Here is a 115,343-nt window from a genome sequence, read left to right as displayed (position 1 = left end):
ATAATCTGATAATCAGTCTCCGGAGTTGCTCCTATGATCATCTGCGTACTCTGCCCTGCCGGGACAAAACGCGGCGCATTCCGATACAACTGAATCTCCTGCTTATTCTCATCCATGCGATTCTGTACCTGACGCATCGGTGTCAGAATATTTTTTCTTGTCTTATGCGGTGCCAGAATCTTCAGGCTCTCTGCCGTAGGAAGTTCCAGATTCACACTCATTCTGTCTGCCAGAAATCCAACTCTCTGGATCAGTTCTGGATTCGCTCCGGGAATTGCTTTCACGTGGATATATCCCTGAAAATGACATTCCCTTCGCAGTTTATACAATGTAACATAAAGCAATTCCATTGTATAATCCGGACTCTTCAATATCCCAGAACTTAAGAACAGTCCTTCAATATAATTTCTTCGGTAGAATTCCATCGTAAGAGTACAGACTTCTTCCGGTGTAAAAGCCGTCCGCACCACATCATTGCTTCTTCGATTCACACAATACTTGCAATCATAGATACACTCGTTGGTAAATAAAATCTTTAAAAGAGAAATACATCTTCCATCTGCCGAAAAGCTGTGACAGATTCCCGACTGTTCACAGCTTCCTATTCCTCTTCCATCATTGTTGCGCGAAGTTCCGCTGGAAGTACAGGCAACATCATATTTCGCCGCATCCGTTAAGATATTCAATTTATCATAGACCGTCATAGATTCCTGAATCCTCACAAAACCACCCTTCCCTTTTCACAGAACGCAAAAAGAACATACGTTTGTATTTTTAATTATACAAACGTATGTTCTTTTTGTCAATAAGTTCCAAGAAGGAAGATCATTCTAGTATTGGTTACTGTACATTGGCTGCAGCATCTCCGTTATATCACTGATAACCGAAATCAGGGTATGGATATCCCCCTCCCGATTCCGCTGATATGCATGATAACCACCCTGAATGCAGCAACTTAAGATAATATTTTTCACTGCATCATCCCTGTATTCCGGGTATTTTTCAAATATCATTTCCTTAATACTCGTCTCAATCCTATCTGCAAAATGGTTCCTCTGTTTTCCGGAAAACAGAATCATAGTCAGAGAATTCTGTGACAGATATGCCGTAAACAGCTCCTTGGTAAATTCTGCCGGATTCTCCATAATATACTCAGGATGGGAGATGCTGTTCGTAATCGACATGACTACTTCCGCTTCCATACAGTCTGACAGATCATAAATATCTTTATAATGAGAATAAAACGTCGATTTATTAATGCAAGCCAGTTCACACAACTCTCTGACTGTAATCTTTTCCAATGGTTTTCTGGAACGCAGTTCTATAAATGCGTTCTTGATTCCTCTTTCTGTCTTTTCAATCCGCAGATCCATATATTGCTTCCTCCAAACATTCTATTCTTGATATTTCCCGACAAATTTTGCAATCCGTTGCTTATCCATCCATCTGTCTACATTGTTGGTGGATAGCCCGATATCAGATTTGTATAATCATTATAGACGAAAAAAGCAACTACTGTCTATTATTTTATAAAATTGGAGGAAACATTATGGATTTTTTTGGCTTTTATACTGGGAAAATATTTGACGCATATCGCTATCTCGGCGCACACGTAGAAGAACAGGGGGTTACGTTTCGTACATTTGCCCCCGGCGCTTTGCGCATTACTCTGATTGGAGAATTCAATGGCTGGCAGGAATGGGAAATGAACCGGGTCCACGACGGAAACTTCTGGGAATGTTATGTACAGAATGCACATCCTGGAATGATGTATAAATACCGGATTTATAGGCAGGATCAATCCTATGTAGACCACTGTGATCCTTACGGCTATGGCATGGAACTTCGCCCGAATTCTGCTTCATATATCCGTGATCTGTCTTCTTATGCTTTTCAGGATGATGCATGGATGCGAAACCGGACAGATTGCAAAGAGCGACCTCTAAATATCTATGAAATTCATTTCGGATCTTTTAAAAAGCCATCCGATAAAGCTGATGACTGGTATACCTATACGGAAATGGCTGATATTCTCATCCCTTACCTGAAAGAATATGGCTACAATTATGTAGAAATCATGCCATTGAGCGAACATCCCTGTGATGAGTCCTGGGGATACCAGAACACAGGATTTTTCAGTCCCACTTCTCGTTATGGTACTGCAGAAGATCTGATGAAATTTGTCGATACTTGTCACCAGAATGACATCGGTGTCATCTTAGATTTCGTTCCGGTTCATTTTGCTGTAGATGGATATGCTCTGACCAATTATGACGGAACTGCTTTATACGAATACCCTCATCAGGACGTAGGAGTCAGTGAATGGGGAAGCTGCAACTTCATGCATTCACGCGGAGAAGTACGCTGCTTCTTGCAATCCGCCGCCAATTACTGGCTTACAGAGTATCATATGGACGGAATCCGTATGGATGCCATCAGCAGAATCATCTATTGGCAGGGCGAACCTGCAAGGGGTGTGAATCATAATGCCGTAGAATTCATCCGTGAAATGAACCGCGGATTAAAAACGATGCACCCCACTGCCATTCTGTCTGCTGAAGATTCCACCTCATTTCCTAATGTCACAAAACCAGTCAGCGAAGGTGGCCTTGGATTTGATTACAAATGGGATATGGGATGGATGAACGATACCCTGGATTACTTCCGAACCGCACCAGAATATCGAAGCCGTGATTACCACAAACTGACCTTTTCCATGATGTATTATTATAACGACACCTTCCTTCTTCCGCTCTCCCACGATGAGGTTGTGCACGGCAAAGCAACGATTCTGCAGAAAATGAGTGGAGATTACGATATGAAATTCCCACAGGCAAGAGCATTTTACATGTATATGTATGCACATCCAGGAAAAAAACTGAATTTTATGGGAAATGAACTGGGACAGCTGCGAGAATGGGATGAAAAACGAGAGCAAGACTGGGATATCCTGGAATATCCGCTGCACGATGCATTCCATCACTTTATGAAAGATCTGAACCTAATCTATCAGACACATCCAGCTCTTTCACAAAAAGATTATACTGCGGATGGATTCCAATGGATCGACTGCCATCAAGAAGAACGTTGTATCTATGCCCTCGAACGAAGAGCCAGCCAGGAACGTATTCTGGCCGTCTTCAACTTCTCAGACCAGTTGCAGGAAAAATACGAATTCGAAGTAAAAGATACCAAAAAGCTGACCATTCTGATTGCCAGTGACATGGAACAATATGCCGGAACGAAAAAATATACGACCATGAATATTCCATTGCAAAATGGAAAAGTGATCTTGGATCTGGAGCCTTATTCAGCGATTTATCTGCAGATGGGAATCTAGTGATTGGATCGAATTTGAGGGAGGAGGCAGTTTGTTCCGACGCTACGCTTACCTTCACAAATCGCCTTCTTCCTCGAATTCTCCGCCACAGCCAACCTATATCTTATTTACTGCTGCCGCAAGATATTCATTGCTGATCTCGTAGAATTTCTCACTCTCCACAGCTTCCGCAAGTGCTGCATCGATCGGCATCTTCCCTAATACTGGGATTCCCAGTTCTTCTGCAATTGCATCAATGTGACTCTCACCGAATACATTGATCTTCTTGCCACAGTCCGGACATACCAGATAACTGTAGTTTTCAACGATTCCCAGTACCGGAATGTTCATCTGTTTTGCCATGTTGTAAGCTTTCTTTACGATCATCTGTACTAGATCCTGCGGTGATGTGACGATCACAACTCCATCCACCGGAAGAGACTGGAATACAGTCAACGGTACATCACCGGTTCCCGGTGGCATATCAACGAAAAGATAATCCAATTCTCCCCACATCACATCCGTCCAGAACTGTGTTACCACTCCTGCAATAACCGGTCCTCTCCAGATGACCGGATCAGATTCATTTTCCAGAAGCAGGTTGACGGACATAATCTTCGTACCATCTTTTGCCTCACATGGGAACATACCGGCATCACTGCCCTTAGCATTCTCATGTACTCCATACATCTTTGGAATGGATGGTCCTGTGATATCTGCGTCTAATATTCCAACGGAGAATCCCTGCTCACGCATCATTCTTGCCAAAGATGCGGTTACCATAGATTTCCCTACTCCGCCCTTGCCACTGACAACCGCAATCACTTTTTTCACCTGTGAAAATGGATTCGCCGGTTCTCTAAAATCCTGTGGTTTGCTGCTGCAGGAACCTGCATGCGCACATCCGGCGCAGTCAGATGGTGAGCAGCCATTCTGTTGTTCTTCTGCCATAATTCATTACCTCCTGGTTACTAAGTTCATCTGAAAAACACTGTGCATAAAATGTATTATTCAACAACTGCAATCAGCTCTACTTCACATTTTACATTCTTTGGCAATGTCTTAACTGCCACACAGCTTCTTGCTGGTTTGGATGTAAAATACTTTGCATATACTTCATTAAATGCTGCAAAATCTGCCATATCTGCAAGGAAGCAAGTTGTCTTAAGAACTTTGTCATAAGAAGTTCCTGCAGCTTCCAGAACAGCGCCCAGGTTCTTACATACCTGTTCTGTCTGTTCTTCGATTGTTAAAGCCTCAATGGTATCTGTCGCTGGATTGATTGGAATCTGTCCTGCTGAATAAAAAATTCCTCCATGTACATATCCCTGTGAATATGGTCCCAATGCTTTTGGTGCTTTTTCTGTTGCTACTGCTTTCATAATTACCTCTCCTTTGCCTGTTCTAATAGTTTTTGTGCAATGCACACATCAAAAAGTCCCATACCTACTGACTTAAAGTAAGTTGTCTTTTTGGTGATCTCCTCTTCATCTGCTCCTGATGCCAGGAACTGATCCATGAGAACTGTCTGCTCTTCTTTCAGAATTCCGTCTGTCAGAGGCTGACTCAAGTCTCCGCTTTCCTCACACGCATACGGGAGCTCAATGTATACATGATCTACAAGCTCCCAGATTGCGTTCGGGATCTCACGCATCTGAGGCGTATAAGAACCAATGGCAACGATGCATTTCCCCTCTAACATCTTGCTGTCGTCCGGGAGTACCGGCTTCTTGGAAGGCGTTGCTGTACAGATAATCTCACTGTTTGTCACCAGTTCTTCTATCGTCTTACATTGTACTACCTCAACCTCCAGCTTATCAATAGCTTTTTTCATTCTGGCAAGGTATTCACTCAGATCCCGGTTACTGTGATTGTATACATATACGGTATGAATATCTCTTGCAGCGCATGCATATAGTGCCAGATGAAATCCCTGCACTCCGGCCCCCACGATTCCCACCGTATGGCAATCTTTTCTGGAAAGATGGCGGATTGCCACCCCGCCTACTGCTCCTGTCCGATATGCAGTCACACACTGCCCATCCATCAATGCAACCGGAGCACCTGTCTTCTGGTCATTTAACAGCACGACACCATCAATAGACGGAAGACCAAGCTTTGCATTTTCTGGGAAAATGCTTAAGATCTTCGTTCCGATAATCTCACTGGTATAACATGGCATGTACATCAAAGTCTTATTATCATGTTCAACGGTCGGACGCGGAGGCATATAATATTCTCCTGTACCAAATATGCGGTATGCCTCTTCAATCTGATCCATCATCTGATTCAGGTCAACCATTTTCTCAATCTCTTCTTTTCCTAAAACAATCATCATTAATCTCCTCCCAACTCTTCTTTTTCTCTTGTTACATTGTTTAACCACTTATAAGTTCGGTATCTGTATACACAGATTGGAATCTTAATCAACTCATCACTCATCAGTATCACATATACAACCTGCACACTTGCATGCAATACAAAGGCGGCCACCGCACCAATCAGGATGGAACATCCCCACATAGTTGATACATCCATAATAAGCCCGAAACGAGTATCTCCGCCGGAACGGAAGACTCCAACGACCATCGTCGTATTGACTGACTGCGCAATTGTAAAATAGGACATGACAAAAAACATAAAGTTCATATACTGCTTTGCCTGCTCTGTCAGTTCAAGATTCGCTCCCGCAACAGGTGCTGCCAGAAGAATAATTCCTCCGCCGATCGTCCCTAACAGAAGGCTTAATCCAACGAACCGTTTTGCATATGCCCTTGCATGTAAGATCTGTCTCTCTCCGATCGTCTTGCCAAGGTAGATTGCCGTGGCATTCGAGATTCCAAACACAACAACCGTAGCCAGCTGCCTTGCTACCTGTGCCACGGAATTAGCCGCCACCGCAGCACTGCCCATATGTCCAATGACGGCTGTATTGGCAGAGCTTCCCAGACCCCACATCAGTTCATTTAACACAACCGGCATAGCATACACCATGTAATCTCTCAGCAATACTCTATCAATGTGAAACATATCATACAGACGGATACGGACATCACGGTTCCTTGTTCTGGCATAGACAAGAACAATCACGGTCTCTGTGATTCTTGCGCACAAAGTACCAATGGCTGCACCTACAATCCCAAGCTTTGGGAAACCACACAGACCAAAAATCAGCAATGCATTTACAACCACATTTACAACCAGCGACATAAAATACACAAAAGTAGCAATCAACACTCTCTCAATGCTTCGCATAATATTCAAGTACACCTGAGTCACAGCAATACATAGATAAGAAAGTCCAACAATACGAAGATATCTTGCACCTTCTGTAATCACTTCAACATCTGAACTATATATCCGCATAAGTGTCTCTGGAATCAGAAGCGCCGCAATGGTAAATACAGCAGCTACCACAAGAGAAACAGACAGCCCCATTCCCAATATCTTCTCAATGGTTCTGGTATCTTTCTTTCCCCAATACTGCGCAGTCAGCACGGTAGCTCCCGAAGTAATCCCGAAAAACAGAAGCATCATAATAAACTGAATCTGTCCTGCCAGCGAAGAACCTGAAAGAGCCGTCTCTCCGACCTTTCCAAGCATAACAACATCAATCGCCGTAACACCAACATTAATCAGATTCTGAAGTGCCATCGGTACTACCAGTGCAAATACATTTCGATAAAAAACTCGCCAGTTAATATTCAGATTTGCCGAATCCTGTTGTGTCATAACCTCTCTATCCTCTTCTCATTTGATACATCCAGTAAAGATTGTAACATAAGACACAAAAGAAATATAGGAATTTTAAAAATATTCTATCGATATGATGAAGCCTTTACAGAAGTTAAATTCCGCGTACACTGGCTGATGGAAAGTTACAGACGTTTTGGACAGGATGGCCTTAGCGTTAACTACCGGCTTCCATCGAACGGGCAGTCAAAGATTGTTTCGCTAAATGTTGGGATAACCCACGTGGTTCACCATCGCTCCCGGATGTGATATTCCGGTCAAAGCTCCTCTTGAAAATATCGATGCTTATATGCGTGCAGCAAGACAATGCGAAAAATATCCGGTTCAGCCATCGAACTGGGAGTAAAATTTATCAAAAAAGACATCCAGAACTACTTTTGTAATTCTAGATGTCTTTCATTATAGCTTTTCTGCCCATTCTATATTTTTAATCAATGCCTCCAACTGTATTTTTGATGATTTTCCATTGGTCAATTCGTCTATTTTTGCATTAACAGCCGGATGATAATAATGACCTTCTTTTTCTCTTTCTATTCCATAAGCGCATGCCTTTTCTAAAATCTGATGATTTTTTATACGCTTCTCATCTGGAATTTCTCTCAGGTAAAGTGTCTTCGGATATAATGGTTCCTTCTTCCAGATTCTGGAAAGCGGAATCGCATTATTTCGGAACATATATCCACTACAGACATCTGTATCATATCCAAGAATCTGAATTCCTTCTGATTTGATACCATCTAATGTAACTTTCAGGTCAAACATATCTTTCGGAGACACTGCCACAAGAGATACTGTACTTTCTGCTAACGCCAGAATATCATGACAGTCTTCTTTATGCTGTCCTTGCATTAATCCGCCCATCCCACAGGTTACCGCTAGCGGAATCCCCAGAATCTCACACGCCTTCATGGTTCCAGATGCCGTCAATATCCCCGATTTCTTTTCCCTTTGGAAATGTTGAAAATTCTGGTAATTAATTCTTGCATAATACTGCGATTTTTCCCGAAATGCGCAGTATTCCTGTATTGACCCCTTCTGAATCTTTCCTGATTCCATCCATACAATTCTTTTTTCTCTCTTTTCCCAGACACTAAGAAGCATCTCATTTGTAATACTCTTTAATCCATGAGTCAGAAGTGCTGACTCTATCAGATATTCACTCATAATGCATCCTCATATATCTTTATTTCCAAAGCTTTTCAATCTCCTGTGCCTGACGCCTTAGATTCATCTGATTTTTTTCTTCAATAATATCCAGATAACCTTCTGTAATACTGTCTGCACCATTATATGCGCCTGCAACCGCACCTACAATGCAGGCAATCGCACAGGTTTCATCTCCGATATTTACAGCATCGTAAATACTTGGCATCGTATCCCCTTGATTAGCAATAAATATTCCAAGTGCAGTCGGAACTGTTTCAGCAATTGCCGGGCCACTGCCAATTCTTTCTCCCAGTTCCTGAATCGCATTTGGACTACTTCCGCAGTGCATGACAATCTGAACTGCCATCTCGATTCTCTTAGTGACTGACGGCCCTGGATAAGTCCAAATATCATCTCTTTTCCTTGCAAGTTCTTCTCCCCTTATACTTCCATAATGAGCCGCCTTAATAATCTCATATACTGATGTATTTTCTTTCGTTGCCTCGCTGACCGCCGCTGCTATAGCACATGCTCCGGATATACTATAAGGGTCATCATGTGAAGACATCGTAATCTCTACTGTATCACAAATTGCTTTTTCTATGTCTCCATTGCTAAAAAGCCCTTCCGGATATGCTTTACTTGCTGCACCATTAGAAGAAAGTGCATAATAATGACCTTTATACAACTTATTGCCAAGATGTCCGATATAAGACCACATATCCATTTTATCATTTTGATTCAGACGATTCACTACATTTCTTGTTGTCATTCCAGCAAATGGCTCAAAATATTCTGTTTTACCCCATTCTATCAGGGCCTCTTCTCCTAATTTTTTTGAAGCTTGTCCTTTTTCATCAATTAGATGTTCCGTCAGAATATAAGGGATACTGAAAGCATCTGTCACCTGCCCTGCCTTTCTTCCCCTGGCCAGGACATCTTCTGGAGGAGTTTTAAATTCTTCCACACGACCTCCGAAAAACTTCTGAATCTGTCTGGCTGACTTTGTCTCTGTGGCTGCTCCCATAGCATCTCCTACTGCTGCCCCGAGAATACTTCCCAGTATTTTCTGATTCATCTAGTTCTCCTCCTTCCCAATCTGTAGTCTTTTTTCTACAATCCTTGTAATGTCTTCTGCAAGTTTTGTAATTTCCAAATGATTGACCTCTTCCAGAACAGATAGAAAATGTTTCGGATATTTATCTGCCCCCTGAAGTGCTCCTGCCATTGCTCCTGCCATTGTTGCAATCGTATCCGTATCATATCCGACATTTACTGCACCAATAATACTTCCCAGGGCATCTCCCTGATTTGCTGCAAAGAATCCAAATGCACACGGAATTGCTTCCGCCACATGAAGTCCGGCTCCTATCCGATGCCCAAGTTCAATCATCTTTTCTTTTGGAGTTCCTCTGCCCAATCCTATATCAATCGCCATCTCCATTCTTTTGACTACAGAAGGACCTGCAACATCCCTTGCAATCTCCCGTCCTATATATTCCCCTTCCTTTGCGCCATATAGCCCTTCCTGAAGGATATTATATACATCTGCATCTGGCATCACTGCACGGCTGACTGCTGCTGCCACTGCACATCCGCCGGATATTGCGAGGTAATTATCATGAGTCACCATTGTAACTGTTACAGCATCACGAATAGCTCCCTCCACATTTCCAGCATTTATCAGACCTATTGGCGATATCTTCATAGCCGCTCCATTAGTTGCTTGTCTTGTCACAAGCTGAACGCCCTTTGGTTTTTCAATCTTTTCTCCTTTATACTTCCGAATTGCAAGTCTTGTGGTAGGACCTGCAAAACGGTCAAAAAACTCTTTATGTTCAGACCATTCAATCATTGCCTCTTGTACAATCTTTTCTGTTACAATACCATCATGATCTGCAATATGTCTTGCCACAAAATAGGCCGAACTGAAATCATCCGTCAATTGTCCCGGGACATTCCCAGCTCCAAATGTATCCATCGGCGGTGTCTCAAAATCTGTAACTTCATGTCCAAAATACTCAAGTATCTGTTCAGTCGTTCTCGCCTCAGTAGCCGCTCCCATCGCATCCCCGGCACCTGCACCAATCAGTCCTCCCAATATTCGATTATACATTTTACAACCTCCATTCTTGCAAAAAAGGGAGATGTCAGATACATCTCCCTCTTTTACCAATAATTACTATAACACAGGTTCTTAATTAATGCCAGTCTGACATCTGGTCTACATTTGTAGAATCAACAAGTACCATTGGTGTACTGTCTCCTACTTCAGATACATCCTGTCCCTCTAATGCTTTCAGCATAATAATAACGCCTTCTCTTCCCATCAGATATGGAGACATTGCAACTGTTGCATCATATGTACCTTCCTCGATTGCTGCCTTAGCTTCTTCTGTAAAGTCAACACCAACAACTGTAACTTTATCTTTCATATCTTTTTCTTCCAATGCACGAACTACACCAAGTGCCATATCATCATTTGCACAAGCGATACCTACAATATCAGGATTTGCTTCAATGATTGCTGTCGTTGCATCGTAAGCTTTCTGAGCATCAAAATCGCACTGCTCCACTGCAACAACATCCATTCCTGCATCTTCAAAAGTATCTTTTGCACCGTCTCGGCGTGCATCTGCCTGGGTTCCACCTTCGTTACCAGCGATGACTGCAACTTTACCTTCTCCACCAGTCTTATCAATAATATACTGTGCTCCCATAACACCCTGATTATAAAAATCTACCGTAATTTTAGCGTCAAGTTTTCCTCCAGCTTCTTCGAGAGCATCTTCATTTACCTGATTTCCTGTTGTAATAATCTTCACATCCTCCTGATTTGCTGCAACAATACCAGAAATCAAACAATCTTCAGTTAATGGAGAAACTGCAATTGCTTCATAATCTTTTACAAGCATATTATTCAGGATATCTAACTGTCCGGCTGTATCTGTATCAGAATCTGTAGCTTGCACATCAATCGTTACACCAAATTCTTCTGCTGTTTCTTCATAACCTTCCTGCATAACTGTCCAGAAAGAGTTAGATAATGTACTTTCAATTGCTGCCAGTTTCTTACCTGTGTCTTTCTCCGGCAGCGGTGCAAGATCTTCATCAACCTGTGCCAAAGCCTTTGTAAACTCTGTTTCTGCCTCTGAAGCATCGTCAGCTTTGTCCTCTTCTTCTGTAGTTTCTTCTGTCGCAGTATCTTCTGTACTTTCCTCCTCAGAAGATGAACCGCATCCTACTGCCATAGTTGCAACCATTGCTGTACAAAGCAGTATGCTGAGAATCTTTTTTTTCATAAATATCTCCTCCTTATGAAATAATATAGATACTATATTTAAAGATTCTTACATTGAGAATCTTTAAATTCTAAAATAGTTTTTACATCCGCTCGGCTTCTGGGCCCTGCCTGCAGACATTTCACTGCTGCGGATGCATTGGAAAATTCAAGTGCTGATTTCTTGTCCATTTTCTCTGAAAAATAAGCATAGAGAAGACCTCCCAAAAAGCAATCCCCGGCTCCTGTTGTATCCACCGGATCTATCTTATATGCAGACGCTTCATACTCATTTCCATCATACCATACAGCACCTTCTCCACCAGCCGTACAGATGACTCCCTCCTGTACATGGTACTTTTCCTGCACAATCTTCATCGCTTTACGATAATCCTTTTCTCCCGTCAGTTCAAAATAACCATCTCTTCCACTGACAAAAACATTACAAATCCCCATCATCTCATCAATATCTCTCTGTGACGTACCGCACATTTCCATAAATGAAGGCACACACTGCATATTATAGAGTACTGGTTTTCCCTGCTCTTTTGCCTTTTTCGCAAGCCAGATTGCCGCCTTCGGAGAAAACATATCATTATAAAACACATCCATATCATCCATAATATTCTCCGGCAATTCTTCTGGCACAAGTGTCCATACACTGTCACCTTTATTTGCAAAAATACAATGCTTTCCTCCCGGCGCCGTCAGAATGTAAGTATGAAGCGTAGTTCCATTTTCCTTTGTAACAATATACCGCTTATCCACACCATCAGCTACAAGAGTACGAATAAATTTCTCTCCGACATTATCATCCCCTATTTTTCCTGTCTGATAAACTTCCATTCCAAGATGTGCAGCAGATACAGACACATTAGAAGCACTTCCTCCCGGGAGCATTTCTTCATGCTGAATCAATGCAAATCCGTCATCTTTCGGAAGTTCATGGCTATTGATGACAATATCCATTGCAATCGCACCCAATGATAATAATTTCATACTTTTTATACCTCACTTTTCTTTCTTTGACGACTTTCTGATATCAAAACTGAAATCAACAATATCAATCCTGTCAGGATCTCCTGATAATGTGAGGAAATTGACAGAAGTGTAAGACCATTCTTCATAATATTCAGAATAAAGCATGCTATAATTGTTCCGGTCACGCTGCCCTTACCACCTTGCATACTTGTTCCGCCTAGAATTGTTGCTGCAATAGCATCCATTTCATATCCTTGTCCTGCCAGAGGCTCGGCAGAATTCAATCTTGAAGTCACGATCAACCCTGCAATTCCAGCACAAAGACCACACAAAGAAAAAATCATTACTTTATACCTTTTTACATTAACACCTGAACGATTTAGTGCGATCTCGTTTGAACCAATGAACAGACAATAATTTCCAAAACGTGTTTTATGAAGGAGCATTGCCCCAAAAGCAGCAATAATCAAAGAAATTACAATCGGCATATTAACTGGACCAATCTTCCCGCTGCCGATAAAAGTAAATACTTTTCCAAAACCAAAAATCGAATTAGAGTTTGTCAGAATCAATATGATTCCTCGCATAATCGTCATCGTACTAAGTGTTACAATAAAAGAATTAATCTTTCCATATGCAATCAACATTCCATTGAGCATCCCGATCAAAAAAGAAATCAAAAGTCCGAAAAAAATAGCCAGCGGTGCTGACATTCCAGCTTTAATCAACATCCCCATACTCATCCCGGCAAACCCTATGATTGCACCTACAGACAGATCGATCTGTCCAGCAGAAATAACTAAGGTCATGCCAACAGAAAGTACAAGATATATCGCTGACTGATTCAAAATATTTCTACAGTTCTTCCAGGTGAAAAAATACGGGGAAGCTAATGCAAGTACTCCTACCACTAATAACAAAACTCCCAGCAAAATGAGAGTATATGAACAATCCTGTAATCTTTTTTTCTTCACGTCTATCCCTCACTAATCTGTTGTAATTGCCCCTGTAATCATAGAAACAACCTCATCCATTGTCGTATCCTGCGTCTTCAATTCTTTAATTACCTTTCCTTGACGCATCACGCAGATTCTGTCCGATATATAGAATACCTGAGGCAGATTATGACTGATAATAATTACGGTAAATCCTTCTCCTGCAAGCTTTTTGATTAACTTTAGAACAGCATTGGATTCATTTAATCCCATCGCAGCCGTAGGTTCATCAAATATCAACAATTTACCCCCGTTATGTACCAGCCTTGCAACCGCTACTCCTTGTCTCTGTCCGCCACTTAGGTTCCCAACCGGAACTGTTACATCTGGAATCTGTATATCCAGACTATTTAATAACTTCTTGGCTTCTTCATTCATTTTCTTCTTTTTGAGAAACCCATATTTTGTCAATTCACTTCCCAAGAACAGATTAGATGCCACATCCATAGTATTTCCAAGTGCCAGGTCTTGATAGACCGTCGATACTCCCGCCTCGATTGCTTTTCTGGGTGTAAGAGCTTGATACTCTTTACCGTCTATTCGAACCAATCCACTGTCCGGATGCAAAACACCAGATAATATTTTGATCAACGTGGACTTTCCAGCGCCATTATCACCGACAATAGCCAGAACCTCCCCTTCATAAGCATTCATAGAAACACCTCGAAGGGCCTGAACATGTCCGAAACTCTTATATATCTCTTTTGTCTCTAGAAATGGTCTTTTTTTGTTGTCCATATTCTTTCCCCATTCATCTGTTTTAATTAAAATTCCAGTAGCAAAAAACGGTGCCATCAGCAAAATCATGTGGCCGATGTACACCGTCGCAAGACAGCTCCTATATGTGATATATTTTAGCACTATCAATTATGCAAGTAAAATTGATTATATGTATATATTAATAGGCATTATCTATAAATATCTGATTATCCACATTCCGTACGTTGTATTATTTCATCCTGTGTTTCTTTACGAAGCGTAACAAAATATGCACTAAATCCCGATACCCTTACAACTAAATTTTTATATTTGTCTGGATCCATTTGTGCATCCAGAAGAGTTTTCCTGGAAACCACACTGATCTGTACTTCCATTCCTCCATGATGAAAATAGGTACTGATCAGCTTTCTGACAGCATCTCTTCCCGTCTGCTGTTCCAGAAATGAAGGAATAAATTTGATATCCAGCACCATTCCATTGGATGAATCTCTCATATCAGTATAAGTTACAGACTTCATCAGTGCAGTAGGGCCCTCCTTGTCCATTCCCTGGACAGCTCCCATAGAATTAGAAAGTGATACGCCGCTCTTACGTCCATCTGCTGTCGCTCCGGTATTCATTCCCATAATGGCATGATCTTCTACAGAGTATAAGCCGAGACAATACCTCCCACCATGATAAGTTGTATACTCTGCAATATGATTCTTTATACCTACAATTATATCCGCAGCTGCCATATCTGGTTCTTTCAGATCATTTCCATATTTCGGGCAATGATTTAATGCTCTCTGTCTGATTTCTTCTGCTCCTTCATAATCATTTTCCAGAATCTTGGCAAATTCTTTTAATGTAAGTCTCTTTTCTTCATACACCAGTCTTTTTATGGCCATAAGTGAATCCACAGCTGTAGCGATTCCACAAAAATTCACACCGACGCTGTTATATCTGGCACCACCTTCTGATACATCTTTTCTTCTGTGGATACAATCCTCTGTCAAAACAGACAAATAAGGGAGGGGATACTTTTTTTCATATAATTCTTCACACCGTCGGATACTACGAATTCCCATATCTACAAAATGCTTAATTTCTTCCTGATACCACCTCCAAAAATCTTCATAACTTTCTATCTCATCCAGTTTTTTTCGGTTTTTTAGCGTAAAAACCTTCCCTGTCATTACATCTTTTCCTTCATGAAGCATCAGATTCATCACTTTCGGAAGATTCAGGCGCATCATCTCTGTTAATGCGTATTCTTCTCCCTGCATTGCAGGTTCCACACAGCCAAGGATACTGTAATTATAAGATTCTTCCGATAAAACCCCTCGATCTTCCATAGCTTTTCTGTAACACCCGTCATACATCAACGCAGGAAACCCCATGCCTTCCCGAATCAGTGAAAGTACAGCTTCCCAGGCTTCTTCCGGCATATCATCCGTCCATCGGTATGTCAATGAAGGCTGATCAAACTTTAGTTCTTTGGACGCCTTCAGGCAAAGATATGTCAAGGGATTTACTGAACATTTCCCTTCCGAATCACATCCACCGATGGTCAGATTCTGATATGCTTTTCTCTGAGAACTGCACTTTATAAAAAAAGCTTCTATATATTCTTCTGCCTGTTCATTGCTCAATCTTCCACTTTCTATGTCCCTTCGATAATATGGATATAAATAATAATCCAGCCGTCCAAAAGAGATTGCGGAAGGTACATTTTCACAATACATCATCTCATGCGCAAGCCACACAAGCTGTATTGCCTGTGCAAATGTTTCAGGAGGTTTTTGCTTGATTCTTGCCAGATTACTCTTCATCTCTGACAGCCTCACAGCCTCTTCTTTTGTAACCGCAGTTTCTGCCATTTCTCCGGCAAGCTCTTCATAACGTCCAATATAATCTATGCATGCCTCCAGCACAATCCGAAAAGCCATTAGCGTATCCGTTTCTTCCTTTGGCACATCTTTTTTTTCTTCTGATTCGACTTCATTCAACAGACCTGCAAAACCTTTCTTCAGAAGTATCGGATATCCTGCAAGTATGTGTCCGGAATGCCAGTGTTTGAACAGCCAAGCTTCAGAACCATCTGCAAATTCCATAAATTCTTTTTCTTCCGGCGAACCTGAATCTACATCAAATAATTCCTTATATTCTTTAACTTCTCTTCGAGTATCCATATGAAAAGAAGCCCGACCCGCTGGGTCAAACTTCTCACTGACTTTCATTGGAAAATTCACATTATATGTATACTGGTACAAAAAACCAGCCAGTACATCCTCTTTCTGAATTAAAATAGACTTATCTTTCAACGTCTGTGCAAATCCATACGCATACTGTACCTTGACAGACTCCCCCGGGTGATCCGTCATTGCCTGTCGATATGCTCTATCTCTGACTGGGATTTCTTCTTTACTAACATTTTTCTCACGATCATCTCTTAATAATTGAATTCGGTCTGTCACGTTTCCATCTCCTATCATAACTGAAAAATCTGTTCTATTATTACCTCACATTTTACCCGCTCTACACTTCTGATGCAAACAGGGTCATCACAGATCTTTCTCTCATCACTATCTCTGATTGTCCAATCACAACCGGCTCTTCATAAAATCCCTTCTTCTCATTCCCGGTATCTACTGCCATCTTCCACTCCATTCCTGCCGGCAGTGTTGGAAGCGTAACCTCCACCGGTTCCCAAAATGCGTTGATGATAACATATACGATATCATCCTGCCCTTTTTCCGAATCATATCCAGCATACATTGCAGCAATCACTTTCGTCTGGTCATTATAGTGATCTTCCCATGGATGTTCTCCGTGAAGACTGACTTCCGACAAGCCGCATCTGGCAGGTTTACATATTCCCAGTATACTTGGGTGGTTCTTACGAAAATGAATCATGTATTGAAAGAACTTCCAGATATCCTGATTCTTTTCTTTCAATTCCCAATCCAGCCAAGAAACTTCATTGTCCTGACAATAAGCATTGTTATTGCCAAACTGTGTGTTTCCAAATTCATCCCCAGCAAGAAACATGGGAACGCCTCTGCTGACCATCAATGTAGCACACGCATTCCAGATCATGCGCTTTCGAAGTTGCAAGACTTCTGAATCATCAGTCGGACCTTCCACACCACAGTTCCAGCTGCGATTATCGTTACTTCCATCCGTATTATTCCAGCCATTGGCTTCATTATGCTTCACATTATAAGAATAGAGATCATACAAAGTGAATCCATCATGACAGGTCATAAAGTTAACAGAAGCGTTCTTTCCGCGAACAGCCGGATCATAAAGATCCGGGGAACCAATCAATCGTTCCGCTGCTCCTTGGGCACTCCACAGACCGCCTTTTAAGAATTCCCGCATATCGTCCCGATATCTTCCATTCCATTCTGACCAGCGGTTAAATGCAGGAAAATTCCCTACCTGATACAATCCACCTGCATCCCAGGCTTCTGCGATCAGTTTCGTATCTCCTAACAATGGATCCTGTGCAAGAGCTCTTAAAAGCGGCGGTACTTCCATCGGAGAACCATCCTCATTTCTTCCAAGAATAGAAGCCAGGTCAAACCGGAACCCGTCAATCCGATAATCTGTCACCCAATAACGAAGGCAGTCAATGATCAGATTCTGCACAATGGGATGATTACAGTTCATGGTATTTCCACAACCGCTGAAATTATAATATTCCCCCTCTGGAGTCAGAAGATAATAGATATTATTGTCAAAGCCTTTAAACGAAATAAACTGCCCATCCTTATCTCCTTCTGCCGTATGATTGAACACTACATCCAGAATGACCTCTATCCCATTCTCATGCAAGGTCTTTACTAATTGTTTTAACTCTGTACCTTCCCGGTTGTATTCCACAGCAGAAGCATAACTGGTATTGGGCGCAAAAAAACTGACCGTATTATATCCCCAGTAATTTAACAGTTCTTTGCCGTCCACTGTGCGACATTCACTCAATTCATCAAATTCAAAAATCGGCATCAGTTCAATGGCATTAACGCCCAGATCCTTCAGATAAGGAATCTTCTCCTGAATTCCGGCAAAGGTTCCCGGGGCATTCACATCCTTTGCCATCTTCGTAAAACCACGCACATGCAGCTCATAGATAACCAGTTCTTCCATTGGTATCTTGGGGCATACCTCAGCTCCCCAGTAGAAATTATTACGCACTACTCTGGCGCGGTATCCGGCCGGACTGACCCGCTTTCCCCAGGTACTCTGCCCGGTAACAGCTTTGGCATAAGGGTCCAGAAGAACATGTTCCTTGTCAAAGAGCAATCCTTTCTTCGGATCGTAAGGACCATCCAGACGATACGCATACTCGAATTCTTCCACATTTAATCCAAAGACGATCATGGAATATACATTGCCGATCCGATAATTCTCTGGAAATGGTATGACAGCATAGGGTTCCTCTGCTTTCCGGTGATATAACAATAACTCACAGGCCGTCGCTCCCTGGGAATGTATCGTAAAATTCACACCCTCAGGAATCGGTGTTGCGCCGTCAAACATATAAAATCCCGGACATATCTGATATCCATTGACCTGCTCCAGTGGTTCCATATTCAAGATCTGTCCATTGACAGGAAGTATCGCTGTTAATTCACCGGAGAGATATTTTTCTTTTTCCATATCTTGTTCCTTTCTTTTATCTTTGCGTATTCAGATAATAGACCGCAAGCTGTGTCCGGTCTCTTAATCCCATTTTATCCAGAATGCTACTGATATAATTTCGCACAGTTCCTTCACTTAAGAACAGTTCCCCTGCGATTTCCCGATTGCTCAGTCCTTCTGCCACCAATGCAATGACCTGAAGTTCTTTTTCACTGATATCATGCGCTTTCCAGTCATAGGTCTTTTTCTCTTGCAGAAGCTCTGGAATTCTGGAGACAATCTCTGTTCCAAATACAGTCTGCCCGGCATACACCGCTTTGATAGCCGGCAGAATATTCTGATAATCCTGCTTCAAAAGATACCCCTTCACTCCATAAGTCAAGGCTTTCACAATATATTCATCATCAGAAAATGTAGTGAGCAGAAGAATCCTTGCCTGAGGATCTTCTTCTAATATCTGTCTGGATGCCTCCAGTCCGCTTACATTCTGCATACGGATATCCATCAAAAGTACATCTGGCCGGAATGTCCGATATAACACTATTGCATCCTTTCCATCCTGTCCAGTGCTGCACACCTGTATCTCGCTATCCATCTCTAAGATAGTTTTCAATGCTCCTGCCACCAACACATCATCATCTACAATTATGATCTTCACGCCGTCTCCTCCTTCTTGGGAATGGTAATATATATGCGAAATCCCTGCTTCACCGATATCTGCATCGTTCCCTGTAATGCTTTCGTTCGTTCTTCCATATTACGAAGTCCGATTCCCCTGTGAATCTCCGATCTTTCCACAACTTCCTTTTTCAAACAATCAGTTCCGTTATCTTCCACAATCAACTGATATAACCCAGGGTGTTCCCGTACTACGATCTGAACTTTTGTAGCATCGCTGTGTTTCATTACATTGTTCAATGCTTCCTTCACAATCGCAATAAAGCTGTATTTTACTTCTCTTGGTACATAATATCCCATATCATAGATCAATTGCACTGGACAAAATGTATATTCTTTAATCAGATTATCTAATACTTCTTTTAGATTCACTGCGTCATCATGAAGATCATGGACACTTTCACGTACATTTGTCATAGCAACATTTAACGTGTCTTCCAGATGGTCTAACGGTTCTTTCATATTCTCTTCTTTTGAAATTGCTTTCATTGCCCCTACCATCAAAATTGCCCGAGACAACATATGACCAACATGATCGTGAATCTCTCTTGCAATCCGATTGCGTTCCCGCAATGTAGCCGTATAGATCTCATAATCCTGTCGCTTCAGGAGATTCTGATTCTTCTCTTTCAGGAGAATATTCAGCTCTGCACTGTTATCCTGCGTCATCTTTAGCTTTTCTTCCAATGCTTCATAATTTTTTGCATATTCCTGCAAAATCCCCGCCATTCCATAGCCAATCCCCAGCACACACAGAATCTTGATCTGACCAGGGAAATATGTATACAATGCCAAGATGACCAATATTATGCCAAGAAAAAAATTAGATACCCTCAACACACCATACAAGATGACTGGAGTAAAAAACAGAAACTCTGGCCAGAAAAAGGAAGCAGCTATATACAATATCGTCAAAACTCCGTTCCATTTCTTTGAAAATAGATACTCATTGGCACAGGCGAAGATAACTGATATAAGAAACGCGCTGATATATGCCGTATTGACCGGAACCAGAAGAAGTATCACAAAGCAATATATGATTAACAAGGTCTGATCAACAATTCGTCTCATCCTTTTCTCCATTCATAATATGACATTTGTCACATGTCATTTCTGACACTTGACACTATCATTATAAACAAGTTTTTCTTATACTACAAGTATCCGAAAAACATTGAGAAATGGAGGCATTGCCATGATTCATATTGAAAATCTTGTAAAACGTTACGGGAATCTGGTAGCATTAGATCACTTAAATCTGGACATTGAAGAGGGCGAGATCTTCGGACTGTTAGGACCGAATGGCTCCGGTAAGACAACCGCAATCAACTGCATGCTTGCCCTACTGAAATACGACAAGGGAACTATCACGATTTTCGGAAAAGAGATGCAGCCGAACAGCTATGACATCAAGAAAAATATCGGTGTCGTCATGCAAAATGTAGCAGTCTTTGACCAGATGACTGTCCGTGAAAATATCGATTATTTTTGCGGGCTTTATGTCAAAGATAAATCCAAAAGGAAAGAACTGGTAGAAGAAGCCATCGAATTCGCAGGACTGGAAGATTTCCAGAAAATGCGCCCCAAAAAACTATCCGGCGGTCTTTTAAGAAGGCTGAATATCGCCTGCGGAATCGTCCACAAACCTCGGCTTATCATCATGGATGAGCCAACTGTCGCCGTAGATCCACAGAGCCGTAACAAGATTCTGGAAGGAATCCTCTCTCTGAATCGTCAGGGCTCCACCATCATTTATACTTCTCATTACATGGAAGAAGTGGAACAAATCTGCTCACGGATAGCAATTATCGACCACGGACGGGTTCTGGCAACCGGAACAACCGAAGAATTAAAGAAAATGATTAAGACAGGAGAGACGATTACCATAGAAGCGATTGCATTGGACGAAGAACTTCTGACGGATATCCGTACACTTCCACATGTATTTGATGTGATTTATGATAACCAGGTACTGAAAATCCGTTTAAGCGGCGCCAAGCACAATCTTGTACGTATATTAAATTACCTGCAAGAACGAGACATTTCTTTTGGGCGTGTTTTTTCCGAACTACCGACGCTGAATGACGTCTTCCTGGAAATCACCGGCAAAGAACTCAGAGATTAGGAGGTACTTTATGCTGCATTTGATCAAATATCGATTCAAACAGAATCTAAGAGATATAAGTTCTATGTTCTGGGCACTGGCTTTCCCGATTATTCTTGGAACCTTTTTCTATTTTGCTTTTGCATCTTCCGGTCTTGCATCTACAGGAGAAGCCGAGTGGGAACCTGTGAAAGTCGCAGTGATTGAAGAAGATTCCTCATCCGAGAATGCTTCTGTGTTCCTTTCTTTTTTAGAGCAACTGGATCCGGAAACACTGAATATCCAGGACATTTCATCAGAATCAGCTGCTCTCCATGCATTGAATGAAGGGGATATCACAGGGATCTTCTACGTACGCGAAACACCTGCACTGACGGTCAGCAAGAGCGGACTCAATGAAAGTATCCTGACTGCACTTCTGGATAATTATAACCAGAGCGCTGCCATGCTTCAGAAAATCACCTCCTCACATCCAGAACATCTAGAACACGCACTAGAAGTAATGAGTGACTACAAAGAGATGACAAAGGAGACCTCATTAGGCGGTAAATCTATGAACCCATCTGTCCAGTATTTCTTTGCTTTAATCGCCTATGCATGCCTGTCAGGCGCATTTCTGGGAATCCGGTCAAGCTTTGACTCCCAGGCAAACTTAAGTCCGCTCGGTATGCGCCGGAGTATCACACCCACCCATCGCCTGACATTAATATGCATTGATATGTTTGTACTGGTTGCCATCCACTTTATCAATATGCTGATTCTGAATCTCTATATCATAAAGGTTCTGGGAATCAGCCTGGGGGATAATCTGCCAGCACTTCTTTTGGTGAACCTGATGGGAAGTATCATTGGTGTATGTATTGGAATTACACTGGGATGTGTCAGCCGGCTATCCATAGACCTGAAATACGGGCTCACAGTCGCCATTACTTTATTCCCGGGATTCCTGGCAGGTCTGATGTTTGGAAATATGAAGAATATCATCGAACTTCACTGTCCAATCATAAACCGCATCAATCCGGCCGCTGTATTGAGTGATGCCTTCTATTGCATGGGAATCTACAACGATATGCAGCGTTTTACTCGCTGTATTCTCATACTTGCCGTTATGAGTATTCTGCTTTTGGCGGTTGCATTTTTCAGTGTCAGGAGGGAACGTTATGACAGTATTTAAAGGATTTCTAACCGTTGCAAAACAAAATATCGGCACACTCATCATGTATCTTGCCATCTTTCTGACCATCTGCCTGACCATTCAGAAAATAACCGGTGGAGACACTCAGACTACTTTTGAAGCAGAAAGACTGGACATAGCTGTCATTGACCATGACGGCAAAGCACTTGCCCAAGGACTTACCGAGTACCTGTCTCATTATCATAATATTAAGGAATTACCAGATGATAAAAGTATCCTGCAGGAAAGACTTTTTTACCGCGAAATCTATTATGTGGTTACCATACCGGATGATTTTGAAGAACTCTGTCTAAACGGTGACGAAAAACTTTCTGTCACAAAGGTTCCCGGAAGTAACAGCGGATATTATGTAGACCAACAGATCAATACATTTTTAAATGATGTGCGCATTCTGACATCCAGTGGATTTTCATTAACAGAGGCAATCAGCGAAGTCCAGGACAATGCTTCTATCGAATCAGACGTCTCTATGATAGATAAGAACGGACTTGGTGGACAGATGCCTGGTCATGCATTTATGTTCCAGTATATGCCATATATATTGATGAGCATCCTCTGCTATGCATTAAGCTTTATCATGATTGCTTTCAATAAACCCGATATCCGAAGACGAATGCTCTGTTCTGCTGTCTCCAGCAACAGTCAGAATCTTCAGCTGGTTCTTGGGTTTATGGTGATCGGCCTCGCTGTGTGGGCTATCTGTGCATTTCTTCCGGTTCTGGTATATCGTGATGCATTTCTTCAGGACGCACACCTGCCCTACTACCTGATCAACAGCCTGATCATGACTCTTGTCTCATTGACAATGGCGTTTCTTGTAGGAACACTGGTACACCGGGAAGAGACCGTAAACGCCGTTGTCAATGTATTGACATTGGGTATGTCCTTTCTCTGCGGTGTCTTCGTAAGTATGGACATCTTAAGCAAAGGGATTAAAACAGTGGCACATTTCCTTCCAGCATACTGGTATGAAATCAACAATAGTCTCCTCGCTTCCAATGGGCATCTGAGTCAAAGTCAGTTCCATTCACTTCTGACCGGTTATGGTATCCAGCTTCTCTTTGCGGCAGCCTTCCTCGTTGCCGCACTGGTAATTGGACGCCACAGACGGCAAATATAGAAAAAGGAAGCCCTTGATGACTTATTCATCAAAGGCTTCCTTAACTTTATCCATAAATCCTTTTTTCTTTTTGGTTCCTTTATGTTCCGAATGATCCTCTGCTACATGAAGTGAATTTCCTGACAGCTCATCGAACTTGCGGAGTGCTTCTTTGGCTTCAGCACTTAAGTGTTCTGGTGTCTGGATGACCAGCGTTACATAATGATCTCCACGAACCTGTGAATTCCGTACGGATGGAACACCCTTTCCTCTCAGGCGTACTTTGGTATCCGTTTTAGTTCCTGGCTTCACGTTATAGATGACTTCTCCATCCACTGTCTTAATTCGGATATCTGCTCCAAGCGCTGCCTGTGCAAATGAAATTGGAACAGTTGAAAAGATATGCATATCCTGGCGTTGGAAGATTGGATGTCTGGATACAACCACTTCTACCAACAGATCTCCTCTTGGTCCGCCATTTGTTCCAGGCTCACCCTTATCACGAATGCGAACACTCTGACCATTATCAATACCTGCCGGAATAGTAACAGATATCTTTTTCTTGCTGGAAATATATCCTGTTCCACCACAATCCGGACATTTTTCACGAATGATTTTTCCTGTTCCACCACAATCCGGACAAGTCTGCACATTCTGAACAGTTCCAAAGAAGGATTGCTGCGTATATACAACCTGACCCTTTCCGCCACATTTTGGACAAGTCTCTGGCGAAGTGCCCGCTTTTGCACCGGTACCGCCACATTTTGGACATGGATCTTTCAATACAACTTCTAATTCTTTCTCACATCCGAACACTGCCTCTTCAAACGTAATCCTTACGCTCTTACGGATATTCATACCCTTCATTGGGCCCTGGCTGGCACGGCCTCTGCGTCCGCCGCCCCCGAATAAATCGCCAAATATATCACCGAAAATATCGCTGAAATCTGCTCCATTAAAATCAAATCCACCAAAACCACCAGCTCCGCCGGCACCGCCTTCAAAAGCCGCATGGCCGAACTGGTCATACTGACGACGCTTTTCCGGATCACTCAGAATTGCATAAGCTTCCGAAGCTTCTTTAAACTTCTTTTCAGCCTCTGCATCACCGGGATTCATATCAGGATGATATTTCTTGGCAACCTGTCTGTATGCTTTTTTTAAAGTCGCTTCGTCCGCATCTCTGCTGACGCCAAGCACTTCATAGTAATCTCTCTTTGATTCTGCCATCGTCTATCCCTTTCTTCTCTAATCTTAAGATTTATTTCAAGACATAAGGAAGTTCCGCGAAGCTCAGCTCTGTCTGGTATTACTGAGTTCCGCGGAACAGCCTTCACACCAAGCTTACAAGAACCTCGCCAAGTGTATTAGACTTCTTTATAATCTCCATCTACAACATCGTCTCCCTGGAAACCGTCCGGTGCCGGACCTGCTCCTGGGTTCGGGCCTGGATTTGGACCTGCACCTGCGCCCGGATTCGGGCCTGCACCTGCCGCAGCTCCAGCCTGCTCATACATCTTTGTAAATACTTTCTGTGCACTTTCCATCAGTTTATCTTTTGCAGCTTTCATCTCTGCGACCTGTGCATCTGAAATATCATCCATATTTACTTTATCAAGGATTTCTTTTAATGCCTTGCAGTCAGCTTCTACTGCTGCTTTGTCTGCTGCATCAATCTTATCCCCAACTTCACCAAGTGCCTTCTCAGTCTGGAAAAGTAATGCATCTGCATCGTTCTTAGCATCGATTCCTTCTTTACGTTTCTTATCCTGAGCTTCGAATGCTGCTGCTTCTTTTACAGCTTTTTCAATATCTTCATCGGACATATTAGAGCCAGCAGTAATGGTAATATGCTGTTCTTTTCCTGTTCCAAGATCTTTCGCAGATACATTTACGATACCATTTGCATCAATATCGAATGTAACTTCAATCTGCGGTACTCCACGTGGAGCTGGTGCGATTCCATCCAGTCTGAACTGTCCGAGAGACTTGTTATCTCTTGCAAACTGTCTTTCACCCTGTACAACATTGATATCAACGGCTGTCTGATTGTCTGCTGCAGTAGAAAAGATCTGGCTCTTCTTGGTAGGAATTGTTGTATTTCTCTCGATCAGTCTTGTAGCAACACCACCCATAGTCTCAATAGACAGTGACAATGGAGTTACATCAAGAAGAAGGATATCTCCAGCTCCTGCATCTCCGGCAAGTTTACCACCCTGAACAGAAGCACCAAGTGCTACACATTCATCTGGGTTCAGAGATTTGCTTGGCTCTTTGCCAGTCAGACGTTTTACTTCTTCCTGTACAGCCGGGATACGTGTAGAACCACCAACCAATAATACCTGACCCAACTCAGATGCTGTGATTCCTGCATCTGAAAGTGCTCTCTGTACAGGCTCAGATGTCTTCAGTACGAGATCATGTGTCAATTCATCAAATTTTGCTCTTGTCAGATTCATATCAAAGTGCTTTGGACCTTCTGCTGTTGCTGTGATGAATGGAAGGTTAATATTCGTTGTTGTTGCAGAAGACAATTCTTTTTTAGCCTTCTCAGCAGCTTCTTTTAATCTCTGAAGTGCCATCTTATCTGTAGATAAATCAACACCTTCCTGTTTCTTGAATTCAGCAATCATATAATCTGTGATCTTCTGGTCGAAATCATCACCACCAAGTCTGTTATTACCAGCTGTAGACAATACTTCGATGACACCATCACCAATTTCGATGATTGATACATCAAATGTACCACCACCTAAGTCATATACCATGATCTTCTGTTCTTTTTCATTATCAAGACCATATGCCAGAGCTGCAGCTGTAGGCTCGTTGATGATACGTTTTACATCAAGACCTGCAATCTTACCAGCATCTTTTGTTGCCTGGCGCTGAGCATCGTTAAAATAAGCAGGAACTGTGATAACAGCTTCTGTTACCTTTTCTCCAAGATATCCTTCTGCGTCTGCTTTCAATTTCTGAAGAATCATAGCAGAAATCTCTTGTGGAGAATATTTCTTGTCATCAATTGTAACTCTGTAATCGCTGCCCATTTCTCTCTTAATAGAAGAGATTGTTCTCTCAGCATTTGTTACTGCCTGACGTTTTGCAGGTTCACCTACCAGACGCTCTCCTGTTTTTGAAAATGCTACAACAGATGGTGTTGTTCTTGCACCTTCTGTATTTGCGATGACCGTTGGCTGGCCACCTTCCATAACAGCTACACAACTGTTTGTTGTTCCTAAGTCAATACCTATAATTTTGCCCATTATAAAGACCTCCTAATTATTTTAAAATGAAGTTCAATTTAGTTTGCTACTTTTACCATACTGTGTCTCACTACAGAGTCACGGTACATATAACCTTTTTGGAATTCTTCGGCTACAATATTCTCACCAAAGTTTTCATCTTCCACATGCATCACTGCATTATGAAAATCAGGATTGAATTCCTGTCCTACCGCTTCGATAGGTTTGACCCCAACTCCTTCCAGTGTAGTCATCAACTGTTTATACACCATCTCCATTCCTTGGATAAAGGGATCGTTTTTTTCTTCTTCCTTGACACCATTAAGCCCTCGCTCAAAATTATCAACTACCGGAAGAATCTTATCTATGATATCTTTCGCTCCAATTTCATACATCTGGGATTTTTCCTTTTCTGTACGCTTGCGGAAGTTATCAAACTCAGCCATCTGACGAGTAAGTCTGTCTGTCAGTTCTTCGATCTTCTCGTCCTTTTTATCTTTTTTATTCTTCTTGCCAAATATCTTTTTTTCAGATTTGGATTCATCACTGTTCTTGGCTTCTGCTTCGTCAGCAATTTCATCTGATTCAGCATCTTCTTTTGTAGCAGCGTCCGCTTCTGATTCTACTTCATTATCTCTTTCGTCGCCAGTTTCTTCTGCAGCTTTTTCGTCGGCTTCTGTCTGCTCTGCAGCAGCTTTCTTTGCCTCCTCAACTGCTTCTTTTACCATCTCTTCCTGGCTCTTCTCCTGATTATTTTCCAAGGGTTATTCCACCTTTCTTATTCTTTTTTATGAAACATCCGATCCAGCTCATTCTGAAGCCGTTTCATAGATTTCAATACATGTTCATAATCCATTCTTTTTGGTCCGATAATACCTATGGTTCCCTTCATGCCATCTCCCAATTCATAAGTTGCGGTGACAACACTACAATCCTTCATAGTCTGTACCGGTGTCTCATCACCAATATATACCTGAATCCCTGTATTATCTTCTTTTGCCAGCGTCTGTGTCACTAGTTCAGTCAATTGCTGCTTTTCTTCAAAAGCACTGATAATTTCCTGAGCACTCTGATTATCACTCAATTCCGGGTACTTAAATATGTTCGTAGCACCACTTGTATAGATCTGCATATCTTCATCGATCTGAATGGCATCCGCTACTGCATCCAGAACATTTCCAATCACTGCACTGTGTATTCCAGCCTGCTCTTTCAGCCTTGCAATCAATCCAAGATTAATCTCTTCAATAGACATACCATTTAACGTTGTGTTAAGAAGCATATTCAACTTCAATAAATTTTCATTACTGAGTGGTTCATCTATATTAATAATCTTGTTCTTAATCACATTACCGCCAAGTACGATCACCGCAATGATCTGTTCCTCGTCTACCATAGACAACTGAATGAACTTAATTTTATTCGCGCTGTTCATTGGTGTAGAGACCATTGTTGCGTAATTCGTATTACTGGCAAGAACTTTCGCTGCCTGCTTCAGAAGCTGTTCCATCTTGTCTGCCTTATCCAGCATCTGCTCCTGCATCTCATTCAGTTCCTGTTCCTTCTCTTCCATCAACATATCAACATAAAGTCTATAGCCCTTATCCGAAGGAATTCGTCCAGCAGACGTATGTGGCTGTATAATGTAACCAAGCTCTTCCAGATCAGCCATCTCATTACGAATCGTTGCAGAACTCAGATTCAAATCCGTATATTTTGAAATCGTTCTGGAACCAACAGGCTCGCCGGTCTCAAGATAATTCTGAATGATTGCATGCAGAATTTTTAATTTACGATCACTAAGTCCATGATCCGCTATCATCTGCACTCCTCCTTTCGGATTTCCCTGTTAGCACTCGAATTTAAGGAGTGCTAACATCTTCGACTATTAATGTATCACTATGGTTTTCATTTGTCAACATAGTTTACATATTTTTTATAAAATGAATTTAGATGAGAATGGTTATGATTGGAATGTGGACGGCGAGAAGATGGATGGAATGGCTGGCATTACGGAGTCCTTCGCTAAGAATCCATAACAGGAAAAGAAGCAGATATTTGGCGACCAGGCTGATTCGCCCCGAAATCTTGATGATTTCGAGGCTCAGCAGCCTTCTCAGATTTGGCTGGAAACCAAATCTTCGCACAAAATATCTGCTTCTTTTCCTATAACGGCTTCTAGTGCTTGTCCAACGAATGCCAGCCATTCCATCCATCTTCTCGCCTGACATTCCAAACCACTAATCTTCCTCATCAGGGAGATTCTGCGCATGATGAAAAGTAGAAAAGTATTATCAAAAATCCTAACTAAGCTCGATTTTTTCTGCTTCTTCCGGCTTAAACTCATTTTCAAGGTCATAGATATTATGTCCGGTAGATTCACCCAATACTCTTCCTTCTAATGAGTAGCAACGGATAAATCTCTTTGGATCGATACTGGACCAGTGTTCTACATCCCAGCTCATATAACCATCTGCGTCAGATTTCTTTTCTTTCAGATATAAATCTACCTGACGTCCATCCTTCATGATCTGGATCAATCCTTTTGTTCCATCCACTTCTAATTCTTCCTTTTTTACTGAATCGTAAACTTTCATGATATTCCCTCCTAAAAAAGTAAATTAGGAATCTTCCAGTGAAGCATTCCCCAATTCGTTCTATAACTGATTATACATTTTAAATAATAAAAACTCAATGTTTTTTCTACTTTAGCCAAAACTCACTTCTGCACATATCAAGAATACCTTCTTTTTTTAGTTTCCCCAGTTCCGTTGACATCGCACTCCGCTCCACACAAAGATAATCTGCCAGTTCCTGTCGATTAAATGGAATGGTAAAATGCCTGCTTCCTGCTCTTTTTGATTGTTCGGACAGATAAGATAATAATTTATCTCTAGTAGTTCGTTTTGAAATATGGCGGATCTTTTCTCCCAGCATCACGTTTTTTCTCGCAAATATTTGTACCATATTTATAAAGAACTTCTGCTGTAATAGAGAGCTCTCAGCAGACAATTCAAATAGTCTCTTCACAGGAACCTGTAAAACGGTACAATCCGTCACTGTCACAACGCTGACTGGACTTTTTTTGATTCCTGCACAAGAAAATGCTGCCCCAAATAGTTCTCCTTGACTAAGTTGTTCCAATATTGAACGATTGCCAAATACATCTTCACATATTATCTGTACACATCCCTCTAGAATTACCCCAAGATTCTCTACCGGCTCCTCCTCTCCCAGTATCATTTCATTTTTCTGATATACTTTCATCTTACTTTCTAAAACAGGCATTATCTTCTCTATCTCTTCCTTCTCAATTCCCATAAATAACGGAGATTTTTTTAAAATATCAATATCTATTTTCATAAGCTCCTCCAATCGTTGGAAAAACAACATATTTTATTTTATAATTGTAGTAAATTAGGTACAACAAATCAAGGAGGTACTTATATGATAAGAACAATGGTTCATATAGACGAAGAAAAATGTAATGGATGTGGAGCCTGTGCTGCCGCCTGCCATGAGGGCGCCATTGCTATGATAGACGGGAAAGCAAAGCTGATCCGTGATGACTATTGCGATGGTCTCGGCAATTGTCTTCCGGTATGCCCGACCAATGCAATCACTTTGGAAGAACGAGAGGCCGCAGCATACGATGAAGAAGCAGTACAAAAGCATCTGAATATCAAGAAAATGATTGCAGAAATGAAGGAACAAAAAGGGCAAAAGCCAACAGAATTCGCAGGATGCCCCGGTCAAAAGGTACAAAATATCCGTAACCGCCAGAGCGAACCATCCGCATCCGATTCCAGTGCATCCACCTCTGATAATACAGCCTGCACTCCTTCGCCAAGCCAGCTTGGTCAGTGGCCTGTCCAGATCAAACTGGTTCCGGTCAATGCACCTTATTTTGAAAATGCAGACCTATTAATTGCAGCAGACTGTACCGCATATGCCTATGGGGATTTTCATAATCGCTTCATCAAAAACCGCATCACCTTAATAGGCTGTCCCAAATTAGACGAAGGCGATTATACAGAGAAATTAACAGCGATCATAAAAAACAATTCCATCAAAAGCCTTACTATCGTCCGTATGGAAGTCCCCTGCTGCGGCGGAATTGAACGGGCAGCAACCGAAGCACTGAAATCAAGCGGAAAATTCATCCCCTGGCAAGTCGTGACCATTGGGATTGATGGGAATCTGGTTGAGTAGGTTTTGTGATTGGGAATGTCAGGCGCAGGGATAGATTGATTCTATCCCTGCGCCTGACATTCCCAATCGCCAAACTTTTCCAACCAAGAAGGATTCCTCCGCACCGTCATCAACCGTTTTCGCCAACTACAAAACGACTCTACTTCATAAATTTATCGATTGCCTGATTCAGGCGTTCAATGGCTTCCATATCATTTTCTTCTACCGCTTCTACAATACAGTGGTTCAAGTGGTTTTTCAGTACTACTTTTCCGGTATTATTGATGGCAGAACGTACTGCTGCCAATTGGATCAGAACATCACTGCAGTCTGCATCCTTTTCAACCATGCGCTTGACTGCTTCCAGATGTCCAATGGCTTTTGACAGACGGTTTATTACTGCTTTTTTCTCTTCCGGGCTATGAACATGACCATGTTCGTGCATATGGTCATGCATATGCTCATGGCTATGACTATGTTCATGGCAATGTTCTATTCCATGCTCATGAAGATATGCATGGTCTATCTCTTCCCTGCTGGAAATCAAACTCTGGGAATCTGTATATTCATCTTGTATCATTATTTCTCATTCCTTTCGAAGGTACTTCATCCAGTCTTTAATCTCTTTTTCATGTCCATTATCGCTTGGCTCATAGAATTTTGCATCCTGAATCTCATCTGGAAGATATTGCTGCTTTACATAATGATCCGGATAATCATGTGCATATTTATATCCGATTCCATGTCCAAGGTTTTGAGAGCCTTTATAGTGAGCATCCTGCAAATGCGGCGGAACCGTTGTCTTGTGGGATTTTACATTCTCCATTGCACTGAAGATGGCATTGCAGGCAGAATTACTTTTCGGTGCCGTTGCCACATACAACACTGCCTGAGACAGAATAATCTGGGCCTCCGGCATTCCAACCCGTTCCACAGCCTGGGCTGCAGATACTGCCACAGTGAGCGCCATAGGATCTGCATTTCCCACATCTTCCGAAGCGCAGATCATAATCCTTCTTGCAATAAATTTAATATCTTCTCCTGCATACAGCATTTTGGCCAGATAATACACCGCGGCATCCGGATCAGATCCCCGCATACTTTTAATAAATGCGGAAATCGTATCGTAATGATTATCTCCCGTCTTATCATAACGTACCACACGCTTCTGGATACATTCCGAAGCCACATCCAGTGTAAGATGGATCTTTCCGTCGCCATTTCTCTCCGTCGTCAAGATTCCCAACTCCACTGCATTCAGTGCGTTTCTTGCGTCTCCCCCGGAGACATCTGCCAGGAATTCCAAAGCATCCTCCTCAATTACCGCCTCGTAGCTTCCCATTCCTTTTTCTACATCATAGACTGCCCGGCGCAGTAATGTCTTAATATCTTCTTTCTCCAGCGGATATAACTCAAAGATACTTGACCTGGAAATCAACGCTCCATTTACCTCAAAATATGGATTCTCTGTCGTTGCTCCAATGAGAATAATCGTTCCGTCTTCCACAAACGGAAGTAGATAATCCTGCTGCCCTTTGTTAAAACGATGAATCTCATCTACAAACAGAATCGTCTTTCTCTGATACATGCCCAGCATCTCTTTTGCTTTAAGTACAACTTCTTCCATATCTTTTTTTCCGGCTACTGTGGCATTGATCTGGGTAAATTCTGCACTGGTCGTATGTGCAATCACCTTTGCAAGTGTTGTCTTGCCGGTTCCCGGAGGACCATAAAATATAATGGAACTTAACTTATCTGCCTTAATCGCACGATATAAAAGCTTCCCTTTTCCGATAATATGCTGTTGTCCCACTACTTCTTCCAAAGTTGTGGGACGCATTCTGGAAGCAAGCGGTGCTTCCTTATCCATATTTTTTTCTCTGACATAATCAAATAAATCCATCTATTCCACCTCTTCCATCAGCTCTCGGATCACTTCACCGGCAAGCAGAAGTCCTGCGATTGGAGGAACAAATGACACACTTCCCGGCAATGACCTTCTGCTTCCTTTCTCTTCGTCCGTCGTTCTTTGTGACACATCTATCGGCTTCTCCCTGGAATACACGACTTTCAGATGATAAATCCCTCTGGCACGCAATTCTTTACGCATTACTTTGCATAATGGACAGACACTGGTCTTGCTGATATCCGTAATCTCAAACAGCTCCCCATGGAGTTTATTTCCTGTTCCCATACTGCTGATAATCGGAATATCCAATTCCAGAGCTTTTTCAACCAGAGCGATCTTAGCTGTGACCGTATCAATCGCATCAATAATATAATCTGGTCTCTGTTCAAAGATCTGCTCCATATTCTCAGGCAATACGAACATTTCATAAGTAATCACTTCCGTCTGTGGACAGATATCTGCAATCCTCTCTTTCATCACACGGGTTTTATATCGTCCGACTGTGCTGTGATATGCAATGGACTGTCGGTTAATATTGGTCAGAGACACCGTATCATTGTCCACCAGGATCAGCTTTCCCACACCGCTTCTTGCAAGCGCCTCGATACAATGGGATCCGACCCCGCCGACGCCGAGTATCATCACCGTTGCATGTCTTAATCTCTGTAATCCTTCTTCTCCTATTAATAATTCCGTTCTGGAAAATTCATGAACCGCCATATTCTTCTTCCTGTTCCGTCTGTTTTTTATATTCTTATTCTTTGGTCTGACAGATCTTTTAATTCATAATTAATTGATCCACTGTTACAAATTCAAATCCTTTTTTCTGCAGGATATCAATGATTCGAAGTGCAGCATCCACACTGGAATCATAACAATCATGTAACAAAATAATATCATTTTCTTCTGCTTCCGTCACTACTTTATTTACTATTTCATCTACGTTTTCCGTCGTCCAGTCCAGAGGATCTATGGTCCACATGACCGGAAGAACCTCGATCTCCATCTCCAGATTACGTTGCCACAGGCCAAACGGCGGCCGCATATATTCCACTGATTTTCCAGTAATTGATGTGATTACTTTATTTGTATCCAGAATTTCCTTTTTTGCTTCTTCATCAGAAACCTTTGTAATCTCTACATGATGATACGTATGATTCCCAATCAGATGCCCCTCTTCATCCAGTCGTTTCACCAGTTCAGGATTCTCTTTGGCATTCTCTCCGATCAGGAAAAATGTAGCCTTTACATTTCTCTCCTTTAATCCGTCTAGCAATCTTCCCGTACATTGACTGCTTGGGCCATCGTCAAATGTAATCGCTATCTTCGGCGGCTCTTCTACCATAGAGGAACTAACAAAGGCAATTGCATCATCCACTTTATTCGTTTCTTCTTCCTCTTCATCTTTCTGATTCTGATATACAGATATTCCCAATACCTGAAGCAGGCACAAGGTATAGAACAATCCACACAACATCTTTATCTTATTACATCCGGTTTTCTTCACCAAACCTTCCCCCGTTTATCTATTCTTTCTTTATTTATATGTTTCAGCAGAAACTGGTATGTAATTCATTGCATTCTATATATGTTAATGCTATGCTATAAGCACTACGTTTCAGGTCTACAAGGAGGTTCTATAATGTCAGACACTAAGACAAAAGATACTCCCGTACAGGAGAACAAGATGGGAACCATGGCGGTTCCAAAATTATTAATCAACATGTCGCTGCCCATGATGATCTCTATGCTGGTGCAGGCACTTTATAATGTAATTGACAGTATGTTCGTAGCGCAGTTAAATGAAGAGGCTCTGACTGCTGTATCTCTCGCTTTCCCAATCCAGTCTCTGATGATTGCTGTTGCATCTGGAACTGGTGTGGGAATCAATGCCCTTCTTTCCAGAAATCTCGGCGAAAAGAATTATACTGGGGCTAATAATGCCGCCAAAAACGGACTTTTCCTTGGTATCGTAAGTTGTATCATCTTTGCCATGCTTGGCGGAATTGGCTCACACTTTTTCTTCACAATTCAGACAGATAACCCAAAGATCATTACCTATGGTACACAATACCTGACCATTATTACGTTATGTTCCGCCGGCATTTTCCTTCAGATTACTTCAGAGCGGCTATTGCAGTCTACCGGGAAGACCATTTACAATATGATGACCCAGGGCACTGGAGCTATTATCAATATCATTTTGGATCCAATTCTGATCTTCGGCTGGTTTGGATTCCCAAGATTAGAAGTTGCAGGTGCTGCCATTGCTACAATTATCGGACAGATTACAGCTGTATTCATGTCTTTTTACTTTAATATCAGAAAAAATAAGGAAATTAATATAAGCCTGAAAGGATTTCGTCCGCATCTACAGACCATTAAGACCATCTACGAAGTCGGAATCCCTTCTATTATCATGCAGGCAATCGGTTCTGTCATGACTTTTGGCATGAATAAAATCCTTTTGATCTTCTCTTCAACAGCAGCTGCTGTATTCGGTGTATATTTTAAATTACAAAGTTTTATTTTCATGCCTGTCTTTGGTCTGAATAACGGCATGATTCCGATCATTGCCTATAATTATGGTGCCAGAAATAAGAAAAGAATCATTCGGACAATTCAACTCAGTGTTCTGATTGCCATATCCATTATGCTGATTGGACTCATAATCTTCCAGACACTTCCTGATTTTCTGCTTAGGAATCTGTTTGATGCCTCAGAAAATATGCTGGCAATCGGTGTACCGGCGCTTCGGATTATCAGCCTCAGCTTCCTGTTTGCCGGATATTGTATCATTGCAGGTTCCGTATTCCAGGCACTGGGAAATGGAATCTATAGTTTGATCGTATCTGCGGCCAGACAACTTTTTGTGATTCTTCCGGTCGCTTATACATTTGCAAGATTATTCGGGCTTTCTGCAATATGGTGGGCGATTCCGATTGCAGAGATTGTCTCCGTCATTCTGTCTACAATCCTGCTTCGCCATATCTATCTTCAGAAAATCAAACCTTTAGATGAATAGACACCAAACGGGACGATATGTATCTCTATCGTCCCGTTCCTGTATTTTATTTCTTTTTCTTCATTTCTTTTTTCCTGACACTCCATCCAAATGTTCCCAAAGATGCTCCCAGACTCAAGTATTCTCCATGTGAATATGTCAGAAGTCCTGTAGAATTCAATTCAAACTTTCCATTTTTCTTCATATATTTTTCATCCACCTGGACAGCCTTCACTTCTGCCAGAAACATATGATGTGATCCCAGTTCCTTTACTTCCGTTACTTTACACTCAATATTGACCGGGCTTTCCTGAATGATCGGAGCATACTCCAGCTTTTCTGCCTTCCCTTTTGTGAGCTTCATTTCTTTCCATTTGTCCACATCTCTTCCTGATCTCACCCCACACCAGTCTGTAGCATAGGCCAGTTTCTCCGTAGTCAGATTCACTACAAACTCTCCGGTTTCTTTGATCATGTGGTATGAATAGCGTTCCGGCCTTACGGATATATATAACATCGCAGGATCTGAGCAGATGGTTCCTGTCCATGCAACCGTCAGGATATTAGAATTTCCTTCACGGTCTGCCGCACTTACCATGACTGCCGGAAGGGGATATAACATATTGCCAGGTCTCCATATCTGTCTTCCCATATCTCATCCCTCACTGTTTTTAGTTTTGAGTTCTGTTTTATTGCTGCAAAGCACCTACCAACGTTGGAATCAACTGCTTCTTTCTGGATACCACTCCTTTTAATATAATCTTGTCTGTACCCTCTTTTAAATCAAATGCATCAATAATATACTCTTTGGCATTGTTGCCACAGCAGATTAATTCCGTAGATTCATCCAGAATATCCGTCAGCATAAAATAAATCATCTGCAGATTCTGTTCTTCTAACACCTTCGGCAGATGTGGCTCTATAATTTCCCGGATTTCTGCCAATTCTTCTTTATTCATAGAATTGATCTGACCCACTCCAAACACTGTATCATTTACCGTAAACTGTTTGAAATCCTGGAAACAGATCTCATCCGCAGTTTTACCCTGAAGATTACTTCCTGCTTTGAACATTTCTCCAGCCATCTGTTCCATATCAATGCCTGCAATCTTGGAAAGCTTCTTCGCCGCCTTTTCATCGATTTTCGTACAAGTTGGTGAACGGAACAGCAATGTATCGGAAATAATTGCTGCACACAATAATCCAGCGATTGTTGGCGTAATCTTCACACCAGATTCTTCATACATCTGACATACAATTGTTGCCGTACATCCTACTGGCTGATTACGGAAAAATACAGGCCCCATCGTCTCGATACTTCCCAGTCTGTGATGGTCTATGATCTCAACGATCTCAGCTTCTTCAATTCCATCGACTGCCTGAGATTTTTCGTTATGATCTACCAGAATAACCTTCTTTTTGCTGACATCCATAAAACGACGTCTGGATATCAGACCTTTAAAACGTCCATGACGATCAAGGATTGGGAAATCACGGAATTTCTTTTTTGTCATGACTTCCTTAATATCTTCTACATAATCATTCATCTGGAACGTAACCAGTGGCGTCTTTGTCATAAAATGCTTAACTGGAATACTTTGATTGATCAGACGTGCTGCCGTAAATGTATCATGCGGAGTGCTAATAATCACAATACTCTGTTCTTCTGCACGTTGAATCAATTCTTCTGATACTTCTGCTCCCTGGCAGACTACCAGACAGCTTGCGTCAATGTCCATCGCACAACTCTGAGATTCATAACGGTTTCCCAGAATAACCAGATCATCTTTTTCAATAAATTCTTCCATCAGATCTGGATTGGATGCTGCAATCGTTACTTTCCCTTTGGTAAAATATCCATGTTCATTTCCGGTAATTAACGTTCCATCTAAAGTCTTTACAATATTACGATACTGTGTTTTTGCTGAAGACAAAATTCGATTATCATAGACTTCCATATAAGAAGTTGCAATATCTCCGGTAGAAATCACACCCACCAATTCCTCGTCCTTCAGAATCGGAAGTGTCTTGACATTCTGTTCCTTCATCTTTGCCCAGGTATCTTTAATGGATACATTTGGTTCCACACCTTCCATCTTATGAATATCCATATCCTTTACCTGCAATTTCACGTTGGACAACAAATCTGGTGGATCCACTTTGAATTTCTTTAGAACATAATGCGTCTCTTCATTTATCTGTCCGGCTCTTCTGGCTACATATTCATTTCCAGTCAGCTGTTTTTTCAGGTGTGCATATGCAATTGCAGAACAGATAGAATCAGTATCTGGATTCTTATGTCCTACTACATATACCTTTCCTGCTTTCTTTCCCATATATTCACATCCTTAGTTTTTATTCATTTTATTTTGCTTCCCATAGTAAGAGTGCCATTTTTTCTTACTTTCGTCAACCATAAATTCTTGGTTCTTCTGTTTTTTTCTTTGAACATCTCCCTTGTTTTATGCTATACTGAACATATCATGTGAGAACGTAGAGTCTCGATATATAGAAAGGGAATTTTACAATGAGCGAAGAATTATTACGAGAAACAACAACAGAACCTGTTGCTGATGCTGCAGCAGAGACCATGGCAGATCTGGAAGATCACTTTGATGATGCAAACCCTTGGAATCTTGTAGAATCTTACATGGAAAAAGGCACGGTGCTTCCTGTGAAAATCGAAGGAATCGTCAATGGCGGTGCTATTGCGATGGTAGAAGGACTTCGTGGATTCATCCCTGCTTCAAGATTATCCTTATCTTATATTGAAGATCTGGAAAGCTACCTGTTAAAAGATATCGAAGTGAAAGTCATTGATGTTGACCAGGCTAACAACCGTCTGGTACTGTCTGCACGTGAGATATTGAAAGAAAAAGAGAAAAAGGCTATGGAAGAAAAGATTGCTAATGTAAAAGTTGGCAGTGTTGTTACCGGCAAAGTAGAAAGTCTTCAAAACTATGGAGCATTTGTTCGTCTGGAAGACGGACTGTCCGGACTGGTTCACGTTTCACAGATTAGCCAGAAACGTGTAAAATCACCAAAAGATGTATTGAATGAAGGCGATGAAGTGACCGTTAAAATCATCGGTGTGAAAGACGGTAAGATCAGTTTGAGCATGAAAGCTTTAGAAGAAGTTCAGGAGGAACCAGAAGAAAAAGTTGTCATTCCAAAGTCTGAAAACATTGGAACCAGCCTGGGAGATCTCTTCAAGAACATCAAATTATAATTCCAAAAAGAGGACAGGAGAATTCTCTCTGTCCTCTTTTTCTCTATCCCCGTAAGGTTGCGATCAAACGTTTGGGATATTCGAACAATTCCAAGGCATCTAAAATAGAAGTAACACAGATATCTGCTTCCAGAATCAGCTTTCCGTACATTCCTTCCCGGTCTGTCACCGCAATGGACAGGCCACTAACAGCACACATCTGACAGTCATTTCGCCCATTCCCAATTGCAATGCAATGTTCCGCGCCCAATTCTGTGACAATACGAAGCTTTTCTTTCATCGCATCATCCCCGGGAAATGTCATAATTGTAACTGGAATATCCTCACACATCTGACTGGCAGTTCCATGGGTGTCTGCTGTCAGAATGTATATCTTAAAGAATTCTGCCAGACATCTGATCTTCTCTTTTACATCTTCTGGAATTTTTCCATCCGTTGCAATCGTTCCATTATAATCCAGAACCAGATAATCCAGTGTTAATACTTTATATCCTGGAATTTCAATTCTCATACTACTTCTGCTTCTCCCTAAAATATTCATCCACCAATGCCGCCGCATCTTCAACACATTGTGTACAGCATACCAATGGCTGAGGGCCCTCCATATTTTTCAAATCTCTGCAGTAAATCGAACGATTCTTTTCACGGAACTTTTCTGCTGCTTCGCGGAACTTCGCGTAAGTATCCATCTTGGTCGCCAATGGTTTTTCCATATCCCCGGCACTGTTCGCAAGGCTGATAATCAAGAACATTCCTGTCACTGCACCGCAAGTATCTTTCAGACCTCCCATACCCAGACCAAATCCTTCCGTCATTCTGAACATATCTTCTTTCTTAACGCCCAGTTCTTCGCAATATGCGCAGGCAACTGCCTGACAGCAATTATAGCCTTTTTTGAAATTCTGTACTGCAATTTCTTTCTTCGCTTCCATTTTTTCTTCTCCCTTTACCTCAGAATCCAAATCATAGTTTCCCTATTTTTCAGGCTTCATCTGTTCCAGATCACGTAGCCAGCTTGCCACACAGGCATCACTTGGCATCCTCCAGTCTCCTCGTGGAGATAACGCTACCGTTCCAACTTTTGGTCCATCCGGCAGACATGAGCGCTTAAACTGTTGCGTAAAGAATCTGCGGCAGAAAGTTTCCAACCACTTGTATATCGTTACATCATCATACTCTCCTCCAAAAGCATATCTGGCAATTCGATAAATCTTACTTGGCTCATACCCAAACCGAAGCAGATAATATAAGAAGAAATCATGCAATTCATATGGTCCCACCAGATCTTCCGTCTTCTGCGCAATCTTACCATCTTTTGGAGGAAGAAGTTCTGGACTTACTGGTGTATCCAACACATCATAGAGAACAGCCTTAAGGTCTTCATCTTCACAAGTATCTGCATAATAATGTACCAGATGTCTTACCAATGTCTTCGGGACCGATGCATTAACACCATACATGGACATATGATCCCCATTGTAAGTCGCCCATCCAAGAGCAAGTTCAGACATATCACCAGTTCCGATAACAATTCCTCCGGTTTGGTTAGCCACATCCATCAATACCTGCGTACGTTCTCTGGCCTGAGAATTTTCATAAGTGACACTATGATCTTCTGGATCATGTCCGATATCTTTAAAATGTTGTTTTACTGCTTCCCCAATTGGAATCTCCCTTAAAGTTGCACCTAACTTCTGTGACATCTTACATGCGTTCTGATATGTTCTGTCTGTAGTTCCAAAACATGGCATAGTCACAGCTACGATTCCTTTCCGATCCATCCCCAACGCATCAAATGCCTTGGCTGTAACCAGCAATGCCAGCGTAGAATCCAGGCCACCAGAGATTCCAACTACTGCACTCTTCGCCCATGCATGAGACAACCTTTTTTTCAATCCCATTACCTGAATTGTCAATATCTCTTCACAGCGTCTTGCGCGTTCACTTTGCACACTTGGTACAAACGGGCGTGAGGGAAATGTTCTGGTCAGCTTTGTCTCAGTGGATTTCAATTCAAACGGAATACGCATCATCTTCCGTTCTCCTGTCGTCTGAAACGTTGTATTTTTTCTTCGCTCACTCAACAAACGCTTCATATCCAACTCTGTATAAATTGCCCCATTATGGAAACGTTTACTGGAAGCCAGTATCGTTCCATTCTCAGCAATGATATTATGACCACCAAATACAAGGTCCGTTGTAGATTCCCCTTCTCCTGCATTTGCATAAATATATCCGCAGATCAGACGGGCAGACTGTCCCTCAATCAGACTTCTGCGATAAGAGTCTTTTCCAATCGTTTCATCACTGGCAGAACAGTTAACGATCAATGTCGCCCCTTCTCTTGCAGCTTCAATACTTGGAGGAATCGGCGACCAGACATCTTCGCAGATCTCTGCCGATACAATTAACGATTCCATCGAAGATGCTGTAAACAACAACTGAGGACCAAACGGAATCATTTCCCCATCAAACAGAATCTCTCTTGCTTTTTTCGGTCCTGGGCAAAACTGACGCATCTCATAGAATTCTCCATAATTCGGAAGAAATGTCTTAGTTGTCAAGCCCAGAATCTTTCCTTGATTTAAAGCTGCTGCCACATTATATAATTCCCCGTCTATTGCCAGTGGTACTCCAACAAATATCAAAGCATCTTTACCTACAGTATGCTGTGCAATCATATGAAGTGCCTGCCGCGCATCTTCTAACAAAACATCCTGCATAAACAGATCACTGCAAGTATATCCGGTAATACATAACTCTGGAAATACGATAATCTTAGCATCTTCCCGAACCGTCTCATCTATCAGATTACAGATATGTTCTGTATTGTATGCTACATCTGCGACCTTAATATCTGGAGTTGCCGCCGCCACTTTTACAAATCCGTGTCTCATCTTCTTCTCCCCACCTCTTTATTTACTTCGTTTTATAATATTCTTTAATTCATCTACCGTATATCGATACGCTGTATTGCAGAAATGACACTTCACTTCAATGTCCTCTCCGTCATCAATCATCTCCTGAATCTCTTTGCGCCCGATACTGACCACAGCCTGTTCCACTCTTTCTTTCGAACAATTACAGTAGAATTGAGTTGGCACTGTATCTGTAATCTCCAATCCAAGATTGCCAAGCAACGTTTCCAACAATTGCTCCGGTGTATATCCCTGATCCAGAAGTGCTGTCACCGACGTCACATTCTTTAAGTTCTCTTCCAACTGACTGATTGTCTTTTCTTCTGCAAATGGCATAAGCTGAATAATAAATCCACCGGCACAACGAACGGTATTATTCTTCTCCATCAAAACTCCTAAGCCTACTGAAGACGGAACCTGTTCAGAATTAGCGAAATAATAAGTCAAGTCTTCTGCAATCTCGCTGGACACCAGAATCGTCTGTCCAGAATATGGTTCTTTGAGTCCCATATCCTTAATAACTTGCAATAATCCAATGCCAACAGCTCCGCCAACATCCAGTTTACCATTTTTAGGTGGCAATACTACATCCGGATTCCCCACATACCCTTTAACATTGGCATGACTATCTGCTGTAACTGTAATTCCCTGAATCGGTCCATCCCCACGAATCTGTAAGGTCAACATATCCGTATCATTTTTCATCATGCTTCCCATCATAGCTCCTGCTGTCAGGAGACGTCCCAGCGCTGCTGTTGCTACCGGGCTGGTATTATGGTGTTGTCTTGCAATCTCCACCACCTGTGTTGTTGTCGCAGCAAACGCCCGGATCTGATTATCTGCCGCAGTTGCTCTTACAATATAATCTTTCATTTTCTATCTGCCTTTCTTATTTCAATCTTCTTATTTTCCACATTCCTGTGCTACCACACAGATACGCTCACTTGTATACAATGGAGCATCCTTCGTGTATGCATCATACGCTGTCACATAACGAAGTCCTGCTTTTTCAATCAAATTCCTTATTCTCTCCAAAGTATATGCCCTCTGATAATGAACCTCCTGGTACTTGCGATACAACTCGGGATCTTCCTGACTCTGTACAAACAACGTCAGTTCATATTCATTGATCTTCTGCTCTTCATCATAATAATTATCCCAGATAAAGCTACATTCTTCCCGTTCTTCCGCAATCACCTGCTCTCCGAGAATCTCCTGATACTTATATTCTGTATTAAAATCAAAGATAAATACACCTTGAGGATCCAGATAGTTATTCACCAGACGGAAGACCTCCGTCAACTCCTCCTCATCCGTCACATAATTCACCGAATCACAGACACTGACCACAGCTCTCACCGTACCATACAATTCAAACTCCTGCATATTCTGCAACAAGTACAGAATATCATGTCCACTCTCTATTCGCTTCTCCATCGCAAGCTCCAGCATATCCTCCGAATTATCCACGCCAATCATATCATACCCCTTCGACGCCAGAAGTTCCGTCATACTGCCTGTTCCACAGCCCAACTCCAATACCAGTCCATCTGCAATACCATATTCCCGCAATAATTTCCACAAATAATCAGCCCATTCCTCATATGGGACATTATCCATGAACGTATCATAAACCACCGCAAAACTTGTATAAGCCTCCATGATATTCCATCCTTTCCGTAATATGACTGGACTTATTATAGCATGGGAGCTTCATTTTAACAATTGGGGACGTAGACTTTTGAAAAAAGTCTACGTCCCCAATTAAAAAATGTGGTGTACCCATTCGTCATTTGTGGTGTACCCATTCGCGTTATTTTGTTAATCTATTCCTTCTGTCTCAATGATGAATTTTGTACTTCCATTGACACCATCCTTGATTCCTGCGAAGGATTTGTAATTTCGACTTAATGTCTTCATAGCATCAATTCGTGATGTTACATTCTGGATATCTCCGTTGAATAGTTCTGTTAATTTATCGATGGCGGATTCTTTATATTCCGCCATACCATCTGAAAGCTGCTGATTTCCGTCTGCCAGTGCACTTGCGCCATCTGCGACCTGCCCGGCGCCGTCTGCAAGCTGGCCAACGCCGGACGTCAGTTGGGAACCGCCAGCTTTCAGAGACTGTGTTCCTGTAGATAACAGGCTGCTTCTTTCATTGAGTTTTGCTGCTCCTTGTTGTAATGCAATTGCTCCTTCATACAGGTCTGAAGTTCCTTGCACTAATGATGCGCTTCCGTCATTGAGCTGGCTTAAACCTTTCTGTAAATCTACAGTTCCGGCATACAATTGATTTACTCCGGCTGCTAATGCTGGAGCTCCTGTAACTATTGGTTGTATATTATCTTTAATTGTAGATTTCACAGTAGCTGCGGTCTGATTCATTGTATTCGTAAATTGTAATTTTAATAATTCTTCATACTGTCCACTCAGATTTGAAATATAATCAGTCTTTGTTGTCCCAAGATTAGTAAATGTATCCTCTGGTATATTCTCAACCGATTTTACTGCCATTTGGTATGCCATACCACTGATTGACTGTTCTTGCGCCGAACTAAGTGTAAGACTGGTATTCTCACTTAATGTGTTATTTAATGCAGTAATCCCATCACTGATTGACTGTGCGGCTGTAACAACACCTACTCCTGTTTCTGTTCCGCCTCCAGTGTATCCGGCTACCAGCTGGTCTGCCCCGGCTTTTGCAGAAGCGATGCCTGCCTGTACTGTCTGTACACCAGATTTTAAAGTTGCTGTTCCATTTGCCACAGAAGTACTTCCACTTGCGAGCTGGCTTACTCCGCCTACATACGCATTCACTCCATCTGCCAGAGTATTCATTCCACTTGCCAATTCACCACTCTTATCATTCAGCGTATTCACACCGTCAGATAAGGTCTTAGATCCATCGGCCAGTTCTTTCGCCCCATCGGCTGCAGATTTCGAACCTTCTACCAACTGATTGGTTGCATCCTCTAACTGCTCGATGGAGCCTTCCAGATCATCAAAACTGTCGATGTTATCCAGATCTATTTCATTCAAAAGCTCTGCAGAGGCAAGTGTAATGGTCGGTTCCACTGATGCATCTTCTACATCGGCCGTAATCGTTACACTGTCTGGAATATCTACATCCAGATCCTGAAGATTCAGATTCTCTTCCAGTCCCGGGAATGCCACCCCGACAATAATATCTTTGTCAGCGTCTGAAATAATCTTACCATTATCAATCGTCACATTTTTATAACCATCCGTTGGAAGCATCATCGCTGTGACCATGGTAAACGGTGTATACATTTCCACATTTTCTTCACCTACATCTACCGTTTCTTTGGATTTATTCTCATATTCAAAATGAATCTCTAACTTCCCGTCTTTCCCTTCCAGTTCCTCTGGGGAAATGCTTTCCCCATCCAACTTATAGGATACTTTTACATCCACCGGTAGTTCTTTGTCTACCGTTCCCTGATAATAAATGTCATTTCCCTCAGATTGCCATTGCAAAGAGCCATCCGTTCCTTCATGGAAGCTCTCTTCTCCTTTAATATTTTTGATGTCATTCAATTCTGTCGAATCTTCAAATGTTCCTTTTTCTGGATTCTTCAGCCATTCCGTGACTGTTGTCTTCATTGGATGACCAGAAGCGTCAGCCTTCACATAAACGGATTCTTCTTTATAAAATTCTCCATCATCACCCGTATCACTGTCTCCCAGTACTTGTTCTGCCGTTTCCTGCAATACTTCTGTATCTTCTTCGGCCCGAACCTCAGATGCATGATTATAATATCCACAAGTTCCTGCAAGTCCTGCTGCTATAACCACCGCCATAGAGCCTGCCATTACTTTTTTTGCTTTCTTATTCTTCATGAAGATTACCTCCTAACCAGATCTACGCCTTTTTCGGCAAAAAGTCTTTACTTGTCTTAACAATTACCTTATCAAATACCATAAACATAGATGGCAGAACAAATACAACCACGATCATACTGATCAATGCTCCCCTTGCCATCAGAACACACAGAGAACTGATCATATCAATATTGGAATAAAATCCTACCCCTATCGTTGCTGCAAAGAAACTGAATGCGCTTACCATGATGGAACGAGCCGAAGCTCGATGTGCGGTCGTAATTGCATCATATTTTCCTGCTCCATGATTTCGTTCTCGTTTATACCTTGTTGTCATCAAGATTGCATAGTCCACCGTCGAACCCAGCTGAATCGTTCCGATAACGATAGAGGCTACGAACGGCAGCGTCGTTCCGGTATAGAACGGAATTCCCATATTTACAAAGATTGCAAACTCAATAACTCCAACCAGTATCATCGGCAGCGAAATGGATTTGAAAAGCAATAATATGATGATAAATATAATTCCAATCGACACTGCACTGACCGTCTTAAAATCTTTATCCGTAATTTCAATCAGATCATTGGTCAGCGGTCCTTCACCGATTAACATTGCACCTTTATCATACTTATCCAGGATCTGATTAATCTCTGTAATTTGTCCGTTGATCTCATCCGAAGCCACTTTATACTGTGAATTTACCAACAATAATTGATACTTGTCATTCTTCAGCATACTGGTTACAGAATCTGGCAGCATATCAGTAGGAATACCAGGCCCGACCAGTTTATCCAGGCCAAGTGCCCACTTCACTCCATCTACCTTATCGATTTCCTTCATCATCTTATTCACATCTGAGGACGAGACAGAACTGTCGACCAGGATCATGTGAGTCGTATTCATATCGTAGTCTTCTTTTAATTTCTCATTTGCAATAACACTTGGCAGATTTTTCGGGAGAGATGCATCCAGGTTATAGTAAACGCTTGTATGGCTATTTCCGTAAATTGCCGGGAATAAAAGCACCAGGAAAAGTGCTACATATACAAGATAATGTCTGGTAACCCGTTCCGATATCTTTCCAATATCTGGCAATAGCGGTTTATGCTTCGTCTTCTCGATCAATTTGTCACAACAAAGAATCATAGACGGAAGAACTGTAATACAAGCTATGACTCCAAAGACAACGCCTTTTACCATAACAATACCGATGTCCAGGCCAAGTGTGAACGTCATGAAGCAAAGCGCAATAAATCCCGCGATTGTAGTGACAGAACTTCCGATTACAGAGGAAAACGTCTGCGAAATCGCATGTGCCATCGCACGTTCTTTATCACCATTATAACGAATCTGCTGTTCTTCATAACTATGCATCAGGAAAATGGAATAGTCCATCGTTACTCCTAATTGCAGCACTGCGGCCAGTGCTTTCGTAATATAAGAGATTTCCCCTAAGAAATAGTTACTCCCGAGATTATATAGGATTGCCATTCCGATACTCAACAGAAACAGTACCGGCACAAAGAAGGAATCCATTGTAATTCCAAGAACAAGTAATGCAAGAGCCACTGCGATTAATACATAAAGCGGCGTTTCCTTCTCAGCGAGATTCTTCGTATCAGTTACAATTGCAGACATTCCACTTAAAAAGCACTGCTTTCCGGCAATGGAGCGAATCTTTTCTATAGCCTCCATTGTTCCATCCGAAGATGTCCCTTCATCAAAAAAGATTGCCATCATCGTTCCTGTATCTGAATTAAATACCTCGTAGATATTATCCGGCAGCATGCTCTCTGGTATAGATATATCTGCGATGGAATCGTACCACAGGACATTTGCCACATGGTCTACCTTTTCAATCTTTGCTTTTAATGCTGCCACATCTTTATCTTCCATGCCATCTACAATAAACATGGAAAATGCTCCTACCCCAAAATCATCCGTCAAAATATCCTGACCCTGCATAGTCTCAATATCATCCGGCAGATAAGTAAGAACATCATAATTGACTCTGGTATTGACATACCCCAGTACAGATGGAATCAACAATAAGATACTTATGATCAGTATCGGCACTCTGTACTTCACTACTTTTTTTCCAAAGTTAACCATACTCATTTGCTCCTTTTCATTTTCTGACTATCAGTCATTTATTACAATATGCACTATACATCAAAAATGACTATTAGTCAATATATTTTTGACTTTTGGTCATTTTTTGTATGAACCTCTTGCCAACAGCCAAAAACTCTGTTTATAATAAAGAACAAGGAGAAAAATTATGGGAAAAGTTGACGAAAATAAACGTAAGAAAAAAGATGCACTTTTTAATACTGCATATGAATTATTTACTACAAAAGGCTTCAATACTACTGCCATTTCTGACATCGTAGAAAAAGCAGGCGTTGCAAAGGGTACATTCTATCTGTATTTTAAAGACAAATACGACATCAAGAATAAACTCATTGCCCACAAGACACATGAACTATTCCATGCCGCCAACCTCGCACTGGCTGCATCCAATGTTCAAGGACTGGAAGAACAGTTGATTTTTATCATTAATCATGTCATTGATGCCTTAAAAGATAACAAATCTCTTTTAAACTTCATTTCTAAGAATCTTGTCATGGGAGCACTGAAATCTGCACTGCTGACCGGTGAAGACTCAGACACAGAATTATATGAAGCCTTTCTCAAAATGGTCGAGCAGGATGCATACTCCTATGAAGATATAGATGTCATGCTGTTTACGATTATTGAACTTGCCGGTTCTACTGCCTATAATTCTGTGATATACGAAGAACCACTTTCCATCGAGCAATATAAACCATTTTTATATCGTACCGTCAAGCTTATCATCGAGAGTCATCGCATGAAATAATCTGTTTTTCACCCCCATGGGGGCTTGTTTTCCTTCATTCTGCTAACGTAATATAGTATTAACATCAAAGATTATTCTGAGGAATGAAGGGAGAGATGCTCTATGCATATGGCTGATGCTTTAGTCTCACCGGCAGTGGCAGGAACCATGTATGCCTGTTCTGCAGCGGTAGCAGCTTATTCTGTAAAAAAGGTACGATTAGAAAGTGATCCAAAGAAGATTCCCGTTATGGGCGTAATGGGTGCATTCGTATTTGCGACCCAGATGATTAATTTCACCATTCCGGGCACTGGTTCCAGTGGGCACCTATGCGGAGGTATGCTACTATCAGCGTTACTTGGACCATACGCTGGATTCCTCACCATGATTGGAGTGTTGCTCATCCAATGTCTGTTATTTGCAGACGGCGGTCTTCTGGCACTCGGATGTAATGTCTGGAACATGGCATTTTACGGATGTTTCATTGGTGCCCTTCTTATCTGGAAGCCAATCATAAAAAAAGGATTTACCAAAGGCAAGATTATTGCTTCCTCCATCTTAGGTTGTGTTCTTACCCTACAGCTTGGAGCATTCAGTGTGACACTGGAAACTCTCGCTTCTGGCATAACGGAGCTTCCATTTACTACATTTGCAGCAACCATGCAGCCGATTCACCTTGCTATCGGTTTTGTGGAAGGACTTATTACTGCAGCCATTCTGGTATTTGTACACGATGCACGTCCTGAGATGCTGTATCATGGAGCGGAATCGGCAGTCTCCAAAGGTCGTTTTTCATTTAAAAAGACGGTAACTATTCTTGCCGTTCTGGCAATCGTAATCGGAGGAGGATTATCTCTGGCAGCATCCTCTGATCCGGATGGTCTGGAGTGGTCCATCGAAAAGATTACCGGTTCTACGGAAATAGAATCTGAAGGCGATATCTATGAAAAAGCCGATTCCATACAGGAAGCCACTGCATTGCTTCCAGATTATGCTTTCAAAGATTCTGATTCTTCTTTTGGAACAACATTTTCAGGAATCGTAGGCGGCATAGTCGTTATAGTTGTCTGTGTCGGAGCATGTTATATATTTAAATTTTTCAGGAAGAAACGAGTATCATGAGCAAAATTGGTAACGCAATCTATGAGATCCATCATATGGACATACTTTCATCAAGAGACCAGTGGGTGAACCATCTTCACCCACTGGTTAAATTTGTTCTGACTGTTCTTTACATTACAACTGTGGTTTCATTTTCAAAATATGACGTCATTGGACTCGCCGGAATGTTCGTCTATCCTCTGGCTACATTTCTACTGGCTGATTTGTCTTTCAAGGACAGCCTGAAGCGCCTCCGGGTCGTTCTGCCTCTCATATGCCTGATTGGAATCCTGAATCCATTTTTTGACAAAATACCTGTATACATCGGCACATTTCGTATCAATGCCGGAGTATTATCTATGCTTACACTCATGATGAAGGGAGTCTTCAGTGTCCTGGCATCCTACCTGTTGATTGCAACGACTTCTATCGAACAGCTATGTTACGCATTTCGCTTGATTCATATTCCACAGATTCTGGTCACGCAAATTCTGCTCACATACCGCTACATTTCCCTTTTATTAGAAGAAGTGAACCGCATCACACAGGCATATTCCTTAAGAGCGCCAAAGCAAAAAGGGGTTCACTTTAAAGTCTGGGGATCTCTTACCGGTCAATTGTTACTTCGGAGCATGGATCGTGCCAGTAACATATATGAAAGTATGACTCTCAGGGGATATACCGGAGACTTTCATTATATAAATGAAAAAGTGTGCTGGAAACCTCAGGACTTTGTATACTTTTTCCTGTGGCTGAGCATCATTCTACTCTTTCGAAGATTTCCAATGCTTGTCATAATCGGACAGGCGATAGGTCATCTATTCTAATTATGGATTCTGATTACATATTTTGATTACATGTTTGATAAATATCAAGGAGGATTGCATTCTATGAGTCACATACATATTGACGTTAAAAATGTATCTTTTAATTATGAGCCTGGAGAAGAAAATCGGATTTTGAAAGACATCTCATTTCACGCCTCAGAAAGCGATGCCATCGGCCTGGTCGGGGCAAATGGAGTCGGCAAATCCACCCTATTAAAAATACTTGTCGGGCTATACTTAGACTTTGACGGAAGCATCCGCATCGAAGAAATCCCGGTACAAAAAGAAACTCTTCCTCAGATCCGAGAAAAAATCGGATATGTATTTCAAGATTCCGATAGCCAGCTCTTCATGTCAACCGTCTACGAAGATATCGCATTTGCCCCAAGAAACTATGGTCTCCCGGAAGAAGAAGTCCACAGAAGAGTTGCAAAAGCCCTCGAAATGACCGGAATCAGCCACCTGAAAGATAAGCATATCTACAAACTGTCCGGCGGCGAGAAAAAACTGGCATCCATTGCCACCATCCTCTCCATGACTCCTGACATCATCCTGATGGACGAACCCTCCATCGCACTGGATCCCAGAAACCGCAGGAACCTGATCCATATCCTAAACTCCTTCGAACACCTGAAGATCATCGCATCCCACGATCTCGACATGATCTGGGACACCTGCGAGCGAACTATATTAATGGCAAATGGAAGAATCATCTGCGATGGACCAACGAAAGAAATCCTGTCAGATAAAGAATTGTTAGAAGCAAATGGATTGGAGCTGCCGTTGCAAATGGGGACGTAGTATTTTTACAAAATACTACGTCCCCATTTGCAAAATGCCCTGTACCTTTTTGACTTAAAATTCTTTTTTCTTAATAATTTTCAATGAAATCAGATATGAAATAATCGTTGATGCTATACAGATTAATATAATTGCAATAATTGTTGTCGACAATTTCGCCTCAAAGATGGAATCAAGAATTGCTTCTATATCGATTCCCATTTTTCGTCCTATATATACCATCAGATAAATCGCTATGAAAAGGCATCCCCACACTGCAAGCAATGCCATTCGACTTTTTTCTGCTTCGAACTTCAGCTGTAAAGGTATGGTAAATGCCAGCATTATTATTACAATCAGAAAGCTTGATATCACTGTAGCTCCCCATTCTTCCAATGTATATTCAATGGATTTGGCAAAAGCTACCGCATATGCTATTGCAGACACCCCCGCAAGAGAGGCTGCTGTGGATATCAGACCGAACACATATTTCTCTCCTACATATTCCTTCCGGGTAATTGGAAGTGTGAATAAATATGCCATTCCATTGTTATATTGATCATAACTGATCGTGCTTAATGTAAAAATCGATATCATGATTGTAATGTAACTTATGACAAAATCTGGATTATTTGAAACCACTAAAAAGATAATTCCCATCATGGATACCGTCAAAAAAAACTGCTTTTGATTTTTTAATAATTTAAAATCCTTAATCAATAATCCTTTCATTACTTTTCACCTCGCACCATCATCATGATTACTTCGTCAATACTTCCTTTTTCAATTACAATTGAAGGGTAATTCTCCAGATAAAATTGCTTCTGATTCGTCAGGCAGCTATATCCGAACTCTTCTTTCTTATAGCGAAGAATATATTCTTTTTCCAAATCACGATACTGCTCATCTGTCACTTTCAAAAGTGCATAATCACTTAATAGCACATCTGTTTCCTCGTGCATAATTATCTGCCCATGATCAATCATATATATATCATCACAAAAACCTTCCAAATCCGTAGAAATATGGGAACTAATCAGAATGGAACGGCCTTCTTGCTCCATATATTCTCTTAACATCTGCAGAAGACTGTCGCGTGCAAGCACGTCAAGCCCTGCTGTCGGTTCATCCATAATCAACAGTTCTGCATTATAAGAAAGCGCTGCCAGCACTTGGAGCTTTCTCTTCATTCCCGTTGAAAATTCTTTGATTTTCTTATTCAATGGCAGCTGAAATTCTTCACATTTTTCTACAAATCTGTCTCGATTAAATTGTGAATACAAGTTCTCCAGCACTGGAATCAGATCCTTAATACTTAAGTATCCACTAAACTCCGAATCGGCTAATACGACCCCAATACGCTCCCGGTCCTCTGGTCTGAGCTGATCTGGCGTCCTTCCCAGAATCTCTATCTTTCCACCATCCGTATGAATCAATCCAAGTATCGCTCTAAATGTCGTACTCTTTCCAGCTCCATTTGCCCCTATCAGACCTGTGACACACCCTTCCCGGACCTCCATCGAACAGTCCAGTGCAAAATCCTTATACCTCTTCTCAACATTCTCCAATCTCAACATCTGCTAATCCTCCAAAACAATCCGAAATAGTTCCGTAATCTCCTGATTACTCATTCCACAGCTTCTGCCTTTTCGGATGGCCATTTCCAAATCAGCTTCGACTTCCTTTCTCTTCTCTTCCAGCATCATCTCCTGGTTGGCAAAAGCAACAAAGCTGCCTTTTCCATGGACTGTGATCACAAATCCTTCCTCCTCCAGGGCATCATATGCTTTCTTCACCGTCAGCGCACTGACGCGTAGTTCCTTCGCTAGCGTACGAACCGATGGGAGCATCGTATTCTCCTGCAATTCCCCTTGCATGATCTTGCCTTTCATCTGATCCACAATCTGATCATAGATAGGCTGCATAGAAGAATGATTAATAATTAACTTCATGTCATCCCTCCTTCGTTATAAACAGTATATAACTGTTTATAACTGTTGTCAACTGTTATATACTGTTTTTTCAATAGGGGACGGGGGTTTTTTCATTTTCCTCCGTCCCAGATTCAATTTACCGTGTCCCCAATTGCACAAAAAATCAGGCACCTTGTGATGCCTGATTTTTCTATCTATATTAGCATTAACAAATCTTACAGATCCATCCTTCTGGTGCTTCGATATGCCCCATCTGGATTCCGGTCAATGTCTCGTATAACTTCTTGGTCACTGGTCCCATCTCGTCCATTCCGCTTGGGAAGCAAATCTCTTCGCCATGGTCTACGATCTTTCCTACTGGCGAGATGACTGCTGCTGTACCACAAAGTCCGCATTCTGCGAAATCTTTGACTTCATCGAAGTATACTTCTCTTTCTTCTACTTCTAATCCAAGGTATTTCTCTGCAACATACATCAGAGAACGTCTTGTAATAGATGGGAGAATTGTAGTGGACTTCGGTGTTACAACTTTGTTATCTTTGGTAACAAAGATAAAGTTTGCTCCGCCGGTCTCTTCTACTTTTGTTCTGGTTGCTGCATCCAGATACATGTTCTCATCAAATCCCTGATTGTGTGCGTCTACGATTGCATGTAAGCTCATAGCATAATTCAGACCAGCTTTTACATGGCCTGTTCCATGCGGTGCTGCACGGTCGAAGTCACATACTCTGATGGTGATTGGCTTAGCGCCGCCCTTGAAGTATGGTCCTACCGGAGTTGCAAACATTCTGAACTGATACTCCTCTGCCGGCTTCACCCCAATTACAGAGCTGGAGCCAAACATGTATGGTCTGATGTAAAGTGTTGCTCCTGATCCGTATGGCGGAACATATGCTGCGTTTGCTTCTACCACCTGTTTTACTGCATCTAAGAATCTGTCTTCCGGGAATACAGGCATCTCAAGACGCTTTGCGGAATCTACCATTCTCTTTGCATTCAGATCCGGGCGAAATGTAACGATATGTCCATCTTCCGTAGTATAGGCTTTTAATCCTTCAAAACATGTCTGTGCGTACTGCAATACACCTGCACATTCATTTATTACGACATTGGCATCGGAGGTCAATGTACCTTCATCCCACGCTCCATTCTTATAATTGGAAACGTATCTCTTATCCGTCTGCATATAGCCAAATCCGATATTAGACCAGTCAATATTTTTCTTTTCCATTTTCTATTCCTCCGTCCTTAGATAAATAACTAAATATATGATCTGCAATTATTATAATACGCTCATTTTCAAAATTCAAGAGTGCGCTCTGTTTTTTACAAAAAACCTTTTATCGTTCCATCATGCTGATAGATTCAATCCCGACACTTCCGCCCCGCACAACTTCAATGCTCTTGAATTCTTCTTTCATCAACTTGATTACCGCATCATTCTTCGTTGCCGTCTGGACAAATTCCAGCAGAAGGCTGTCTTTGCCATAATCAATGACCTTTGCCTTAAATGTCTCTGCAATCTGGAATAATTCCACCTTATCCTCCGGTGTGCATTTGCGCACCTTAATATACATAATCTCTTTCATACGAACAAATACATCCGTAAAATCAATGACCTTGATGACCTCTACCAGACGGTTCAGCTGCTTCTTAATCTGCTCAAATGTCTCATCATCACTGACTGTTGCAATGGTCATTCTGGACACAGTAGGATCTTCCGTAGTACCTACAGTCAGACTGTCCAGATTATAGGATTTTCCGGAAAAAAGTCCAGATATTTTCGAAAGGACACCCACCTGATTTTCCACATACAGAGATATCCAACGTTTTTTCATTCCATTATTACTCATCTTGACCTCTCCTTTCCTCTTAACAATCCAATATCATATCTTCCAAAGTTCCGCCCGGCTGTATCATCGGATATACCAGATCCTCCGGATCGATTTCAAATTCAATAATGACCGGCGTCTTCTTACTCTTCATTGCTTCCCGGAAGGCAGGTTCGATCTCTTCCTTCTTGGTCACGCGGATTCCTTTTGCCCCATAACTCTCTGCAAGCTTGATAAAATCAGGTGTATATTCTGGGCAAGGCACCTCACCACATTTTCCCCGGCAGGCCGCCCCGGAACGCAGACAAGTCATTGAGTACCGCTTACCATAGAACAACTTCTGCCACTGGCGTACCATCCCCAGATTACTGTTATTGAAAATGCAGGAGATAATCGGAAGTTCTTCCAGTACAGCTGTCGCAAGCTCCTGGATATTCATCTGCATTCCGCCATCCCCGGAAATGGAGATAACCGGAGTATCAGGATTGCCGATCTTCGCTCCAATTGCACCCGGAAGACCATATCCCATGGTTCCAAGTCCACCCGACATAAGAAGTTTCTTCTTTTCCGTAATCTCAATAAACTGTGCTGTGAACATCTGATGCTGTCCAACATCCGTCACCACGATTGCCTCATCAAATACTCGATTGATTGTCTCAATGACATCCTGTGGTGTCATGATCGGCTTCTGTTTCATCGTAAGTGGATGTTCCATCTTCCATTCACCGACCTCATCCAGCCATTTCTTCGTATTACATTCTGTTACATATTCCAGCATCTTAGTAATAGCTTCTTTCGCATCTGCTACGATCGGCACATCAACTTGCACATTTTTCGAGATAGCCGCTGTGTCAATATCTATATGTATAATCTGCGCATGCGGTGCGAAGGAATGGAGCTTTCCGGTAATTCTGTCATTAAATCTGGTTCCAATGGAGAATAACAGATCACACTCATTTACCGCCATATTGCAGGCATAGGCTCCATGCATTCCCAGATTGCCTACATATAACGGATGATTGGTCGGGATTGCTCCTCTTCCCATGACGGTTGTCACAACCGGTACATTCGTCTTATTCACTAATTCTGTAAATTCCCGATTGGCATGCGCGATATTTACACCGCCTCCCGCAAGAAACAGTGGTCGTTCCGCTTTACTTAACATCTTAATCGCCCGTTTCAATTGTCCGATATGAACATGCGTATTCGGCTTATATCCACGGATATTGACATCCGTCGGATAATCCGAACTTCCTAATTCTGCCATCACATCTTTCGGAAGGTCAATCAACACCGGTCCCGGTCTTCCGGTCCTTGCAATGTAAAACGCTTCTTTCAAGATACGTCCCAGATCCTCTCTGTTGCGTACCGTAACACCATATTTCGTAATACTTCTGGTAATTCCTACAATATCGACCTCCTGGAATGCATCATTTCCAATCAGATGTCTTGCTACCTGTCCGGTAAAGCATACCAACGGAACACTGTCATAATAGGCCGTTGCAAGACCCGTCACCAGATTCGTAGCTCCCGGTCCGCTGGTCACCAGACATACCCCAACTTTGCCTGTTGATCTTGCATAGGCATCTGCCTCATGCACCAGCGCTACTTCCTGCCTTGGAAGAATAACCTTCGTATAATCCTGCTTATACAGTTCGTCGCTGATATCAATGGTACATGCTCCAGGATAACCGAATATGGTATCTACCCCTTCCTCTCTCAACGCTTTCACTAATAATTTGTTTCCACTGATTTTTTTCATAAAATACCTCCTGTTCCCAAAGAAATATCCTTATCCTCAACTGCGAAAAAAAGCCCTAAGCCTATGCTTAGGGCGAATGATTCATCCGTGTTACCACCTAAATTCAAAGAGTCATCTCTTTGCACTCTGCCAATACGGGAGATATATTCTTCTCCGATATTGCTCCCCTCTAACGCTGGGACTGCGTTGAAGTCTACTCGAATCATCTTCCGCAATTCTTTCGGTTCACTGCTCAAAGGCTACTTCCATAAATCCATCACGAAGATTCGCACCACCCATCTTCTCTCTTGGCATCAGGTACTTATGTACTCCTCCTTGTCATAGCATTTCTCTGATAATTAGTATTATTATAGTAGATATTACCAGTAATTGTCAACCCAGAACTTTTTTTGCAATTCCTTCCCAGGAGATTTTGCTGACATCTGCAATCTTCCGCTCCTTCGTATGTATGCTCTGAAGTAATGCCTTGGCCAGACGCTCTTCAAATTCTGGCAGGGACTCCGGCACCGGCTCATCGGTATTGCGCATCTGCGGCATCGTTACATATCTTACATCCGCTCCCGGCGCATATTCTCCAAGCCATGCCTGTATACCTGGAAGGTCTGATACTACGACCCGGTCTCCGCAGGCCAGCGCTTCAATCACCGTTAACGGAAGCCCGTCAAAAAAGGACGGCAGAGTAAAAATATCACATTCATTATACACTTTGGCGAGCGCTGGCTGTGCCAGTCTCCCCAGAAAATGGATCTCATATGGACATTCTTCTGCAAGTCTTTGAATCTCCCGGTACTCTGTCTCGTTTCCGGCACTTCCTGCAAGATACACCTGCAATGCTCCTTTCTGCCCATGTGGTGCCTTGTTCCCCAGAAGCGTAAGACTTCGAATCAGGCTCATAACACCTTTTTTCTCTGCAATCTTCCCTGCAAATACAATTCTGGTCACACCATCTTTCGGTTTTTCCCCAGTCACATAGAAGATCTTATTGTTATATCCCATCCCCACGATCATCGTCTTCTCAATATCCACCTGATAGATATCTACAACACCATCCTGTTGTGCTGTCTGAGGGACAAAGATCCGATCCAGTTTACGAATCTGTTCTGCTATAAAAGTACGCTCCAGATCCGTCTTCTGCATCTGACGCAGATCTGTATTATGACAGAAACCATATATCTTTTTATCTGGAAACCATTGCCTTACAAAAGCGGTCAGAAGATACAGGTGATGGCACAGGATCAGATCCGGCTGAAATTGCTCCACAAGCGGTGAGATTACTTCAAAAAATCCCTCACGAAACTGTTCTACCATTTCCGGAGTCATATCACAATACCGGGTACTCTTATAAGGCATCTCATCTGACATCCCTACAATATCATATGGCAGCCGCTCACTGCAGAAATAAACAGGATGGAACTCCACCCCGTCTGGCAGTTCTACCTCATCATCCCGGTAGATACCTGCCACGACTGCCTGCTCATGTCCCTGCAGAGCAAATTCCTTCACAAGCTCTGTCAGATACACGCCGCTTCCTGTGCTATTTGGTTTCTGTGCTGTAATACTTAATATTCTCATGATAACCTCTCATATATCGTAAATTCATATTCCAGATCAAAATACGTCTGTTCATCACTGGTCTTTGTCATTCTCCACTGAGGATCTTCATCCAGATTCGGGAAAAATGTGTCCGCATCATAAGCATGATCAATCTTTGTCACATATGCTTTGTCACAATATGGAAGAAGCTGACGGTAGATACTCTCACCACCAATGACATAGATATCTTCCGCTGGATATTTCTTTAATTCCTCTAACAGCGCATCGATACTGTGAACTATATCCGCTCCATTGACATGATAATTCTTATCCGAAGTCAGTACAATGTTCACTCTCTTTTTCAACGGCTGTCCCCCAGGAAAACTTTCTAACGTCTTTCTTCCCATCACAACTACCTTTCCCGTTGTCGTCTCACGGAAAAACTTCATATCCTGCGGGATACTGACCAACAACTTATTATTCTTTCCAATTGCCCAGTTCTTATCTGCTGCAACTATAATATTCATATACCATCTCTCCTTTTATATCGCAACCGGGATATTCTTAATCTGCTCATGTGTCCGATAATCAATCAATGCCACATCATCCGGCGTAAAATCATAGAAATCCTTAATCTCTGGATTCAGCCAGAACTTTGGTGCCGGCATCGGTTCTCTGCTGATCAGTTCCTCCACCAGCGGCACATGCCGGTCATAGATATGCGCATCTGCAATCACATGAACAAACTCTCCAACCTCCATATCACACACCTGTGCCAGCATATGCATCAGCACAGAATACTGGCACACATTCCAGTTATTTGCCGCCAGCACATCCTGAGAACGCTGATTGAGAATTCCATTCAATGTAAGCTTTTCACTTCCCGGCTTCTTCGTTACATTAAAGGTCATACTGTAAGCACAGGGATACAGATTCATCTCATGAAGATCCTGATGCACATAGATATTCGTCAGAATTCTCCGGCTGTATGGATTATGCTTCAAATCATAGATTACGCGGTCTATCTGATCAAACATTCCTTCTTTATACTGGTGCTTGACTCCCATCTGATATCCATAAGCTTTTCCGATGGAACCATCTTCATCTGCCCAGCTGTCCCAGATGTGTGGTTTCAGATCATGGATATTGTTAGACTTTCTCTGCCAGATCCACAAAAGTTCATCCGTACAACTCTTGATCCCCGTCTTCCGAAGCGTCAGTGCCGGAAACTCTTTGGACAGATCATACCGGTTGACTACACCAAACTTCTTGATCGTATAGGCAGGCGTACCATCTTCCCATACCGGGCGGACTTTTTCCCCTCTGGTATCCGTTCCGTTGTCGATAATGTCCCTGCACATATTAATGAATACTCTATCTGCATAACTCATGGGTTTTTCCTCCTTATCATAGCATCCACATAAATAGAATGTAATCTTTCCTGAACAGTTTACCATGAAATGCATTTAAAAAAAAGAGGAAAAGCCGAACCATTACGGCTCGGCTATGTTATACAATACTTTATCCAGCATCTTTTCCAATGCTGCGATTTCCTTTTTATTCATTCCCAGTGTAAGCTTCTTGTCAATCTTCTTCCGGTCAGCTTCCATCCTCCGCTGAATGTCATAGGCTTTCTCTGTCAGATAGATATTCTTGCAACGCCTGTCCTTATTGCTCGGCACGGAAAGAATGAACCCCTTCTCATCCAGCCTCTGCAATAGTCCGGTTACCGTTGGATTTCTAAGACATAGTGCTTTCTCGATGTCCCTTTGAGTCACCTCTTCTTTACTACTGTGAAATAAGTAATCTAATACTGCACACTGCGATGCAGTAATTCCCAATGTCTTTAATAGTTGATTGAAATCCTTTTCATAAATATTATTGATCTGTTTAAACATAAAGCCTATCGGCATCCGCTCTTCCATCCACGACCCTCTTTACTTTTCTCCTGACATTCTCCTTAGGATTGAACGGTTCTTTTCAGTCCTACTCTGCTTTCCATCTAATTTTCGTTCATTATATCACAGGCTTTCTTTATTGACAAGCGAAGCGGCACGGACCACATGCTTTGCCAGGACAGAAGTGGTAATACTTCCCACGCCTCTTGGCACAGGACTGATATAAGATGTCTTTGGTTCCACTTCTTCAAAAGCCACATCTCCACACATCTTTCCATCTTCGTCTACATTAATGCCGACATCTGCTACGACAGCACCTTCTCCGACCATATCAGCCGTAATAATCCTGGCCTTTCCAGCTGCTGCAACGAGGATTTCCGCATTACGGCATACTTCTGGCAGATTCACCGTTCTGGTATGGCAGACCGTGATCGTGGCATGCTGTTTCAAGAGCATCATAGAAAGTGGTTTCCCTACGACCATACTTCTTCCCACAACAGTAACTCGCTTTCCTTTAGGGTCGATTTCATAGTAATCCAACATTTCCATAACTGCTTCCGCCGTACATGGTGCGTATCCGGTCTCGTCTCCTGCAAATATTTTTGCAATATTCACCGGACTCATGCAGTCCATATCTTTTTCCGGATGGATCATTGCTTTGATCGGTTCTTCATCCAGCTGCTTTGGCAGCGGACGAAACAGAAGGATACCATGGACAGACGGGTCGTCATTCACTTTCCCGAATTCCTGTTCAAAATCATCCTGAGAAATATCCTCCGGAAGTTCTACGATCCGACACTCAATTCCAATGGCTTCCATACGCTTTTTGGCACCGCGTTCATAAGACAGATCATCCGGACGATTTCCAACTCTTACGATAGTAAGGCAGGGAATCGTTCCTTTTTCTTTCAGCACTTCTACTTTTTCAATCAATGCAGCCTTCATGGCATTTGCCACATCAGCACCTTTCATTAATACACTCATCTTTTTCCTCCTACCGAATCTTCGCGAGCACTCCTGCATAGATTTCTTCCTGCAGCTTCCGTGCTTCTTCAATCATGGCATCCGATTCCTGATTCAACGCTTCCGCCCGTTCACGGTCTTTCATAAGACGGGTATTAATATAGATATTCAGGGATGCACCTTCCAGTGCAGCACGGGCAAACAGAACTGCAACACCCACATCACTGACTGCAATCTTACTGCCTTTCTCTCCCAATATTTTTAAATATCTCATTACTTTGAAAACAGTCTTCATAATCTGGAGCGGGACAATACTAGCCTCGTACAGAGCCTTCTCCATGACTCTTTCTTTTTCTTCTTTCTGCTCTGGAGTATCTTTCGGAAGACCATATGCTTTCGATAATGGTTCGAATGCTTCCGCATCCTGATCGGTCAGATCCACCAATTCTTCCCGAAGTTCTTTCAGACAGCCCCGGATTTCTATGATTTCTTCCTCTACGTCAGCATACTTCTTCTTACCGACCGTCAGATTTGCTACCATCATTCCAAGCGCAGACGCAAATGCTCCCACTGCGGCGGAAGCACCTCCGCCGCCTGGAACAGGTTCGGCAGAGGATAACACTTCCAGGAAGTCTGTTGTTTTCTGTTCCAGCATCATGCCGTTCATTCCTCCTTAAAACAATCCTGAGATTACACCGTCTGCATCCACATCAATCTTTTCTGCGGATGGTACTTTCGGCAATCCAGGCATCTTCATGATATCACCAGTCAGTGCAACCAAGAATCCCGCACCTGCTGAGGCTGTGATATCACGAATCGTGATTCTGAAGTTTTCTGGTCTTCCCAGTTTCTTAGCGTCATCTGTCAGAGAATATTGATTCTTAGCCATACAGATTGGCAGATTTCCAAGACCGATTGCTTCTAAATTCTTGATTTCTTTATTCGCCTTTGTTGTATAATCTACTCCATCAGCTCCGTATACTTTTGTTGCAATAGCTTCAATTTTTTCTTTAATAGAAGCATCTACATCATATACATATTCCATGGTGCTCTCACCTTCACAGAGACGAAGCACTTCTTTTGCAAGCTCTTCTCCTCCTTCTCCGCCATGTGCCCACACTTCTGACAATGCAACATTAACACCTAGTTCTTTACATTTTTCACGAACCAGTTCCAATTCAGCCTTTGTATCTGTCGGGAATGCGTTGATTGCAACGACAACAGGAAGATGATATACCTTTGTAATATTTTCAATGTGCTTCAGTAAGTTTGGAATTCCTTTTTCCAATGCTTCCAGATTCTCAGCCTGAAGCTCGGTCTTTGGAACACCGCCATTGTACTTGAGAGCTTTGATCGTTGCAACCAGAACCACAGCATTTGGGCGGATTCCTGACATCCGGCATTTGATATCAATGAATTTTTCCGCACCAAGATCTGCGCCGAATCCTGCCTCAGTGATCATATAATCTGCAAGTTTCATTCCCATCTTTGTTGCGATCACACTGTTACATCCATGTGCAATATTTGCAAATGGGCCGCCGTGAATAAAAGCAGGAGTTCCTTCCAGTGTCTGTACCAGATTCGGTTTCAACGCATCTTTTAACAGTGCTGCTACAGCGCCTTCTGCGTGAAGATCTCCGGCTGTTACCGGTTTTCCGGTTCTGGAATATGCTACAATAATCTTAGATACACGTTCTTTCAGATCCAAAATATCATTTGCCAGACAGAATACAGCCATAATCTCTGAAGCAACTGTAATGTCAAATCCATCCTGACGTGTCACTCCATCTGCCTTTCCACCCAATCCATCTACGATACTTCGAAGCTGACGGTCATTCATATCCACACAACGTCTCCAGGTCACTTTGTTCGTATCAATATCCAGTGCATTTCCCTGATGGATATGATTATCCAACATAGCAGCGATCAGATTGTTTGCTGCACCAATGGCATGAAGATCTCCGGTAAAATGCAGGTTAATATCTTCCATTGGAACAACCTGTGCATAGCCGCCGCCTGCTGCTCCGCCTTTTACTCCGAATACAGGTCCAAGGGATGGTTCACGAAGTGCTACCATTGTCTTCTTACCCAGACGGTTCATGGCATCTGCCAGACCGATGGTTGTAGTAGTCTTGCCTTCTCCGGCCGGTGTCGGGTTAATCGCCGTTACCAGAATCACTTTAGAATCCGGGCGGCTCTCTAATTCCTCTTTATAATAACGATAATCGATCTTTGCTTTGTATTTTCCATAATTTTCTACATATTTATCTGGAATTCCAAGAGAATCGGCAACTTCGTTAATCACTTTCATTTCCGCTTCCTGAGCGATCTCAATGTCACTTTTAAAACCCATATTACATACCAACCTTTCTTTTTAATTATACATTTTATCTTTTCTTTTTCGGCATTACATGTATTGCTTCCCCGACAGCATCCTCCAATGCCTCTGCTACGCCCTCATTATAAGTAGGATGTGCACGCATTCCTTTTAATAGCTGCTGCGCTGTCAGACGATTCACGACTGCAGTTACCAGTTCACCGATCATATCCGTTGCTCTTGCACACATCATCTGCGCTCCGATCACCACATCTGTATCTGCTTCTACAATGACCTTCACAAATCCTCGTTCTTCCTTGGTAATCAGAGATTTTCCATTGGCACTCATAATGAATTTTCCAGTCTTTACAGCAATGCCCTGCTCTTTGGCTTCATCTTCTGTCACACCGACAGATGCAATCTCCGGATCTGTATATACACAGCCCGGAACCGTATGAACATCAATGGATGACTCTTTCCCGGCAATCCGTTCTGCGACATATACACCCTGTGCACTTGCCAGATGGGCCAGCTGCATCCCCTTTACAAGATCTCCGATCGCATAGACGCCTTCCATACTGGTACGGAATTCATCGTCTACGACTACACGTCCGCGTTCCATATCAAGTTCTACGTTATCCCCGAACAGACCGTCCGTATTCGGGTATCTTCCAACTGCACACAACACATATTGTGCAGAAACTCTTACTTCTTTTTCTTTCTCTATAAACACACAGGTATATTGTCCATCCTCTTCCTGTTCTACACGCTGTACCGCTGCTGATGTATGAATATCAATTCCTCGTTTCTTCAAAATCATCTTCAGATTCTGAGAGATCTCTTTATCCATATTAGGAATTAACCTTGGCATCGCTTCCACAATGGTAACCTTACAGCCAAGATTCGCATATACACTGGCAAATTCCACGCTGATAACTCCGCCGCCGATGATCACAAGACTTTCCGGTCTCTCTTCTAATTGGAATAACTCATCACTGGTCAATACTCCCGGAAGATCAAGTCCTGGAATTGGAAGAATCAATGGCTTAGAGCCAGCGGCCAGGATTACATTTTCAGCTTCATAGCTCTCTTCGCCTTCTTCTCCTGCCACTCTAACTACTTTTCCTTTTTCCAGTGTTCCCTTTCCAGAGAGGAGCGTCACAGCGTTCGCCTTCAAAAGCTGTTCGATTCCCTGACATAATTTATCCGTTGTCTCTTCCTTATAAGCCACAATCTTGCCATAGTCATAAGATACATCCGACGCCGCAACTCCAAACCGGCCTCCTTCTTGCATTTCCTTGTAAACAGAAGAAGCATGGATCATCGCTTTTGCAGGAATACAACCTCTGTTCAGGCATGTTCCTCCCACTCTTCTATTCTCCACAATTGCTGTGCGAAGCCCTGATTTTGCGGCTTTGATCGCAGCTACATAGCCGCCCGGTCCTGCACCGATTACAATAACATCAAATTTCTCTCCCATAGCTTCCTTCTCCTTTACAAATCGATAGACAGAATCCAGTCTGCAATGTCTTTCATCATCTGCTCTTCATCTTCATCCTCAGAACTATATTGCTTAAGTTCCTCGCAAATAGCATTCTTTTCGTAACGAATTCCTCTCAAATAGCAACTTAGATCAGCAATCAGATCCGGCTTCATGGAATCAGAATATACATTCAGATCTTCTACGATTCCATTTTTTACTTTCATCTGTAATGTTACCTGCCCCCACGGAAAACGATTGGACAATTCGTACTGGAAATCCAGTTTCTTTCCAAAAATCCAGTCCCAGGAAGCAAATCTTTCCGTCCTTTTTTCAATTTCCTGTGCATCAAGATCCTCAACTCTTAGAATCTTAGCCTTTAACCCATAAACTTCCTCAAATGCTTCCAAAAGCTTCTGTTTCAACAGTTCCACCGTTGCATCCGGTGCATACTCTGTCAGATTTGCGACTCTTGCACGAACAGAATCCACACCTTTTGACTGAAGCTTATCTTTTGACACCGTCAGATATCTGGACAACTCTCCCAGATTAACATGAACCATCAGTGTTCCATGATGATAGCAGCAGTCTCCCTGCTCATAAAAAGCATTTCCTGAAAACTTATGCCCATCGATCAGAATATCATTACGTCCTGATTTTTCTGCATGGATTCCAAGCTTTTTCACTGCTTCAAGAATAACATTAAGCTGTTTATCTACATTATAGTTTTCTTTTCTGACAAGGAAAGTGAAGTTCAGATTACCAAGATCATGGTAGACAGCACCGCCGCCGGAAAGCCGACGCACCGGAAAGCCGTTTTCTTCTTCCAGTTTACTTACCAGACACTCTTTCCATGCGTTCTGATTTCGTCCGATTACAACCGTATTTCTGTTCTGCCAGAGATACAAAATACATTCCTCTTTATCACAATGGAGGAGCAGATACTCCTCCACCGCAAGATTCTGATAGGGGTATGTATTAGCCGTTTCAATGTAAGTTATTTTATCTATCATTTTGATACCTCTTCCAGAATGTAATTCTATTTTGAAAAATCATACCGAAGTACTGGATGCCTTGCTGCACCTACTTCATCCAGTCTTGTCACCGGCGTTGAGACAGGTGCCTGATGAAGCTGCTGCGCGTCTTCTTTGGCAAGCTCATATAATCCTCTGAATACACGGATTGCTTCATCCAGTGTTTCTTTGGATTCTGTCTCTGTCGGTTCCACCATCAAAGCCTCATCTACGATTAATGGGAAGTACATTGTCGGCGGATGAATGCCATTATCAAGAAGTCCCTTGGCAATATCCATTGCAGATACTCCTGTTGCTTTCTTAAGATCAGAAAGGCTCATAACAAACTCATGCATACATACTTCGTCATATGCCATCGTATAGATGTCCTTTAACTTATTCATCATATAATTTGCATTCAGGACAGCATTCTGGCTGGCTTGTGGGATTCCTTCTCTTCCAAGCGTCATGACATAAGTAAGCGCTCTGACTGCTACAAGGAAGTTACCATAGAAGCTCTTCATCTCACCGATACTGTGCTCTGCTTTCCCAAACTGTAGCTCTTCTGTACCTTCCACAAGTACAGACGGAAGGAACTGTGCCAGATGTTCTTTACAACCGACCGGTCCACTTCCCGGACCCCCTCCTCCATGAGGCGTTGAGAATGTTTTATGAAGATTCAGATGGATCACATCAAATCCCATATCACCTGGTCGTACCGTTCCCATAACGGCATTTAAGTTCGCACCGTCATAGTAGCACTGACCACCGCATTCATGAATGATCTTCGTAATCTCAAGAATATTTTTATCAAACAGTCCAACCGTATTTGGATTGGTAAGCATCAGACCTGCCACATCATCTCCGGCTGCCTCGCGCAGTTTCTCAAGATCCACGCATCCATCCGGTCCTGATGGAATGCTGACAACGGAGAACCCTGCCATTACAGCACTGGCCGGATTGGTTCCATGAGCAGAATCAGGAACGATGATCTTGGTTCGTTTCTGATCTTCTCTGCTTTGATGATATGCTTTAATAAGGAGAAGTCCGGTAAACTCACCGTGGGCTCCTGCTGCCGGCTGTAATGTCATCTGACTCATGCCCGTAATCTCACACAGATATGACTCCAGTGTCTTCATAACTTCCATACATCCCTGTACCGTATGTGCCGGCTGAAGCGGATGAATCTCTGTAAATCCTGGCAATGCAGCCATATCCTCGTTGATCTTCGGATTATATTTCATGGTACAGGAACCAAGTGGATAGAATCCATCATTCACTCCATGACATTTCTTGGCAAGTTCCGTGTAGTGTCTGCTAATCTCATTTTCAGAAAGTTCCGGCAAATGTAATGCAAGTTCTCTCTGGTCTTTTTCCTCCGGCAAGACTACGTCTACATCACACTCTGGAAACAGACTCAGTCCTCTTCCTTCTTTTCCTTTCTCAAATATTAACATCCATTACACCTCCTTTATGATGGCAACTGCTCTGTCAATGTCTTCTTTACTGTTCATCTCGGTGCAGCACCACAAAATTCTATGTTCATCCAATGGATATCCTCCGAGGATTCCTTCTTGTTCCAGTGCATTCAATACCTTTTCAGAAGGAACATCTGATACAGTCACAAACTCATGGAAATATTCGCCTTTGTTCTCAATCTGATAACCGGTTTTCTCCAATTCTTTTGCCATATAATGAGCCTTTGAAGTACATTGTGTTGCAACATTTTTCAATCCTTCGCCGCCTACAGACGCCAGATATACTCCAACCGCCAGCGCACACAGCGCCTGATTAGAACAGATATTGCTGGATGCTTTTTCTCTGCGGATATGCTGTTCTCTTGCCTGTAGAGTCAGTACATATCCAACTTTTCCATTATGATCCGTTGTCTGTCCTACGATTCTTCCCGGAAGCTTTCTTGTCATGGCTGATACACATGCCATAAATCCAACATACGGGCCGCCAAATGCAAGTGGAAGACCCAGAGGCTGTCCCTCTCCGACTGCCACATCTGCTCCATATTCTTTTGGTGTCTTGATGATTCCAAGAGAGATTGGATTCACACCCATGATATATTTTGCTCCTGCTTCATGTACAATCTCACCGATAGCCTGTGCGTCTTCCAGACTTCCATAGTAGTTTGGATGCTGAATATATACACAGGCCGTAGTGTCATCGATCAGTTCACGAAGTGCATCTACATCTGTAAGACCATCCTTCGAAGGGATCATAACCAGATCCATACCATTTCCAAAGCAATAGGTCTTCACTGTTTCTAATACCTTCGGATCTGTAGTCTCAGAAATAAGTGCTTTCTTTCTCTTTCTTTCCCGACACATTGCAATTCCTTCTGCCGCTGCAGTTGCGCCGTCATAGACAGATGCGTTCGAAGTATCCATTCCTGTAAGTTCACAGATCATCGTCTGATATTCGAAGATAGACTGCAGGATTCCCTGACTGATCTCTGCCTGATATGGCGTATATGCCGTCAACAGATTTTCCTTTGATATCACGCTTTTTACAACCGATGGTATAAAATGTCTGTATGCTCCTGCGCCACGGAAAATCACAGGAAATACTTTATTTTTCTCTGCCATCTGCGTTACTTTTTTACGGACTTCCAGTTCAGACATTCCTTCCGGAATCTTAAGTCCACCTTTTACTTTTACTTCATCTGGAATATGCCCAAACAATTCTTCCATAGATCCAAAGCCAATCTCCGCAAGCATCTCTTTCTGTTCCTGCTTTGTACCCGGAATATAATTTCCCATAAAGCGTCACCGCCTTTCCTTAATCTGTTCTATTATGCCTGTTCACTCTCTACAAATGCCTTGTATTCTTCTGCAGATAAGAGTTCTTCCTTTTCTGTAATATCTTTCACTTTTACAAACCATGCTTCATATGGTGCCTCATTAATCTTTTCTGGAGCATCCATGAGTTCTTCGTTAATCTCACATACAGTTCCGGAAACCGGTGCATACACATCAGATACTGCTTTAACAGATTCAACATCTGAAAATGCTTCGCCTATAGAGATCTCGTCTCCCTCTTCCGGAAGATTGACAAATACCAAGTCTCCAAGTTCAGACTGTGCATAGTCTGTAAGACCAATCACAGCAACATCTCCTTCTTCCTTTACCCATTCGTGTGACTTTGAATACAATAATCCTTCTCTTAATTCCATCGTTTTATCTCCTTTTTTCTTTATATTGGCTTTTTATTTATTATTTACTTCTTTTATAGAATGGAAGTGCCACCACTTCTGCTTCTACTTTTCGGCCTCTTACTTCGACCTCTACCTTATCACCCAATTCTGCACTGCCTTCTGCAACCAGTGCCATTGCGATTGGATATCCAAGATATGGACAGTGCGTTCCGGAAGTAGTAAGACCAATCTTTTCTCCATCTTTAAATACTTCCTGATGCTCTCTGATAATTCCACGTCCGGTTACTTTCAGGCCGATACGTGTTCTCTGAGGTGCTTCCTTCTCTTCTAATGCCGCTTTCCCGATAAAGTCATCTTTCTTCATCTTTACTGCAAAACCAAGTCCTGTCTCTAATGGAGATACTGTATCGTCCATCTCATGACCATAGAGAGGCATTGCTGCTTCCATGCGAAGGGTATCTCTTGCTCCCAGTCCACATGGAATCAAACCGTCTTCTTTTCCGGCTTCCAGAAGAGCATCCCACATTTTCTCAGCATTGCTGCTGTCAAGATAAAGCTCTACTCCATCTTCTCCTGTGTATCCAGTCTTAGAAATAATACAAGGAATTCCGGCAACTTCTGTATCAAACACAGCATGATAATACTTCTTTGGAATATTCTCTTCCGCCGTAAGCTTTTTTAAGATCTCCATTGCTTTTGGTCCCTGCAATGCCAGCTGTGCATACTGCTCTGACACATCAGTAAATATCACTTCTCCAAACTGGTGATCCAACATCCACTGATAATCCTTATCTTTATTTGCTGCATTTACTACGATAAAGTAATGGTTATCTGATTTCTTATATACAATCAGATCATCCACTGTACCGCCATTCTCATTGCACATCGGGCTATATCTTGCCTGACCGTCTACCATATTGTCAAAATTGTTCGTCAGAATCATCTGAAGATTCTGGAGTGCATCTTTTCCTTCACACAGCACTTCACCCATGTGAGATACATCAAATAATCCGGCTTGTGTGCGGACAGCCATATGTTCTTTGATCACTCCGGTTCCATACTGTACCGGCAGTAAATATCCGCCAAATGGTACGATCTTTCCTCCGGCTTTCACATGTGCATCATATAATGGGGTTTTCAATTCCATTTTTGCTCCTCCTTCTTTAACAGCCTTCTTCTGTCAAACAAGAGAAAAAGGACTGCATGATCCATCTGGATCACACAGTCCCCTGTCGTTTGTCCTTCAGAGTATTGTCCGGATTCGATTCCTTTTGCCTGAGAGTTTCAATTTCCCTCTTGCCCCTTCGGCGTTCTGATAACAAGAACCAGAATCTCTCTCGAATCCATCAGCCAACTTCTTGTTTTTTATTTTTCCTCATTATATCTGTCGTTTTTTTCTTTGTCAACGCGCTTTTTTGTGTGTATTTTGCAACAATCCAGTTATAATATTCACAATTTTGTTGCTTTTTTCACGTTTTTGGAAACAATCCCCATAAACTCTGGGTTTTCAACAAGTCTCTCTGATGGTTGATTATTTACTTTTTCAATGAATACATTATAATTTTTTATATTCCATCTTCACGAAATCTCTTCAATTCACGAACAGAATATCCGATTGCAACAATTGCCGCAGCTCCATCTGCAATCGGTCCCGCATACATTACTCCATCAATTCCCATAAAGAGCGGGAAGATCAGAATCAACGGAAGCAGGAAGATAATCTGCCTCGTCAGTGATACTACAATCCCCAGTTTCGCCTTCCCGATGGACGTAAAGAATCCGGAAGACATGGGCTGAATTCCATTGATAAATGTCATGAACATAAAGATGCGGAAATATCTTTCTGCAAACCGGAAGTATTCTTCACTTCCGGTACCAAATATGCTGACCAGCTGCCGCGGAAAGAGCTGAAAGCATAAAAAGAAAATGATGCCTATTGTCAAAGATATCTGAAATGCTTTCTTGTAAGTCTGTTTTACCCGGTCATACTGTCCTGCTCCATAATTAAATCCCCAGATTGGCTGACATCCCTGAGAGATTCCGATACAGATGGCCATAAAGACCATATTTACCTTTGAAATAACTCCTACACAGGCAAGTGGAATATCGGTTCCATACATAGACTCTGCGCCATAATACCGCAAAGTATTATTCATCACGATCTGAACAATCGCCATAGCAATCTGATTAATGCAGGACGCCATTCCCAGGGAGACAATGGCTCTCAGGTACTTCCCTTTTGGACGGAGCATTGACCAATTTAATTCTAATTTTCGAAACCGTAGGAAATACACGATTACCAGAATCCCTGATATAATCTGGCCAATAATAGTGGCCCAGGCTGCTCCTTTAATTCCCCAGTGAAATCCAAAGATAAACAGAGGATCCAATATCGTATTGATAATTGCCCCAGTCAACATGCATGCCATGGAATAAGTCGGACTTCTGTCTGCCCGGATCAGATGATTGCCACCTGTTGTCAGAATCAGAAACGGGATTCCAAACGCTGTAATTCCTGTATAATCCTGTGCATATGGCAATACATCCGGTGTCACTCCGAATAACTGTAGAAGAGGATCCAAAAAAAATAATACAACCACAGCAATGATCACACCGCAGATAACCAGCATTGCAAGGCCAGTCCCGACAATCTTGCTTGCTTCTTCTGATTCACCGGCTCCTGACTTTAGATTAAAATTAGATGCGCTTCCGATCCCCAACAAAAGAGCCGTTGCCGTACAGATAATAGAAATCGGAAATGCAATATTAGTGGCCGCATTTCCCAGCATTCCAACTCCCTGTCCGATAAAAATCTGGTCCACGATATTATATAGGGAACTCACCAGCATACTGATGATGGCGGGGATTGCAAATTTTGCAATTAATTTGTCAATACGCTCTGTTGCCAGCGGATTCATTATATTTCTTCTTTCATTCATAATTCCTAGTATTCCCTGATCACACTGCTGATTTCACGAGTAGTCTCCATATCTTTGAGATACTCCAGAGCATCCTCCATATGATATTCCTTTACTGCTTCTGTCACGATAACCAGTTCAGCGACCCCGTCCGTAATGATTTTCTGGATTACTTTCGAGATACTGACCTGATGCACGCCAAATACACTGGCGATTGCTGCCAGAACCCCCGGTTTATTATCCACCTGCATGCGCAGGAAAAACTTATTCTTTACCTCACGAAATTCCTTCACCTTAGTCTCACGGTAACAAGTACAGCTGATTCTTCCGGTGCAGTGATACTGAATATCTCTTACCACATCAATGACATCTCCCATAATGGCACTGGCCGTTGGAAATTCTCCGGCACCACGTCCGTAGAACATGACATCATCCACTGCATCTCCATGTACGAATACTGCATTGAAGGAATCTCTTACTGATGCAAGAGGATGCTCCTGAGGAATCATCATCGGATGTACAGATACCTCAATACCATCTTCTGTATTATGTGCAACCCCCAGTAACTTGATCACATTGCCAAATTCCTTTGCATAATTGATATCCCTTGCAGAGATCTTCGTAATCCCTTCCGTATATACATCGGAAAATGTCACTCTGGAATGGAACGCGATGGAAGCCATAATCGCAACTTTTCTTCCTGCATCCAGTCCCTCGATATCTGCAGTCGGATCTGCCTCTGCATAACCAAGTTCCGTCGCTTTTTCCAGTGCTTCATCAAAATCCATTCCTTCTTCAAACATCTTTGTCAGGATATAATTGGTCGTTCCATTGACAATTCCGATCACTTCATCCATTTCATTTGCAGCCAGACACTGCTTCAATGGACGAATGATCGGGATACCTCCGGCCACCGCTGCTTCAAAAAGGAAATCCACGCCATTATTCTCTGCCGCATCCAGAAGTTCTCTTCCATACTCTGCGACCAGATCTTTGTTCGCCGTCACCACATTCTTTCCGGAATTTAATGCCTCCAGAATCATCGTCTTCGCAGGTTCAATTCCACCCATCACCTCAATGACAATGGAAATCTCATCATTATTAATGATATCTTCCCATCGATCCGTCAAAAGAGATGTATCCACACCGTCTCTTACTTTATTCAGATTATGAACCAAAATACCTGCTATTTCCAGACGGGCACCTGTTTTCTTGACCATCTCTTCTTTCTGGCGCTCTATAATCTTATAAACTCCGCTGCCAACTGTACCGAGTCCCAGTAAGCCTATTTTAATTGTCTGCTGTTCGTTCATCTCTCCACTTCCTTTATCTGTTTTCACTTTCATACTGCACCAGTATACCATAATATATATTATTTTTTCAAATTTTAGATTTTCGAAATTTTTTCAATATTTTTGAAAAAAGGTGTTGACAGATAAACATTCTTGTAGTATATTATTTATTGTTCTGAGGAACACAAAACATAAAAAATGCGACAGTGGCTCAGTTGGTAGAGTACGACCTTGCCAAGGTCGGGGTCGCGGGTTCGAACCCCGTCTGTCGCTCTAAAAAAACTTGAAATTCTAACGAATTTCAAGTTTTTTTGTTATTTGAAAAAGGTATAAACTCTTTTTAGAGATTAAGATGGGAGGTTGTGATCCTCCCATCTTTATATGAAAATACAACATTACTATTCCGTTTCCACAATCTGAAGGCCCAGTTCATCCAACTGCTCCTGTGCAACTGTTGTCGGGGCCTCTGTCATCAGATCAGATGCGTCCTTTACCTTCGGGAATGCAATGACATCACGGATGCTGTCCTGCTTAGCCATCAGCATGACCAGTCTGTCAAGACCATAAGCCAGCCCTGCATGTGGCGGAACACCGTATTTGAACGCAGTTAACAGGAAGCCAAACTGCTCCTGAGCCTGCTCCGGTGTAAATCCAAGCACTTCGAACATCTTGCTCTGAATCTCAGGATTGAAGATTCTAACACTTCCACCGCCGATCTCATTTCCATTCAGGGTAATATCATAAGCTTTTGCACGTACACGTCCCGGATCAGTGTCAATGTATGGAAGGTCTTCTTCCATCGGCATTGTAAATGGGTGGTGCATTGCCGTATAGCGATTCTGTTCTTCGTTCCACTCTAACAATGGGAACTCTGTGATCCACAGGAATTTGTACTCATTCTTGTCTAACAGATCCATCTGACGTGCAAGCTCCAGACGAAGAGCACCAAGGACATCCCATACGACTTTATTTTTATCTGCCGCAAAGAGTAATAAATCTCCATTTTCTCCGTCCATAGCATTGATCAGAGCTGTCATCTCTTCTTCTTTCATGAATTTGGCAAAAGATGATTTGACTGTTCCATCTGACTGAATTGCAATATAAGCAAGTCCTTTTGCGCCATAATCCTTCGCAAAGGATACCAGTTTATCAATCTTCTTACGCGGCATCTCGCCTTGTCCTTTAGCGTTAATACCACGGACTGTTCCGCCATTTTCAATAGCACCTTTGAATACAACAAATTCACAGTCCTTTACCACCTCTGTGACGTTGGTAAGTTCCATGCCAAAGCGGACGTCCGGCTTATCAGAACCATAGCGGTCCATCGCTTCCTGCCAAGTCATTCGTGGAATCGGAAGAGATACTTCTATCCCAAGTACTTCTTTGAACAACTTTGCAAGCAGTCTTTCATTGACATCGATAACATCATCCACATCCACAAAAGACAGCTCCATATCAATCTGCGTAAATTCCGGCTGGCGGTCTGCACGTAAGTCCTCATCACGGAAACACTTTGCCAGCTGGAAGTAACGGTCATATCCAGAACACATCAGCAGCTGCTTAAAAAGCTGCGGTGACTGTGGCAGCGCATAAAAATGTCCCTGATGTACACGGCTTGGCACCAGATAATCTCTGGCTCCTTCCGGAGTACTTCCGATCAGTACCGGGGTCTCGATCTCTAAGAAGCCTTCATCTGCCAGGAACTGACGAGTCAGTGTTGCAACTTTACTTCTCATCATTAAGTTGCGCTGAAGATCCGGCCTTCTCAAATCCAGATATCTGTATTTCAGACGTACTTCTTCTTTTGTCTTGGAATTCTCTTCAATTGGAAACGGCGGCGTCTCAGACTCCGAAAGAATCCGAAGCTCTTCCGGAATGATCTCAATCTCTCCGGTTGCCAGGTTCTCATTTACTGCACCAGAACGTTTTTCTACTTTACCAACAACAGCTACAACGAACTCAGCACGAAGCTTTGCTGCTTTTTCGATCAGCGCAGCTTCTGCCTTTCCTTCTTCGAATACCACCTGAATAATTCCAGAACGGTCTCTTACATCTACAAATACCAGCCCGCCTTTGTTACGGTTCTTCTGTACCCATCCCATAATAGTGACTGTCTCACCAATATTGGCGCTGGATAATTCTCCACATCTATGGGTTCTCTTTAACCCTTGCATTGACTCTGCCATAGTCTTTATCTCCTTTTTCATCCTTCAGGATATATTTATATATTTTCCACGGAATCAGCATAACAGTCGATGATCTCTTCATAACCGTCTGCCGTCAGCTGTTCTTTCTGAAATTTCTTATTCTTCTTCATGTTCACGATCAGCACCTGTCTGCCTGCTTCTCTGTCTGCTTTTGCAAGTGATAATACCTTTAACAAGCCTTCTTTTGGCATATTTTTCTCCAGAAGATAAGCCTTCTTACTTCCTTTTTTCGGAACTTCATATCCATTTTCCAGAAGCAGCATCACGATTCTCTCAAATCCAATCGAGAAACCACAGGCCGGTGTATCCTGACCGGTGAATTTACCGATCATTTTATCATACCGTCCTCCGCCTGCAACAGAACCTCCGAAGTCGTCCATCGTTACTTCAAAAATAGTACCGGTATAATAGGATTGACCTCTTACCAGGGTCGGGTCGAACTTAATGTTAAATTCACATTCTTTTGCAGCTTCTACACTTGAGATGATCATTTCCATGCCGTCTGCTGTCTGATCAGAAAGAACATCCCCTAACTTCTCTTTCAGATAACGGATTCCTTCCACATTTGGAGCCACTTCATCAAAAAGCTGAAGATAGGTCTCTACATTTTCCTTCGTATATCCCATCTCCTGAAGTTCTGCGGCCACCCCTTCTGCACCGATCTTATCCATCTTATCCAGAATAATGAAAACTTCATCGTAATCTTCTTCTTTAAATCCACTGTATGCAGCCATTGCTTTTAAGATGTTACGGTCATTGATACATACGGTAAAATTATGGAAATTCAATTTGCCAAGCATCGCTGTTGTCGCCAGAATCAACTCGATTTCTGCAAGATTGCCCGGCTCTCCCAAAATATCTATATCACATTGCATGAACTGACGAAAACGTCCCTTTTGCGGACGGTCTGCTCTCCATACGTTACCAATCTGTAAGGCTTTGAATGGAGCCGGCAGCTCGTTCGAATGGTTGGCATAATATCTTGCAAGAGGCACCGTCAGGTCATAACGCAGTCCGCCATCTACCAGATCATTCTCCTCTTTAGCCTCATCGATCTTCAGCTTCTCGCCGCGCTTCAGAATCTTAAAAATCAACTTCTCATTATCTCCGCCCTGCTTACTGCACAGGTTTTCAATATGCTCCACGCATGGAGTCTCCATAGAGGTAAACCCATAGGTCTTATAAGTATCCTTGATCAGCTGAATCACATAATCACGGATCTCCATCTCCTTGGGAAGCATGTCCTTCATCCCGGTGACCGGTTTCTTCTTTAATGCCATAACCATTCTCCTTTTCGCTCTATCATCTCGTCGATACGTTCAATGTAAGCATCGATCGCTTTCACATTCTCTACCCTTATCAGTCGGGTCATCTTCTTCTTTTTGCTGCCCGGGACCAGAATCGCCTCCGGTAATACAATCTTCGTCGATGCACCTGCACCTGCAGCAATTATGGATTGTTTTTCCTCCATAATAAGTATATTGTATATTCCGGCTTTGTCAACCTTTGCATAACCAACATTTTCGAAATTTCCTGCAATATTCTTCTGCCGGTACAGATAATATGGCACCAGATCCATTCGTTTTGCTGCCTCCGAAGCTTCTAAGATCATACCAGAAAGTGTCCGGGATATCTTCTGTGTATCCTGTTCCAGATCTTTTAATTTCATCTTGGCCGCACGTTTGATCGCAAGTGAATGGACGGTCAGGCTGTCTGGGGCAAGGCGTTCAATCTGCCTCAGAGTATCTTGCATATCTTCCATATCTTCTCCCGGCAGTCCGGCAATAATGTCCATATTAATATTGTCGAAGCCAATTTCCCTTGCCAGGTGATATGCTTCTATAATCTCTTCTACACTGTGCTTTCTGCCGATCGCTTCCAGCGTCTTTTGCTGCATACTCTGCGGATTAATTGAGATACGGGTAATTCCATGTTTTTTAATCACTTCTAATTTTTCGCGAGTAATACTATCCGGTCTTCCGGCTTCTACCGTATATTCCAGCAGATATTCTCTGGGAAAATATTCTTCGATACAATCAAGTAAACGATCCATCTGTGAAGCACTCAGCGTTGTTGGCGTTCCACCACCTATGTAAATACTATTCAGCTTTTTGCCTGCCGATCTTTTTCCAATAAAACAAAGCTCTTTGCACAGTGCCTGCAGATAATCTTCTACCCGGTGTTCCCACTCTGCCAATGCACCAGAACTGAAAGAACAATAGGTACAGACAGACGGACAAAATGGAATCCCTACATAAAGGCTATATCCATCTTGATAGTCCAGTCTTTGCAACAGTTCTCTCTCCCTCTCTGCAATCTTCCAAGACAATTCTGCCTTCTGGCGGCTTACTTTACAATCATCCATGAACCATGGTACAAAAGTCTCCTGATTCCAGCCTTCTTCCAGTTTATTCATTGCTATCTTCGTAGGGCGCACTCCAGTCAGAATTCCCCATGCAAGTGTATGTCCCGTTACATCTGCCAATTTTTGATAAATAAAGGTATCGATCCGATATTTCACTTCTTTTTCCGATAGTTCTTCTGATATATAATCTGCATCCACAACAATCATACTACCATCCTGAAGCAATACCGTTACATAATTAGAGGCTTTTTCCTCCACCTGACTGACAACATCTTCAGACGGATAAAAAGCCTTTATCATATGATACACATTATAAATATACGCTTCACTTCTACATATAATCTGAATCATTCCAATACTCCAATCTATATATATGGATTATATTTTCTTTCATGACCAATCGTTGTCTCTCCCATATGTCCCGGATATACATGTGTATCATCTGGAAGGAGCATCAACTTTTCGCGAATAGATCGAATCAGATCCGAAGTACTGCTATTCTGAAAATCTGTACGTCCCACTGAATTCTGGAACAACGTATCTCCACTGAACAATACGCCTTCTGATTCTACATAATAACAACATCCGCCTCTGGTATGCCCCGGAGTATGAATTACCTGAAAATCATATCCCGCATACGTAAGCACCTGATTATCTTTCATATAATGCGCTCCAGAAAATGTGTAACCGGATGTATAGGTGGATGACAGATTCAACTCTGGCTGATTCATCACATCCTCATCGTCTTCATGAACATACACCGGGACGTCATATTCAGCCAAGAATCCATCAATTCCCATCATATGATCAAAATGTCCATGAGTCAAAAGAATCGCTTCAATCTTAAGCCCTTCTGATCTGATATGTTTCATCAGATAGGACGGACTGGCAGCCGGATCAATTACAACTGCCTGTCGTGTCTCTTCATTGATTGCCAAATAACAATTAGTGCTAATAATTCCTGTAACAAATCTCTCAACTTTCATCTTATGATTAACCTGTCGCCCTTTCAATATCAATAATTCCTTCTATCTGACGGAGTTTCTTCACGACTCTTTCCAATTCTTCTCTGCTGTGCACGATAAAGCCGGTTTCAATCGTTGCAGTTCCCTGCTTACTGGTCCGTACATTCAAGGACTTCACATCTACATTATTCTCTGTAAAGATTTTGGACATCTCCATCAACAGTCCTTGTCTGTCACGGGCATACATCTTGATATCTGCCAGATACTGTCCTCCATCTTTCTCTGCTACATCACTTTCCCATTCTGCATCAATCAATCTGGCACGCTCTGCTTCTGTCAGATGAATCATATTGACACAATCTGTTCGATGAATGGAAAGTCCTCTTCCTCGTGTGACAAATCCTACGATTTCATCTCCCGGCACCGGATTACAGCATCTGGAGAAACGCACAGCCACATCATCAATTCCTTTGACGACAATTCCGCTCTTAGACTTGGCAATATGGACCTTATTTTTTGCTGCCTCAGCAACTTTTTCCATAACAACCTCATCCGTGAGCTCTTGCTTATGCTCTTTACTGTATTCTTCTACCAGTCGATTAACGACCTGACCTTCTTTTAACCCCCCATGACCAATTGCTGCCAAAACAGAGTCCCAATCCTTAAAACCATATTTTTTCTGCACAATCTCTTGATATCTTGGATTGAGAATATTGCTCGGATTGATCGTTTTCGCCTTACAGTAGGCCGCAATCATTTCTTTTCCCTTTATAATATTACTTTCTTTGAATTCCTTTTTAAACCACTGATTAATTTTATTTTTCGCTTGTGTACTCTTAACAACATTCAGCCAATCACGGCTTGGTCCTTTAGAATTCTGAGAAGTCAGTATCTCTATTCTGTCTCCGTTCTGTATCTTGTAATCGATATTTACAAGCTTCCCGTTCACTCTGGCGCCAACCATCTTATTGCCGACAGCACTATGAATCGCGTATGCGAAATCAATCGGTGTAGAACCATTCGGCAAGTTCTTCACATCTCCCTGTGGAGTGAAACAATAGACATCTTCTGCAAACAGATCCAGGTCACCTTTGATCAGATTCATGAATTCCCGATTATCCGACATATCGCGCTGCCATTCCAGAATCTGTCTGAGCCAGCTTAGTTTTTCTTCTTCCTGCGCCTCAACACTCTTCTTACCATCATTAGATTCCTTATATTTCCAGTGGGCCGCAATACCATATTCAGCGGTCTTATGCATTTCTTCCGTACGAATCTGAATCTCAAAAGGCTGACCGACCGAACTCATTAATGTTGTATGCAAAGACTGATACATATTCGGCTTCGGCATCGCAATATAGTCTTTAAAGCGTCCTGGAATCGGCGTATACATCTCATGGATCACACCCAGGGCTGCATAACAATCCTTTACAGACTCAACAATAATACGGACTGCGAACAGATCATAGATCTGATCCACCGTTTTATCCTGATTCACCATTTTTTTATAGATGCTGAAGAAATGCTTTACCCTGCCATTTACTTCCGCCTTAATATTAGCATTCTTCATATGTTCAGATACTTCATCAACAATCTGCTGAACGAACTCTTCTCGTTCTGTCTTTCTGGCATTAATCTGCTTTACGAGATCAAAAAACACCTCTGGTTGGGAATATTTCAGTGCCAGATCATCCAATTCTGTCTTTATCTTAGATATACCAAGACGCTGGGCAATAGGCGCATAGATATCCATCGTCTCTTTGGCTTTCTCTTTCTGCTTTTCAGGCTTCATGAATTGCAATGTCCGCATATTATGAAGACGGTCGGCCAGTTTAATAATAATGACACGAATATCCTTTGCCATAGCAAGGAACATCTTGCGCAGATTTTCAGCTTGTACATCCAGTTTATCAGAAGAATAAGACAAACGTCCTAACTTTGTGACACCATCCACCAAAAGCGCTACTTCATCTCCGAATTCTCTTCTGATATCTTCTTCACTAACATCCGTATCTTCCACCACATCATGAAGCATTCCTGATGCAATCGTCTCTTTATCCATCTCCAGATCTGCCAGAATAATAGCGACCCAAAGTGGATGTACGATATAAGGTTCTCCCGACTTACGTCGCTGACTGCCATGTGCCTTAGATGCCAGACGGTAAGCCTTCTCAATCATTGAGACATCTGTTGACGGGTGATACTTACGGATACGGGCAATTAACATGTCATACAAACGATCCGGATCTTCGTAATCGCCTGGTGCTTTTACCGCATGACCATCAACAATCTCAAGCCCTTTCGCATTATCCCCCATAACAGATTCTGTCGCGATTCGACCATCGATAGCCTCATAGGTTGTTGTCTTTGACATATTAACGCCTCCTTCCTGTCTTATATTTTTCGTTCGTATTATTTTCCTGGATATGCAATTACAGATTCAACATCATATCCTTTTAATCTTTCCCGGCCTTTTAGACCCTTTAATTCCATCAAAAATACCGTTTTGACAACTTCTCCGCCAAGACCTTCCACCAACTTTACCATAGCCTCATTGGTACCGCCTGTCGCAATCAAATCATCAATGATGACTACTTTCTGTCCTGGCTTGATTGCATCGCGATGCATCTCAAGTTCCGCCGTGCCATATTCCAGGTCATATCTGATTGAAACCGTCTCACATGGAAGTTTTCCCTTTTTTCGAATCGGAATAAATGGTTTATGCAGATTATATGCAATCGGCACTCCGAAAATAAATCCTCTGGATTCAGGCCCAACAATCACGTCAAACTCTACATCCTTCAACTTCTCCTGCATAAGATCTATCGCAAGATGAAGCCCGTCAGCATCCTGAAGCACACTGGTCACATCTCTAAATATAATTCCCGGTTCTGGAAAATCCGGAATACTTCTTACGTACTCTTCAATCGGTTTCATAACAATCTCTCCATTCTATTAAAATACAATCCTAAGTATAGCATTAGTTTATGCGATTTTCAAATAAATCTGCTGTTTTCCTGCTATTTCTTAGGGTTTTTCAATGTTATTTGACAACGAAAATGCGTAATAACAATCTGAGGTGTCTTCTTCCCCATATATTCATTCATTCCAGGATAATAGGTAAGCATCAGAATGATATGATTCTTTTTGCCAGCCAACATCGACTCAACTTCAAAAACACCATAGTTTTCCTCAAGTTCTGATAAGAACTGATCTATATTCTGAAAATACATAGCTTCTATTTGAGTACCGGCAGAATCTTGTACCTGAAGTTTTAGTACATTTTTATTTTTTCCAAGAATTTTCCCACTTAGAATTTCTACACTCTTTGCCGCAAATACTGGTTTTGTATTCCCTTTTCCAAATGGTTCCAACAATGACAGTTCCTGGACTAGCTCTTCTGTCACACAGGAAAACGGCATCTCCATGTCAATCACTACTTTTTCTGCCAGATCCTCTTCTTGAAGTGTACAGTTAGCATTTAACATATACCGTAATCTTTCAATATTTTCTTTTTCCAATGACAGACCTGCTGCCAGTTTATGTCCTCCATATCTGGTCAGCAGCTTCTGACATTTACTTAACTCCTCATACATAGAATAAGCTTCGATCGATCTTCCCGAACCTTTGATTCCTTCTTCCGCATCAGTCAATACAAACACTGGTTTATAGTAAATCTCACGAATACGTCCAGCCACAATTCCAGCAATACTTTCATGGCATCCCGGCAGATAGATGACTAGAACTTTATCCTGTCCCACAGCCGTTGTCTCTACCAGCTCTATCGCCTGCTTTACCGCCGCATCCGTCAGATCTTTTCGGCTGTCATTCAATGCTTTTAATTCTCCTGCCAGTATGTCCGCTTCTTTTTTATCTTTTGCACGCAAGAGTTTTAACGCCCGCTTTGCCGTATCTAGCCTGCCGCTTGCATTCAGGCATGGCCCCAGAACAAATCCAATATGATAAGCCCGAATCTGATCTTTTTGAACACCAGTACACTCCATCAAAGAGCGCAGTCCCTGGTTACGAGTTCTTCCCAACATTTGCAGCCCTTCTTTTACCAGAATACGATTTTCTCCTTCCAGATCCATAACATCACCTACTGTTGCAATAGCAGCATTTTCAATCAGATCATCCAGATCATCTACATCTCTTCCCATAGATTCGCAAAGCGCCTCCACAAGCTTGTAAGCAATCGCCGCTCCACACAAGCCCTTAAAAGGATATTCACAGCCCGGTTGCTTGGGATCAATGACCGCATCTGCCAACGGAAGACGATACGTTTTCTTTCCATCATCCTCACAATATGGCACCTCATGGTGATCCGTCACTATAATGGTCATTCCCAACTGCTTCCCATATGCGATTTCATCCGCTGCCGCAATTCCGTTATCACAGGTAACGATGGTATCTATCCCATCATCATACGCACGTTCGATCAGATCAATATTCAGCCCATACCCGTCTGTTATTCGATTTGGAATATCGCAATCCACATCCGCCCCCAGACGCTCCAGACCTTCCAACAGAATATAAGAAGCATTGATTCCATCAATATCATAATCTCCTATGACGCGAAGCTTCTGTTGTCCTGCAATCTTTTCTCTCAGGATATCCAAAGCTTTATCCATATCTTTCATCAGCATACCGTCATACAGATCCGTAATCGTTCCATTAAGATATTGATGGATTTCTTCTTCACCTATAATATCTCTGTTCCGGATCAGACAGGCAAGCCTTGGACTAATATGGTATTTTTTTCCAATTGCTTCAAAATCTGCACCTTTTCTCAAAAGTACCCATCTTTCCATCTTTCATCCCACTCCAAATAAAACTTCTTATAGAAAAAAGCAGCCATGTCATCTCTGATTCTACAAATCAGATAACAATGGCTGCTTCATCATCTCATACTATTTTTTCTTATTGCTATTCTTGGAAGTCTGTTTTTTGCCCAACTTCGTTCTCATTACATACCAGAGTGCTCCTGTAATACATACAGAAGAATATGCTCCACAGATAATACCAACCATCAGCGGTGCTGCAAACTCACGAATAGAACTTACTCCCATAACAAACAGAATCGCTACCATTACGAAAGTTGTCAAAGAAGTATAAATACTTCTTGTAAGTGTCTGGGTAATACTCTTATTAACAACTTCTGAAAGCTCTGTCGTCTTGGACTGATAATGAAGTTCCTCACGAATACGGTCGAATATAACGATTGTTGCATTGATAGAGTAACCTACGATCGTCAGCATACATGCAATAAATGTATTACCTACAGAGATTCTTGCCACTGCATAGAATCCAAGAACAATCAAAACGTCATGAAGCAATGCAAAAATTGCACTGGCCGCAAATCGAATATCCTTAAATCTGAACCAGATATACAGAAGCATACAGATCGTAGCAACGATTACTGCTATGATCGCATCCTGACGCATCTCATTACTTACAGTAGAACTAATATTCTCAGCAGAGATCTTCGACTCATCAACCTGGAAATTATCTACCATTGCCTGATTCAAAGCTTCACGCTGATCCAATTCCAAAGTCACGGTCTTGATCACAACCTGATTGGTACCGGCTACCTTCTGAGTCTGTACATTGTGATCTCCAGTAACCTCTTCTACAATTGGAACGATCTTCTCATCAATCTCTTCAATCGAATAATCTTCGTTAAATGTTACATTCGTAGAAGTACCACCTTCGAATTCCAGACTATATGCAAATGCTCCATTTCCTCTGGATGAATTAACACCCATGACTGCAAATCCACCAATGATCAGTACCAAAGAGATTACAAAGAACACTTTCTTCTTACCCAGGAAATTGATTGGCGTTCTTTCTTTCTTCGGACGATAATACAATTTTTCATTGCGAAGTCCAACAGCATAGAATGCATATACGATCATTCTTGTAATCACTAATGCAGTGAACATAGATACAATAATACCGATCGCCAGAGTCTGTGCAAATCCTTTTACTGTACCAGAACCTTTTAACCACAGAACCGCTGCTGCAATCAATGTAGTCACGTTACCATCCACAATTGCAGACATCGCTTTCTGGAATCCGGTCTTCAGAGAATTCTTCACACTCTTTCCGCGTGTCATCTCCTCACGCACACGGGCAAATATAATAACATTTGCATCCACAGCCATACCAATACCAAGGATGATACCTGCAATACCTGGTAAAGTCAACGTAATGTTAAATGCATTTAATATAAGTAATACAAGTTCTGTATAAATGATCAGTGCCAGACCAGCAGCAAGACCTGGAAGATAATATACAAAGATCATGAATATGAATACAATTGCCAGACCAATCGCTCCTGCCTTCAAGCTTGTGCTGATTGCCTGTTCTCCTAACTGCGCTCCGACTACGTTGGAACGTAATTCTTCCAGTTCCAGCTTCAGTCCACCGATACGAATCGTAGAAGCAAGATTATCTGCCTCTTCGTATGTGAAGTTTCCTGTGATATATGCCTGTCCTCCAGTGATTGCTTCATTGACTCTCGGGCTGCTGATAACTTCACCATCATAAATGATGGAAATCTGCTTTCCAACATTTGCCTCCGTAGCTTCCGCAAACTTTTCTGCACCTTCATCTGTCAGATCCAGTTCTACAGAGTACTCTTTATTCCCCATATCATCCTGTCCTGACTGCGCAGACGCTGTCTTTACATCAGAACCTGTAATAACCGTCTCTCCATCCTGTGTCTGAAATTCCAGTGACCCCGGTTTTCCCAGCTCATCCAGAATCGCGTTGGCGTCTGTAACTCCAGGAATCTCGACATTAATTCTGTCATCACCTTCCTGATATACGCTTACCTCTGTACTATACTGCTCTACACGTTTTTGAAGTTTATAGATGGTATCACTCATCTCTTCTTCTGTCGGATTGTCATCTTTTACCTGATAAGTAATGCTGACACCACCTTTAAGGTCCAGACCAAGCTTAATATTCTTCATTGCACCCGTTCCGGTCTCTCCGAGACCAACCAGCACTGTGAATCCAAGCAATACGACCAATACAGCGGTCAGAATCAGGCTCAGTATGCCTTTGTTCTTCTTCATGATTTACTTCCTTTCTGCTTCTTCTGCCTTGATTTCTACTATTCTTCTGCCAACGCTGCTTTTATCATAATCGCGCATTCTACACGTTTCCGCTGCATCTCGCACCCGATATCATATGTATCGTGGATCGTACCGTGGAAATTATAAGAATTCGCCATACAGCCACCGCTGCAATAGAATTTTGCGAAACAATCTCTGCACTTATCTTTGGAATATACGTTACAACTACGAAAATCATCTGCAATTTCCGGCCTGACAATGCCATCATCCACATTTCCCATCAAGAACTCTTCCTGTCCTACAAATTGATGGCAAGGATACAGATCTCCCCACGGAGTAACGGCAAGATATTCCGTTCCCGAACCACATCCTGACAGTCTCTTTGCCACACATGGTCCACCGTCTAAGTCTATCATAAAATGAAAGAAATTAAAACCTTTTCCTTCCTTTTCACGTTCAATCATGATCTTTGCAAGTTTATCATATTCTTCTTTAATAATCGGAACATCCTCTTCGCGGATTGCATAAGGATCACTTTCCTCTCCGACAACAGGTTCAATAGACATCTGCTTAAATCCAAGATCTGCAAAATGGAGAATATCCTTGGAGAAGTCCAGATTATTCCGGGTAAATGTTCCTCGTATGTAATATTTTTCCTGATTCCTGCTTTCTGCCAGCTTTTGAAACTTCGGAACAATAAGATCATAGCTTCCGGTTCCATTGCGGAATGGACGCATCTGATCATTGATCTCTTTTCTTCCATCCAGACTTAAGACCACATTATCCATCTCTTTATTTACAAAATCCTGTACTTCGTCATTCAGTAATACCCCATTCGTAGTCAATGTGAAACGAAAATGCTTGTTATGAATCTTCTCCTGCTCTCTTCCATAGGCGACCAGATCTTTGACCACCTGCCAGTTCATAAGTGGTTCTCCACCGAAGAAATCTACTTCCAGATTATGTCGGTTACCTGAATTGGCGATTAAAAAGTCTAATGCCTTTTTCCCGACTTCATAGGACATCAGAGCACGCCTGCCATGATACTCTCCTTCTTCTGCAAAGCAATACTTGCAGGCCAGATTACAGTCATGTGCAATGTGAAGACAAAGTGCTTTTACGACCGTTTTCCGCTTCTTGACTTCCTCAATCATACATTCATAGGTGTCTTTTACAAATAGCTGTCCCGCTTCCGTCAATTCAATGACATCTTCCAGTGCATCACCAATCTCTTTTTCTTCATATTTGTCTCCAAGCTTTTGATGCAGCATGGACAAAACAGAATCCTCTTTTAACGTCTCTACTGTATGATCTTTATTGATTTCGTTTAATTCTGCAATCACATCATAACATAGATCATCTACTACATGAACTGCGCCACTGTAGACATCCATCACGATATTATAGCCATTATTCTTATACTGATGAATCAAGGCTGTATACCCCTTTCACTTTTTTGTATACAACGAAAAACAGCGACCCTAAAGACCGCTGTCTCGAGCATTCCATATACTTCAAAATTATTTTTTCTGTTCGCAAGTCTGATTTCCTACGGTACAGGAAGTCTTACATGCTGACTGGCAAGATGTCTGGCATTCGCCACATCCGCTCTTCTTCATGTTATTGTTCATAGTCTGTTTATTTAATGTCTTTACATGTTTCATGTTTACATTCCTCCTTAAACTTTGCTTAACTTATATTATTATAGCATTTCATCTTTATTTTCGCAATCATTTTATCTGACTGTTAAGGCTTTAATTTCGTTATTACGATATCATGCCTCCAACCATTCCGCCACCAGCGCATAAGATAAATGTAGTAATCAGGTTATCGCCATTCCCATTCAAGCTATGATACACACCTAATGTAATCAACAGAAGAAGTGCAAAATATCCAATTCCCAGTCCCAAGCCCCACACAAATCGCCTTGTCTTGGCATACTTTCCGATCATGATTCCTCCGATCAAAGTCGCCACAACATAAATTGCTATAATAGCTGCTGATACCATCTTCTCATTTAATTCAAACTTATAAAGTGCCGCTGCAAGCAATACAAGAAGTATACCTGTAATAACGTATGAAGCCAGCAATGACTTCAGCACCCACATAACTTTAGAATCTTTTTGAAACTGTCTCTCCATTCCATCCCTCCTTGTCTAACACAAGGTATGATGGAAAGCTTACGTTTATTCCTCTATTGTTCCATCTGACTTCCCAAAAAACCAGCCGCACAGGATGCCAGCTTCTGCTCTAACTCCTGCAGCTTTTTCTTCACATCTTTTGACAGAAGAATCACTCCTCCAATAATATCTCCTTCACAGATAATCGGACTGATAATTTCATAGATGAATTCTTCCTCAGGGTTATCTGTAATGGGAATATATTTTTTATCTCCAGCTGTTGCTGTCAATTGTGTTCTCGCACTTAATTGCTTCTCCAGCTGGTGGCTGATATATTTATCCTGTAATTCTTTCTTGCCGGCACCGGATGCTGCAATAATCTGATCCATATCACAGACACAGACCAGACATCCCACCGTCTGCGCCAGACTCTCCGCATACTGTCTGGCAAATGTAGACAACTCACCTATCGGAGAATATTTTTTCAGAATAATCTCACCCTCTCGATCCGTAAAAATCTCCAGCGGATCTCCTTCACGGATTCTTAAAGTTCTTCGTATTTCTTTGGGAATGACCACTCTTCCAAGGTCATCGATTCTTCGTACGATTCCTGTAGCTTTCATATAATAAATTCCTCCATTTACTGTACTGACGATTTCCAGAATTAGTATCTGTAAATGGAAGAATTTTATACTACGTTTATACAACCACTCTCATACAGATATATCTCTTTTCATTGATATTCTCCATACTTACAAAAATATCTCCTTGATATTTTTTAATGAGCATCTTGGCATTATATAATCCCAGTCCATGCCTTCTATCACCACTTTTGGTTGAATAACCTTTCTCAAAAAAGCGGTCGATATTCTTCATCCTGATATCATTAATCTGATTTTTGATAATAAAAACCAGCCGGTCATCTTCGGAATCCAGTTCCATCATAACCTGATTCAATTCTTCTGTGCAGGCTTCATAAGCATTGTCTACTAATGTGCCTACTATTTCAATCAAATGATGCTCTGAAATCCCTGAAATAATCTCCAGGCTCTTGACTTCTACTTCCGTCTTTACATAAGAAGGAGACCGAACAATCTTGCTGTACAAAAATCCCGCAAGCACTTTATCACTGATTCTTAAAAGTGGAAGATACCGCCGGCTGTCATCATCCTTAATCACTTCTGTAATATATTCCGACTGCCGTTCTACCAGTTCTTCATAATTATCGACTGTCAGATGCATATTCAATATCGCATTCAGATGATTATCAAATTCATGCTGCTTTGCCCGGATCTCTTTCACCAGTTCCTCCAGAGGCTGTACATAATGTTGATACAGCTTAAGCTCTGTCTCCTTCTTCTGCATAAGAATATAATTCTTACGCCAGTCAGCAATTCCCCAGAACACAATCACTACCATCAGAAGAAACATAATAAAGATTCGGTAGTCAAAGGTTCCGCTGATTAAAAAATCTACCACCAGATATACGGACACCAACAATGCAAGCACACAAAAAATCCTATATAAAAACTTTTTTATCCAATCAACCACTGATCAGCCTCCCAATCTCCGACTTATACGTCACTCCTATCTCCACGATATCTTCGCAGTCTTTTATCTTGACAATTCGATTGACCGTGTCAAAATACTCCACCTTTCTTCGATTCACCGCAAACATCCGATGACACTGCAGAAACATATCCGCCGGAACTTTTTGTAAGATTTGTTTTAAAGTAACATATGGTACATTCCAGTTCTCATTCTTCATGTGAAGACAGATTCCCCTTGGAATCGCTTCTATATAACAGATATCTTCGCATAGGACCTGATAATTGATGCCGTCTTTTTTCACGACAACCATCGGACGCTCCTCATGCTTCTCTCTTTCCAGCACCTTTTGAACCACTTCTTTGACCTGTTCCGGCCGAAACGGCTTCATAATGTACTGATAACAATGTAATTCCCGATAAGCCTGCATCTCCATGGCTCCTATTGCTGTGACCATCACAACCGGGGTAAAGGTATAACGGAACTGCTCTCGCAATTCCCTGGCAAAGAGGATACCGCCGATATCTTCATGAGCATTGCCATTTAGATTCACATCCAACAAAAACAACCTATATGTCCAATCCATATCTAACAGTTTTTTCGCTTCCCGATAAGAGGAGGCAGTATGTACACAAAGATCTTCCGAGTACTCTGTAAGAATCCTTTTCAAAGCTTCCAGTGAAGCCTTGTCATCTTCCAGAATTAATACATGCGTCATTGCACTGCCTCCTCTCTCTTTTCCATATCTGTATATATTCTGCTTTATTCTGCTATAATCTCTTTGGCACTTTTCGCCAGTCCCGCAAGACTTTGAATCTCAGACGGAATAATGATCTTTGTTGATTTTCCATCTGCAGCCTTTTCAAAAGCTTCCAGACTCTTCATCGTAAGAACCGCTTCATCTGCTCCTGCTTCCTTCAGGAAACGAATACCATCTGCATTAGCCTGCTGCACTTTCAGGATTGCTTCTGCCTCACCTTCTGCCTGACGGATCATGGCTTCCTTCTGTGCTTCCGCACGTAAGATAGCAGCCTGCTTCTCTGCCTCTGCATCCAGAATTGCAGATTCCTTATGTCCTTCTGCTACCAGAATCGTAGACTTCTTCTCACCTTCAGCACGAAGGATTGCCTCCCGTCGTTCACGTTCTGCTTTCATCTGCTTCTCCATCGCATCCTGAATTGCTGCCGGAGGAATGATATTCTTCAATTCTACGCGGTTCACCTTGATTCCCCACGGATCTGTCGCTTCATCAAGAGATGCCCTCATCTTCGTATTGATCGTCTCTCTTGAGGTCAGCGTCTGATCCAGCTCCAGATCCCCAATAATATTACGCAACGTAGTTGCCGTCAGATTCTCGATCGCCATAATCGGATTCGCCACTCCATAGCAGAACATCTTCGGATCTGTAATCTGATAGAATACGACCGTATCGATCCGCATTGTTACATTATCTTTTGTAATCACTGGCTGCGGAGCAAAATCAACAACCTGCTCCTTCAGATCTACCTTTCTTGCCACCCGGTCAATGATCGGAACTTTAAAGTGAAGGCCTGTACTCCACGTTGCCTGATAAGCTCCCAGACGTTCCACTACCACCGCTCTTGCCTGCGGCACAATCTTGATACAGGAAATCAGCAAAATCAAAAAAACTAAAATAATAACTACTGCCGCAATAAACCCCAAAGTCAACATATTCTATTCCTCCTCATACTTTTTTACAATTAATTTTACTCCTGAAATATTGATCACTTTTGCCAGCGTCTCCGGCTCCAGAATCTGTGCATCATCATCCGCACGAACCGTCCACTCCTGTCCATTCACCGTTGCCTTTCCGGTCTGATGGAGATTATCTACTCTCTCCGTAATCCGGATCGTCTTACCAATGATTCCTTCATAATTCGTCTTCTCATGCTGCGTGTTGATAAACTTCATTGCAAACGGCCTTGTAAAATATAACAGTACAAAGGTTACCACGAAGAATATTACGATCTGCCACACCAGGGAAATACCAAGAATACTGAATATAAGTGCAACCAATGCACCTCCAGCCGCCCAGATACTGGTCAGTCCCACCGTGATGATCTCAACAATCAGCAAAAGAATCAGAAGTCCCAGCCAGGCAATCGTCACATAATTGTCCTGTATGAACATATACTCCTCACTTCCTTTCTTGTTGACTACATCCTACCAAAATGCGGCAGTCTCAGCAATAGTTCCTGCGTGAATGAAGTGATTTCATGTCTGAATGATTACTTAGCGAGCTGAATCGTCTTAAAACAATACACACTCACATGAATTCCCCATAAGATTGAGATCATCACACAGGCAAAGACACCCGTCCCCGCAAATTCAATTGCAAGAAATGCAAACAGCCACACAATCATAAATGCAATATTAGTCACTTTAAATGCTGAATATGCCGCCTGATATACCTGCATCTTCTCTGCCTCATCGCAGCTGTCCATCCATTTACTCTGAAAACGGATATCATAAACACTTCCCTTTTTCTCCGGATTCATCTCTTTGGACAGATCCACCACCTTCTGTTGTATCCATATACTTATGAATACATTTGCCATGAATACAACCGCCAGTATTAATTCATTCCGTACCCCTGTCATATCTTCCGGTCTCAGATCCACTCCCAAAGCAAACAAAAGAAAGCTGATGACCTGATTCAGGCTGAGTGCCCACAATGCATAATTCAGCTTAATATCTATCTGATTCGGAATCTCCTCCTCTTCTCCATCCCATTCTCGAAGCAACACACGGCTCTTTCGATACATGGCAAACGCCAAGATATTGAATATCACAGCCTCCGCCGCCAGAAGATACGGTGCCAACATCGTTACCTTCTGCGTCATTGCCCCAGCTGCCCGTTGAATTCCTGTTGTCCCCAGGAAAACCATCAATATCCCGAGTATGGCGCCCACCACCCCGCTGACAATAACAATCGGAATAAACCACTTTCTCGCTCTTCTATTCTCCTGACTGATCTCTTCTTTTCTACTCATCATCTTAATCTTCCTCCTCATACCAGAAAATATCTTCTACCTGTACTTCAAATACCTTTGCAATCTTTAATGCCAGCGTCACTGATGGAGAATAATCCCCTCGTTCGATCTGGCTGATAGTCTGTCTGGAAACTCCAGACAGGCGTCCCATCTCCTGCTGGTTCACACCAATTCTGGCCCTGTATTCTTTTAAACGATTATATAAAGGCACATAATCACCTCCATGCATTATATTGAAAGCTTTCTTTGTCATTTTGACAATTATCCTTGTCACCAAGAGCATAGCATATGACAACTATACTTGTCAACAAGAAATAACTGAATTTTGCTGAATTTAAAAAAGGCCGAGTCAGTTTATCACTGATTCGACCTTCTATCTCTCATTATATTCTAGTATTCCATAATCTTGTCCGTATACTCCCGGATAATTTTTGCCGACTCTTTAAACCGAGTCAATTCCTGACTGCTCATGTGGATTTCCAGCACATCCGAAGCCCCTGTGCGATTCAGGACAACCGGCACTCCACAATAGACATCTTTTTCTCCATATTCTCCTTCCAGTAATGTTGAGACCGGAATAATTCTGTTCTCATCGTGTAAGATTGCCTTGATCACTCCAACTGCGGTAGTTGCCACTCCATAATAAGTTGTTCCTTTTCTGTTCAGGATCTCCCAGCCTTCCTGTGCAGTCTTAACTACCAGATTGTCCAGATCCACATCACCAACCAGATCTGGATTATCACGGATAATATCATAGAATGGTTTCCCTGCGACCATAACAGCTGACCACGGTACCATCTGTGAATCTCCATGCTCTCCCATCGAAAATGCATGGACACTTCTTGGATCTACATGAATCAGCTCTCCGATAAAGTTCTTAAGCCTCGAAGAATCCAATGCTGTTCCTGTTCCAATGACTTGATTCTTTGGAAGACCTGACAGACGCTGTACATAATGTGCTATGATATCTACCGGATTAGAGATGATCAGGAAGATCCCGTCAAATCCACTTTCCATAATCGGACTTACGATAGACTTTGTAATCTTCGCCGACGCTTCCAACGTATCCAGCCTTGTCTGCCCCTGTCTTGGCGGCGCACCTGCCGTAATCACAATAATATCCGCATCTTTGCAATCTTTATAATCACCTACATACACTTTGGTATTCCGGTTCAGATATTCCACACAATCTTTTAGATCCAGTACCTCTCCAAGAGCCTTTTCCTTATTAATGTCCACCATCATAATCTCATCGCAGACACCCTGCGTCAAAAGACTGAACGCCGTGGACGAGCCGACCAGACCAGTCCCTACTATTACCACTTTACTTTTGTTTGTTGTCATTTAAAAAACCCCCATTTCATATAATATCGTTTCCATTTGTGTCCCAAAAATACCACCAGAATCTGTCCACTGACAGCTTCTTCAATACACAGGCACAAAAAAAGCAAAGTGCTCTCATTGAGACTCCTTTGCCTTTACTTAAATTCATGATAGTCTTTTCGGCCATCACTGTCAATATCCAATTCCATTCCAGACGGTTCTGAATTAAGTATGGAAAAGGCTGGATATTTATAATAGAATTCTGTATAATAATTGCAGACAATGATAGGAGGAATGAAAACATGAGTAAAATCGAAGAAGTTCGTGCCGATATGGTCAAAGCCATGAAGGCCGGTGACAAAGAAACCAAGGAAACGCTGTCCATGCTGTTGGCTGCTCTTAAGAATAAAGCAATTGACAAACGCGCTGATCTGACTCCCGAAGAAGAGACACAGGTTATCATGAAAGAGATCAAGCAGACCAAAGAGACTCTGGAAATGACTCCTTCCGACCGCACAGAGATTATTGATGAATGCACCAAACGTCTGGCTGTATTAGAACAATATGCCCCTAAGATGATGGATGAAGCCGAGATCAAGGAGATCGTCGCTTCCGTTCTTGCCGAGATGGGTCTGGATGCTCCGACTGCAAAAGACAAAGGAAAGATCATGAAAAATCTAATGCCAAAGGTAAAAGGCAAAGCCGACGGCAAGCTGGTCAATGAGATTGTATCTTCTTTTATGAGCTAAGCTGATGGCAATAAAAAACCGATCTTGAAATCACAATTTCAGATCGGTTTTTTTGTTCTTCTTTTTATTCTGCTTCTGTGCCGGAATCTTCTGACTCATCAACATCATCTGTCTGAATAGAATCTGCATATGGTTCTTCGGATTCTTCCTTAATCGTAACACTCAAATCATTAAAATCAATCTTCTTCCATACCTTTTTATCGACATTAATATCTGCATCATCCATCCACCCATCACAGGTCTCTGTATATTTCTCCTGCTGTCTCTGGCTGATGATTTCCTGCTTCTTACTATTCGTTGCATCCTGATCAAAAAGACTGGTCACTTTTGCAACATAACATCCGCTATCCGTATCTATAACCCCTGTTATCTCTCCTTCATTCAAAGCATCCGCTGCTGCAACCAGATCTGCGGAAGGTGATGTACTGTCTTTATCAAAAGTCGCCGTAGATGTCTCAAGTCCCTGTTCCTGGGCATATACATTGAAATCTTCTGCCGCTGCAGCCCCTTCTGCAAAACCTTCTGCCTGCGCCTTCACATCTGCCTTTTCATCATCAGTCATATCCTGAGTGGTTCCATCTTCTGCCGTGGTAGTATAAGAGAAGTATACATATTGCATGCTCTTCTGTGCTGCTTCTTCATCTGAAACCTCTGTATCTGCAGTTGCCTGAATCGCATCTGACATCTTCTGCTGAATAGCCAAAAGCGTCATCACACGCTTTACAGCCTTCTCTGTACCAGATACCTTCTCCTTGTCCTCCAATGCATTTGCCTCATCAAATTCCTTGGCTGCATCTTCAATTACTTGCTTCTCTTCATCAGAAAGAGACACATCATATTCTTCCATATGTTCTTCAAGAAGAACCATCTTTTCCAGTTCTTCCAAGACACTGTCCTTGACAGATTCTTCGTACGTCTTACCTTCTTCTGCTTCTGAACTCCACATATCGTCTCCCAGATAAGCTGAATAATAAGTCTCATACTGAGCCTGCATGTATCTCGCATAAAAATTAGCAACATCTGCCGTAATCTCTGTATCGTTCACGGTGACAACCACATCATCATCATTGAATGAGCTGCATCCGGTAAGAGATGTCAACGCCAACACCCCCGCCATTGCAAGCATCAATATTCTTCTTTTCATATCTGTATATACCCTCCTTAGTACCATTAACTTATTTATTATATCCTTTTTTTACGTTTCAATCAATGCTTTCATTTCAATTAACACTTTTTTCACAACCGATAGTGCATCTGGCGCTTTTTCTTTTTTATTGCGCTTCTTTTTCTCATAGATAAAGCAAGGATTGACCGCATCAGCTTTTATGATCAGCTCTCCTTTGAATTTTTCCAGGAATTCCGGAATCTTCTGGGTCTGAATTTTTGCTTTTTCATACATGGTAAATGTATAGATCTCTCCCTTTTGCTCTACAGCGGTGACATATACATTGTGCGCCATTGCTTTTAAACTTGCCACATCCAATAATTTTTCCACTTTCTTCGGAATATCTCCAAAACGATCTATCAACTCTTCCATCATGTCTTCTTTTTCTTCCTCGTTTTCTATGGCCGCTATCCGCTTATAAATATCTAGCTTCTGGTACTCATTCGGAATATATGAATCCGGAATATAAGCATCCACATTCAGATCCATCGTTGTCACAAAGGTATCTTCATCCATCTCACCTTTCAGATGTTTCACAGCCTCATTTAACATCTTACAATACAGATCATATCCTACTGCTTCCATATGACCGTGCTGCTCTGCGCCAAGAAGATTCCCTGCTCCTCGAATCTCCAGATCTCGCATTGCAATTTTAAATCCTGATCCCAGATCGGTAAATTCCCGAATTGCAGATAATCTCTTTTCCGCCACTTCTTTCAGCAACTTATCCTTACGATACAGGAGGAATGCATAAGCCATTCGATTCGAACGTCCGACTCTTCCGCGAAGCTGGTACAGTTGTGACAATCCCAGGCGATCTGCGTCATGAATAATCATCGTATTAACATTGGAAATATCCAGACCTGTCTCGATGATTGTCGTCGATACCAGCACATCAATCTCTCCATTGATAAACTCATACATAATCTTCTCCAGCTGATGTTCCCGCATCTGTCCATGTGCATATTCCACCGTAACATCTGGCACAAGCTTCTGAATTCTGGCTGCAACTTCCGCAATATCCTCGACCCGGTTATACACATAGTAGACCTGTCCTTGTCTGGAACATTCCCTTTCAATAGCTTCTCTTACCATCTCATCATTATATTCCATTACATAAGTCTGAATCGGCATACGATCGTTCGGGGCTTCTTCCAACACACTCATATCACGAATTCCTATCAGGCTCATATGAAGTGTTCTGGGGATTGGCGTTGCTGTCAACGTCAGTACATCTATATTCTCTTTTAATTTTTTAATCTTCTCTTTATGCTGTACACCAAAGCGCTGCTCTTCATCAATGATCAGAAGACCCAAGTCTTTGAATTTCAAGTCATCTCCCAATACCCGATGAGTACCGACAATGATATCTACCAGTCCTTTCTTCGTGTCCTCAATCGTCTTTTTCTGCTGAGCAGGAGTGCGAAATCTGCACATCAAATCTACTCTGACCGGGAAATTCTTCATTCGCTGTGTAAATGTATTATAATGCTGCTGTGCCAATATTGTAGTTGGTACCAGATAGACTACTTGCTTATTCTCCTGAACCGCTTTAAATGCAGCACGGATCGCAATCTCTGTCTTACCATACCCTACATCCCCGCAAATCAGACGGTCCATAATCTTATGACTCTGCATATCTCGTTTTACAGCTTCAATCGCCAGTAACTGGTCTTCTGTTTCCTCAAATGGAAACATTTCTTCAAATTCCCTCTGCCAGACGGTATCTTCCCCATACACATAACCGTCCTGATTCTGTCTGGCTGCATAGAGTTCAACCAGATCCTTTGCAATTTCTTTTACCGCTCCCCGTACTCTCGTCTTCGTCTTATTCCAATCCTGGGTTCCCAGACGGTTCAGTCTTGGTTTCTTTGCATCCGCACTGGCATACTTCTGAATAAGATCCAATTGAGTTGCCGGAATATAGAGATTCCCACCTTGCGCATAAGAAATCTTCATATAATCTTTTGAGATCTTGTCTACTTCAATCTTCTCAATTCCCTGATAGATTCCCAGTCCATGGTTCTCATGTACCACATAGTCTCCCGGTTTTAATTCCGCAAAGCTCTGAATCTTACGGCCTTCGTAGACCTTTCTCTTCTTCTTTTTTCTAGTCTTACCAAATATATCCGTCTCTGAGATGACAGTAAACTTAAGGAGTGGATATTCATAACCTTCTGCTACATATCCATATGCCGTCATAATCTCCCCCGGCATGACTTCCCGATTCATCTCTTCGCTGTAATAACTACTAAGATTATAATCTCTCAGATCTTCTGCCAACCTCTTTGCCCGGGTTCTGGAACCCGACAACAGAATGACTCTATATCCATTTCGCTTCAATCGCTTCAGATCCTGTGTCAGCGCATCAAAACTACTATTATAGGGATTCACACTCTTAGTCTGAAGACTGTAAGATGCCCGAACTTCCAAACCTTTGCAACGCATATCTAACGAAAAAAAACCGATGCTGCTGTAACCGTTCATTTTCTTCAGAACTGCTTCCGTCTGATACAGCTTGACTTCTCCTTCTTCCAGCTGATATCCGCTTTCCAGCCTGTTTTTCTGTGCCTCCATAAATTCTTCTTCTACACCTTGTCCTTTTTCCAGAAGGCGGACGGGTTCGTTTAAGAAAAGAATCGTCTGATCTGTCGGAAAATAATCTAAAAAAGATACTCCTTTTTCCCCCTCCTGTGGAAATTCCAATGCAGGGCAGATGGTTACTTCTGTCAAATTCTCAATGGATCTCTGGCTCTCTACATCAAATGTACGAATCGAGTCCACTTCATCTCCCCACAATTCAATACGAACCGGAAGCTCCTCAGTCAATGGATAGACGTCCAGAATTCCTCCCCGAACTGCAAACTGCCCTGGCCCTTCAATCTGAATTTCCCGATCATATCCAAGTGCTACAAGCTTCTTCTGCATTTCTTCCAGGTCAATCACACTGTCATTGGAAATATGGAGCATCCTCTCTCTAATAACCTCTTTTGGGAGCAAGGAATCCATAAAAGCATCGAAACTGGTCACAACAGTCATCGGTCCTCCCGCAACGATCGCCTGAAGCACCTCCATTCTCTGTCTAATCAACTCCTTGCTTCGAATATCCGCCTGATAAAACAACAGATCTTTCGCTGGATACAGATAAGTCTCTGCATCTATGAACCGATACTCCTCATAGACTTGCTTCGCCTTAGATTCACTGGAACAAGCGATGACTTTGTAATGACAGCCATCGCTCAGCGCATACATCATATGGGATTTCTGAGAATTGACACAGCCACATACTCGTATCATTCCCGGTGCTTTCATCCTTTTTTTACTAATCTCTTCAAACTCTGCTAATTCATTCAATGGCCTGATTAAGGCTTGCATATCTATGCCTCCTTAGGCTTTACTTTTCTGTTATATTCATTCATAGCAGCTTCCATCTCTCCGTCAAGGAGCATCTCCACCGCCTTTACTGCTTTCTGGTAACCTTCTTCCATCAGCTCACGCTCTGCTTTTGAAAAATGACTGAGTACATAATCTGCAAGATCATACTTCTTCGGTTTCTCACCAACCCCCACTTTAATTCTCGGAAAATTCTGTGTACCCAGATTCGCAATAATATTTTTAATTCCGTTATGTCCGCCGGCGCTTCCTTTTTTACGAATTCGCAGCTGACCGACATCCAGACTGATGTCATCATAGATTACCAGCAGTTCATGTTCCACATCAATCTTATAATAATCCACGAGCCCCCGTATACTCTCTCCACTTAGGTTCATATAAGTCTGAGGTTTAACCAGAATAACCTTCTGCCCTTCAATCATTCCTTTTCCAATGAAAGCACGGCTCTTTCTCGCATCTACCGATATATTATATTTTTCCGCCAATGTATCTATGACATCAAACCCGACATTATGTCGTGTTCCTTCATACTGTAATGTGGGATTTCCAAGTCCTGCAATAATATACATCTGTTTGTCACCTCGTAATTTTATAGAATTTTAATAGAAATCGTAGTTTTTTATTATACAAGAAGCCATGAATAATTTCCACTCTTTTCTCATACATTATAGAAAGTAACAATTTATCCATAATACAGGAGGTCTCTATGAGTTCCAAAACCAAAATCGTCGTATTGCATATGAAGGAAATCATCTATACCTTGATTTTTGCTGCGCTTGCAGTCATATTAATTCTACTTTTGGTATTTATGTTCCTTCCCAAACATAAAGAAGCAAAATCAAACGAAGCAAAATATATGCCAGGAGTCTATACGTCCACACTGTCATTAAACAATACTGCACTTGAAGTAGAGGTAACCGTCGACGAATCCCATATTAACTCTATTCGTTTCTCCAATCTTGACGAAAGTATTTCTGCAATGTATCCTTTGATTCAACCTACGATAGAAGATATCGCAGAACAGATATACAACAATCAATCACTAGATAATATCCAATATTCTGAAGATAATCCATATACTTCCCAGATGATTGTAAATGCAATCGAAGAAGCATTGAAAAAAGCCGAAACTTCTGAATAGCTTCGGCTTTTTCAATGTAATCTTCATTCTATTATCCTTCTACGATCAGATATCTTCCACCCGGAATAGAAAATACCTCCGACGCTTCTTCCAGCTCTTCTTCCGACATTCCATCCACATCCATGCCTTCTTCTTCAAGAAATTCTCTGACTTCTTCAATACTATCGACTACAACCGCCATACAGTCTTCCAGAAACGCTTCCGCTTCTTCCAGCGTCTCCGCAACCGGCTCATCAAATAACTGTGCCTGATTCTTAAGAAATGTCTTCAGGCAATCTTCATCGTACTCATACATTTTCACAAAATCCTCCCTTATTCCGTTTTTTCTTTAAACGAACTGCAATAATTCTTCCGGGCTGCCAATAATAGTATTGGCTCCTGCAGTTTCTAACACTTCCTTCGACCGGAACCCCCACGCCACGCTGATAGTACGCAGTCCCGCATTCTTTCCCGTTCGGATATCTACTTCAGAATCTCCCACATAGAGGCATTCCTCCTGTGACACGCCCATCTGCTCCATCAGATAATTAACACCTGCCGGATCCGGCTTTCTCGCGATCTCTTCCTTCTGCCCTTGTGCAAAATCAAACATCTCCTCGCCAAAAACCTCACGAACCACCTTCACCGTCTGCTGATGCGGCTTATTCGACAAAACCGCCAACTTAATCCCCTTATCCTTCATACTCTTCAGCATCTGGACGATTCCTTCATATGGTGTTACATGATATGTACAATTCTCATCAAATATACGTCCGTATATCTCCATAGCTTCTTCAATTCTTTTTACATTCTCTTCTCCCGTTGCCCGAAGCGAGCGCTCCATCAGACATCTTGCTCCATCACCTACAAACCGGCGACATTCATCCGTCGTAATCTCCGGAAGATCCATTTCCCTTAAAGTTGCTTTTACAGAATACGCCAGAGATTCCAATGTATCTGTCAATGTTCCGTCTAAATCAAATATACAAGCCTTCATAATACAAATCCCTCCATGCACTAATCATAGTATGTGAGGGGTAAAAATGCAAGTGGGGACGTAGACTTTTGAAAAAAGTCTACGTCCCCACTTGCAAAATGTGGTGTACCTAATCGACAAACAGGGTGTACCTAAGTGAGGTACTGTCTCATAATCCTCAATGCATTTTTTTCCAGACGGCTGACTTGTGCCTGCGAGATTTGTATCTCTTCTGCTACTTCCATCTGTGTTTTTCCTTCAAAAAAACGCAGTTTTATAATGTACCGTTCCCGTTCTCCTAAGTGTTCCATGGCGGCTTCCAGGGACAGATCTTCGACCCATTTATCTTCTTTGTTCTTGGTGTCACTAATCTGATCCATAACATATAGCGCATCTCCTCCATCATTGTATACTGGTTCCTGAAGACTCATTGGCACTTGTATGGCGTCCAGCGCAAAAACTATGTCTTCTTTAGAGATTCCAATCTCTTCCGCGATCTCCTGGACAGTTGGCTCTTTGAGATTGCGTTTGACATAATTTTCTTTTGCATAAATAGCTTTGTACGCAGTATCACGAAGCGAGCGGCTGACGCGGATAGAATTATTATCTCTCATATATCTGCGAATTTCCCCAATGATCATTGGCACAGCATAGGTGGAGAATTTGACGTCTAATTCTGTATTAAAATTATTGATTGCTTTAATCAGACCTATGCAGCCAATCTGAAACAAGTCATCTGGATTCTCATTACTTCCTCCAAAACGTTTGATTACACTCAATACCAGTCTTAAATTCCCTTTGATATATTCTTCTTTTGCCTCTGCATCCCCTGCTTTGATGCGCGCAATTAAAGCTTCCTTCTCCTCTTCATTCAGGATTGGAAGCTTTGCCGTATTCACACCGCATATTTCAACTTTTCCCTGTGCCATAATTGAGCCCTCCTACTAGATGAATAAAGTAATTTTTCTCTAGTAAAATGATTCTCATTATGCACTTTCGTTATTCTCCATCATAGGAAAATAAAAAAAGTTTTACTCCTTGACAAATATGTATCTCATAATATATCCCATTATAACAGGGGCGCATATCATCTATGCGCCCCTGTTCCCGCTTATCATCCACTCACTATGGCAACTTATTCTTCTCGATCCCATTTATCTGCCAGATTCATAATCTGACTCTCAAATTTTGCCAGATCTTTATTCGCAAGACCTTCATTCTTATATACAACTTCAAGCAATCTCTTCGCAGCAGCAACAACACGATTAAAAGCAGAAACAGCCTTTGCCCTGGCCGGCTTCTCCACAGCCTTCTTCGGAACCTTCACTCCTTCTGTAAGGATCTCGTTGGCTGCCAGATCTACCGCACCGCCAGAATACGGAGCAAATGCCGGACATCCAATGGTCTCCTCCACCAGACTTGCAAAATGATCCGTAACCGTATCCTCACCATGTACAACAATGACACGCTGTGGCTTCTTCTCAAATTCTTTCAGCCAGTCCAGAAGGCCATTCATATCTGCATGACCACTGATTCCCTTCAAAGATTCAATGCGGGCATTCACCGTAATATTCTCTCCGAACAGCTTGACACATTCCGCTCCCTCAATCAATTTTCTGCCCAAAGTTCCAATCGCCTGATATCCCACAAAACATATCGTACATTCAGATCGCCACAGATTATGCTTCAAATGATGCCTGATTCTTCCAGCCTCACACATACCAGATGCCGACAAGATAACTTTTGGCTTGTCATCAAAATTGATCATCTTCGATTCTTCACTGGTAATCGTTGTCTTAAGCCCTGGGAAAACCAATGGATTAATCCCTTGTTCTACCAATGCCATAGCATCCTCATCAAAGCATGACTTTACATTTTTATTAAATACGTTAGTCGCTTCAATTGCCAATGGACTATCCACATACACTTCAAAGCCAGGATATTCCGGAAGGAGATTCTTTTCTTTAATCTCACGGATAAAGTATAATATCTCTTGCGTCCGCCCCACTGCAAAGGACGGAATCACCACATTACCGCCTTTTGCAAATGTTTCTCGAAGAATCCTGGTAAATTCTCCCACATAATCCGGGATCTCATCCCCATGTGTACGATCCCCATAAGTTGATTCAATGACCACATAATCAGCCTCTGCAACTTTTTGTGGATCTTTGATAATAGGTTGATTTCGATTTCCCACATCGCCGGAAAAAACAATTTTCTTAGAAATATCCCCTTCTGTAATCCACACTTCGATACTTGCAGACCCCAGCAAATGGCCTACGTCACAAAAGCGGACTTCAATCCCTTCACACAAAGTAATCTTCTGGTCATAATCACAAGGTGATAACAACTGAATTGCAGCATCTGCATCTGCCATGGTATACAACGGTTCATACACTTCCGCGCCGCTCCTCTTGGCCTTACGGTTTCGCCATTCAGCTTCAAACTCCTGAATATGTGCACTGTCACGAAGCATAATATTACATAAATCTGCCGTAGCAAACGTTGTTACGATCTCTCCTTTAAATCCTTCTTTACACAAGAGCGGAATTTTACCAGAATGATCGATATGTGCATGAGTCAGAAGTATATAATCGATCTCTCCCGCTGTGACAGGAAGTTCCTGATTCTCATAGAGATCTGGCCCTTGTTCCATACCACAGTCAATCAGAATATTCTTTCCACACGCCTCTAGCAAATGACAACTACCGGTTACTTCATGGGCTGCTCCGATAAAGCTAAGTCTCATAAAACCAACCCCTTTTTGTTTTCATTATACACCTTTTCTGTAAGAGTTGCTATGAATACTTTACCATTTCGCGTCTTAATCTCTGCATGATCTTTTTCTCTAATCTTGATATATATGACTGAGAGATACCGAGCATATCCGCCACTTCTTTCTGCGTTCTCTCTTCGCCATCCGGCGTCCCCAGGCCAAAACGCATCTGAATGATCGTACGTTCTCTTCCTGACAGTCGGTTAATTGCCCGGATTAGAAGTTTTCTCTCCACTTCATTCTCCAGGTCCTTATATATTGTATCCTCTTCCGTTCCCAGAATATCGGACAACAATAATTCATTACCATCCCAGTCTACATTCAAAGGCTCATCAATTGAGACTTCCATCTTCGTCTTATTATTCCTTCTAAGATACATCAGAATCTCATTTTCGATACATCGAGAGGCATATGTCGCAAGCTTAATATTCTTATCCGGATTAAACGTATTAATTGCTTTTATTAATCCAATTGTACCAATAGAAATTAAATCCTCTACACCCACTCCTGTATTATCAAATTTTTTTGCAATATACACTACCAGCCTCAAATTGTGTTCAATCAGAACCTTTCTCGCCTGTTCATCATCTTCAGATCCCAGATCATTGATTGCAGCCATCTCCTCATTACTGTCCAAGGGAGCCGGCAGAATGTCCGATCCTCCAATATAATGAATATCTTTTTTATCCGGGAAAAAGAATGTACGAAAGTCCGGAACTACCTTCAGCTTAAATTGATGCGGCACTGCCACTTTTATCACCATAATCGATTCCTCCTATTAATATATCAGGATTCAGAATCATCTGATAATCATCCGCTGTCAGATCTTCTTCGGAAACTGCGACCAGCGGTTCTGCAATCCAGAATCTTCTTTCTTGGCAGACATACATCCCATCCAGACGGATCAGCGGCATAACTCCTTCGGAACGTCCAATCGAATGATACGGAATATAGCGAAGTTTTGTCAGATTTTCTTTCCCATACAAAACACGGATTACTTTCTGGTCAACAATACTGACCGGACCTCCTGTAATCTCATCTCTTAGACAATTCCCGGTATCTATCAGCGCCTCTACCTGACATTGTCTTTTGCCATTACAGAGAATTACTTTTACGCGACTTTGCTTTCTCCGTGCCAGATAGCTGATCAGGCTCCAGATTCCTGACACTACATAATAACTAACAATAGCCAGAACAAAGAAAAGGCTTCCTATTCGTACATATTGTCGAACGCACAGTAACACTCCTCCGATCAGGAAACCGCTAACATAGATCAGAATCCAAGTTCTTATCAATTCACGCCACTGCCTGATTCCAAATCCTGTTTTTATCATTGCAACACTTACCAAACCATGGAACAGTATGAATTTCATGAATGTATTGTTCAATGGAACCACTACGATCAGACACGTAAGAAATGCACCTGCCACAGCCGCCAGACAGACACGCCAGGCAGGGACAGAACATCTTATCATCTTACGAGTAATCATCAGTACAAGATAATCCATCATAAAATTCACCATAAAGAATACATCTATGTATAATTCATAGTACACGCTCCACCTTCTTTCATTTTCATCACCGGTTTGGTACATCAGCAAAATTTATTATACGAGTCATCTCGAAAAGATTTTGTCAGATGATGGAGTGGATTTTGATTTTCGTTCGACAGTTCCTGTGAACCACAAGATATAGATTCAGAAAAGTCATTTTGGGGAATTCTATTTGTAGAAATACTATATTTGGTATACTTTTTTGGCACAAAAGAAAGAATTTTGAAAAGAAAAAGAGGATTTTTTGGCGTTTATTGTCATTTCTTCCCGAATATTTTTCCTGGTGGAAATGATACTTTCCACAACCGTAAAACTTCTGCATCAGCTGATTCTTCAAGCTATACAGCAATAAAAAAAGAATGTGCCAAAGCACATTCTTTTTTTATAATCTAATGAATTACTTCTTAATAATAAATTACTTCTTAAAGAAATCTGGTATCTTAATAGACTGTTCTTTCACTTTGCTGGTTGGTGTTCTTGGTGTATCCAAAGTAGGAGTTGTACCTCCTACTGGTCTTCTCGGAGCAGACGTTGTTCCACCGCCCTGTGTAGGAGCTGCACCAAAATCTAATCTTGGAGAAGCCTGAGAGCTGCGTGGCGCAGTCTGACCAGCTCTTTCATATACCTGTGATGCTGCTGCATTATGTGGCATTGAAGAAACTCTCTGGTTTTCAAGTCTTGATTTTAATTTCGAAGCACTTCCGCCTACATTATGAAGGCCTGTTGCAATTACTGTAATCGTTGCTTCATCAGCTCTGGAATCATCATACATTGCACCAAAGATAATATTCGCATCTTCTCCTGCAAGTTCTTGTACATACTCAGCCGCATCAGATGCATCCATAAGTGTGATATCACCAGATACATTAATAATAACATGAGATGCGCCTGCAATCGTTGTCTCAAGCAACGGACTGGCAACTGCCTGCTTAACAGCTTCCAGTGCCTTGTCATCACCACGTCCCTGTCCAATACCGATATGTGCAATACCTTTATCCGTCATAACAGTCTGAACATCCGCAAAGTCAAGGTTGATCAGTGAAGGTACATTGATCAGGTCTGTAATACCCTGAATACCTTGCTGCAATACTTCATCTGCTTTCTTTAAAGCTTCTGGCATAGTCGTACGTCTGTCCACAACCTCCAGCAATTTATCATTCGGGATAACAATCAATGTATCGACGCTTTCTTTTAACTTTTCAATTCCAGCAAGAGCATTATTCATACGTGTCTTAGACTCGAAACGGAAAGGCTTCGTTACAACACCTACAGTCAGAGCACCCTGCTCTTTTGCAATCCGTGCAACTACTGGTGTAGCACCTGTCCCGGTACCACCGCCCATACCGCAAGTTACAAATACCATATCTGCTCCCTTTAATGCTGCAGATATCTCTTCTGCACTTTCTTCTGCTGCTTTCTCTCCGATTTCAGGTCTTGCACCTGCACCAAGTCCCTTGGTGATCTTGTCCCCGATCTGCATTAATGTTGGGGCTTTACATAATTGAAGCGCCTGCTTATCTGTATTAATAGCAATAAATTCGACACCGGCAATCTGCTCGTCAATCATACGGTTTACAGCATTATTACCGCCACCGCCGACTCCAACAACAATTATTTTTGCCGCTGCTTCTGATTCATTCGTTTTAATTTCTAGCAAGGGTTTCTCCTCCTTTGTTATCCTTATTATATATTATACATCCCATACATAAAGCAAATGAAATGAGTTCAGTTTGCCATATATACTATATAATAAAGACTTTCGTACAAAATATCAATAGAATTTGGCTATTTTTCTTAATTTTCTTCCTGAATTTCTTCCTTGTCAAAGGTTATTATTGTATTATTCTCAGAATAATTTTCCAGATGAAGCGTTCCCGGCTGATCACCCAGTTTTTCTATAATTGGTTCAATCTGGGCAATCTGCTCAGAAGATACATTTTCCCCCAGATTAACACATATATTTCCTATATATAGATAGATTGCATCATCCTTACACACAATCCTGTCTGTAGTCAGATTGTATTTTGTCACTTCCTGCGAAGTCTCCAATATTTCTTCAAAAATGCCAACATCATCACTTTTCAACTTATGATATAGCTTGATGTCTTTCACTTCAATTCCTTCAATACACGGTAGTCCTTCTATCAGAGAAGGTAACTCGGCCACTACCAGCCCTTCTTTATCAAAATAATCATAATGATCACCGTTTTGAACATATCCTACGATTGTCTTTTCCTTTACCGTCACCTTTAACGCCCAGGGAGATTTCAAACTCACTTTCATGCTTTCAAAACATGGTAGTTCTTTTCCATATCCCAAAGCATATTTTCCGACAATATACAGTGTATTAACAGAATATTTATCATTTTGCACTGTATCCACAATCTCCTGGTCAGAACAATATTCATTCCCACTGACTTCTATCTCTTGTACATAGAAAAGAATTAATATACCCAACGCGATAATTGCAACACCTAAAACCAACACAATAAATGCATATAGTCGGTGCGTCTTCTTTTTTTTCTTTTTTGTCTCTCCCATTATTATGCTCCCTTTTGTCTGCTTACTCTTGTGTTTTATTTTACCAAAGATGATACACTTAGTACAAGTCCCATTTCAAAAAGTAAAAAAACCACGGACGTTCCTCCATAACTTATAAATGGAAGTGTAATTCCAGTATTCGGAATCGTGTTGGTCACCACTGCAATATTCAATATCACCTGGATCATCATATGCCCCATTGCACCCGTAGCAATCAATGCTCCAAACAAATCCTGAGCATGAGTGGCAATCACAAAAAAGCGCCAGATCAGAATCAAAAACAGAATTAGTATGAATCCAGCCCCAAACAGCCCAAGTTCTTCGCAGATGATTGAGAAGATCATATCATTCTGTGCTTCAGGCACAAACCCAAGCTTCTGAATGCTATGCCCCAGACCTTTTCCAAAGAGTCCGCCTGACCCAATTGCATACAGTCCCTGGAGAGTCTGATATCCTTTTTCATAAGCTTCTGGATTTCTCCAAATTGCCAGTCTCTCTAGTCGATAACTTTCCAATCCCAGAAAAATAGTCATAAATCCTACTCCAAGAACACCCATGACAACAAACTGTCCATACTTCGGACTCGCCACAAACACTAGAATCACCGCTATTCCCAGAATAATGATTGCTGTACTCAAATTGCTGGCACCCACCAGTGCCACAATTGGCAGAATCATCACGATAATCTTAATCATCGTTCGCATCTTTCCCATATTTTGAACATTTTTTGTCACCATATATGCGAGGAAGAGGATCACTGCTACTTTTGCAAATTCTGACGGCTGAAAAGAAAACGGGCCCAAAGACAGCCATCTTTTGGACCCATTATATTCATCGCCTATAAACAAAACTGCTATTGACAATAAGATTGCCGTAAAATATCCAAGAACTGCCAGATGCTTCCATATATGATAATCCATATTCGAAGCCACAAACATTCCGGCAATTCCAAGCAGTGTTGCAAAAGCCTGCTTTTTCAGATAGTAAAACGAATCATGGAACTTTACTTCTCCATTATATGCACTCGTACTATAGAGGATCACAAGCCCCATAATAACGAGCAGAAATAACGCAGCAAGAAGTGTATAATCATACTTTTTCCTGTTCAATAGTGTCAATCTATGCCACTCCTTATAAGGAATTTACAATCTCTTTAAACTTCTCTCCACGTACTTCATAACTAGAGAACATATCCCAGCTTGCACATGCCGGAGATAACAAAACTGCTTCTCCCGGCTCTGCCAACTTCGCCGCAGTAAGAACGGCTTCTTCAAATGTATCAGTAAACACATAATCTGTAAATCCGCAGCACTTCGCATCTTTTGCAATCTTTTCTTTTGTTGCTCCAAGCAGAACCAGTTTCTTCACTTTTCCATCAAAGCTTTGAATCCATTCCTTATATTCGGAACCTTTATCATATCCACCGCCAATCAAGACTGTCGGCCGATTCATAGCCCGAATTCCTTTGATTGCAGCATCCGGATTCGTTCCTTTTGAATCATTATAGAACACGACGCCATTTTTTTCCGTCACATATTCGATACGATGCTCTACACCGCCAAATGCCTTGACGCTCTCACGGATCACACTCATCGGTACCCCATAGACAGCTGCCATCGCAGCTGCAGCCATTACATTTTCATGATTATGTGTTCCCAGAATCTGTAATTCATCCACATGACAGATTGCTTCTTCTACACCATGATAATGGAAAATAATATTGCCATCCTCAAGATAAATTCCTTCTTCTAGTTTACGCTGACTACTGAAATATAGAACCTGTGTCTTCAGATTTTTCCCAAATTCTCTGGTGAGATCATCTTCATAATTCAAAATGCAATAATCTTCTTCCGTCTGATTTCTGGCTATATTTTTCTTCGCATTCACATACGCTTCCATCGTATGATGACGATTCAGATGATCTGGTGTAAAATTCAGAATCGCACTGACTCTCGGGCGAAAATCTACAATACTTTCCAACATAAAACTACTCATCTCAGCGACTGTAATCGTATGTTCCGTCATCTGATCTGCCGCAATCGTATACGGATTTCCAATATTTCCCACTACATACACGTCGTCCTGATAATTTTTCATAATTTCTCCCAACAGAGACGTTGTTGTTGTCTTACCATTTGTTCCGGTAATCGCCAGCACATCTCCCTTTCCCATCTGATATGCCAGTTCAATCTCTCCTATAACCAGAATATTCTTCTCCCTCATCTTCTCTACCACCGGAAGATCTGTCGGAACTCCAGGACTCAAAATAACAAGATCTAATTCTTCTAATAATTCTTCTGGAAAAGCTCCGATTATGATTCTTGCTTTACTGTCCACGCCTAATTTTGCACGGATCTGTGCCTCTTCTAATTTTTCATTTCCATCATAGAGAACCACATCTGCCTGATGCTTTTCTAATAATTTTACTGCCCCAATTCCACTGATTCCCGAACCAAATACGAGTACTCTTTTCTCTGCAACTTCCATATTCAACCTTTGTTTCCTCCTACATAGCCATCAATGCCACCAGACAAAGAATCGCTGTAACAATTGAAAACACTGCCACAACTCTTGTCTCTGACCATCCACACAATTCGAAATGATGATGTATTGGCGCCATCTTAAAGATACGTTTTCCGCCAGTTTTCTTAAAATATGTTACCTGAATCATAACAGACAATACTTCTACCAGATAGATCAATCCGACAATAATAATGAAAATCGGCATCTGAAGCATATATGCTGTTGATGCAACAAATCCTCCTAATGCCAGGGAGCCTGTATCTCCCATGAATACACTTGCCGGATATACATTGAACAACAAGAATCCCAAAAGTGCTCCTACCACTGCACAGGTGATTGGTTCAATACCACTTTTTGTTCCAATTGCAACTACAGTGAAGAATGTCGCAACAAGCACAGTCACACTGGAAGCCAGACCATCCAGACCATCTGTAAAGTTCACACCATTCACCGTTCCGATTACTACAATGAACATCAGTGGAATCGCCAGCCAGCCGATATCCCAGTACTTTCCTCCAGAAAACGGAATCATCATCGCAAGCGAAACATCTGTGAATCTGACCATATAGAATGCAAACACTGCTGTCACAACAATCTGAAGTGCCATTTTCTGCTTTGGGAACAAACCATCAGAACGCTTCATTACAACCTTAAGATAATCATCCAGAAATCCAATCAGACCAAAACCAAGTGTCACAAATAGAATTGGTATGATCTTCGGATAATCTTTAATATAAAATACAGATGTAATTACTACACTTAAAAGAATGATCACACCGCCCATTGTCGGAGTGCCAGCCTTCTTCAGATGTGACTGTACACCATCTGTTCTTTCCGTCTGCCCCATCTTCAGCCTTCTTAATACCGGGATAATCAACGGCCCCATAATCACACTCAGTGCAAACGATATTAATACTGGAATAAACACTTTATAATCCATATATCCACCTCTTTATTTCTTTTGTTAATTCACTTTTCAACCTAACCTAGTATACTTCATTTCTTATTCTTTTTCAATGCCAAGATAGGGTAATATATTTTCAAATATTTCTCTGATCACCGGTGCAGCAATCGTTCCTCCATAATATACGCCCTGAGGATTATAAATGATACACATCCCCAAAACCTGTGGATGATCCGCCGGCGCAAATCCAATAAAAGAAGAGATGTATTTATTCGCACTTCTGGGAAGCGTCTGAGAAGTAGCCGTCTTTCCTCCAATCTCATATCCTTCAATATATGCGTTCTTTCCAGAGCCTTCTGATACTACGCTTTCCAACAGCATCCGCATAGTCGCCGAAGTTTCTTCCGACACAATGTCTTTTTTCTCTTCGTATTGAAATTCTTCCACTTCATTGCCATCTGAATCAAGAACCCTGACACCAAAATGCGGCGTAATCCTTCTTCCTCCATTTACCAGAGAACTGACTGTTGTTGCCATCTGAATCGGAGTCACTTGAAACGACTGTCCAAAACTCATAGTTGCCAATTCTACCAAACCAATATTCTCTTTCTTATGCATAATCGTTCCCGCCTCTCCCGGAAGATCTACTCCCGTAAGGTTCAACAGACCAAATTGTTGAAAATATTTGTAAAAGTTATCCACTCCTAATCGAAGTCCGATATCAATAAACACCGGATTACAGGAATTCTGAATCCCCTGTACAAATGTCTCTGCCCCATGACCACCCACTTTATGGCATCGAATCTTTCGATCTTCCACAATTCGATATCCTGGACAGCTGAAGGAATCATCCAGATGGACAACTCCCTCCTCAAGACAAGCAGAAGCCGTGATGATTTTAAAAGTGGAACCAGGTTCATAGGTATCATTGATACATCCATTTCGCCACATCTGGTTCAAAGCACCCTGCTTTTCTTCATCTGACATATTACTGCTCTCTTCCCCTGTATTCAACGTAAATGGATCATTCAGATCAAATTCCGGGACATTTACCATTGCCAGTATCTCTCCATTCTGTGGATTCATCAACAAGATTGCGACTTTATCGGCCTGCTTTTCTTCCATGACCTTCTCCGCCATCTGCTGCGCATAAGTCTGTATATTATAATCCAAGCTAATCTGTAAGGTATTTCCAGCAACCGGCTCCAGACGATCTTCAGCGACTCCTTCAAGCTCTACCCCTCTGGCATCTGTAGTCGTTAATATCATTCCATTGATTCCTTTCAGATACTCTTCGTACTTGACTTCCAGACCAATAATCCCCTGGTTATCACCTCCAGTAAAGCCCAGTACTTTTGACGCTAACTCATTGTATGGATAATATCTTTTAAAATCTTCGTCCACTTTTACTCCATCTAATTCCATATCCCGAATCTTATCTCCAGTCTCTTTGTCAACATTTGTTTTTATTCTTTCCATAGAAGAGACTTTTTCCACTTTCTTTCGAACAATCTCCTCTTCCATCTCCAAAGTCTGAGCTAATGCCTGAATCACCCGTTCGGAATCCGTAATCTGGCTGTGAATGACTGATATAGTACAGACAGTTTTGTTCGTAGCAAGGACTGTTCCATTGGCGTCTATGATTTCACCTCGTGCAGCCTTAATTTCACGTTCCCTTTCATGCAGCGCTTCCGCTTTTTTCTGATAATATTCGGCATCAAATACCATCAGATACACAAGTCGTCCAACCAGTGCCAGAATCACCGTCACTGCACACAAGAATACAACAAGAATTTTCTTCTTATTATATGTTTTATTTTTCATAAAACAAAAAACCTCGCAAAAGCATTTTTTATAACTTATTATAGCTTTTGCAAGGTTATTCTGTAATTATTGTAAATTCATATCTTACTCACTGACTTGTTCTGTTTTTTTAACACCAAGATAAGGGAAGATTTCTTCCATAATCGAAGATGCCAGTTCAGTCGCATAAGAACTGGATGCCTGCTGCGCAACATTCGGTTCGTCAATAACCACATACACTACCACTTGCGGATTCTCCTGCGGAGCATATCCAATGAATGATACCAGATATTTACCATTGCCACGAGGAATCTTCTCTGCAGTTCCTGTTTTACCGCCAACATCATACCCTTCTACTGCTGCCGATGAACCAGTACCTTCCTGTACGACTCCAAGTAAATAATCCTTGATAATATCACTGGTTTCATTAGAAACTGTCTTTTTCAGCAATACTGGATCCTTATTTTCTGTAATATTTCCATTTTCATCCTGAATCTGCTTCACTACATGTGGTTTATAATAATCTCCGCCATTAATCAGCGAACAGAAAGAAGCCGCAAGTTGCGTCATTGTTACGTTGAAGTTTTGTCCAAACGAATTGGTTGCCAGGCTGGCAGGATCCATATCTTCTGCAGAATATAAAAGTCCGACAGCCTCTCCCGGAAGATCTATTCCTGTATACTCTCCAAAGCCAAATAATTTCTGATATCTACAGAATTCCTCTGTACCAAGGCTTGCGCCAATCTGCATCAACGCAACATTACAAGAATTTTCCAGAGACTGCTTCAATGTCTGCGGCCCATGTCCATCACGATTACTACAATGAATATCATGATCTCCCACATGCATGACGCCTCCGCAAACATAATTCTCATTCCCCGTCAAAACGCCGGTCTCCAAGCCTGCAGCTATCGTAAATGGCTTAAAAGTAGAACCCGGTTCATACACATCACTGACGCAGAAATTATTCCATCTTTCATTCAACAAATCTATCTTTATGTCATCTACCGTCTTTTCTACACCTTCCGCTTCTGATGCTTCCTCTGCCATTGCTTCCAATTCTTCATCCGAATAAGATTCAAGAAATTTTCTCGGATTGTTCAAATCATAATTCGGATAAGAAGCTTCTGCCAGAATCTCACCGTTTTGTGGATTCATTACAATTACCGCTGTATTCTTACTTCCTTCTCCAACAGATGCCTCATTTTTATGGGCTTCATTAAAGGCGAGTATATGTTTTTCCACAATACTCTGCACCTGCAGATCTATTGTTGATACAATTGTACTTCCATTTTCTGGCT

At 41.9% G+C, this 115,343-nt stretch carries 106 protein-coding genes, 1 tRNA gene, 1 riboswitch and 1 other annotated feature (2 of these 109 cut by a window edge); of the genes, 14 read left to right on the top strand and 93 right to left on the bottom strand.

Going from position 1 to position 115,343, the window contains the following annotated elements; translation table 11 throughout:
* Both ABE613_RS07430 and ABE613_RS07425 read right to left on the bottom strand, forming a co-directional pair.
* Nucleotides 1-722, bottom strand: the 5' portion of a protein-coding gene (locus ABE613_RS07430) for a putative DNA modification/repair radical SAM protein (protein ID WP_347376058.1). It extends 622 nt beyond the left edge of the window; the window shows 722 of its 1,344 coding nt (coding positions 1-722); the start codon lies at nucleotides 720-722; the stop codon falls past the left edge of the window.
* 108 nt (nucleotides 723-830) lie between these two features.
* Complete coding sequence (locus ABE613_RS07425) at nucleotides 831-1,373, bottom strand: TetR/AcrR family transcriptional regulator (RefSeq protein ID WP_347376057.1); 543 nt, start codon at nucleotides 1,371-1,373, stop codon at nucleotides 831-833.
* A gap of 176 nt (nucleotides 1,374-1,549) precedes the next feature.
* Between ABE613_RS07425 and glgB the strand changes: the two genes are divergently transcribed.
* Nucleotides 1,550-3,340: a 1,4-alpha-glucan branching protein GlgB gene (glgB, locus tag ABE613_RS07420; protein WP_347376056.1), complete on the top strand. Its 1,791-nt coding sequence runs from the start codon at nucleotides 1,550-1,552 to the stop codon at nucleotides 3,338-3,340.
* A gap of 96 nt (nucleotides 3,341-3,436) precedes the next feature.
* Here the strand turns inward: glgB and ABE613_RS07415 are convergent, their stop codons facing one another.
* From ABE613_RS07415 to ABE613_RS07345, 15 genes are all read right to left on the bottom strand, one after another.
* Nucleotides 3,437-4,270: an Mrp/NBP35 family ATP-binding protein gene (locus tag ABE613_RS07415; RefSeq protein ID WP_235232099.1), complete on the bottom strand. Its 834-nt coding sequence runs from the start codon at nucleotides 4,268-4,270 to the stop codon at nucleotides 3,437-3,439.
* A gap of 56 nt (nucleotides 4,271-4,326) precedes the next feature.
* A complete protein-coding gene (locus ABE613_RS07410; RefSeq protein WP_235232098.1) occupies nucleotides 4,327-4,701 on the bottom strand; it encodes a RidA family protein in 375 nt (124 codons plus the stop codon).
* Nucleotides 4,702-4,703: 2 nt separating this feature from the next.
* Nucleotides 4,704-5,657: an ornithine cyclodeaminase family protein gene (locus ABE613_RS07405; RefSeq protein WP_347376055.1), complete on the bottom strand. Its 954-nt coding sequence runs from the start codon at nucleotides 5,655-5,657 to the stop codon at nucleotides 4,704-4,706.
* A complete protein-coding gene (locus ABE613_RS07400; RefSeq protein WP_235232096.1) occupies nucleotides 5,657-7,051 on the bottom strand; it encodes an MATE family efflux transporter in 1,395 nt (464 codons plus the stop codon). The genes ABE613_RS07405 and ABE613_RS07400 overlap by 1 nt, the downstream gene beginning before the upstream one ends.
* A gap of 420 nt (nucleotides 7,052-7,471) precedes the next feature.
* The gene (locus ABE613_RS07395; protein WP_347376054.1) at nucleotides 7,472-8,236 is read right to left on the bottom strand and encodes a pseudouridine-5'-phosphate glycosidase; all 765 of its coding nucleotides are present in this window, start codon (nucleotides 8,234-8,236) and stop codon (nucleotides 7,472-7,474) included.
* 19 nt (nucleotides 8,237-8,255) lie between these two features.
* On the bottom strand, nucleotides 8,256-9,296 hold the full coding sequence (locus ABE613_RS07390; RefSeq protein ID WP_347376053.1) for an ADP-ribosylglycohydrolase family protein: 1,041 nt from the start codon (nucleotides 9,294-9,296) through the stop codon (nucleotides 8,256-8,258).
* Nucleotides 9,297-10,334: an ADP-ribosylglycohydrolase family protein gene (locus tag ABE613_RS07385; protein ID WP_347376052.1), complete on the bottom strand. Its 1,038-nt coding sequence runs from the start codon at nucleotides 10,332-10,334 to the stop codon at nucleotides 9,297-9,299.
* Between the two features lie 85 nt (nucleotides 10,335-10,419).
* A complete protein-coding gene (locus ABE613_RS07380) occupies nucleotides 10,420-11,520 on the bottom strand; it encodes a sugar ABC transporter substrate-binding protein (protein ID WP_235232092.1) in 1,101 nt (366 codons plus the stop codon).
* A 38-nt stretch (nucleotides 11,521-11,558) separates the two neighbouring features.
* The gene (locus ABE613_RS07375; RefSeq protein WP_235232091.1) at nucleotides 11,559-12,497 is read right to left on the bottom strand and encodes a carbohydrate kinase family protein; all 939 of its coding nucleotides are present in this window, start codon (nucleotides 12,495-12,497) and stop codon (nucleotides 11,559-11,561) included.
* A gap of 5 nt (nucleotides 12,498-12,502) precedes the next feature.
* A complete protein-coding gene (locus tag ABE613_RS07370; RefSeq protein ID WP_347376051.1) occupies nucleotides 12,503-13,453 on the bottom strand; it encodes an ABC transporter permease in 951 nt (316 codons plus the stop codon).
* A gap of 12 nt (nucleotides 13,454-13,465) precedes the next feature.
* A complete protein-coding gene (locus tag ABE613_RS07365; RefSeq protein WP_347376050.1) occupies nucleotides 13,466-14,296 on the bottom strand; it encodes an ATP-binding cassette domain-containing protein in 831 nt (276 codons plus the stop codon).
* A gap of 104 nt (nucleotides 14,297-14,400) precedes the next feature.
* A complete protein-coding gene (locus ABE613_RS07360) occupies nucleotides 14,401-16,653 on the bottom strand; it encodes a pyruvate formate lyase family protein (RefSeq protein WP_235232088.1) in 2,253 nt (750 codons plus the stop codon).
* Between the two features lie 61 nt (nucleotides 16,654-16,714).
* Nucleotides 16,715-18,841, bottom strand: coding sequence for a glycogen debranching protein GlgX (glgX, locus tag ABE613_RS07355; protein WP_347376049.1), 2,127 nt, complete (start codon nucleotides 18,839-18,841; stop codon nucleotides 16,715-16,717).
* Between the two features lie 16 nt (nucleotides 18,842-18,857).
* On the bottom strand, nucleotides 18,858-19,481 hold the full coding sequence (locus tag ABE613_RS07350; protein WP_347376048.1) for a response regulator: 624 nt from the start codon (nucleotides 19,479-19,481) through the stop codon (nucleotides 18,858-18,860).
* Nucleotides 19,478-20,572 (bottom strand): sensor histidine kinase, encoded by a 1,095-nt coding sequence (locus ABE613_RS07345; RefSeq protein ID WP_347376047.1) that lies wholly within the window; start codon nucleotides 20,570-20,572, stop codon nucleotides 19,478-19,480. Before ABE613_RS07345 ends, ABE613_RS07350 begins: the two co-directional genes overlap by 4 nt.
* 124 nt (nucleotides 20,573-20,696) lie before the next feature.
* Between ABE613_RS07345 and ABE613_RS07340 the strand changes: the two genes are divergently transcribed.
* Genes ABE613_RS07340 through ABE613_RS07330 form a run of 3 tightly spaced genes read left to right on the top strand, consistent with a single transcriptional unit; the run spans nucleotide 20,697 to nucleotide 23,920 of the window.
* Entirely contained in the window at nucleotides 20,697-21,626 is a 930-nt protein-coding gene (locus ABE613_RS07340; protein WP_235232084.1) for an ABC transporter ATP-binding protein, read from the top strand.
* 10 nt (nucleotides 21,627-21,636) lie between these two features.
* Entirely contained in the window at nucleotides 21,637-22,779 is a 1,143-nt protein-coding gene (locus ABE613_RS07335) for an ABC transporter permease (protein WP_347376046.1), read from the top strand.
* Entirely contained in the window at nucleotides 22,766-23,920 is a 1,155-nt protein-coding gene (locus ABE613_RS07330; RefSeq protein ID WP_347376045.1) for an ABC transporter permease, read from the top strand. Before ABE613_RS07335 ends, ABE613_RS07330 begins: the two co-directional genes overlap by 14 nt.
* Before the next feature lie 21 nt (nucleotides 23,921-23,941).
* Here the strand turns inward: ABE613_RS07330 and dnaJ are convergent, their stop codons facing one another.
* From dnaJ to ABE613_RS07295, 7 genes are all read right to left on the bottom strand, one after another.
* Nucleotides 23,942-25,129: a molecular chaperone DnaJ gene (gene dnaJ, locus ABE613_RS07325; RefSeq protein WP_235232081.1), complete on the bottom strand. Its 1,188-nt coding sequence runs from the start codon at nucleotides 25,127-25,129 to the stop codon at nucleotides 23,942-23,944.
* A 137-nt stretch (nucleotides 25,130-25,266) separates the two neighbouring features.
* Entirely contained in the window at nucleotides 25,267-27,162 is a 1,896-nt protein-coding gene (dnaK, locus tag ABE613_RS07320; protein ID WP_347376044.1) for a molecular chaperone DnaK, read from the bottom strand.
* Nucleotides 27,163-27,200: 38 nt separating this feature from the next.
* Nucleotides 27,201-27,902: a nucleotide exchange factor GrpE gene (gene grpE, locus ABE613_RS07315; protein WP_331473038.1), complete on the bottom strand. Its 702-nt coding sequence runs from the start codon at nucleotides 27,900-27,902 to the stop codon at nucleotides 27,201-27,203.
* 17 nt (nucleotides 27,903-27,919) lie between these two features.
* Nucleotides 27,920-28,963 carry a heat-inducible transcriptional repressor HrcA gene (gene hrcA / locus ABE613_RS07310; protein WP_235232079.1) on the bottom strand — a complete coding sequence of 348 codons (1,044 nt, stop codon included), beginning with the start codon at nucleotides 28,961-28,963 and terminating at the stop codon, nucleotides 27,920-27,922.
* 127 nt (nucleotides 28,964-29,090) lie between these two features.
* A complete protein-coding gene (locus ABE613_RS07305) occupies nucleotides 29,091-29,372 on the bottom strand; it encodes a hypothetical protein (protein ID WP_235232078.1) in 282 nt (93 codons plus the stop codon).
* Nucleotides 29,373-29,444: 72 nt separating this feature from the next.
* The gene (locus ABE613_RS07300; protein ID WP_235232077.1) at nucleotides 29,445-29,738 is read right to left on the bottom strand and encodes a hypothetical protein; all 294 of its coding nucleotides are present in this window, start codon (nucleotides 29,736-29,738) and stop codon (nucleotides 29,445-29,447) included.
* A 106-nt stretch (nucleotides 29,739-29,844) separates the two neighbouring features.
* Nucleotides 29,845-30,504 carry a Crp/Fnr family transcriptional regulator gene (locus ABE613_RS07295; protein WP_347376043.1) on the bottom strand — a complete coding sequence of 220 codons (660 nt, stop codon included), beginning with the start codon at nucleotides 30,502-30,504 and terminating at the stop codon, nucleotides 29,845-29,847.
* Between the two features lie 84 nt (nucleotides 30,505-30,588).
* Here ABE613_RS07295 and ABE613_RS07290 point away from each other — a divergent pair, with 84 nt between their 5' ends.
* Nucleotides 30,589-31,353: an ATP-binding protein gene (locus tag ABE613_RS07290; RefSeq protein ID WP_235232075.1), complete on the top strand. Its 765-nt coding sequence runs from the start codon at nucleotides 30,589-30,591 to the stop codon at nucleotides 31,351-31,353.
* Between the two features lie 139 nt (nucleotides 31,354-31,492).
* Here ABE613_RS07290 and ABE613_RS07285 read toward each other — a convergent pair whose 3' ends face one another.
* Genes ABE613_RS07285 through ABE613_RS07270 form a run of 4 tightly spaced genes read right to left on the bottom strand, consistent with a single transcriptional unit; the run spans nucleotide 31,493 to nucleotide 34,718 of the window.
* Nucleotides 31,493-31,912: a metal-sensing transcriptional repressor gene (locus ABE613_RS07285; protein WP_331473037.1), complete on the bottom strand. Its 420-nt coding sequence runs from the start codon at nucleotides 31,910-31,912 to the stop codon at nucleotides 31,493-31,495.
* A gap of 6 nt (nucleotides 31,913-31,918) precedes the next feature.
* Nucleotides 31,919-33,235 (bottom strand): replication-associated recombination protein A, encoded by a 1,317-nt coding sequence (locus tag ABE613_RS07280; RefSeq protein WP_235232074.1) that lies wholly within the window; start codon nucleotides 33,233-33,235, stop codon nucleotides 31,919-31,921.
* Nucleotides 33,236-33,961, bottom strand: a complete 726-nt coding sequence (locus ABE613_RS07275; protein WP_235232073.1) for a tRNA threonylcarbamoyladenosine dehydratase — start codon at nucleotides 33,959-33,961, stop codon at nucleotides 33,236-33,238. It lies immediately after the preceding gene.
* A 58-nt stretch (nucleotides 33,962-34,019) separates the two neighbouring features.
* Nucleotides 34,020-34,718 carry a polysaccharide deacetylase family protein gene (locus tag ABE613_RS07270; RefSeq protein WP_268826434.1) on the bottom strand — a complete coding sequence of 233 codons (699 nt, stop codon included), beginning with the start codon at nucleotides 34,716-34,718 and terminating at the stop codon, nucleotides 34,020-34,022.
* Nucleotides 34,719-34,883: 165 nt separating this feature from the next.
* Here ABE613_RS07270 and ABE613_RS07265 point away from each other — a divergent pair, with 165 nt between their 5' ends.
* On the top strand, nucleotides 34,884-36,266 hold the full coding sequence (locus tag ABE613_RS07265; RefSeq protein ID WP_235232071.1) for an MATE family efflux transporter: 1,383 nt from the start codon (nucleotides 34,884-34,886) through the stop codon (nucleotides 36,264-36,266).
* Between the two features lie 46 nt (nucleotides 36,267-36,312).
* Here the strand turns inward: ABE613_RS07265 and ABE613_RS07260 are convergent, their stop codons facing one another.
* Nucleotides 36,313-36,897 carry a flavin reductase family protein gene (locus ABE613_RS07260; protein ID WP_235232070.1) on the bottom strand — a complete coding sequence of 195 codons (585 nt, stop codon included), beginning with the start codon at nucleotides 36,895-36,897 and terminating at the stop codon, nucleotides 36,313-36,315.
* Between the two features lie 37 nt (nucleotides 36,898-36,934).
* Nucleotides 36,935-38,581, bottom strand: a complete 1,647-nt coding sequence (locus ABE613_RS07255; protein WP_235232069.1) for a putative manganese-dependent inorganic diphosphatase — start codon at nucleotides 38,579-38,581, stop codon at nucleotides 36,935-36,937.
* 191 nt (nucleotides 38,582-38,772) lie between these two features.
* On the opposite strand from ABE613_RS07255, the gene ABE613_RS07250 reads away from it, so the two are divergent.
* Nucleotides 38,773-39,474: a S1 RNA-binding domain-containing protein gene (locus ABE613_RS07250; protein ID WP_235232068.1), complete on the top strand. Its 702-nt coding sequence runs from the start codon at nucleotides 38,773-38,775 to the stop codon at nucleotides 39,472-39,474.
* 43 nt (nucleotides 39,475-39,517) lie between these two features.
* Here the strand turns inward: ABE613_RS07250 and ABE613_RS07245 are convergent, their stop codons facing one another.
* The 7 genes from ABE613_RS07245 to ABE613_RS07215 all read right to left on the bottom strand — a co-directional run bounded on the left by ABE613_RS07245 (nucleotide 39,518) and on the right by ABE613_RS07215 (nucleotide 48,351).
* Entirely contained in the window at nucleotides 39,518-39,985 is a 468-nt protein-coding gene (locus tag ABE613_RS07245) for an HAD family hydrolase (protein WP_235232067.1), read from the bottom strand.
* A gap of 1 nt (nucleotide 39,986) precedes the next feature.
* The gene (locus tag ABE613_RS07240) at nucleotides 39,987-40,406 is read right to left on the bottom strand and encodes a C-GCAxxG-C-C family protein (RefSeq protein ID WP_235232066.1); all 420 of its coding nucleotides are present in this window, start codon (nucleotides 40,404-40,406) and stop codon (nucleotides 39,987-39,989) included.
* A 42-nt stretch (nucleotides 40,407-40,448) separates the two neighbouring features.
* A complete protein-coding gene (locus ABE613_RS07235; RefSeq protein WP_347376042.1) occupies nucleotides 40,449-42,371 on the bottom strand; it encodes an NAD(+) synthase in 1,923 nt (640 codons plus the stop codon).
* 18 nt (nucleotides 42,372-42,389) lie between these two features.
* A complete protein-coding gene (gene hslO, locus ABE613_RS07230; protein WP_235232064.1) occupies nucleotides 42,390-43,265 on the bottom strand; it encodes an Hsp33 family molecular chaperone HslO in 876 nt (291 codons plus the stop codon).
* Between the two features lie 30 nt (nucleotides 43,266-43,295).
* Nucleotides 43,296-44,054, bottom strand: coding sequence for a class I SAM-dependent DNA methyltransferase (locus ABE613_RS07225; RefSeq protein WP_235232063.1), 759 nt, complete (start codon nucleotides 44,052-44,054; stop codon nucleotides 43,296-43,298).
* Between the two features lie 159 nt (nucleotides 44,055-44,213).
* Complete coding sequence (locus ABE613_RS07220) at nucleotides 44,214-46,256, bottom strand: hypothetical protein (RefSeq protein WP_347376041.1); 2,043 nt, start codon at nucleotides 46,254-46,256, stop codon at nucleotides 44,214-44,216.
* A gap of 22 nt (nucleotides 46,257-46,278) precedes the next feature.
* On the bottom strand, nucleotides 46,279-48,351 hold the full coding sequence (locus tag ABE613_RS07215; protein WP_347376040.1) for an efflux RND transporter permease subunit: 2,073 nt from the start codon (nucleotides 48,349-48,351) through the stop codon (nucleotides 46,279-46,281).
* A gap of 169 nt (nucleotides 48,352-48,520) precedes the next feature.
* On the opposite strand from ABE613_RS07215, the gene ABE613_RS07210 reads away from it, so the two are divergent.
* From ABE613_RS07210 to ABE613_RS07195, 4 genes are all read left to right on the top strand, one after another.
* The gene (locus ABE613_RS07210) at nucleotides 48,521-49,120 is read left to right on the top strand and encodes a TetR/AcrR family transcriptional regulator (protein ID WP_235232060.1); all 600 of its coding nucleotides are present in this window, start codon (nucleotides 48,521-48,523) and stop codon (nucleotides 49,118-49,120) included.
* A 108-nt stretch (nucleotides 49,121-49,228) separates the two neighbouring features.
* Entirely contained in the window at nucleotides 49,229-50,221 is a 993-nt protein-coding gene (locus ABE613_RS07205) for an energy-coupling factor ABC transporter permease (protein ID WP_510182348.1), read from the top strand.
* Nucleotides 50,218-51,027, top strand: coding sequence for a cobalt ECF transporter T component CbiQ (cbiQ, locus tag ABE613_RS07200; protein ID WP_347376038.1), 810 nt, complete (start codon nucleotides 50,218-50,220; stop codon nucleotides 51,025-51,027). Before ABE613_RS07205 ends, cbiQ begins: the two co-directional genes overlap by 4 nt.
* A 63-nt stretch (nucleotides 51,028-51,090) precedes the next feature.
* Entirely contained in the window at nucleotides 51,091-51,828 is a 738-nt protein-coding gene (locus tag ABE613_RS07195; protein WP_347376037.1) for an energy-coupling factor ABC transporter ATP-binding protein, read from the top strand.
* Nucleotides 51,829-51,882: 54 nt separating this feature from the next.
* Here ABE613_RS07195 and ABE613_RS07190 read toward each other — a convergent pair whose 3' ends face one another.
* From ABE613_RS07190 to ABE613_RS07090, 21 genes are all read right to left on the bottom strand, one after another.
* Nucleotides 51,883-52,539: an ABC-2 transporter permease gene (locus tag ABE613_RS07190; RefSeq protein WP_235232056.1), complete on the bottom strand. Its 657-nt coding sequence runs from the start codon at nucleotides 52,537-52,539 to the stop codon at nucleotides 51,883-51,885.
* Entirely contained in the window at nucleotides 52,539-53,384 is an 846-nt protein-coding gene (locus ABE613_RS07185) for an ABC transporter ATP-binding protein (protein WP_235232055.1), read from the bottom strand. The genes ABE613_RS07190 and ABE613_RS07185 overlap by 1 nt, the downstream gene beginning before the upstream one ends.
* A gap of 3 nt (nucleotides 53,385-53,387) precedes the next feature.
* Nucleotides 53,388-53,759 (bottom strand): GntR family transcriptional regulator, encoded by a 372-nt coding sequence (locus ABE613_RS07180; RefSeq protein WP_347376036.1) that lies wholly within the window; start codon nucleotides 53,757-53,759, stop codon nucleotides 53,388-53,390.
* Nucleotides 53,760-53,946: 187 nt separating this feature from the next.
* Complete coding sequence (locus ABE613_RS07175; protein ID WP_235232053.1) at nucleotides 53,947-54,972, bottom strand: branched-chain amino acid aminotransferase; 1,026 nt, start codon at nucleotides 54,970-54,972, stop codon at nucleotides 53,947-53,949.
* A 109-nt stretch (nucleotides 54,973-55,081) separates the two neighbouring features.
* Nucleotides 55,082-55,594: an acetolactate synthase small subunit gene (gene ilvN, locus ABE613_RS07170; RefSeq protein WP_235232052.1), complete on the bottom strand. Its 513-nt coding sequence runs from the start codon at nucleotides 55,592-55,594 to the stop codon at nucleotides 55,082-55,084.
* A gap of 19 nt (nucleotides 55,595-55,613) precedes the next feature.
* The gene (ilvB, locus tag ABE613_RS07165; protein WP_347376035.1) at nucleotides 55,614-57,335 is read right to left on the bottom strand and encodes a biosynthetic-type acetolactate synthase large subunit; all 1,722 of its coding nucleotides are present in this window, start codon (nucleotides 57,333-57,335) and stop codon (nucleotides 55,614-55,616) included.
* Between the two features lie 65 nt (nucleotides 57,336-57,400).
* Nucleotides 57,401-57,666: a binding site (T-box leader), on the bottom strand.
* A 41-nt stretch (nucleotides 57,667-57,707) separates the two neighbouring features.
* Nucleotides 57,708-58,907 carry a glycosyltransferase family 4 protein gene (locus ABE613_RS07160; protein ID WP_347376034.1) on the bottom strand — a complete coding sequence of 400 codons (1,200 nt, stop codon included), beginning with the start codon at nucleotides 58,905-58,907 and terminating at the stop codon, nucleotides 57,708-57,710.
* On the bottom strand, nucleotides 58,904-59,395 hold the full coding sequence (locus tag ABE613_RS07155; protein ID WP_347376033.1) for a dihydrofolate reductase: 492 nt from the start codon (nucleotides 59,393-59,395) through the stop codon (nucleotides 58,904-58,906). The genes ABE613_RS07160 and ABE613_RS07155 overlap by 4 nt, the downstream gene beginning before the upstream one ends.
* A 15-nt stretch (nucleotides 59,396-59,410) precedes the next feature.
* Nucleotides 59,411-60,259: a thymidylate synthase gene (gene thyA, locus ABE613_RS07150; protein WP_347376032.1), complete on the bottom strand. Its 849-nt coding sequence runs from the start codon at nucleotides 60,257-60,259 to the stop codon at nucleotides 59,411-59,413.
* Between the two features lie 102 nt (nucleotides 60,260-60,361).
* Nucleotides 60,362-60,793: a MarR family winged helix-turn-helix transcriptional regulator gene (locus tag ABE613_RS07145; protein WP_347376031.1), complete on the bottom strand. Its 432-nt coding sequence runs from the start codon at nucleotides 60,791-60,793 to the stop codon at nucleotides 60,362-60,364.
* Nucleotides 60,794-60,889: 96 nt separating this feature from the next.
* Nucleotides 60,890-61,750, bottom strand: coding sequence for a bifunctional 5,10-methylenetetrahydrofolate dehydrogenase/5,10-methenyltetrahydrofolate cyclohydrolase (locus tag ABE613_RS07140; RefSeq protein WP_235232046.1), 861 nt, complete (start codon nucleotides 61,748-61,750; stop codon nucleotides 60,890-60,892).
* A gap of 10 nt (nucleotides 61,751-61,760) precedes the next feature.
* Complete coding sequence (locus tag ABE613_RS07135; protein ID WP_235232045.1) at nucleotides 61,761-62,387, bottom strand: cyclodeaminase/cyclohydrolase family protein; 627 nt, start codon at nucleotides 62,385-62,387, stop codon at nucleotides 61,761-61,763.
* A gap of 15 nt (nucleotides 62,388-62,402) precedes the next feature.
* Entirely contained in the window at nucleotides 62,403-64,082 is a 1,680-nt protein-coding gene (locus tag ABE613_RS07130; RefSeq protein WP_347376030.1) for a formate--tetrahydrofolate ligase, read from the bottom strand.
* Between the two features lie 34 nt (nucleotides 64,083-64,116).
* Nucleotides 64,117-65,526, bottom strand: coding sequence for a dihydrolipoyl dehydrogenase (lpdA, locus tag ABE613_RS07125; protein ID WP_347376029.1), 1,410 nt, complete (start codon nucleotides 65,524-65,526; stop codon nucleotides 64,117-64,119).
* Between the two features lie 14 nt (nucleotides 65,527-65,540).
* The gene (lplA, locus tag ABE613_RS07120) at nucleotides 65,541-66,539 is read right to left on the bottom strand and encodes a lipoate--protein ligase (RefSeq protein ID WP_235232042.1); all 999 of its coding nucleotides are present in this window, start codon (nucleotides 66,537-66,539) and stop codon (nucleotides 65,541-65,543) included.
* A 26-nt stretch (nucleotides 66,540-66,565) separates the two neighbouring features.
* A complete protein-coding gene (gene gcvPB / locus ABE613_RS07115) occupies nucleotides 66,566-67,996 on the bottom strand; it encodes an aminomethyl-transferring glycine dehydrogenase subunit GcvPB (protein WP_347376028.1) in 1,431 nt (476 codons plus the stop codon).
* A gap of 3 nt (nucleotides 67,997-67,999) precedes the next feature.
* On the bottom strand, nucleotides 68,000-69,310 hold the full coding sequence (gcvPA, locus tag ABE613_RS07110) for an aminomethyl-transferring glycine dehydrogenase subunit GcvPA (RefSeq protein ID WP_347376027.1): 1,311 nt from the start codon (nucleotides 69,308-69,310) through the stop codon (nucleotides 68,000-68,002).
* Nucleotides 69,311-69,342: 32 nt separating this feature from the next.
* Entirely contained in the window at nucleotides 69,343-69,723 is a 381-nt protein-coding gene (gene gcvH / locus ABE613_RS07105) for a glycine cleavage system protein GcvH (protein ID WP_235232039.1), read from the bottom strand.
* Between the two features lie 40 nt (nucleotides 69,724-69,763).
* Nucleotides 69,764-70,852 carry a glycine cleavage system aminomethyltransferase GcvT gene (gene gcvT / locus ABE613_RS07100; protein ID WP_235232038.1) on the bottom strand — a complete coding sequence of 363 codons (1,089 nt, stop codon included), beginning with the start codon at nucleotides 70,850-70,852 and terminating at the stop codon, nucleotides 69,764-69,766.
* 105 nt (nucleotides 70,853-70,957) lie between these two features.
* Nucleotides 70,958-71,055: riboswitch (glycine riboswitch) on the bottom strand.
* Nucleotides 71,056-71,270: 215 nt separating this feature from the next.
* A complete protein-coding gene (locus ABE613_RS07095) occupies nucleotides 71,271-72,644 on the bottom strand; it encodes an MATE family efflux transporter (RefSeq protein ID WP_235232037.1) in 1,374 nt (457 codons plus the stop codon).
* 5 nt (nucleotides 72,645-72,649) lie between these two features.
* Nucleotides 72,650-73,936, bottom strand: coding sequence for a homoserine dehydrogenase (locus tag ABE613_RS07090; protein WP_347376026.1), 1,287 nt, complete (start codon nucleotides 73,934-73,936; stop codon nucleotides 72,650-72,652).
* Between the two features lie 179 nt (nucleotides 73,937-74,115).
* On the opposite strand from ABE613_RS07090, the gene ABE613_RS07085 reads away from it, so the two are divergent.
* A tRNA-Gly gene (locus ABE613_RS07085) sits at nucleotides 74,116-74,188 on the top strand.
* Between the two features lie 125 nt (nucleotides 74,189-74,313).
* Here the strand turns inward: ABE613_RS07085 and aspS are convergent.
* From aspS to ABE613_RS06990, 19 genes are all read right to left on the bottom strand, one after another.
* The gene (gene aspS, locus ABE613_RS07080; RefSeq protein ID WP_235232035.1) at nucleotides 74,314-76,101 is read right to left on the bottom strand and encodes an aspartate--tRNA ligase; all 1,788 of its coding nucleotides are present in this window, start codon (nucleotides 76,099-76,101) and stop codon (nucleotides 74,314-74,316) included.
* Nucleotides 76,102-76,136: 35 nt separating this feature from the next.
* Nucleotides 76,137-77,408 carry a histidine--tRNA ligase gene (gene hisS / locus ABE613_RS07075; RefSeq protein WP_347376025.1) on the bottom strand — a complete coding sequence of 424 codons (1,272 nt, stop codon included), beginning with the start codon at nucleotides 77,406-77,408 and terminating at the stop codon, nucleotides 76,137-76,139.
* On the bottom strand, nucleotides 77,393-78,838 hold the full coding sequence (hemZ, locus tag ABE613_RS07070; protein ID WP_347376024.1) for a coproporphyrinogen dehydrogenase HemZ: 1,446 nt from the start codon (nucleotides 78,836-78,838) through the stop codon (nucleotides 77,393-77,395). The genes hisS and hemZ overlap by 16 nt, the downstream gene beginning before the upstream one ends.
* A gap of 14 nt (nucleotides 78,839-78,852) precedes the next feature.
* A complete protein-coding gene (locus ABE613_RS07065) occupies nucleotides 78,853-79,473 on the bottom strand; it encodes an MBL fold metallo-hydrolase (RefSeq protein WP_347376023.1) in 621 nt (206 codons plus the stop codon).
* Between the two features lie 7 nt (nucleotides 79,474-79,480).
* Nucleotides 79,481-81,826 carry a RelA/SpoT family protein gene (locus tag ABE613_RS07060; protein ID WP_235232031.1) on the bottom strand — a complete coding sequence of 782 codons (2,346 nt, stop codon included), beginning with the start codon at nucleotides 81,824-81,826 and terminating at the stop codon, nucleotides 79,481-79,483.
* A 38-nt stretch (nucleotides 81,827-81,864) separates the two neighbouring features.
* Complete coding sequence (locus ABE613_RS07055) at nucleotides 81,865-82,389, bottom strand: adenine phosphoribosyltransferase (RefSeq protein WP_235232030.1); 525 nt, start codon at nucleotides 82,387-82,389, stop codon at nucleotides 81,865-81,867.
* An 83-nt stretch (nucleotides 82,390-82,472) separates the two neighbouring features.
* On the bottom strand, nucleotides 82,473-84,263 hold the full coding sequence (gene recJ / locus ABE613_RS07050) for a single-stranded-DNA-specific exonuclease RecJ (RefSeq protein WP_347376022.1): 1,791 nt from the start codon (nucleotides 84,261-84,263) through the stop codon (nucleotides 82,473-82,475).
* Nucleotides 84,264-84,362: 99 nt separating this feature from the next.
* Complete coding sequence (secD, locus tag ABE613_RS07045; RefSeq protein WP_235232028.1) at nucleotides 84,363-86,534, bottom strand: protein translocase subunit SecD; 2,172 nt, start codon at nucleotides 86,532-86,534, stop codon at nucleotides 84,363-84,365.
* 38 nt (nucleotides 86,535-86,572) lie between these two features.
* Nucleotides 86,573-87,967: a thioether cross-link-forming SCIFF peptide maturase gene (gene scfB / locus ABE613_RS07040; protein WP_235232027.1), complete on the bottom strand. Its 1,395-nt coding sequence runs from the start codon at nucleotides 87,965-87,967 to the stop codon at nucleotides 86,573-86,575.
* An 87-nt stretch (nucleotides 87,968-88,054) separates the two neighbouring features.
* On the bottom strand, nucleotides 88,055-88,198 hold the full coding sequence (gene scfA, locus ABE613_RS07035) for a six-cysteine ranthipeptide SCIFF (RefSeq protein ID WP_235232026.1): 144 nt from the start codon (nucleotides 88,196-88,198) through the stop codon (nucleotides 88,055-88,057).
* Nucleotides 88,199-88,300: 102 nt separating this feature from the next.
* Entirely contained in the window at nucleotides 88,301-88,675 is a 375-nt protein-coding gene (locus tag ABE613_RS07030; RefSeq protein ID WP_347376021.1) for a TIGR04086 family membrane protein, read from the bottom strand.
* Nucleotides 88,676-88,728: 53 nt separating this feature from the next.
* Nucleotides 88,729-89,277: a stage V sporulation protein T gene (spoVT, locus tag ABE613_RS07025; protein ID WP_235232024.1), complete on the bottom strand. Its 549-nt coding sequence runs from the start codon at nucleotides 89,275-89,277 to the stop codon at nucleotides 88,729-88,731.
* 76 nt (nucleotides 89,278-89,353) lie between these two features.
* Nucleotides 89,354-90,205: a sensor histidine kinase gene (locus tag ABE613_RS07020; protein WP_347376020.1), complete on the bottom strand. Its 852-nt coding sequence runs from the start codon at nucleotides 90,203-90,205 to the stop codon at nucleotides 89,354-89,356.
* Nucleotides 90,198-90,920, bottom strand: coding sequence for a LytR/AlgR family response regulator transcription factor (locus tag ABE613_RS07015; RefSeq protein ID WP_235232022.1), 723 nt, complete (start codon nucleotides 90,918-90,920; stop codon nucleotides 90,198-90,200). The genes ABE613_RS07020 and ABE613_RS07015 overlap by 8 nt, the downstream gene beginning before the upstream one ends.
* A gap of 44 nt (nucleotides 90,921-90,964) precedes the next feature.
* On the bottom strand, nucleotides 90,965-91,894 hold the full coding sequence (locus tag ABE613_RS07010; protein WP_347376019.1) for an SPFH domain-containing protein: 930 nt from the start codon (nucleotides 91,892-91,894) through the stop codon (nucleotides 90,965-90,967).
* Nucleotides 91,895-91,897: 3 nt separating this feature from the next.
* The gene (locus tag ABE613_RS07005; protein WP_347376018.1) at nucleotides 91,898-92,353 is read right to left on the bottom strand and encodes an NfeD family protein; all 456 of its coding nucleotides are present in this window, start codon (nucleotides 92,351-92,353) and stop codon (nucleotides 91,898-91,900) included.
* A 98-nt stretch (nucleotides 92,354-92,451) separates the two neighbouring features.
* On the bottom strand, nucleotides 92,452-93,219 hold the full coding sequence (locus ABE613_RS07000) for a DUF3169 family protein (protein WP_347376017.1): 768 nt from the start codon (nucleotides 93,217-93,219) through the stop codon (nucleotides 92,452-92,454).
* Nucleotide 93,220: 1 nt separating this feature from the next.
* Nucleotides 93,221-93,427, bottom strand: coding sequence for a helix-turn-helix transcriptional regulator (locus ABE613_RS06995; protein ID WP_235232111.1), 207 nt, complete (start codon nucleotides 93,425-93,427; stop codon nucleotides 93,221-93,223).
* 179 nt (nucleotides 93,428-93,606) lie between these two features.
* Nucleotides 93,607-94,560, bottom strand: coding sequence for an L-lactate dehydrogenase (locus ABE613_RS06990; protein WP_235232018.1), 954 nt, complete (start codon nucleotides 94,558-94,560; stop codon nucleotides 93,607-93,609).
* A 281-nt stretch (nucleotides 94,561-94,841) separates the two neighbouring features.
* On the opposite strand from ABE613_RS06990, the gene ABE613_RS06985 reads away from it, so the two are divergent.
* Nucleotides 94,842-95,288 (top strand): GatB/YqeY domain-containing protein, encoded by a 447-nt coding sequence (locus tag ABE613_RS06985; protein WP_347376016.1) that lies wholly within the window; start codon nucleotides 94,842-94,844, stop codon nucleotides 95,286-95,288.
* 64 nt (nucleotides 95,289-95,352) lie between these two features.
* Here ABE613_RS06985 and ABE613_RS06980 read toward each other — a convergent pair whose 3' ends face one another.
* The 3 genes from ABE613_RS06980 to pth are packed head-to-tail and all read right to left on the bottom strand — an operon-like array spanning nucleotide 95,353 to nucleotide 100,415.
* Nucleotides 95,353-96,432, bottom strand: a complete 1,080-nt coding sequence (locus tag ABE613_RS06980) for a peptidyl-prolyl cis-trans isomerase (RefSeq protein WP_347376015.1) — start codon at nucleotides 96,430-96,432, stop codon at nucleotides 95,353-95,355.
* A gap of 51 nt (nucleotides 96,433-96,483) precedes the next feature.
* Entirely contained in the window at nucleotides 96,484-99,828 is a 3,345-nt protein-coding gene (mfd, locus tag ABE613_RS06975; protein WP_347376014.1) for a transcription-repair coupling factor, read from the bottom strand.
* A gap of 2 nt (nucleotides 99,829-99,830) precedes the next feature.
* Nucleotides 99,831-100,415, bottom strand: a complete 585-nt coding sequence (pth, locus tag ABE613_RS06970) for an aminoacyl-tRNA hydrolase (RefSeq protein ID WP_347376013.1) — start codon at nucleotides 100,413-100,415, stop codon at nucleotides 99,831-99,833.
* Nucleotides 100,416-100,552: 137 nt separating this feature from the next.
* Here pth and ABE613_RS06965 point away from each other — a divergent pair, with 137 nt between their 5' ends.
* Complete coding sequence (locus tag ABE613_RS06965) at nucleotides 100,553-100,987, top strand: FMN-binding protein (RefSeq protein ID WP_235232218.1); 435 nt, start codon at nucleotides 100,553-100,555, stop codon at nucleotides 100,985-100,987.
* Nucleotides 100,988-101,018: 31 nt separating this feature from the next.
* Here ABE613_RS06965 and ABE613_RS06960 read toward each other — a convergent pair whose 3' ends face one another.
* From ABE613_RS06960 to ABE613_RS06900, 13 genes are all read right to left on the bottom strand, one after another.
* Entirely contained in the window at nucleotides 101,019-101,282 is a 264-nt protein-coding gene (locus ABE613_RS06960; RefSeq protein ID WP_235232227.1) for a glyoxalase, read from the bottom strand.
* A gap of 33 nt (nucleotides 101,283-101,315) precedes the next feature.
* Nucleotides 101,316-101,963, bottom strand: a complete 648-nt coding sequence (locus ABE613_RS06955) for an HAD family hydrolase (RefSeq protein WP_347376012.1) — start codon at nucleotides 101,961-101,963, stop codon at nucleotides 101,316-101,318.
* Nucleotides 101,964-102,094: 131 nt separating this feature from the next.
* A complete protein-coding gene (sigG, locus tag ABE613_RS06950; RefSeq protein ID WP_347376011.1) occupies nucleotides 102,095-102,871 on the bottom strand; it encodes an RNA polymerase sporulation sigma factor SigG in 777 nt (258 codons plus the stop codon).
* A 206-nt stretch (nucleotides 102,872-103,077) separates the two neighbouring features.
* Entirely contained in the window at nucleotides 103,078-104,691 is a 1,614-nt protein-coding gene (locus ABE613_RS06945; RefSeq protein ID WP_347376010.1) for an MBL fold metallo-hydrolase RNA specificity domain-containing protein, read from the bottom strand.
* 49 nt (nucleotides 104,692-104,740) lie between these two features.
* Entirely contained in the window at nucleotides 104,741-105,481 is a 741-nt protein-coding gene (gene sigE / locus ABE613_RS06940; RefSeq protein ID WP_347376009.1) for an RNA polymerase sporulation sigma factor SigE, read from the bottom strand.
* Nucleotides 105,447-106,274, bottom strand: coding sequence for a sigma-E processing peptidase SpoIIGA (locus tag ABE613_RS06935; protein ID WP_235232213.1), 828 nt, complete (start codon nucleotides 106,272-106,274; stop codon nucleotides 105,447-105,449). The genes sigE and ABE613_RS06935 overlap by 35 nt, the downstream gene beginning before the upstream one ends.
* Nucleotides 106,275-106,686: 412 nt before the next feature.
* On the bottom strand, nucleotides 106,687-107,928 hold the full coding sequence (gene ftsZ, locus ABE613_RS06930; RefSeq protein WP_235232212.1) for a cell division protein FtsZ: 1,242 nt from the start codon (nucleotides 107,926-107,928) through the stop codon (nucleotides 106,687-106,689).
* 137 nt (nucleotides 107,929-108,065) lie between these two features.
* Nucleotides 108,066-108,812 (bottom strand): cell division protein FtsQ/DivIB, encoded by a 747-nt coding sequence (locus ABE613_RS06925; RefSeq protein WP_235232211.1) that lies wholly within the window; start codon nucleotides 108,810-108,812, stop codon nucleotides 108,066-108,068.
* 35 nt (nucleotides 108,813-108,847) lie between these two features.
* Nucleotides 108,848-109,930: an FtsW/RodA/SpoVE family cell cycle protein gene (locus ABE613_RS06920; RefSeq protein ID WP_331473062.1), complete on the bottom strand. Its 1,083-nt coding sequence runs from the start codon at nucleotides 109,928-109,930 to the stop codon at nucleotides 108,848-108,850.
* Between the two features lie 13 nt (nucleotides 109,931-109,943).
* Nucleotides 109,944-111,299, bottom strand: coding sequence for a UDP-N-acetylmuramoyl-L-alanine--D-glutamate ligase (gene murD / locus ABE613_RS06915; RefSeq protein ID WP_347376064.1), 1,356 nt, complete (start codon nucleotides 111,297-111,299; stop codon nucleotides 109,944-109,946).
* A gap of 19 nt (nucleotides 111,300-111,318) precedes the next feature.
* Nucleotides 111,319-112,275: a phospho-N-acetylmuramoyl-pentapeptide-transferase gene (gene mraY / locus ABE613_RS06910; protein WP_235232210.1), complete on the bottom strand. Its 957-nt coding sequence runs from the start codon at nucleotides 112,273-112,275 to the stop codon at nucleotides 111,319-111,321.
* A 63-nt stretch (nucleotides 112,276-112,338) separates the two neighbouring features.
* On the bottom strand, nucleotides 112,339-114,063 hold the full coding sequence (locus ABE613_RS06905; RefSeq protein WP_235232209.1) for a peptidoglycan D,D-transpeptidase FtsI family protein: 1,725 nt from the start codon (nucleotides 114,061-114,063) through the stop codon (nucleotides 112,339-112,341).
* An 84-nt stretch (nucleotides 114,064-114,147) separates the two neighbouring features.
* Nucleotides 114,148-115,343, bottom strand: the 3' portion of a protein-coding gene (locus ABE613_RS06900) for a peptidoglycan D,D-transpeptidase FtsI family protein (RefSeq protein ID WP_347376008.1). It continues 682 nt past the right edge of the window; only the last 1,196 of its 1,878 coding nucleotides appear in the window; the start codon falls outside the window, past its right edge; the stop codon is at nucleotides 114,148-114,150.

The organism is Dorea chungnamensis (assembly GCF_039832125.1).
In the GTDB taxonomy this organism is placed as follows: domain Bacteria; phylum Bacillota; class Clostridia; order Lachnospirales; family Lachnospiraceae; genus JAFBIX01.
The sequence above is the reverse complement of the archived record's forward strand: the minus strand, read 5'-3'. Positions and strand labels throughout refer to the sequence as shown.

Excerpts from the sequence above, each read along its gene's own strand:
- ABE613_RS07410 (WP_235232098.1), bottom strand. The coding sequence starts at position 4,701 with ATGAAAGCAGTAGCAACAGAAAAAGCACCAAAAGCATTGGGACCATAT.
- ABE613_RS07265 (WP_235232071.1), top strand. The coding sequence starts at position 34,884 with ATGTCAGACACTAAGACAAAAGATACTCCCGTACAGGAGAACAAGATG.
- ABE613_RS07220 (WP_347376041.1), bottom strand. The coding sequence starts at position 46,256 with ATGAAGAATAAGAAAGCAAAAAAAGTAATGGCAGGCTCTATGGCGGTG.
- ABE613_RS06905 (WP_235232209.1), bottom strand. The coding sequence starts at position 114,063 with ATGAAAAATAAAACATATAATAAGAAGAAAATTCTTGTTGTATTCTTG.
- glgX (WP_347376049.1), bottom strand. The coding sequence starts at position 18,841 with ATGGAAAAAGAAAAATATCTCTCCGGTGAATTAACAGCGATACTTCCT.
- hslO (WP_235232064.1), bottom strand. The coding sequence starts at position 43,265 with ATGAAAGATTATATTGTAAGAGCAACTGCGGCAGATAATCAGATCCGG.
- ABE613_RS07160 (WP_347376034.1), bottom strand. The coding sequence starts at position 58,907 with ATGAGAATATTAAGTATTACAGCACAGAAACCAAATAGCACAGGAAGC.
- glgB (WP_347376056.1), top strand. The coding sequence starts at position 1,550 with ATGGATTTTTTTGGCTTTTATACTGGGAAAATATTTGACGCATATCGC.
- ABE613_RS07000 (WP_347376017.1), bottom strand. The coding sequence starts at position 93,219 with ATGATGAGTAGAAAAGAAGAGATCAGTCAGGAGAATAGAAGAGCGAGA.
- hemZ (WP_347376024.1), bottom strand. The coding sequence starts at position 78,838 with ATGATTCAGATTATATGTAGAAGTGAAGCGTATATTTATAATGTGTAT.
- spoVT (WP_235232024.1), bottom strand. The coding sequence starts at position 89,277 with ATGAAAGCTACAGGAATCGTACGAAGAATCGATGACCTTGGAAGAGTG.
- ABE613_RS07385 (WP_347376052.1), bottom strand. The coding sequence starts at position 10,334 with ATGTATAATCGAATATTGGGAGGACTGATTGGTGCAGGTGCCGGGGAT.
- sigE (WP_347376009.1), bottom strand. The coding sequence starts at position 105,481 with ATGGTGATAAAAGTGGCAGTGCCGCATCAATTTAAGCTGAAGGTAGTT.
- lpdA (WP_347376029.1), bottom strand. The coding sequence starts at position 65,526 with ATGGGAGAGAAATTTGATGTTATTGTAATCGGTGCAGGACCGGGCGGC.
- ABE613_RS07260 (WP_235232070.1), bottom strand. The coding sequence starts at position 36,897 with ATGGGAAGACAGATATGGAGACCTGGCAATATGTTATATCCCCTTCCG.
- gcvT (WP_235232038.1), bottom strand. The coding sequence starts at position 70,852 with ATGGAATTGAAAACCCCATTATATGATGCACATGTGAAAGCCGGAGGA.
- ABE613_RS07060 (WP_235232031.1), bottom strand. The coding sequence starts at position 81,826 with ATGTCAAAGACAACAACCTATGAGGCTATCGATGGTCGAATCGCGACA.
- ABE613_RS07030 (WP_347376021.1), bottom strand. The coding sequence starts at position 88,675 with ATGGAGAGACAGTTTCAAAAAGATTCTAAAGTTATGTGGGTGCTGAAG.
- ABE613_RS06980 (WP_347376015.1), bottom strand. The coding sequence starts at position 96,432 with ATGAAAAGAAGAATATTGATGCTTGCAATGGCGGGGGTGTTGGCGTTG.
- ABE613_RS07015 (WP_235232022.1), bottom strand. The coding sequence starts at position 90,920 with ATGACGCATGTATTAATTCTGGAAGATGACAAGGCTTCACTGGAAGCT.
- ABE613_RS07175 (WP_235232053.1), bottom strand. The coding sequence starts at position 54,972 with ATGGAAAAGAAAAATATTGACTGGTCTAATATCGGATTTGGCTATATG.
- ABE613_RS06985 (WP_347376016.1), top strand. The coding sequence starts at position 94,842 with ATGAGTAAAATCGAAGAAGTTCGTGCCGATATGGTCAAAGCCATGAAG.
- cbiQ (WP_347376038.1), top strand. The coding sequence starts at position 50,218 with ATGAGCAAAATTGGTAACGCAATCTATGAGATCCATCATATGGACATA.
- thyA (WP_347376032.1), bottom strand. The coding sequence starts at position 60,259 with ATGAGTTATGCAGATAGAGTATTCATTAATATGTGCAGGGACATTATC.
- mfd (WP_347376014.1), bottom strand. The coding sequence starts at position 99,828 with ATGCAAGCCTTAATCAGGCCATTGAATGAATTAGCAGAGTTTGAAGAG.
- ABE613_RS07305 (WP_235232078.1), bottom strand. The coding sequence starts at position 29,372 with ATGTCAGGCGAGAAGATGGATGGAATGGCTGGCATTCGTTGGACAAGC.
- ilvB (WP_347376035.1), bottom strand. The coding sequence starts at position 57,335 with ATGAAAAAAATCAGTGGAAACAAATTATTAGTGAAAGCGTTGAGAGAG.
- mraY (WP_235232210.1), bottom strand. The coding sequence starts at position 112,275 with ATGGATTATAAAGTGTTTATTCCAGTATTAATATCGTTTGCACTGAGT.
- gcvPA (WP_347376027.1), bottom strand. The coding sequence starts at position 69,310 with ATGGGAAATTATATTCCGGGTACAAAGCAGGAACAGAAAGAGATGCTT.
- lplA (WP_235232042.1), bottom strand. The coding sequence starts at position 66,539 with ATGATAGATAAAATAACTTACATTGAAACGGCTAATACATACCCCTAT.
- ABE613_RS07145 (WP_347376031.1), bottom strand. The coding sequence starts at position 60,793 with ATGGAAGAGCGGATGCCGATAGGCTTTATGTTTAAACAGATCAATAAT.
- pth (WP_347376013.1), bottom strand. The coding sequence starts at position 100,415 with ATGTATATTATTGCAGGACTTGGAAATCCCACATTACAGTATGAAGGA.
- aspS (WP_235232035.1), bottom strand. The coding sequence starts at position 76,101 with ATGGCAGAGTCAATGCAAGGGTTAAAGAGAACCCATAGATGTGGAGAA.
- ABE613_RS07280 (WP_235232074.1), bottom strand. The coding sequence starts at position 33,235 with ATGGATTTATTTGATTATGTCAGAGAAAAAAATATGGATAAGGAAGCA.
- scfA (WP_235232026.1), bottom strand. The coding sequence starts at position 88,198 with ATGAAACATGTAAAGACATTAAATAAACAGACTATGAACAATAACATG.
- ABE613_RS07155 (WP_347376033.1), bottom strand. The coding sequence starts at position 59,395 with ATGAATATTATAGTTGCAGCAGATAAGAACTGGGCAATTGGAAAGAAT.
- murD (WP_347376064.1), bottom strand. The coding sequence starts at position 111,299 with ATGGAAGTTGCAGAGAAAAGAGTACTCGTATTTGGTTCGGGAATCAGT.
- ABE613_RS07345 (WP_347376047.1), bottom strand. The coding sequence starts at position 20,572 with ATGAGACGAATTGTTGATCAGACCTTGTTAATCATATATTGCTTTGTG.
- ABE613_RS07010 (WP_347376019.1), bottom strand. The coding sequence starts at position 91,894 with ATGTTGACTTTGGGGTTTATTGCGGCAGTAGTTATTATTTTAGTTTTT.
- ABE613_RS07380 (WP_235232092.1), bottom strand. The coding sequence starts at position 11,520 with ATGAAAAAAAAGATTCTCAGCATACTGCTTTGTACAGCAATGGTTGCA.
- ABE613_RS07275 (WP_235232073.1), bottom strand. The coding sequence starts at position 33,961 with ATGGCGGTTCATGAATTTTCCAGAACGGAATTATTAATAGGAGAAGAA.
- ABE613_RS07195 (WP_347376037.1), top strand. The coding sequence starts at position 51,091 with ATGAGTCACATACATATTGACGTTAAAAATGTATCTTTTAATTATGAG.
- ABE613_RS07390 (WP_347376053.1), bottom strand. The coding sequence starts at position 9,296 with ATGAATCAGAAAATACTGGGAAGTATTCTCGGGGCAGCAGTAGGAGAT.
- ABE613_RS07270 (WP_268826434.1), bottom strand. The coding sequence starts at position 34,718 with ATGTTGTGTGGATTGTTCTATACCTTGTGCCTGCTTCAGGTATTGGGA.
- hrcA (WP_235232079.1), bottom strand. The coding sequence starts at position 28,963 with ATGATAGCGGATCATGGACTTAGTGATCGTAAATTAAAAATTCTGCAT.
- ABE613_RS07190 (WP_235232056.1), bottom strand. The coding sequence starts at position 52,539 with ATGAAAGGATTATTGATTAAGGATTTTAAATTATTAAAAAATCAAAAG.
- ABE613_RS07395 (WP_347376054.1), bottom strand. The coding sequence starts at position 8,236 with ATGAGTGAATATCTGATAGAGTCAGCACTTCTGACTCATGGATTAAAG.
- ABE613_RS07005 (WP_347376018.1), bottom strand. The coding sequence starts at position 92,353 with ATGTTCATACAGGACAATTATGTGACGATTGCCTGGCTGGGACTTCTG.
- hisS (WP_347376025.1), bottom strand. The coding sequence starts at position 77,408 with ATGGTTATGGCATTAAAGAAGAAACCGGTCACCGGGATGAAGGACATG.
- ABE613_RS07135 (WP_235232045.1), bottom strand. The coding sequence starts at position 62,387 with ATGATGCTGGAACAGAAAACAACAGACTTCCTGGAAGTGTTATCCTCT.
- ABE613_RS07290 (WP_235232075.1), top strand. The coding sequence starts at position 30,589 with ATGATAAGAACAATGGTTCATATAGACGAAGAAAAATGTAATGGATGT.
- dnaJ (WP_235232081.1), bottom strand. The coding sequence starts at position 25,129 with ATGGCAGAATCAAAGAGAGATTACTATGAAGTGCTTGGCGTCAGCAGA.
- ABE613_RS07245 (WP_235232067.1), bottom strand. The coding sequence starts at position 39,985 with ATGAGAATTGAAATTCCAGGATATAAAGTATTAACACTGGATTATCTG.
- ABE613_RS06960 (WP_235232227.1), bottom strand. The coding sequence starts at position 101,282 with ATGTATGAGTACGATGAAGATTGCCTGAAGACATTTCTTAAGAATCAG.
- ABE613_RS07300 (WP_235232077.1), bottom strand. The coding sequence starts at position 29,738 with ATGAAAGTTTACGATTCAGTAAAAAAGGAAGAATTAGAAGTGGATGGA.
- ABE613_RS06990 (WP_235232018.1), bottom strand. The coding sequence starts at position 94,560 with ATGACAACAAACAAAAGTAAAGTGGTAATAGTAGGGACTGGTCTGGTC.
- ABE613_RS06945 (WP_347376010.1), bottom strand. The coding sequence starts at position 104,691 with ATGAGACTTAGCTTTATCGGAGCAGCCCATGAAGTAACCGGTAGTTGT.
- secD (WP_235232028.1), bottom strand. The coding sequence starts at position 86,534 with ATGAAGAAGAACAAAGGCATACTGAGCCTGATTCTGACCGCTGTATTG.
- ABE613_RS07055 (WP_235232030.1), bottom strand. The coding sequence starts at position 82,389 with ATGAAACCGATTGAAGAGTACGTAAGAAGTATTCCGGATTTTCCAGAA.
- ABE613_RS07405 (WP_347376055.1), bottom strand. The coding sequence starts at position 5,657 with ATGATGATTGTTTTAGGAAAAGAAGAGATTGAGAAAATGGTTGACCTG.
- ABE613_RS07180 (WP_347376036.1), bottom strand. The coding sequence starts at position 53,759 with ATGAAGTTAATTATTAATCATTCTTCTATGCAGCCTATCTATGATCAG.
- ABE613_RS06955 (WP_347376012.1), bottom strand. The coding sequence starts at position 101,963 with ATGAAGGCTTGTATATTTGATTTAGACGGAACATTGACAGATACATTG.
- ABE613_RS06925 (WP_235232211.1), bottom strand. The coding sequence starts at position 108,812 with ATGGGAGAGACAAAAAAGAAAAAAAAGAAGACGCACCGACTATATGCA.
- ABE613_RS07235 (WP_347376042.1), bottom strand. The coding sequence starts at position 42,371 with ATGAGACACGGATTTGTAAAAGTGGCGGCGGCAACTCCAGATATTAAG.
- ABE613_RS07335 (WP_347376046.1), top strand. The coding sequence starts at position 21,637 with ATGCTGCATTTGATCAAATATCGATTCAAACAGAATCTAAGAGATATA.
- ABE613_RS07205 (WP_510182348.1), top strand. The coding sequence starts at position 49,229 with ATGGCTGATGCTTTAGTCTCACCGGCAGTGGCAGGAACCATGTATGCC.
- ABE613_RS06965 (WP_235232218.1), top strand. The coding sequence starts at position 100,553 with ATGAGTTCCAAAACCAAAATCGTCGTATTGCATATGAAGGAAATCATC.
- ABE613_RS07425 (WP_347376057.1), bottom strand. The coding sequence starts at position 1,373 with ATGGATCTGCGGATTGAAAAGACAGAAAGAGGAATCAAGAACGCATTT.
- recJ (WP_347376022.1), bottom strand. The coding sequence starts at position 84,263 with ATGGAAAGATGGGTACTTTTGAGAAAAGGTGCAGATTTTGAAGCAATT.
- ABE613_RS07250 (WP_235232068.1), top strand. The coding sequence starts at position 38,773 with ATGAGCGAAGAATTATTACGAGAAACAACAACAGAACCTGTTGCTGAT.
- ABE613_RS07340 (WP_235232084.1), top strand. The coding sequence starts at position 20,697 with ATGATTCATATTGAAAATCTTGTAAAACGTTACGGGAATCTGGTAGCA.
- ABE613_RS07210 (WP_235232060.1), top strand. The coding sequence starts at position 48,521 with ATGGGAAAAGTTGACGAAAATAAACGTAAGAAAAAAGATGCACTTTTT.
- ABE613_RS07240 (WP_235232066.1), bottom strand. The coding sequence starts at position 40,406 with ATGGAAGCGAAGAAAGAAATTGCAGTACAGAATTTCAAAAAAGGCTAT.
- ABE613_RS07065 (WP_347376023.1), bottom strand. The coding sequence starts at position 79,473 with ATGAAAGTTGAGAGATTTGTTACAGGAATTATTAGCACTAATTGTTAT.
- ABE613_RS07185 (WP_235232055.1), bottom strand. The coding sequence starts at position 53,384 with ATGTTGAGATTGGAGAATGTTGAGAAGAGGTATAAGGATTTTGCACTG.
- ABE613_RS07140 (WP_235232046.1), bottom strand. The coding sequence starts at position 61,750 with ATGAGTGTATTAATGAAAGGTGCTGATGTGGCAAATGCCATGAAGGCT.
- ABE613_RS07130 (WP_347376030.1), bottom strand. The coding sequence starts at position 64,082 with ATGGGTTTTAAAAGTGACATTGAGATCGCTCAGGAAGCGGAAATGAAA.
- gcvH (WP_235232039.1), bottom strand. The coding sequence starts at position 69,723 with ATGGAATTAAGAGAAGGATTATTGTATTCAAAGTCACACGAATGGGTA.
- ABE613_RS07330 (WP_347376045.1), top strand. The coding sequence starts at position 22,766 with ATGACAGTATTTAAAGGATTTCTAACCGTTGCAAAACAAAATATCGGC.
- ABE613_RS07255 (WP_235232069.1), bottom strand. The coding sequence starts at position 38,581 with ATGGGAAAGAAAGCAGGAAAGGTATATGTAGTAGGACATAAGAATCCA.
- ABE613_RS07215 (WP_347376040.1), bottom strand. The coding sequence starts at position 48,351 with ATGGTTAACTTTGGAAAAAAAGTAGTGAAGTACAGAGTGCCGATACTG.
- ABE613_RS07095 (WP_235232037.1), bottom strand. The coding sequence starts at position 72,644 with ATGAATGAAAGAAGAAATATAATGAATCCGCTGGCAACAGAGCGTATT.
- gcvPB (WP_347376028.1), bottom strand. The coding sequence starts at position 67,996 with ATGTTAATATTTGAGAAAGGAAAAGAAGGAAGAGGACTGAGTCTGTTT.
- ABE613_RS07415 (WP_235232099.1), bottom strand. The coding sequence starts at position 4,270 with ATGGCAGAAGAACAACAGAATGGCTGCTCACCATCTGACTGCGCCGGA.
- ABE613_RS07400 (WP_235232096.1), bottom strand. The coding sequence starts at position 7,051 with ATGACACAACAGGATTCGGCAAATCTGAATATTAACTGGCGAGTTTTT.
- sigG (WP_347376011.1), bottom strand. The coding sequence starts at position 102,871 with ATGGCACAGGGAAAAGTTGAAATATGCGGTGTGAATACGGCAAAGCTT.
- ABE613_RS07285 (WP_331473037.1), bottom strand. The coding sequence starts at position 31,912 with ATGATACAAGATGAATATACAGATTCCCAGAGTTTGATTTCCAGCAGG.
- ABE613_RS07375 (WP_235232091.1), bottom strand. The coding sequence starts at position 12,497 with ATGAAATTATTATCATTGGGTGCGATTGCAATGGATATTGTCATCAAT.
- ABE613_RS07295 (WP_347376043.1), bottom strand. The coding sequence starts at position 30,504 with ATGAAAATAGATATTGATATTTTAAAAAAATCTCCGTTATTTATGGGA.
- ilvN (WP_235232052.1), bottom strand. The coding sequence starts at position 55,594 with ATGAGTAATAATGGAATGAAAAAACGTTGGATATCTCTGTATGTGGAA.
- ABE613_RS07225 (WP_235232063.1), bottom strand. The coding sequence starts at position 44,054 with ATGGAGGCTTATACAAGTTTTGCGGTGGTTTATGATACGTTCATGGAT.
- dnaK (WP_347376044.1), bottom strand. The coding sequence starts at position 27,162 with ATGGGCAAAATTATAGGTATTGACTTAGGAACAACAAACAGTTGTGTA.
- ABE613_RS07090 (WP_347376026.1), bottom strand. The coding sequence starts at position 73,936 with ATGAACGAACAGCAGACAATTAAAATAGGCTTACTGGGACTCGGTACA.